The sequence below is a fragment of the Glycomyces sp. NPDC046736 genome, from assembly GCF_040645615.1.
In the GTDB taxonomy this organism is placed as follows: domain Bacteria; phylum Actinomycetota; class Actinomycetes; order Mycobacteriales; family Micromonosporaceae; genus Glycomyces.
Window position 1 is genome coordinate 1 of the sequence record NZ_JBEYYO010000014.1, and the last position, 110,885, is coordinate 110,885.

General features: G+C 70.1%; 106 protein-coding genes, 1 tRNA gene, 1 other RNA gene and 1 pseudogene (1 of these 109 running past the window's edge). 45 read left to right on the forward strand and 64 right to left on the reverse strand.

Going from position 1 to position 110,885, the window contains the following annotated elements; translation table 11 throughout:
* Window positions 1–130: 130 nt before the first annotated feature.
* The 4 genes from AB0B28_RS14725 to AB0B28_RS14740 are packed head-to-tail and all read right to left on the reverse strand — an operon-like array spanning window position 131 to window position 5,351.
* Window positions 131–2,215, reverse strand: a complete 2,085-nt coding sequence (locus AB0B28_RS14725) for a sugar-binding domain-containing protein (protein ID WP_360120963.1) — start codon at window positions 2,213–2,215, stop codon at window positions 131–133.
* Window positions 2,216–2,218: 3 nt separating this feature from the next.
* A complete protein-coding gene (locus tag AB0B28_RS14730; protein WP_360120965.1) occupies window positions 2,219–3,082 on the reverse strand; it encodes a carbohydrate ABC transporter permease in 864 nt (287 codons plus the stop codon).
* Window positions 3,083–3,084: 2 nt separating this feature from the next.
* Window positions 3,085–3,996 (reverse strand): sugar ABC transporter permease, encoded by a 912-nt coding sequence (locus tag AB0B28_RS14735; RefSeq protein ID WP_360120967.1) that lies wholly within the window; start codon window positions 3,994–3,996, stop codon window positions 3,085–3,087.
* Window positions 3,993–5,351 carry an extracellular solute-binding protein gene (locus AB0B28_RS14740; protein WP_360120969.1) on the reverse strand — a complete coding sequence of 453 codons (1,359 nt, stop codon included), beginning with the start codon at window positions 5,349–5,351 and terminating at the stop codon, window positions 3,993–3,995. The genes AB0B28_RS14735 and AB0B28_RS14740 overlap by 4 nt, the downstream gene beginning before the upstream one ends.
* Window positions 5,352–5,432: 81 nt before the next feature.
* On the opposite strand from AB0B28_RS14740, the gene AB0B28_RS14745 reads away from it, so the two are divergent.
* The 3 genes from AB0B28_RS14745 to AB0B28_RS14755 all read left to right on the forward strand — a co-directional run bounded on the left by AB0B28_RS14745 (window position 5,433) and on the right by AB0B28_RS14755 (window position 11,036).
* Window positions 5,433–6,449: a LacI family DNA-binding transcriptional regulator gene (locus AB0B28_RS14745; protein WP_360120971.1), complete on the forward strand. Its 1,017-nt coding sequence runs from the start codon at window positions 5,433–5,435 to the stop codon at window positions 6,447–6,449.
* Between the two features lie 288 nt (window positions 6,450–6,737).
* Window positions 6,738–8,390, forward strand: coding sequence for an RICIN domain-containing protein (locus AB0B28_RS14750; protein ID WP_360120973.1), 1,653 nt, complete (start codon window positions 6,738–6,740; stop codon window positions 8,388–8,390).
* A 288-nt stretch (window positions 8,391–8,678) separates the two neighbouring features.
* Window positions 8,679–11,036 (forward strand): discoidin domain-containing protein, encoded by a 2,358-nt coding sequence (locus tag AB0B28_RS14755; protein ID WP_360120975.1) that lies wholly within the window; start codon window positions 8,679–8,681, stop codon window positions 11,034–11,036.
* Between the two features lie 97 nt (window positions 11,037–11,133).
* Here AB0B28_RS14755 and AB0B28_RS14760 read toward each other — a convergent pair whose 3' ends face one another.
* The 6 genes from AB0B28_RS14760 to AB0B28_RS14785 form a co-directional block, all read right to left on the reverse strand.
* Entirely contained in the window at window positions 11,134–12,354 is a 1,221-nt protein-coding gene (locus AB0B28_RS14760; protein WP_360120977.1) for a glycoside hydrolase family 64 protein, read from the reverse strand.
* 144 nt (window positions 12,355–12,498) lie between these two features.
* Entirely contained in the window at window positions 12,499–13,200 is a 702-nt protein-coding gene (locus AB0B28_RS14765) for an alpha/beta hydrolase (protein ID WP_360120979.1), read from the reverse strand.
* A 45-nt stretch (window positions 13,201–13,245) separates the two neighbouring features.
* Complete coding sequence (locus AB0B28_RS14770) at window positions 13,246–14,007, reverse strand: hypothetical protein (RefSeq protein ID WP_360120981.1); 762 nt, start codon at window positions 14,005–14,007, stop codon at window positions 13,246–13,248.
* A gap of 45 nt (window positions 14,008–14,052) precedes the next feature.
* Window positions 14,053–15,297, reverse strand: coding sequence for a metallophosphoesterase (locus AB0B28_RS14775; protein ID WP_360120983.1), 1,245 nt, complete (start codon window positions 15,295–15,297; stop codon window positions 14,053–14,055).
* 3 nt (window positions 15,298–15,300) lie between these two features.
* Complete coding sequence (locus AB0B28_RS14780) at window positions 15,301–16,041, reverse strand: SDR family oxidoreductase (protein ID WP_360120985.1); 741 nt, start codon at window positions 16,039–16,041, stop codon at window positions 15,301–15,303.
* 28 nt (window positions 16,042–16,069) lie between these two features.
* A complete protein-coding gene (locus AB0B28_RS14785; RefSeq protein ID WP_360120987.1) occupies window positions 16,070–16,477 on the reverse strand; it encodes a helix-turn-helix domain-containing protein in 408 nt (135 codons plus the stop codon).
* Window positions 16,478–16,565: 88 nt separating this feature from the next.
* Here AB0B28_RS14785 and AB0B28_RS14790 point away from each other — a divergent pair, with 88 nt between their 5' ends.
* Window positions 16,566–17,375, forward strand: coding sequence for an NAD(P)H-binding protein (locus AB0B28_RS14790; RefSeq protein WP_360120989.1), 810 nt, complete (start codon window positions 16,566–16,568; stop codon window positions 17,373–17,375).
* A gap of 40 nt (window positions 17,376–17,415) precedes the next feature.
* Here AB0B28_RS14790 and AB0B28_RS14795 read toward each other — a convergent pair whose 3' ends face one another.
* On the reverse strand, window positions 17,416–17,892 hold the full coding sequence (locus tag AB0B28_RS14795) for an NUDIX domain-containing protein (protein WP_360120991.1): 477 nt from the start codon (window positions 17,890–17,892) through the stop codon (window positions 17,416–17,418).
* Between the two features lie 40 nt (window positions 17,893–17,932).
* Complete coding sequence (locus AB0B28_RS14800) at window positions 17,933–19,117, reverse strand: glycosyltransferase (RefSeq protein WP_360120993.1); 1,185 nt, start codon at window positions 19,115–19,117, stop codon at window positions 17,933–17,935.
* Between the two features lie 187 nt (window positions 19,118–19,304).
* Here AB0B28_RS14800 and AB0B28_RS14805 point away from each other — a divergent pair, with 187 nt between their 5' ends.
* A complete protein-coding gene (locus tag AB0B28_RS14805; RefSeq protein WP_360120995.1) occupies window positions 19,305–20,123 on the forward strand; it encodes an NAD(P)H-binding protein in 819 nt (272 codons plus the stop codon).
* A gap of 53 nt (window positions 20,124–20,176) precedes the next feature.
* Here the strand turns inward: AB0B28_RS14805 and AB0B28_RS14810 are convergent, their stop codons facing one another.
* Window positions 20,177–21,037 carry an SDR family oxidoreductase gene (locus AB0B28_RS14810; RefSeq protein ID WP_360120997.1) on the reverse strand — a complete coding sequence of 287 codons (861 nt, stop codon included), beginning with the start codon at window positions 21,035–21,037 and terminating at the stop codon, window positions 20,177–20,179.
* Between the two features lie 122 nt (window positions 21,038–21,159).
* On the opposite strand from AB0B28_RS14810, the gene AB0B28_RS14815 reads away from it, so the two are divergent.
* The 4 genes from AB0B28_RS14815 (at window position 21,160) to AB0B28_RS14830 (ending at window position 24,250) form a co-directional block, all read left to right on the forward strand.
* A complete protein-coding gene (locus AB0B28_RS14815; RefSeq protein WP_360120998.1) occupies window positions 21,160–21,537 on the forward strand; it encodes a helix-turn-helix domain-containing protein in 378 nt (125 codons plus the stop codon).
* Window positions 21,538–21,597: 60 nt separating this feature from the next.
* Entirely contained in the window at window positions 21,598–22,722 is a 1,125-nt protein-coding gene (locus AB0B28_RS14820; protein ID WP_360121000.1) for a PP2C family protein-serine/threonine phosphatase, read from the forward strand.
* 539 nt (window positions 22,723–23,261) lie between these two features.
* The gene (locus AB0B28_RS14825; protein ID WP_360121002.1) at window positions 23,262–23,846 is read left to right on the forward strand and encodes a hypothetical protein; all 585 of its coding nucleotides are present in this window, start codon (window positions 23,262–23,264) and stop codon (window positions 23,844–23,846) included.
* Entirely contained in the window at window positions 23,843–24,250 is a 408-nt protein-coding gene (locus tag AB0B28_RS14830; RefSeq protein WP_360121004.1) for a hypothetical protein, read from the forward strand. The genes AB0B28_RS14825 and AB0B28_RS14830 overlap by 4 nt, the downstream gene beginning before the upstream one ends.
* A gap of 59 nt (window positions 24,251–24,309) precedes the next feature.
* On the opposite strand, the gene AB0B28_RS14835 is transcribed toward AB0B28_RS14830, so the two are convergent.
* Together AB0B28_RS14835 and AB0B28_RS14840 are read right to left on the reverse strand one after the other, a co-directional pair.
* Window positions 24,310–25,254: an aldo/keto reductase gene (locus AB0B28_RS14835; protein WP_360121006.1), complete on the reverse strand. Its 945-nt coding sequence runs from the start codon at window positions 25,252–25,254 to the stop codon at window positions 24,310–24,312.
* A 147-nt stretch (window positions 25,255–25,401) separates the two neighbouring features.
* Window positions 25,402–26,169, reverse strand: coding sequence for an SDR family oxidoreductase (locus AB0B28_RS14840; RefSeq protein WP_360121008.1), 768 nt, complete (start codon window positions 26,167–26,169; stop codon window positions 25,402–25,404).
* A gap of 168 nt (window positions 26,170–26,337) precedes the next feature.
* Between AB0B28_RS14840 and AB0B28_RS14845 the strand changes: the two genes are divergently transcribed.
* Together AB0B28_RS14845 and AB0B28_RS14850 are read left to right on the forward strand one after the other, a co-directional pair.
* Window positions 26,338–27,189, forward strand: a complete 852-nt coding sequence (locus AB0B28_RS14845; RefSeq protein WP_360121010.1) for a helix-turn-helix transcriptional regulator — start codon at window positions 26,338–26,340, stop codon at window positions 27,187–27,189.
* Window positions 27,190–27,237: 48 nt separating this feature from the next.
* Window positions 27,238–27,888: a class I SAM-dependent methyltransferase gene (locus tag AB0B28_RS14850; protein ID WP_360121012.1), complete on the forward strand. Its 651-nt coding sequence runs from the start codon at window positions 27,238–27,240 to the stop codon at window positions 27,886–27,888.
* A 141-nt stretch (window positions 27,889–28,029) separates the two neighbouring features.
* On the opposite strand, the gene AB0B28_RS14855 is transcribed toward AB0B28_RS14850, so the two are convergent.
* Window positions 28,030–29,106, reverse strand: a complete 1,077-nt coding sequence (locus tag AB0B28_RS14855; protein WP_360121014.1) for a hypothetical protein — start codon at window positions 29,104–29,106, stop codon at window positions 28,030–28,032.
* 83 nt (window positions 29,107–29,189) lie between these two features.
* Window positions 29,190–29,600 carry a hypothetical protein gene (locus AB0B28_RS14860; protein WP_360121016.1) on the reverse strand — a complete coding sequence of 137 codons (411 nt, stop codon included), beginning with the start codon at window positions 29,598–29,600 and terminating at the stop codon, window positions 29,190–29,192.
* A gap of 84 nt (window positions 29,601–29,684) precedes the next feature.
* Here AB0B28_RS14860 and AB0B28_RS14865 point away from each other — a divergent pair, with 84 nt between their 5' ends.
* Window positions 29,685–30,080, forward strand: a complete 396-nt coding sequence (locus AB0B28_RS14865) for a MerR family transcriptional regulator (protein WP_360121018.1) — start codon at window positions 29,685–29,687, stop codon at window positions 30,078–30,080.
* On the opposite strand, the gene AB0B28_RS14870 is transcribed toward AB0B28_RS14865, so the two are convergent.
* Window positions 30,064–31,011: an NADP-dependent oxidoreductase gene (locus AB0B28_RS14870; protein WP_360121020.1), complete on the reverse strand. Its 948-nt coding sequence runs from the start codon at window positions 31,009–31,011 to the stop codon at window positions 30,064–30,066. The genes AB0B28_RS14865 and AB0B28_RS14870 overlap by 17 nt on opposite strands.
* Before the next feature lie 10 nt (window positions 31,012–31,021).
* A complete protein-coding gene (locus AB0B28_RS14875; protein WP_360121022.1) occupies window positions 31,022–31,345 on the reverse strand; it encodes a DUF2218 domain-containing protein in 324 nt (107 codons plus the stop codon).
* A gap of 415 nt (window positions 31,346–31,760) precedes the next feature.
* Between AB0B28_RS14875 and AB0B28_RS14880 the strand changes: the two genes are divergently transcribed.
* Window positions 31,761–32,390 (forward strand): cellulose binding domain-containing protein, encoded by a 630-nt coding sequence (locus AB0B28_RS14880; protein ID WP_360121024.1) that lies wholly within the window; start codon window positions 31,761–31,763, stop codon window positions 32,388–32,390.
* A 3-nt stretch (window positions 32,391–32,393) separates the two neighbouring features.
* Here AB0B28_RS14880 and AB0B28_RS14885 read toward each other — a convergent pair whose 3' ends face one another.
* The 3 genes from AB0B28_RS14885 to AB0B28_RS14895 form a co-directional block, all read right to left on the reverse strand.
* A complete protein-coding gene (locus AB0B28_RS14885) occupies window positions 32,394–32,867 on the reverse strand; it encodes an OsmC family protein (RefSeq protein WP_360121026.1) in 474 nt (157 codons plus the stop codon).
* A gap of 25 nt (window positions 32,868–32,892) precedes the next feature.
* Window positions 32,893–34,044: a winged helix DNA-binding domain-containing protein gene (locus AB0B28_RS14890; RefSeq protein WP_360121028.1), complete on the reverse strand. Its 1,152-nt coding sequence runs from the start codon at window positions 34,042–34,044 to the stop codon at window positions 32,893–32,895.
* A gap of 113 nt (window positions 34,045–34,157) precedes the next feature.
* The gene (locus AB0B28_RS14895) at window positions 34,158–34,580 is read right to left on the reverse strand and encodes an SRPBCC domain-containing protein (protein WP_360121030.1); all 423 of its coding nucleotides are present in this window, start codon (window positions 34,578–34,580) and stop codon (window positions 34,158–34,160) included.
* Window positions 34,581–34,772: 192 nt separating this feature from the next.
* On the opposite strand from AB0B28_RS14895, the gene AB0B28_RS14900 reads away from it, so the two are divergent.
* The 5 genes from AB0B28_RS14900 to AB0B28_RS14920 all read left to right on the forward strand — a co-directional run bounded on the left by AB0B28_RS14900 (window position 34,773) and on the right by AB0B28_RS14920 (window position 38,893).
* Window positions 34,773–35,105: a hypothetical protein gene (locus tag AB0B28_RS14900; RefSeq protein ID WP_360121031.1), complete on the forward strand. Its 333-nt coding sequence runs from the start codon at window positions 34,773–34,775 to the stop codon at window positions 35,103–35,105.
* Window positions 35,105–36,151, forward strand: coding sequence for a DivIVA domain-containing protein (locus tag AB0B28_RS14905; protein WP_360121033.1), 1,047 nt, complete (start codon window positions 35,105–35,107; stop codon window positions 36,149–36,151). The genes AB0B28_RS14900 and AB0B28_RS14905 overlap by 1 nt, the downstream gene beginning before the upstream one ends.
* A 110-nt stretch (window positions 36,152–36,261) precedes the next feature.
* Complete coding sequence (locus AB0B28_RS14910) at window positions 36,262–36,570, forward strand: DUF4190 domain-containing protein (protein WP_360121035.1); 309 nt, start codon at window positions 36,262–36,264, stop codon at window positions 36,568–36,570.
* Between the two features lie 85 nt (window positions 36,571–36,655).
* Window positions 36,656–37,816 carry a serine protease gene (locus tag AB0B28_RS14915; RefSeq protein WP_360121037.1) on the forward strand — a complete coding sequence of 387 codons (1,161 nt, stop codon included), beginning with the start codon at window positions 36,656–36,658 and terminating at the stop codon, window positions 37,814–37,816.
* Between the two features lie 75 nt (window positions 37,817–37,891).
* A complete protein-coding gene (locus AB0B28_RS14920; RefSeq protein ID WP_360121039.1) occupies window positions 37,892–38,893 on the forward strand; it encodes a hypothetical protein in 1,002 nt (333 codons plus the stop codon).
* Between the two features lie 135 nt (window positions 38,894–39,028).
* Here the strand turns inward: AB0B28_RS14920 and AB0B28_RS14925 are convergent, their stop codons facing one another.
* Entirely contained in the window at window positions 39,029–39,820 is a 792-nt protein-coding gene (locus tag AB0B28_RS14925; protein WP_360121041.1) for a pyrroline-5-carboxylate reductase dimerization domain-containing protein, read from the reverse strand.
* 91 nt (window positions 39,821–39,911) lie between these two features.
* Complete coding sequence (locus tag AB0B28_RS14930; RefSeq protein ID WP_360121043.1) at window positions 39,912–40,418, reverse strand: GNAT family N-acetyltransferase; 507 nt, start codon at window positions 40,416–40,418, stop codon at window positions 39,912–39,914.
* A 138-nt stretch (window positions 40,419–40,556) separates the two neighbouring features.
* Here AB0B28_RS14930 and AB0B28_RS14935 point away from each other — a divergent pair, with 138 nt between their 5' ends.
* The 6 genes from AB0B28_RS14935 to AB0B28_RS14960 all read left to right on the forward strand — a co-directional run bounded on the left by AB0B28_RS14935 (window position 40,557) and on the right by AB0B28_RS14960 (window position 48,302).
* On the forward strand, window positions 40,557–43,397 hold the full coding sequence (locus AB0B28_RS14935) for a hypothetical protein (protein ID WP_360121045.1): 2,841 nt from the start codon (window positions 40,557–40,559) through the stop codon (window positions 43,395–43,397).
* 118 nt (window positions 43,398–43,515) lie between these two features.
* Window positions 43,516–44,574, forward strand: coding sequence for an ABC transporter substrate-binding protein (locus AB0B28_RS14940; protein ID WP_360121047.1), 1,059 nt, complete (start codon window positions 43,516–43,518; stop codon window positions 44,572–44,574).
* A gap of 8 nt (window positions 44,575–44,582) precedes the next feature.
* Complete coding sequence (locus AB0B28_RS14945) at window positions 44,583–45,455, forward strand: siderophore-interacting protein (RefSeq protein ID WP_360121049.1); 873 nt, start codon at window positions 44,583–44,585, stop codon at window positions 45,453–45,455.
* Window positions 45,452–46,492 carry an iron chelate uptake ABC transporter family permease subunit gene (locus AB0B28_RS14950; protein ID WP_360121051.1) on the forward strand — a complete coding sequence of 347 codons (1,041 nt, stop codon included), beginning with the start codon at window positions 45,452–45,454 and terminating at the stop codon, window positions 46,490–46,492. The genes AB0B28_RS14945 and AB0B28_RS14950 overlap by 4 nt, the downstream gene beginning before the upstream one ends.
* On the forward strand, window positions 46,489–47,520 hold the full coding sequence (locus AB0B28_RS14955) for an iron chelate uptake ABC transporter family permease subunit (protein ID WP_360121052.1): 1,032 nt from the start codon (window positions 46,489–46,491) through the stop codon (window positions 47,518–47,520). The genes AB0B28_RS14950 and AB0B28_RS14955 overlap by 4 nt, the downstream gene beginning before the upstream one ends.
* Window positions 47,517–48,302 (forward strand): ABC transporter ATP-binding protein, encoded by a 786-nt coding sequence (locus AB0B28_RS14960; protein ID WP_360121054.1) that lies wholly within the window; start codon window positions 47,517–47,519, stop codon window positions 48,300–48,302. The genes AB0B28_RS14955 and AB0B28_RS14960 overlap by 4 nt, the downstream gene beginning before the upstream one ends.
* A gap of 15 nt (window positions 48,303–48,317) precedes the next feature.
* On the opposite strand, the gene AB0B28_RS14965 is transcribed toward AB0B28_RS14960, so the two are convergent.
* From AB0B28_RS14965 to AB0B28_RS14975, 3 genes are all read right to left on the reverse strand, one after another.
* Window positions 48,318–49,763 carry a PQQ-binding-like beta-propeller repeat protein gene (locus tag AB0B28_RS14965; protein ID WP_360121056.1) on the reverse strand — a complete coding sequence of 482 codons (1,446 nt, stop codon included), beginning with the start codon at window positions 49,761–49,763 and terminating at the stop codon, window positions 48,318–48,320.
* 84 nt (window positions 49,764–49,847) lie between these two features.
* A complete protein-coding gene (locus AB0B28_RS14970) occupies window positions 49,848–50,966 on the reverse strand; it encodes a LacI family DNA-binding transcriptional regulator (protein ID WP_360121057.1) in 1,119 nt (372 codons plus the stop codon).
* A 39-nt stretch (window positions 50,967–51,005) separates the two neighbouring features.
* A complete protein-coding gene (locus AB0B28_RS14975) occupies window positions 51,006–51,950 on the reverse strand; it encodes an erythromycin esterase family protein (protein WP_360121059.1) in 945 nt (314 codons plus the stop codon).
* An 80-nt stretch (window positions 51,951–52,030) separates the two neighbouring features.
* On the opposite strand from AB0B28_RS14975, the gene AB0B28_RS14980 reads away from it, so the two are divergent.
* Window positions 52,031–52,771 carry a TioE family transcriptional regulator gene (locus tag AB0B28_RS14980; protein WP_360121061.1) on the forward strand — a complete coding sequence of 247 codons (741 nt, stop codon included), beginning with the start codon at window positions 52,031–52,033 and terminating at the stop codon, window positions 52,769–52,771.
* Here AB0B28_RS14980 and AB0B28_RS14985 read toward each other — a convergent pair.
* Window positions 52,761–53,642, reverse strand: coding sequence for a hypothetical protein (locus AB0B28_RS14985; protein WP_360121063.1), 882 nt, complete (start codon window positions 53,640–53,642; stop codon window positions 52,761–52,763). The two genes, AB0B28_RS14980 and AB0B28_RS14985, sit on opposite strands and share 11 nt — an antisense overlap.
* Window positions 53,643–53,751: 109 nt before the next feature.
* Complete coding sequence (locus AB0B28_RS14990) at window positions 53,752–54,348, reverse strand: helix-turn-helix domain-containing protein (RefSeq protein WP_360121065.1); 597 nt, start codon at window positions 54,346–54,348, stop codon at window positions 53,752–53,754.
* Between the two features lie 91 nt (window positions 54,349–54,439).
* Here AB0B28_RS14990 and AB0B28_RS14995 point away from each other — a divergent pair, with 91 nt between their 5' ends.
* Window positions 54,440–55,405, forward strand: coding sequence for an NADP-dependent oxidoreductase (locus AB0B28_RS14995; RefSeq protein ID WP_360121067.1), 966 nt, complete (start codon window positions 54,440–54,442; stop codon window positions 55,403–55,405).
* Window positions 55,406–55,440: 35 nt separating this feature from the next.
* On the opposite strand, the gene rocD is transcribed toward AB0B28_RS14995, so the two are convergent.
* The 6 genes from rocD to AB0B28_RS15025 all read right to left on the reverse strand — a co-directional run bounded on the left by rocD (window position 55,441) and on the right by AB0B28_RS15025 (window position 62,913).
* A complete protein-coding gene (rocD, locus tag AB0B28_RS15000) occupies window positions 55,441–56,646 on the reverse strand; it encodes an ornithine--oxo-acid transaminase (RefSeq protein WP_360121069.1) in 1,206 nt (401 codons plus the stop codon).
* Window positions 56,643–57,662 (reverse strand): tRNA (adenosine(37)-N6)-threonylcarbamoyltransferase complex transferase subunit TsaD, encoded by a 1,020-nt coding sequence (tsaD, locus tag AB0B28_RS15005; protein ID WP_360121214.1) that lies wholly within the window; start codon window positions 57,660–57,662, stop codon window positions 56,643–56,645. Before tsaD ends, rocD begins: the two co-directional genes overlap by 4 nt.
* A gap of 161 nt (window positions 57,663–57,823) precedes the next feature.
* Window positions 57,824–59,959: a carbohydrate-binding protein gene (locus AB0B28_RS15010; protein WP_360121071.1), complete on the reverse strand. Its 2,136-nt coding sequence runs from the start codon at window positions 59,957–59,959 to the stop codon at window positions 57,824–57,826.
* 405 nt (window positions 59,960–60,364) lie between these two features.
* Window positions 60,365–61,324 carry a hypothetical protein gene (locus AB0B28_RS15015; protein ID WP_360121073.1) on the reverse strand — a complete coding sequence of 320 codons (960 nt, stop codon included), beginning with the start codon at window positions 61,322–61,324 and terminating at the stop codon, window positions 60,365–60,367.
* A 65-nt stretch (window positions 61,325–61,389) separates the two neighbouring features.
* Complete coding sequence (locus AB0B28_RS15020) at window positions 61,390–62,208, reverse strand: MBL fold metallo-hydrolase (RefSeq protein ID WP_360121075.1); 819 nt, start codon at window positions 62,206–62,208, stop codon at window positions 61,390–61,392.
* 24 nt (window positions 62,209–62,232) lie between these two features.
* Window positions 62,233–62,913 (reverse strand): helix-turn-helix domain-containing protein, encoded by a 681-nt coding sequence (locus tag AB0B28_RS15025; protein WP_360121077.1) that lies wholly within the window; start codon window positions 62,911–62,913, stop codon window positions 62,233–62,235.
* A gap of 98 nt (window positions 62,914–63,011) precedes the next feature.
* On the opposite strand from AB0B28_RS15025, the gene AB0B28_RS15030 reads away from it, so the two are divergent.
* Window positions 63,012–63,401 carry an SgcJ/EcaC family oxidoreductase gene (locus AB0B28_RS15030; protein ID WP_360121079.1) on the forward strand — a complete coding sequence of 130 codons (390 nt, stop codon included), beginning with the start codon at window positions 63,012–63,014 and terminating at the stop codon, window positions 63,399–63,401.
* A 50-nt stretch (window positions 63,402–63,451) separates the two neighbouring features.
* A complete protein-coding gene (locus AB0B28_RS15035) occupies window positions 63,452–64,198 on the forward strand; it encodes an SDR family NAD(P)-dependent oxidoreductase (protein ID WP_360121081.1) in 747 nt (248 codons plus the stop codon).
* 40 nt (window positions 64,199–64,238) lie between these two features.
* Here the strand turns inward: AB0B28_RS15035 and AB0B28_RS15040 are convergent, their stop codons facing one another.
* The 5 genes and pseudogenes from AB0B28_RS15040 to AB0B28_RS15060 all read right to left on the reverse strand — a co-directional run bounded on the left by AB0B28_RS15040 (window position 64,239) and on the right by AB0B28_RS15060 (window position 67,238).
* Entirely contained in the window at window positions 64,239–64,466 is a 228-nt protein-coding gene (locus tag AB0B28_RS15040; protein ID WP_360121083.1) for a DUF4287 domain-containing protein, read from the reverse strand.
* Between the two features lie 25 nt (window positions 64,467–64,491).
* Complete coding sequence (locus tag AB0B28_RS15045; RefSeq protein WP_360121085.1) at window positions 64,492–65,148, reverse strand: DUF998 domain-containing protein; 657 nt, start codon at window positions 65,146–65,148, stop codon at window positions 64,492–64,494.
* A 109-nt stretch (window positions 65,149–65,257) separates the two neighbouring features.
* Window positions 65,258–66,097 carry an NAD(P)H-binding protein gene (locus AB0B28_RS15050; RefSeq protein ID WP_360121087.1) on the reverse strand — a complete coding sequence of 280 codons (840 nt, stop codon included), beginning with the start codon at window positions 66,095–66,097 and terminating at the stop codon, window positions 65,258–65,260.
* A gap of 32 nt (window positions 66,098–66,129) precedes the next feature.
* Window positions 66,130–66,246, reverse strand: a pseudogene (locus tag AB0B28_RS15055) (dihydrofolate reductase); the annotation flags it as partial.
* A gap of 50 nt (window positions 66,247–66,296) precedes the next feature.
* A complete protein-coding gene (locus tag AB0B28_RS15060; RefSeq protein ID WP_360121089.1) occupies window positions 66,297–67,238 on the reverse strand; it encodes an NAD-dependent epimerase/dehydratase family protein in 942 nt (313 codons plus the stop codon).
* Window positions 67,239–67,319: 81 nt separating this feature from the next.
* Here AB0B28_RS15060 and AB0B28_RS15065 point away from each other — a divergent pair, with 81 nt between their 5' ends.
* The 6 genes from AB0B28_RS15065 to AB0B28_RS15090 all read left to right on the forward strand — a co-directional run bounded on the left by AB0B28_RS15065 (window position 67,320) and on the right by AB0B28_RS15090 (window position 73,319).
* The gene (locus AB0B28_RS15065) at window positions 67,320–68,012 is read left to right on the forward strand and encodes a type 1 glutamine amidotransferase domain-containing protein (RefSeq protein ID WP_360121091.1); all 693 of its coding nucleotides are present in this window, start codon (window positions 67,320–67,322) and stop codon (window positions 68,010–68,012) included.
* Between the two features lie 67 nt (window positions 68,013–68,079).
* Window positions 68,080–68,766: a hypothetical protein gene (locus AB0B28_RS15070; RefSeq protein WP_360121093.1), complete on the forward strand. Its 687-nt coding sequence runs from the start codon at window positions 68,080–68,082 to the stop codon at window positions 68,764–68,766.
* 8 nt (window positions 68,767–68,774) lie between these two features.
* Window positions 68,775–69,593: a hypothetical protein gene (locus AB0B28_RS15075; protein ID WP_360121095.1), complete on the forward strand. Its 819-nt coding sequence runs from the start codon at window positions 68,775–68,777 to the stop codon at window positions 69,591–69,593.
* A gap of 302 nt (window positions 69,594–69,895) precedes the next feature.
* Window positions 69,896–71,098, forward strand: coding sequence for a sulfotransferase (locus AB0B28_RS15080; protein WP_360121097.1), 1,203 nt, complete (start codon window positions 69,896–69,898; stop codon window positions 71,096–71,098).
* A 245-nt stretch (window positions 71,099–71,343) separates the two neighbouring features.
* Window positions 71,344–72,681, forward strand: a complete 1,338-nt coding sequence (locus AB0B28_RS15085) for a threonine/serine exporter family protein (RefSeq protein WP_360121099.1) — start codon at window positions 71,344–71,346, stop codon at window positions 72,679–72,681.
* The gene (locus AB0B28_RS15090) at window positions 72,678–73,319 is read left to right on the forward strand and encodes a hypothetical protein (protein ID WP_360121101.1); all 642 of its coding nucleotides are present in this window, start codon (window positions 72,678–72,680) and stop codon (window positions 73,317–73,319) included. Before AB0B28_RS15085 ends, AB0B28_RS15090 begins: the two co-directional genes overlap by 4 nt.
* A gap of 196 nt (window positions 73,320–73,515) precedes the next feature.
* Here AB0B28_RS15090 and AB0B28_RS15095 read toward each other — a convergent pair.
* Window positions 73,516–73,589, reverse strand: a tRNA-Pro gene (locus tag AB0B28_RS15095).
* Window positions 73,590–73,906: 317 nt separating this feature from the next.
* Here AB0B28_RS15095 and AB0B28_RS15100 point away from each other — a divergent pair.
* A complete protein-coding gene (locus AB0B28_RS15100) occupies window positions 73,907–77,230 on the forward strand; it encodes a discoidin domain-containing protein (RefSeq protein WP_360121103.1) in 3,324 nt (1,107 codons plus the stop codon).
* A gap of 57 nt (window positions 77,231–77,287) precedes the next feature.
* On the opposite strand, the gene AB0B28_RS15105 is transcribed toward AB0B28_RS15100, so the two are convergent.
* Complete coding sequence (locus AB0B28_RS15105) at window positions 77,288–77,884, reverse strand: helix-turn-helix domain-containing protein (RefSeq protein ID WP_360121105.1); 597 nt, start codon at window positions 77,882–77,884, stop codon at window positions 77,288–77,290.
* A 93-nt stretch (window positions 77,885–77,977) separates the two neighbouring features.
* Here AB0B28_RS15105 and AB0B28_RS15110 point away from each other — a divergent pair, with 93 nt between their 5' ends.
* Window positions 77,978–78,709 (forward strand): CPBP family intramembrane glutamic endopeptidase, encoded by a 732-nt coding sequence (locus AB0B28_RS15110; protein ID WP_360121107.1) that lies wholly within the window; start codon window positions 77,978–77,980, stop codon window positions 78,707–78,709.
* Window positions 78,710–78,913: 204 nt separating this feature from the next.
* Here the strand turns inward: AB0B28_RS15110 and AB0B28_RS15115 are convergent, their stop codons facing one another.
* Window positions 78,914–79,810 (reverse strand): LysR family transcriptional regulator, encoded by an 897-nt coding sequence (locus AB0B28_RS15115; protein ID WP_360121109.1) that lies wholly within the window; start codon window positions 79,808–79,810, stop codon window positions 78,914–78,916.
* Window positions 79,811–79,909: 99 nt separating this feature from the next.
* Here AB0B28_RS15115 and AB0B28_RS15120 point away from each other — a divergent pair, with 99 nt between their 5' ends.
* Window positions 79,910–80,257 (forward strand): DoxX family protein, encoded by a 348-nt coding sequence (locus AB0B28_RS15120; RefSeq protein WP_360121111.1) that lies wholly within the window; start codon window positions 79,910–79,912, stop codon window positions 80,255–80,257.
* A gap of 64 nt (window positions 80,258–80,321) precedes the next feature.
* Here the strand turns inward: AB0B28_RS15120 and AB0B28_RS15125 are convergent, their stop codons facing one another.
* From AB0B28_RS15125 to glnA, 5 genes are all read right to left on the reverse strand, one after another.
* The gene (locus tag AB0B28_RS15125) at window positions 80,322–81,779 is read right to left on the reverse strand and encodes a glycosyl hydrolase family 18 protein (protein ID WP_360121113.1); all 1,458 of its coding nucleotides are present in this window, start codon (window positions 81,777–81,779) and stop codon (window positions 80,322–80,324) included.
* A gap of 290 nt (window positions 81,780–82,069) precedes the next feature.
* Complete coding sequence (locus AB0B28_RS15130; protein WP_360121115.1) at window positions 82,070–83,032, reverse strand: magnesium and cobalt transport protein CorA; 963 nt, start codon at window positions 83,030–83,032, stop codon at window positions 82,070–82,072.
* Window positions 83,033–83,357: 325 nt separating this feature from the next.
* Entirely contained in the window at window positions 83,358–85,961 is a 2,604-nt protein-coding gene (locus tag AB0B28_RS15135) for a bifunctional [glutamine synthetase] adenylyltransferase/[glutamine synthetase]-adenylyl-L-tyrosine phosphorylase (RefSeq protein ID WP_360121117.1), read from the reverse strand.
* A complete protein-coding gene (locus AB0B28_RS15140) occupies window positions 85,961–86,656 on the reverse strand; it encodes a type 1 glutamine amidotransferase (RefSeq protein WP_360121119.1) in 696 nt (231 codons plus the stop codon). The genes AB0B28_RS15135 and AB0B28_RS15140 overlap by 1 nt, the downstream gene beginning before the upstream one ends.
* Window positions 86,657–86,673: 17 nt before the next feature.
* Complete coding sequence (gene glnA, locus AB0B28_RS15145; RefSeq protein WP_360121120.1) at window positions 86,674–88,026, reverse strand: type I glutamate--ammonia ligase; 1,353 nt, start codon at window positions 88,024–88,026, stop codon at window positions 86,674–86,676.
* Between the two features lie 105 nt (window positions 88,027–88,131).
* On the opposite strand from glnA, the gene AB0B28_RS15150 reads away from it, so the two are divergent.
* Complete coding sequence (locus tag AB0B28_RS15150) at window positions 88,132–88,836, forward strand: MOSC domain-containing protein (RefSeq protein WP_360121122.1); 705 nt, start codon at window positions 88,132–88,134, stop codon at window positions 88,834–88,836.
* A gap of 112 nt (window positions 88,837–88,948) precedes the next feature.
* Here the strand turns inward: AB0B28_RS15150 and AB0B28_RS15155 are convergent, their stop codons facing one another.
* From AB0B28_RS15155 to AB0B28_RS15170, 4 genes are all read right to left on the reverse strand, one after another.
* Complete coding sequence (locus AB0B28_RS15155; protein ID WP_360121124.1) at window positions 88,949–89,635, reverse strand: HAD family hydrolase; 687 nt, start codon at window positions 89,633–89,635, stop codon at window positions 88,949–88,951.
* A gap of 63 nt (window positions 89,636–89,698) precedes the next feature.
* Window positions 89,699–90,562 (reverse strand): 3-methyl-2-oxobutanoate hydroxymethyltransferase, encoded by an 864-nt coding sequence (gene panB / locus AB0B28_RS15160; protein WP_360121126.1) that lies wholly within the window; start codon window positions 90,560–90,562, stop codon window positions 89,699–89,701.
* 157 nt (window positions 90,563–90,719) lie between these two features.
* Complete coding sequence (locus AB0B28_RS15165; protein WP_360121128.1) at window positions 90,720–92,462, reverse strand: NAD+ synthase; 1,743 nt, start codon at window positions 92,460–92,462, stop codon at window positions 90,720–90,722.
* A 57-nt stretch (window positions 92,463–92,519) separates the two neighbouring features.
* Entirely contained in the window at window positions 92,520–93,278 is a 759-nt protein-coding gene (locus AB0B28_RS15170; protein ID WP_360121130.1) for a sulfite exporter TauE/SafE family protein, read from the reverse strand.
* Window positions 93,279–93,309: 31 nt separating this feature from the next.
* Between AB0B28_RS15170 and rnpB the strand changes: the two genes are divergently transcribed.
* Together rnpB and AB0B28_RS15180 are read left to right on the forward strand one after the other, a co-directional pair.
* Window positions 93,310–93,705, forward strand: an RNA gene (gene rnpB / locus AB0B28_RS15175) — RNase P RNA component class A.
* An 83-nt stretch (window positions 93,706–93,788) separates the two neighbouring features.
* Window positions 93,789–94,502: a protein phosphatase 2C domain-containing protein gene (locus AB0B28_RS15180; protein ID WP_360121216.1), complete on the forward strand. Its 714-nt coding sequence runs from the start codon at window positions 93,789–93,791 to the stop codon at window positions 94,500–94,502.
* Here the strand turns inward: AB0B28_RS15180 and AB0B28_RS15185 are convergent.
* The 4 genes from AB0B28_RS15185 to AB0B28_RS15200 all read right to left on the reverse strand — a co-directional run bounded on the left by AB0B28_RS15185 (window position 94,499) and on the right by AB0B28_RS15200 (window position 98,636).
* A complete protein-coding gene (locus AB0B28_RS15185; RefSeq protein ID WP_360121132.1) occupies window positions 94,499–96,586 on the reverse strand; it encodes a tetratricopeptide repeat protein in 2,088 nt (695 codons plus the stop codon). The two genes, AB0B28_RS15180 and AB0B28_RS15185, sit on opposite strands and share 4 nt — an antisense overlap.
* A 32-nt stretch (window positions 96,587–96,618) precedes the next feature.
* Window positions 96,619–97,140, reverse strand: coding sequence for an NUDIX hydrolase (locus AB0B28_RS15190; protein ID WP_360121134.1), 522 nt, complete (start codon window positions 97,138–97,140; stop codon window positions 96,619–96,621).
* A 117-nt stretch (window positions 97,141–97,257) separates the two neighbouring features.
* Window positions 97,258–97,704: a cytochrome c oxidase subunit 4 gene (locus AB0B28_RS15195; protein WP_360121136.1), complete on the reverse strand. Its 447-nt coding sequence runs from the start codon at window positions 97,702–97,704 to the stop codon at window positions 97,258–97,260.
* Window positions 97,705–97,715: 11 nt separating this feature from the next.
* Window positions 97,716–98,636 carry a cytochrome c oxidase subunit II gene (locus AB0B28_RS15200; RefSeq protein WP_360121138.1) on the reverse strand — a complete coding sequence of 307 codons (921 nt, stop codon included), beginning with the start codon at window positions 98,634–98,636 and terminating at the stop codon, window positions 97,716–97,718.
* A gap of 140 nt (window positions 98,637–98,776) precedes the next feature.
* On the opposite strand from AB0B28_RS15200, the gene AB0B28_RS15205 reads away from it, so the two are divergent.
* Together AB0B28_RS15205 and AB0B28_RS15210 are read left to right on the forward strand one after the other, a co-directional pair.
* A complete protein-coding gene (locus AB0B28_RS15205) occupies window positions 98,777–99,892 on the forward strand; it encodes an aminotransferase class V-fold PLP-dependent enzyme (protein WP_360121140.1) in 1,116 nt (371 codons plus the stop codon).
* Between the two features lie 142 nt (window positions 99,893–100,034).
* The gene (locus tag AB0B28_RS15210; RefSeq protein WP_360121142.1) at window positions 100,035–100,637 is read left to right on the forward strand and encodes a superoxide dismutase; all 603 of its coding nucleotides are present in this window, start codon (window positions 100,035–100,037) and stop codon (window positions 100,635–100,637) included.
* Between the two features lie 84 nt (window positions 100,638–100,721).
* On the opposite strand, the gene AB0B28_RS15215 is transcribed toward AB0B28_RS15210, so the two are convergent.
* Both AB0B28_RS15215 and AB0B28_RS15220 read right to left on the reverse strand, forming a co-directional pair.
* Window positions 100,722–101,288, reverse strand: coding sequence for a hypothetical protein (locus AB0B28_RS15215; RefSeq protein ID WP_360121144.1), 567 nt, complete (start codon window positions 101,286–101,288; stop codon window positions 100,722–100,724).
* A gap of 147 nt (window positions 101,289–101,435) precedes the next feature.
* A complete protein-coding gene (locus AB0B28_RS15220) occupies window positions 101,436–102,428 on the reverse strand; it encodes a peptidoglycan-binding protein (protein WP_360121146.1) in 993 nt (330 codons plus the stop codon).
* Window positions 102,429–102,566: 138 nt separating this feature from the next.
* Here AB0B28_RS15220 and AB0B28_RS15225 point away from each other — a divergent pair, with 138 nt between their 5' ends.
* Together AB0B28_RS15225 and AB0B28_RS15230 are read left to right on the forward strand one after the other, a co-directional pair.
* On the forward strand, window positions 102,567–103,100 hold the full coding sequence (locus AB0B28_RS15225; protein WP_360121148.1) for a hypothetical protein: 534 nt from the start codon (window positions 102,567–102,569) through the stop codon (window positions 103,098–103,100).
* A gap of 134 nt (window positions 103,101–103,234) precedes the next feature.
* Window positions 103,235–103,651 carry a hypothetical protein gene (locus tag AB0B28_RS15230; protein ID WP_360121150.1) on the forward strand — a complete coding sequence of 139 codons (417 nt, stop codon included), beginning with the start codon at window positions 103,235–103,237 and terminating at the stop codon, window positions 103,649–103,651.
* Here the strand turns inward: AB0B28_RS15230 and AB0B28_RS15235 are convergent, their stop codons facing one another.
* Complete coding sequence (locus AB0B28_RS15235; protein ID WP_360121152.1) at window positions 103,652–105,370, reverse strand: right-handed parallel beta-helix repeat-containing protein; 1,719 nt, start codon at window positions 105,368–105,370, stop codon at window positions 103,652–103,654.
* 66 nt (window positions 105,371–105,436) lie between these two features.
* Between AB0B28_RS15235 and AB0B28_RS15240 the strand changes: the two genes are divergently transcribed.
* Window positions 105,437–106,285 (forward strand): TetR/AcrR family transcriptional regulator, encoded by an 849-nt coding sequence (locus tag AB0B28_RS15240; protein ID WP_360121154.1) that lies wholly within the window; start codon window positions 105,437–105,439, stop codon window positions 106,283–106,285.
* Between the two features lie 7 nt (window positions 106,286–106,292).
* Here AB0B28_RS15240 and AB0B28_RS15245 read toward each other — a convergent pair whose 3' ends face one another.
* From AB0B28_RS15245 to AB0B28_RS15265, 5 genes are all read right to left on the reverse strand, one after another.
* A complete protein-coding gene (locus AB0B28_RS15245; protein WP_360121156.1) occupies window positions 106,293–107,123 on the reverse strand; it encodes an alpha/beta hydrolase in 831 nt (276 codons plus the stop codon).
* A gap of 171 nt (window positions 107,124–107,294) precedes the next feature.
* A complete protein-coding gene (locus tag AB0B28_RS15250; protein WP_360121158.1) occupies window positions 107,295–108,365 on the reverse strand; it encodes a dipeptide ABC transporter ATP-binding protein in 1,071 nt (356 codons plus the stop codon).
* Window positions 108,355–109,392: an ABC transporter ATP-binding protein gene (locus tag AB0B28_RS15255; RefSeq protein ID WP_360121160.1), complete on the reverse strand. Its 1,038-nt coding sequence runs from the start codon at window positions 109,390–109,392 to the stop codon at window positions 108,355–108,357. The genes AB0B28_RS15250 and AB0B28_RS15255 overlap by 11 nt, the downstream gene beginning before the upstream one ends.
* A 5-nt stretch (window positions 109,393–109,397) precedes the next feature.
* A complete protein-coding gene (locus tag AB0B28_RS15260; RefSeq protein WP_360121162.1) occupies window positions 109,398–110,315 on the reverse strand; it encodes an ABC transporter permease in 918 nt (305 codons plus the stop codon).
* A protein-coding gene (locus AB0B28_RS15265; protein ID WP_360121164.1) for an ABC transporter permease crosses the window boundary here: on the reverse strand, window positions 110,308–110,885 show its 3' portion. It continues 433 nt past the right edge of the window; only the last 578 of its 1,011 coding nucleotides appear in the window; the start codon falls outside the window, past its right edge; the stop codon is at window positions 110,308–110,310. The genes AB0B28_RS15260 and AB0B28_RS15265 overlap by 8 nt, the downstream gene beginning before the upstream one ends.

Sequence of the window (110,885 nt, forward strand, 5' to 3'; positions counted from 1 at the left end):
GTGGACGCACCAGGCGACGAGGAACGCGAGGACGGCGCCGGAAACGGCCGCACCGAACCCGAGGCCGAGCCCCAGGCCGAGGCTCTCGGCGAATCTCCGGCTTATGGGGCCGCGACGCAGCCCCGCCGACTCACTCCAAGCCCGGGACCGGAACCCCTTCGAACTCGCCCTTCCTTGCGCCCCTGCGGTTCGGCGGCTCCACTTCGCCCGCGTCCAGGAACGCCCGCGCCAGGACCCGGCCCTCCGCATCCGCGAACCACACCAGCAACCGCGCCGGACCGTCTACCGGCGGCACGACCACCTCAACCGCCTCGGACAATCTGAACGGCTCCGCCTTCACCGCCTCCGACACGCCCTGCGCCGCCGGAACCGCCGCGCCGAACGGCGCGCCCGCCGGGACCCATGCGACATTCACCGTGCCCGACACCGCGTTCGGGCCGTGATGCGACACGTGCGCACCGAACGCGAAGGCCTCTCGCGGCACCGTGATGTCCGCTCCGGCCGCCAGCGGCACGAGGTCGATCACCAGCACCGTGTCCGCGTTGACGTCGGCGGGAACGCACCCGCCCCAGTCCTTGCGGCGGCGGTTGATGTCGAGGAGGCCCGCCGATTCGTGCTCGACGTCGGTGAACTCCGTGTACACGTACCCGGCGAAACGATCATGGCGGCGCAGTTCCTGTGTCTCCCAACGCAAGTGCCAAGCACGCTCGAGGCTCGTGAAGCCCTCGCCGTACTCGCTGTTGACGATCGGGATGCCGCGCCGAGGCACTTCCGCAGAACCATAGAGCGACTTGTCCACGATGAAGTCAGGGCCGAGCCGCACCGGGAACGCGTCCTGCTCCCCCGAGGCGAGCCGCGCCATCGCGTCCTTCCAGCGCCCCAGATCCGGTTCGTAGTAATGCCAGTCGAGCAGGTCGGTGCGCACATGCGACCAACCCGAGTTCTCCACGATCGGCCGCGTCGCGTCGAGTTCGCGCAGGCGCTCGTACGCGTGCACGGCCGCCTCGGCGCGCGCCGTGCTGCCCGGGATGTCCCAGTCCAGGCCCCATTCCTCGTTGTACAGGCCCCAGATGACGATGCTCGGGTGGTTCCCGTCGCGTTCGACCATCGCCGGAAGCTGCGCCTCAAACGCGGCCGCGGCCTCGGGTGAGAACCGGCTCGGGCACGCCGGTTCGGCCCACACCAGCATCCCGGTGCGGTCGGCCTCGTGCAGCCACAGCGGCTCTTCGAACTTGAGGTGCTTGCGCACCAGGTTGTAGCCGAGGCCGCGCGCCAGGTCGAGCTCGCGCAGCAGCGAGGCCGCGTCAGGCGCGGTCAGGCCCGTGTCGGGCCAATAGCCCTGGTCGAGCACGCCTCGCATGTAGACGCGTTCGCCGTTGAGGTACAGCTCCTCGCCGCGAGTCTCGAAGTGGCGCAGGCCGGTCGTGGCCGTCACGCGGTCGGCGGCCTCGCCCGAGCCGGTGATGACCTCGACGCGGTACAGGTGTGGGTGGTCGGGAGACCAGAGCTTGGCGTCGGGGATCTCGATGCGGCCCTTGGCGGTCCCGTCGCGATCGGAAGTCAGGGCGATCGAAGGTCCATTCTCGACTGAAGCCACGACGGCCGCACCGGCCGGGGCGTCGCCCTCCAATTCCACCGTCACGTCGATCCCGGTGAGACTGTCCCCGCGCAGCACCACCGACCGCGCGTACGTCCGGCCGCGGGCCTCCAGCCACACCGTCTGCCAGATGCCCGACGTGGGCGTGAACGACACGCCGTCGTAGTCGTCGCGCGGGAGCGAACGCTGCTTGCCATGCGGGATCGCGCGCTTGTCGGCCGGGGCCGAGACCTCGACCTCCAGCTCAGCGGGCACACCAGGGGCGAGCAGGTCCGTCACGTCGAACTCGAAGGACTCGTAGCCGCCCGAGTGCTGGCCGACGAGCTTCCCGTCGATCCGCACCGCCGCGTGGTGGTGCACCGCCCCGAACGACAGCACCACGCGCGAGCCCGACCACTCATCGGGCGCGGTCACCGTGCGGCGGTAGGTGCCCCGTTCGAGCCAGATCCGCCGCACCCCCGAAGCCTCGCTCTCCCAGGCGAACGGGACCGTGATCGGCCCCTCGTGGCCCTCGGCGGCGAAATCCCAGCGGCCGTTGAGGTTCAGCCAGCGCGCCGAGCGGTCGCGGTCGGGCCGCGGGTATTCGGGGCGGGGGACGGAGGTCTCGGGTGGAGTCATGGGTCAGCCCTTCACGCTGCCGGCGAGGATGCCGTTGATGAAATGCCGCTGGAGCAGGATGAACAGCACCAGCAGAGGAATGAGTGCGACGGAGCTCGCCGCGAGGAGTTCACCGGTGACGGTGGCGTAGTCGGCCCCGATCCGGTTGCCCGTGATGTTCTGCGCGAGCGTGGACAGGACGACCTGGAGGGTCGACATGCGCTCGGAGTTCGCCGCGACCACGGGCCACACGAAGTCGTTGTAGATGTTCATGACGGTGAGCACGCCGAGCCCGGCCAGGCCGGGGCGGATCACCGGGACCACGACCCGCCAGAAGATCGCGAACTCGCCGCAGCCGTCGACGCGGGCGGCGTCGAGCAGTTCGTCGGGGACGGCCGAGATGACCTGCCGCATCCAGAAGATCGCGAACGCGTCCACCGCCCCGGGCAGGATGAGCGCCTGGTAGGTGTTGACCCAGCCGAGCTCCTTCATCTCCAGAAGGAGCGGGATGATGAGCACGATCGTGGGCAGCATGAGCGTGATGAGGACGGCGCCGAAGACGAGGTTCTTGCCGGCCCACTGGTACTTCGCGAACGCGAACGCCGCGAGCGGGGCGAAGAACATCGTGATGGCGCCCTTGAAGAGCAGCACGATCGCGGTGTTGACGAAGCCCTGGCCGATGGGCACGTCCTGGAACATCGCGGTGTAGTTGTCAAGGGTGAACGTCGTGAAGTCGAAGGCGAGCGGGTTGCGGATGATCTCGTTCGCGGGCTTGAACGCCGAGAGCAGGGCCCAGGCCACGGGGGCGAGGAAGGCGACGAGCAGCAGCGCGAGGAACAGGTGCGAGCCGATGCGCGGGCGCTCGCGGCGCGGGGAGTTCGCGGTCATCGTCAGTCCTTCGCTCGCAGGAGGCGCACGAACAGCAGCGACAGGGCCATCACGAGGACGACCAGCAGGAACGAGTTCGCCGCGCCGGTGCCGAGGTCCGCCCGGGTGATGTGGTTGTAGAGGTAGTACCCGGCGGTGGTGGTGGAGTTGTACGGCCCGCCTTGGGTGACGACGAACGGCTCGGCGAACATCTGGAACACCGCGAGGGTCTGGAGGACCGTGACGAACATGAGGGTGCGCCGCAGGAGCGGGACGGTGATGCTCCACAGTTGGCGGGTGCGGGACGCGCCGTCGAGGGCGGCGGCCTCGTAGATCGAGCCGTTGATCGACTGGAGTCCCGAAAGCATGATGATCACGATGAACCCTGTCGTCTTCCACAGGAACAGCAGCGCGAGGGTGGGTTTGGCCCAGGCGCTGGTGGTGAGCCAGCCGATCTCGGGGACGCCGAAGACGCCGAGGAGCGCGTTGACCGCGCCGTAGCGCTGGTCGAACAGGACGACCCAGATCTGGGCGACCGCGACCAGGGGCGTCACGAACGGGACGATGAAGGCCACGCGGTACAGGCCCCGCAGGCGCAGCTTCGCGGAGTTGAGGAGCACGGCCACGAGCACGCCGAGGGCGAGCTGCACGGGGACGATGAGGAGCCACAGGACCGCGGAGTTGCCTAGGGAGGACCAGAATCCGGTGCTGGTGAGCAGGTAGGTGTAGTTGTCCCAGCCGACCCACGTCGCGGCCCCGGTGCCGCGCCAGTCCGTGAAGCTCAGGCGGGCGGTGAAGTACAGCGGGTAGACGCTGAACGCGAGGAACACGGCCACGAACGGGGCCACGAACACATACGGCGCGAGGCGCCTGCGCATCCGGGGCCCCGCGATGCGGCGCCGGGGCCGGGCGACATGGGCGGCTGCGGCGGTCACTGGCGGTCGACCAGGTTCGTCTGGATGGCGTCGCTGGACTCGGCGAGGACCTCTTGAGGGGTGAGGTCGCCGTCGAGCATGCGCTGGAGGTCGTTGCCGAGGTAGTCGACCGCGCCGGCCCACCAAGCGGGCGTGGGCGCGCCGCCGGGGATCTGGGCCCCGGCCTCGGTGGCGACGGCCCACAGGTCCTGGCCGCCGAGCGCTTCGATGGGCTCGTACAGCGGCGCGGCCGGGTCGGCGGCGGGCAGGTAGCTGGGGATCGAGGTGGTGAGCCCTTCGGGGTAGATGTCGTTGGGTCCCCACACTGCGGTGTAGCCGGCCTCGTCGAACATGAGGAACTCATAGAAGAGCCAGGCGAGGTCGGCGTTCGCGCCTTCCTTGGGGAGCACGAACGAGGAGCCGCCCATCGCGCCCGAGCGGGGGCCGCCTGAGTCCCAGGCGGGCAGTTCCATTGCGCGCCAGTCGCCTGCGGTCTCGGTGAGGAGCTGCTGCGGCGCGAAGCTGAACCAGATGGCCCAGGGGTAGAAGACCTGGTTGCCGTTCTCGAGTTCGGCGATGTCGGTGGGCGTCAGGTATTCGGCGCGGGTGCCGAGGCCTTCGGACCGGACGGTGTCGAGGAAGGTGAGGATGCGCTCGAATTCGGGCGTGTCGAGGCGCAGCTCCCCGTCGGCGTCGGCGATGGAGGTGCCGAGCTGGCTCGCGTACATCTCCAGTTGGAGCTGGCCGAGGAACGCGGACTGCTCCAGGTGGATCGGCGCGGATCCGGGCACGGCGGCCTGGTAGTCGCGGGCGGCCTGGAGCAGGTCGTCGTAGGTCTCGATCGCGGCCGGGTCGATCCCGGCGGCTTCGAGCGCGGTGGCGTTGTAGAACAACAGGCCCGGGTCGAGGTCGAAGGGCACGCCGTAGACGCCGCCGTCGATGGTGTTGACGTCGAGTTTCTGCGGCGCGATGTCGGCCTTGTAGGGGGCCAGGACTTCGCTGAGGTCCCACAGGTAGTCGGCGAAGCCGCCGATCTTGGCGTCGTCGAGGAATACGCCGTCGGGCACTTCGGTGCCGGTGATCAGCGTGTTCTGGAGCTTGGCGTCGATGTCGACCGCGACGTGGTTGACCTTGATGCCGGGGTAGGCCGCGTTGAAGTCGGCGATGACGCCTTCGAAGACCTCGAAGAGGTCCCCGGAGCGGTCCCAGATCGTGATCTCGCCTTCGGGCTTGTCGGCGGTCGGGGCTTTGAGCAGGCTGGACGTACCGGAGTCGTCGCCCGAGGTGATGTCGGGGCCGCATGCGGCGAGGGGTGCCGCGGCGGCGAGGCCGGCGGTGGCGAGCACGGCCCGGCGCCGGAGGAGATGGCGAAGCATGAACACTCCCTTGTGTGATTTGCCAACGTGTGCAAAATCTAGCACCCCTTTGCCGACGTTGCAAACGGTAGGATGGACCTTATGCCGGCAACACTTCGCGACGTCGCCGATCTGGCGCAGGTCTCAGTCCGCACGGTCTCCAACGTGGTGAGCGGTTACGCGCACGTCAGCGAGCGCATGCGCCAGCGCGTGCTGCGCGCCATCGAGGAGCTCGACTACCGCCCCAACCCCGTGGCCCGCACGCTCCGCACCGGCCGCACGGGCATGCTCGCGCTCGTGGTGCCCGAGATCGACGTACCGTACTTCAGCGAACTGGCGCGGGACGTGATCGACGCGGCCGCCGAGTTCGGATATCGGGTGATGATCGACCAGACCGGGCACGACCACGAGCGGGAGCGTCGCCTGCTCATGGGCGACGACCGCACGATGCTGTTCGACGGCATCCTGTTCAGTCCACTGGTGACGAAGTCGGAGCTGCTCGACATGCACCGCTCGAAGCACATGCCGCTGGTACTGCTCGGCGAGCACGAGTTCGACGGCCGGTACGACCATGTGGCGATCGACAACGTGCGGGCCGCGAGGGACGCGGTCGAGCACCTGATCGCGATCGGTCGCACCAGAATCGCCGCGATCGGCGCGCAGCCGATGGAGGAGTACGCGACCCCGCTCCAGCGTACGGCCGGATACGAAGCGGCCCTGGAGGAAGCGGGCCTCGAACCGCTGCCGGGATTCGCGACGGCGGCGGCGCGCTACAGCCGCCCGGACGGGTACGAGGCGGCGAAGGCGCTGCTGGAGGCCTCGCCGCGGCCGGACGCGATCTTCTGCTTCTCGGATCTATTGGCGGTGGGCGCGATGCGGGCGGTCTTCGACGCGGGCCTGAGCGTCCCCGAGGACGTGGCGGTGATCGGCATAGACGACATCGAGGAGGGCCGCTTCGCGCGGCCTTCGCTGAGCACGGTCTCCCTGGACACCCCGTTCATCGCAAGGGAAGCGGTCCAGCGGATCACGGCCAGAATCGAGAACCCGGAGACGCAGGCGGAGGAGATCGTGGCCCCGCACCGCCTGGTGGCGAGAGAAAGCACCCTCGGAACGGCCTAGGCCCGCTGCGGGCGAGGGAATGTCGGTCCCTCGCGCGATCATTGATTCGGGGGCGGCCGAATTCCGACACGCCCGACCGCGGGGTACGCAACCACCCGAACATGTCGTACCCGCCCGCGATCATTTGAACCGGGGGTGCTTGCGTCGCGACACGCCCGACCGCGGGGGTCGGGGCCGCCGCCCCAATTCGCCTCCCCCGCTCCTCTTGCAACGTCGGCAAATTGCTGGCATGGTGTTTGCAACGTCTGCAAAGCCGCAGACGCCTCATCCTCAGGAGGCACCCCCATGATGGGAATCAGACAATCGGCACGACGGATCGGCGCGTTGTTCGCCGCCGCCGTGCTCGCGATGGCGAGCGTGCAGGCGCTCGCCGCCGCTCCGGCCGCCGCCGCGCAGCCGGGCTCGGTGCTCTACTCCCCCGACCTCGGGACCTTCCCGAGCGGGACCGCCGGATATCCGCGCGCGATCGGGCTCGCGCACGACGGTTCGGCGAACGAGACCATGCTCGCCACCTTCGCCAAGGGCGGCCACAACGCCCCGACCACGCTCCCGATGTACCGCAGCACCAACGGCGGCCAGAGCTGGAGCCAGATCTCCGAACTCGGCTCCAACACCCCCGGCTGGGACCTCGAAGCGCCCACGCTGTTCGAAGTCCCGCGAAACATCAACGGCCTCAACGCGGGCGACATCCTCGCCGCCGGAACCGCTTGGGACGTAGGCGACTACACCTCGCAGAAGGTCGAGGTCTTCCGCTCCACCGACGGCGGGCAGACCTGGCAGTTCCGCTCCAACTGCACCCAGACCTCGGGCGAACCCAACGGCTGGGGCCACGGCATCTGGGAGCCCACGTTCCTGGTGGCCGACAACGGGACCCTCGCGTGCTTCATCTCCGACGAGCGGCCCTCCGGCGGCGCGACCAACAACCAGAAGATCGGCCACTACACCTCCACCGACGGCGGCGTGACCTGGAGTTCGTCCATTCAGGATGACGTGGTGTTCCCCGCCGACAACCTGCTGCGACCCGGCATGCAGACCTTCGCCGACCTGCCCGACGGGCGGATCGCGATGAGCTACGAGCTGTGCCGCGACGCCACCGACGCCGACCACGCGTGCGAGGTCTACGTCAAGTTCAGCGACGACGGCCTGAACTGGGGCCCGCCCGGCGACCGCGGGACCCTCGTGCAGACCTCCGACGACCGCGAACTCCTGCACACCCCCTACATCTCGTGGGTGAGCGGCGGCGGCCCGAACGGGACCCTGCTCATCTCCGGCCAGCGCGTCGTGGCGGGCCCGACCGGGAACAAGACCGTGCTCGAAGAGTCCGGCACGGTGCTGTTCGCGAACCGGAACCTCGGTGCGGGCGACTGGTTCGAGGCCACCACACCGGTCACTGTGGACCCCACCGGCGGTTACGGCGCGGGCGTGCCCTCGTGCCCGGGCTACTCGACGCCCGCGATCCCGCGCGAGGACGGCACGAGCTACCTGTACCTCGCCGCGACCTGGCTCGGGCAGGGCAACCAGTGCGAGCTGCGGTTCGGGATCGGCGAGATCCCCGGCCCGACCGGGGCGATCACCAACCCGCAGAGCGGGAAGTGCCTCGACGTGGACACCAACACGGCCGTCAACGGGAACGCGGCGCAGCTGTGGGCGTGCGGGACCGCGAGTGGCCAGGACTGGTCGGTCAACGGCGACGGGACCGTGCGCGCGTTCGGGAAGTGCCTGGACGTGGACGCGCAGGGCACCGCGAACGGCACGCCGGTGCAGATCTGGGAGTGCAACGGCTCCGGTGCGCAGCAGTGGATTCCACAAGGGAACGGTTCGCTCCTGAACCCGCAGTCGGGGCGCTGCCTCGATGTGCCACAGGGGAACACGGCCGACGGGACCAAGTTGGCGATCTACGACTGCAACGGGTTGTGGACGCAGCAGTGGTCACTGCCTTAGGGCGGAGCACTGACGGCCGCGGGCGCAGGGCGCTCGCGGCCGTCGGCGCGTCCACGGGTCAGCCTTCGACGGATCGAAATGTGTCGTTGACAATTCGGACATGAACGGTTAGGCTCCAAGGCGAAAGGTATAGCGCTAAACCTATCTCCAACAGCGCGAATGCCACCGCTTTCCTGCTGCCGAAGGCGCGCTGCGGCGTGCCCTCGGACCGATGCCGCCGGGCCTCCCGGCGGCGCACCGTCATCGAGGCAACCTACCGATTCCCCGGAAGGACGCAGTGACCCGATCATGAAGGACCACCGAACAACTCCGAACCTGCGGCGGGCGCTACCGTTCGCCGCGGCGCTCGTCGTCGGCGCCGGAGCGCTCACGACCGCCGCCATGGCCACCGCCGACCCGGCTCCGGCCGCCGCGCCCGCGCTCTCCGTCTTCGACGTCGAGGGCCGCGGGGCCGACGTGCCGTTCATCGAGATCGAGGCCGAGAACGCCGCCACCAACGGCACGCTCATCGGCCCCGACAGCACCTACCAGACCCTCGCGGGAGAGGCCTCGGGCCGCCAGGCCGTCACGCTCGACGCCGTGGGCGAGTACGTCGAGTTCACCCTCACCGAACCGGCCGACGCGATGACCCTGCGATACTCGATCCCCGACAACGCGCAAGGCACCGGCATCGACGCCACAATGGACCTCCAGGTCGACGGAACCTCCGTGCAGGACCTGCCGGTGACCTCGCGGTACGGGTGGTTCTACGGCTCCTACCCGTTCACCAACGACCCGGGCGCGGGCGGCGGCCACCACTTCTACGACCACGTGCGCACCACGTTCGACCAGCGCCTCGACGCCGGGACGAAGGTGCGCGTCCAGGTCGACTCCACCTCTGCCGCATCGTCGTTCACGATCGACCTGGCCGACTTCGAGACCCTGCCCGACCCGGTCGCGCAGCCCGCGGGTTCACTGTCCGTAGTGGACTTCGGGGCCGACCCGACCGGGCAGGCCGACGCGACCGCCGCGTTCCAGGCGGCCGTGGACGCAGGGAAGGCCCAAGGGGCCGAGGTCTGGATCCCCGAGGGCGAGTTCCTGCTCTACGACCACGTGATCGTGGACGAAGTGACCGTGCGCGGGGCCGGGCCCTGGTACTCCGAGGTCACCGGGCGCCACCCCACCGACCGCTCCAAGGCCGCCGGGTTCTACGGCAAGTACGTGAACGAAGGCGGGCCCAGCACCGGAGTCGTGCTGCGGGACTTCGCGATCCTCGGCGAGATCACCGAGCGGGTCGACGAGGACCAGGTCAACGCCATCGGCGGCGCGATGAGCAATTCGCTGGTCGAGAACCTGTGGATCCAGCACGTCAAGGTCGCGGCCTGGATGGACGGGCCGATGGACGACTTCCACATCCGCGACACCAGGATGCTCGACCTCACCGCCGACGCGGTGAACTTCCACATCGGAGTCACCAACTCCAGTGTGGAGAACTCGTTCATGCGCAACACCGGGGACGACGCGCTCGCGATGTGGGCCGAGAACGTCAACAACGTCGGGAACTCGTTCGTGGGCAACACGATCGTGCAGCCGATCCTCGCCAACGGGATCGCGATCTACGGCGGCAAGGACATCACCGTCTCCGACAACGTCATCGCCGACACCATGAGCAACGGCGGCGGCATCCACGTCGGGAACCGCTACCCCGGCGTCAACGCCGGGCAGGGCACCGACGTGCAGGGCACGTTCACGTTGGCGCGCAACACCCTCATCCGCACCGGCAACACCGATTACAACTGGCCGTTTCCGGTCGGGGCGCTGTGGTTCGACGCCCGCACCGGCGACATCGACCGCGCCACCATCAACGTGACCGACACCGACATCATCGACTCCACCTACGCGGCGATCCACTTCGTCTCGGGCACCACCAAGGGCGTGGTCCTCGACGACGTGCGGATCGACGGGACCGGCACGTTCGCGTTCCAGTTCAACGACCCCGCCGAAGTCTCGGCCACCGACGTGACCGCGACCCGGATCGGCTTCGAGGAACCGGTCTACGCGTGCCTCTCAAGCATCGTGATCGAGCAGGGCGGCGGGAACTCCGGCTGGAACGAGGACCTGCCGGACACGTACTGCGGACCCTTCCCCGAGCCGAACCTGCCCGGCGAGGGCGGGCCGACCGAGGACCCCACCGACCCGACCGAGGATCCCACGGAAGACCCCACCGAGGACCCGACCGACCCTGGTGAGGGCGGGAACCTCGCGCTCGGGAAGACCGTGACCGCCACCGGCCACGCCGACGTCTACACCGCGACCAACGCCGTCGACGGGAACGCGAACAGCTACTGGGAGAGCGCCAACAACGCGTTCCCGCAGTCGATCACGGTCGATCTCGGTGCGGCGCGGGAGGTCGGCGAGATCGTGCTGGCCCTGCCGCCCTCGGCCGCGTGGGAGGCGCGCACCCAGACCGTGGCAGTCGCCGGATCGACCGACGGAACGCAGTACGACCAGATCCTCGCGTCCGCCGAATACGCGTTCGACCCCGCGACCGGGAACACCGTCACGATCGCGGTCGACGCGCAGACGCGATACCTGCGGCTGACCTTCACGGCCAACACCGGCTGGCCCGCGGCGCAGGTGGCCGAACTGGAGGTCTACGGGCCCTAACTCGGGTCCGAGATATCAATAGAGAGACCGATATAAAACACATGAAACCGGCCGCGCCTCACGGCGCGGCCGGATCAGCCTCTCAGAGAGCGCTCTCTCACGTGACGGTCAGCGTCCACCTCGACGGGTTGCCGTCGTAGGCGACACCGGACTGGTCCGGGGTGTTGTCCGGGGTCACGTCGTCGTACGGGAACGCGTACCCGATCGGCGAGTTCGCGTGCACGGCGCGCGCGAAGTGGTTGGTGATCGAGTTCTGGTAGTAGTCGCCGATCCCCGGGCCGTTCGGCTGGTCGGCGCCATTGTGGATGGTGCTGCGGTTGAACGCCGCGGCGAGCCTCGCCAGCGCTCCCTTCTTCGAGTCGTTGTCGCCGGGGTTGTTGGTGAACGGGCCGTGGTTGCAGGTGAACACGTCCCAGGACCCGGGCTTGGAGAACGTGGACCCGTCGTCGAAGACGAGCGTGTCGCCGTTGACGCGGCCGGTGATGACACCGCGCCCGCCCTGGAGGTCGATCCGCAGGTCGGTCCCGCGGTAGACGTCCCAGACCTGGTCGGCGTAACCCTCCCAGTAGCCCGCGAACGGCATGTTCGGCTGGCCCACATGGGGTGCCATGACGTTCTGCGGGGACATGACCCGCAGGATGCCCGAGTCGCCGTGCATCACGAGGTCGCCCCACGGCTGGCCGTCGCGGCCGGACTGGGCTTCGAGCTCGGCGGCGATGGCCTCGACCGCGCCGTGCGGCAGCGGGGCCACCGAGTGGTCGCCGTCGCCTTGGAGCCGCATCCCGATCGGGAGCGCGGTCACCAGGTCGACGTAGCTGATGTTGGCGAACAGCTGGACGTCGTTGAAGGTGAACTCGCAGAACGAGACGATCTTGCCGAAGTTCGTGTCGGCCTCGTTGTGCAGCGCGGGCTCGACGAGCGCGGGTCCGGGGTTGACGTAGAAGTCGAGTGTGGACTCGCGCACGAAGTAGACGCGCGCGCCGTACATGCGCGGCAGCGTGACGGTGGTGGTCGAGCCGGGCGATCCGAGCGGGATGGCGCAGTCGACCGGGAGCGGCGTGTTCGGGCCGCCGGGCTCCTCGATGTAGTAGGGGCCCTGCCCGGCCCGCAGGAGCATCATCCGGTCGGTGCCGAACTCGCGGCCGGTGACGTAGGCGTTGACCGAACCGGAGTCGGTGTCGTTGACCAGCGCGAGCTCGCAGGTGAGCGGCGAGGCCGAGGCGCTGGGGACGGTGAGCGAGCTCCACCAGGGCGAACTCGCCGCGGCGGCTCCCACCGCGAGCGCGCCCCCGGTGAAGACGGTCCTTCGCGAAACCATGTACAACCCTCCAGACATGTAGGGATTGATGAATTTGGATGAGATTAACATGGTTTGTTTACCGAATAAAGGGGCAATTGCGCGCAATGCGGCCACCGCCCGGAACGCAAGGGGAGCAAACGCTCCGGGCGGCGGTGCGAGGAGTCAGGCTGGGCCGACCGCGGTGAGGATCGCCTCGGCGAGTTCGGCGGGCTTGGTGAACTGGGGCCAGTGGCCCGTGGGCAGGTCGACCAGGTCGGCGTGCTTGACCGCGGCGAGCTCCTTCGCGAAGGGCGCGCCCTGCTCGATCCAGGCCCGGACCGTGGCGCTGGCGAACTCGCAGCAGATCACCGTGATCGGCACGTCGTAGCGGCGCTCGTCGCCCAGGACCCGCAGGTCGAAGGCCACGCCCTTGGGCGTGGGGATCGCTCGGGCGCGGAAGGATTCCCGCAGTTCAGGCGTGAGGTCGATGAGGTCCTCCTCCTCGAACACGTTCCAGTCGGGCAGCGGGATCTCGCCGTCGACCACCGGCAGCTCGTCGTTGATGGGCCCTCCGGGCCCCATCGGGGCCGAGTCGACGTAGACCACGCGCGCGATCCGGTCGGGCCGGGCGTCGGCCACCGCATGGGCGACCGCGCCGCCGCCGGAGTGCCCCACGAGCGCCACGGGGCCCTCGATGGCGTCGACGGCGGCCACGACCGCGGCCACGTGGTCGGCCAGGCCGATCCCACTGCGGTCGGCCTCCCGAGACTCCATGCCCGGCAAGGTGAGCGGATGCGCCCGGTGCCCGGCCTTCTCCAGCGCCGGAGTGACCTCGCCCCACGAGGAGGCGTCGAGCCAGAAACCTGGAATGAGGATGATGTCCATCCCCGGACCCTAACGGCGGGGTCCGACATCCCGGCCCGTTCGCCGCTACTCCCCCGAACCGAGCATCGGGACCGGTTCACCGGTGGTGTCGCCGTCGTGGATCGCGAAGACCTTCCAGCGGGTCTTCGGACCGGGCGGGCCGGACGGGATCATCACGTGCCAGCGGCTGCGCGACAGCGGCGGAGCAAGGAACCCGCCTGCGGCCTCGGGGCCGAACAGCTCCTCGCTCGGCAGGACGCCGATCGTGGTGCGGTGCAACCGGACCACGCGGTCCCGGGTCTCAGGGTCGGCGAGGGCGGCGTTGATCCAGGAGTCGAACGCGGCGTGGAGGCGGGCGGCCTGGGCCTCGGACAGGTCGGCGTCGATGAGCACCCACGCCGGTTGAAACTGCTCATGGCCGACGTCGAGCGAGGTCAAGAACGCGCGGGCGGTGATCCCGTGCTTGGCGAAGCGCTCGTAGGCGCGCTGGTACGCGTTCGCGCGGGTGCGGAGGTCCCAGACGAGCGTGGCAGCGGCCGCCGCGGTGAGGACCCCGGCGAGGACCAGGAGCGCGGTGCGGCGGGCCTCGGCGGAGAGGTCGAACAGGTTGCCGGTGCCCGGGACCGCGGCGTAGATCGCGCAGAACACCGCGAGTCCCAGCAGCAGGGCAGGCCCCTGCCAGCGCGGGCCGCGCAGGTCGACGTGGGCGGTGAAGTCGTCGAGGTCGGCCACGGCGGGGGCCGTCTCCGGCGGGAGCGCCGGGGCGTGTTCGGCTGCGTCCCAATGGTGTCGCGGGGAGCCCGGTCGAGAGGCGAGGGGTTCGTCCATGGCCGCCAGTCTAGGCGCGGTGCGGCGGGGCCGCAGGGGTCGATTTCAGGGGGCGCGGAGGGTCATGACCGTGATGTCCGAGGCTGCGCCGACGCGGATGGGCGGGCCGTTGGTGCCTGCGCCGTTGGTGACGTAGACCTGGGTGTCGCCGTGGCGTTCGAGGCCGGTGAGTTGGCCGCTGCGGATGCGGGAGGCGTAGTGGACGGGCCACATCTGGCCGCCGTGGGTGTGGCCCGAGAGCTGGAGGTCGACGCCGTAGCCCGCGGCGCCGCGGATCGCGTTGGGCTGGTGGGCCATGAACACGAGCGGTCGGGCCGGGTCGCGGTCGCCTAGGGCCGCTTCGTAGTCCGGGCCGGTCTCTCCGGCGATGCCGCGCTGGTCGACGATGAGGTCGTTGATGCCCGCGAGGTCGAATCCGGCCAGTTCGACGCGGGTGTTGGGCAGGCCGGTCATGCCCAGTTCGGCGACCCGGTCGTACCAGGCGTCGGCGCCCACGTAGTGCTCGGCGTTCCCGGCCACGAAGAACGCGCCGTCGCGGGCTTGGAGATCGGCGAGCGGGTCGGTGGCGTCGCGGATCTGCTCGGCCTCGTTGCTGGCGAGGTCGCCGACGAACGCGATGAGGTCTGCTTGGGCGCGGTTGACCTGGTCGACGACGCGTTCGCAGTAGCCGCGGCCGCGGATAGCCGAGAAGTGGGTGTCGCCGATGACGGCGATGCGGTAGCCGTCGAAGCGGCGGTCGAGCTTGGGCAGGACCACCGAGACGGGTTTGAGCCGCGGCGTGCGGTAGCCCTCGTAGAGGCCGGTGCCGACCGTGGCGGTGGCGACCGAGGCCGCTCCGACGCCGATGGCCCGGGAGAGGATTTTGCGTCGAGTGTGGACGGCAGGTTCGGGTTCGGGTTCGGGTGCTTTCCCTCTGGAGCGCAGGCGGGTCGCGAGTGCCCGGAGGTGCGAGAAGAACTCGTCCCGGGCCTCGCCCTTGCGGCGGAAGAGCAGCCAGCGCAAGGCCTCGCCGATGACGAGCAGTCCGAAGAGGTAGAGGAAGACCCCGAACCAGATCAGGCCGGGCCAGCCCACGAAGGCCTGGAACGCCAGCGGCGCGTCCGAGGGCGTGAAGAACCGCGCGAGCAGCCCGAGCAGCGCCAGGACGCCGAGGATCACGGCCCCGACCGGCCGCCACGGGGAGCCCTTCTCGGTGGTGTCGCGGCACAGCCGCCACCACAGGTAGTAGTGGAGCGCGGCGAAGCCGACCGTGACCGCGAGGAACCGGATCACGAACCCCGCGAGGGCCATCCGCTACCGACCCGCCAGAGCGCCGCCGTTGGACTGGATGATCTGGGCGGTCACGTGCCCGGCTTCGGGCGAGGCGAGCCAGGCCGTCAGCGCGGCGATGTCGCCGGGGGTGCCGGGGCGCTTGTCGTCGGTCTGGTCGATGAGCGTCGCGCGGCGCTCAGGGGACATGGTCGTGCCGAAGAACTCGGTGTCCTCGATGTAGCCGGGGGCGATCACGTTGGCGGTGACGCCCCTCGGGCCGAGCTCGCCGGAGAGGTCGATCGCGTAGGGGTGCAGGGCGGCCTTGGCTCCGGCGTAGCTGCCGGAGCCCGAGCCGCGGTAGGCGGCGATGGAGCTGAACAGGACGATGCGGCCGCCGTCGCCCAGGAGCGGTTTGAGGCCTTCGACGAGGTGGACGGCGGTGAGGACGTTGAGGCGCAGGTTCGCGTCCCACTCCCAGGAGGCGCGGTCGAGCCCGGTCAGGCCCTCGGGGACGGCGCGGCGGGCCGCGTTGCCTCCGGCGTTGGCGACGATGACGTCGACCGAGCCGTGGTGCTCGGTCACGTGGGCGGCGACGGCGCGGGCGCCTTCGACGGTGGCGAGGTCGGCGGCCACGTAGGTCGCGCCGAGGGGCTTGGCGGCTTCGGCGAGGACGTGCTCGCGGCGTCCAGTGAGGACGACTCGGTCGCCTTGGGCGGCAAGTCGTTCGGCGATCGCCAGGCCGATGCCGGTGCCGCCGCCACTGATGACTGCTGTTCGCGTCATGAGGTGTCTCCTTCGGTCCCGGCCGACTCTAGCGCGTGGCCGGTCCCGAGCCGGTGCGCTCGGCCTGTTCGGCGCAGAGGTTCTCGGCGTTGGCGCCGATCCAGCGGAACATGTCGACCAGGCGCACGCTGACGCCGCGCCCGACCTCGTTGAGGCCGTAGGTGACCTTCGGGGGCACGGTGGGTTCGACCTCGCGCCAGACCAGGCCGTCGCCGGCGAGGTCGCGGAGGGTCTGGGAGAGCATCTTCTCGCTCACGCCCTCGATGCTGTCGCGCAGTTCGAAGAAGCGCTTGTCGCCTTCATTCAGGGCCAGGAGGACCCAGATGCCCCAGCGGCTGGTGATGTGGTCGAGCACTCCCCTTGCGGGGCAGTCGGAGTGAAACACCTCACTGAACTCGGCGGGCGTGGTGGCCGTGGCCTGATTTCCTTCCGGCATGTCAGGAGCTTACCTCAAGGTAGGCCCTTCCTGAAAGTTAGTTTCGCTTCTACCTTGGGGTTCGCAACGCACATCGAAGGGAACCACCATGATCGTCGTCACCGGAGCCACCGGCAACATCGGCCGCCCGCTCGTCGCCGCGCTCGCCGCACGCGGAGAGGAGGTCGTCGCGCTCTCGCGCGGGGAGGCCGAATTCCCCGCGGGAGTCACGCACCGCAAGGCCGACTTGGCCGATTCGTCCACACTCGACGCCGCATTCGCCGGGGCCGACCGGATGCTCCTCCTCCCCCGCTCGGCGAACCTCGACCTCACACCGGTCGTCAAGGCCGCCAAGGCCGCCGGCGTCAAGCGGATCGTGCTGGTGTCCTCGCAGCGGGCCGTCACCCGCGAGGGCGCCGACCAGGACGAGCCGCCGGTCGTCGAGTCCGGTCTGGAGTGGACGCTCCTGCGGCCGGGCGGGTTCGCCAGCAACGCGTATCTGTGGGCCGACTCGATCCGCGCCGAGCGTCGCTTCGCGGCGCCGTTCGGCGACGTGGGCCTGCCGGTCGTCGACCCGGTCGACATCGCTGAGGTCGCGGCCGCCGCGCTCACCGAGGACGGGCACGCCGGGAAGGCCTATGTGCTCACCGGCCCCGAGCTCATCACGCCCCGCGGCCAGGCCGCGGCGATCGCCGAAGCGATCGGGGAGCCGGTCGAGTTCGTGGAGCAGACCCGCGAGGAGGCTGCCGCGGCCTTCGGCGCGTACTACCCGCCCGAGGTCGTGGAGGGCTCGCTGGAGGTGCTCGGCAACCCGAACGAGGCCGAGCAGACCGTGAGCGGGGACGTGGAGCGTGTGCTCGGCCGGGCCCCGCACACGTTCGCGGCGTGGGCGAAGCGCAACGCGGCGGCCTTCCGCTGAGGCGCGCGCGGTTCGCCCTCACCGGGCGGACCGCGTCTTTTCACTTCTGCGGCAAGGCGACCGGCAGGCCTACCTCGAATCCGCGGAGGGCCCGTTCAAGGTACACGTCCATGTCCCAGTCGATGCCCGCGGATGCGACCGGGCGGAACTCGCAGCGCATCCGCATGCCGCAGTCCTCGTCGGCGCTAGTGATCGTGTGGTCCCACGCGTCCCGCGAGTCCTCGGTGCGCAGCCAGCTGTAGCTGGTGACCTGGTAGCCGTCGGGGTATTCATCGCCGCGGGCGAGCTTGTTGCCCAAGACCTCGCCGAACACGAGGCCGCGAACCCCGGTCTCCTCCAAGGCCTCTCGGATCGCGGCCTCGCCGATCGTCTCGTGCGGGAGGGCGCCGCCGCCGGGGACCTGGACGCCCGCTTCGGGCGAGTCCTGGTGGAGGATCACCAGGACTTCGGGGCCGCTGGGAGTCTGCCGCAGAACATAGGCCGCCGATCGCTGGCGGAACCGTAGGATTTCACGCATCGGGCGAGCCTCGCAAAGTCGGCGCCGAGCGGCAACGCGATTAGGCGCGCAGCAGGTCGGCCGCGATGCGCGCGCCGTCGTCGGTCATGGTCGCGGCGACCGCCTCGGCTCGGGTGCGCATGTCGAGCGCCGATTCGATTGCGGCGGTGAGGGTTCTGGGGGTCACACGGGTAGCGGTGAGCGCGCAGCCGATGCCGAGGTCGGCGACGCGGGCGGCCCAGTGGGGCTGGTCGGCGATCTGGGGCAGCACCACCTGGGGTGTGCCTGCGCGTGCGGCGGCGGCGGTCGTGCCCGCTCCTCCATGATGGACGACGGCGGCGATGCGAGAGAACAGCGCCTGCTGGTTGACCTCCCCCACCGAGACGCAGTCGTCCGCGTCGTCGATCGGGCGCAGGTCGGCCCAGCCACGGGCGAGGACCACGCGGTGGCCCGCGGCGCGGGCCGCGGTCACCGCGACCCGGGCGACCTCGTCTGCCCCTCGCATGGGGATGCTGCCGAAGCCCACGTAGACCGGCGGCGGCCCGGCGGCTAGGAACGCATCGAGCTCGGGCGGCAGCGGGCGCGCGTCGGGAAGGACCCAGCGGCCGGTCTGGACCGCGTCGAGGTCGGTGGGCCGCCAGGGGTCCAGCACCGCGTCGGAGGCCAGCAGAGGGCTGGGACCGAAGACGTGGTCGCGCACGTTCCGCAAGGGCGGCAACCCGATCAGGGCCCGGTGGCCGTTGACGGCGGTCCCGAAGAGCTGCTGCATCACCACGGCGTCGTAGCCCCAGAGGACATGGCGGTCGGTGGTGCCCGCGGGCAGCGCTCGGCCCGGCCTCGGCAGCGGCGGATGGTGCCGCGAGGGCAGCGCGGTCGATTGGAAGCTCACGTGGCGGTACCGCGGACCGAGCGCGTCGGCGGCCGAACGCGCGGCCGCGACCACGGGGAACATCCCGGTGGCGACCATCGCGTCGCAGTCGGCGGCCACCGATGCGATGGTGTTGAAGCTCGCCGCGATGAGCGAGGCCGTGTCGCGCGGTACGGGGGCGGCGGCGCTGACCCGCCTGCGGACCGGTTCGCCGAGCGGCAGGTGCAGCAGGCCCGCTCGCTTCAGGAGCGCCGCGAACTCCGCGTCGAGTGGGGCGGCGACCATGACGTCGGCGCCGGTCTCCTTGAGTCGCAGGCCGAGAGCGCACATCGGCTCCACGTCGCCGCGCGACCCGTACGCCACCAACAAGACCCGCACCCGATCCCCGCCGTTCCCCTTCCGGCAACCTGCCTGAAGAGCCATAGTGCGACGTCGATGCTCGCGGTCTTAGGACCTGCGGCGTAGGTGCGGCTGCGGCGTTGGTCCGATGGCAGGCCCCAGAGGGGCTCTTAGGTTTGGGGCACGGGGGATCGAGCAGCGGTTCTCCGCACGCGAGGAGGACGAGATGACGATTCTGGTGACCGGAGCGACGGGCAACGTGGGCAGGCACCTGGTGGAACAGCTTGCCGCCGAAGGGCATTCGGTGCGGGCCTTGGCCCGGAATCCGGATGCGGTGCGGTTCCCCGCGGGCGTGGAGACCGTCGCAGTCGACCTGACGGACCTCGCGAGTGTCGAACGGGCGCTTGCGGGTGCGACCGGTCTGCACCTGCTCACCGCCCTCGGATCGACCAACCAGACCATCCCGGACAGCGTCGCGCTGCTCGAAGCGGCGGCGGGGGCCGGGGTACGCCGGGTCACGACGTTGTGGAACGGGTACAAAGGACCGGTCGAGGAGGCCGTCGAGGCCAGCGGTCTGGAGTGGACGCACGTGCAACCGGGCGAATTCATGTCGAACGCGGCGGTCTGGGCCGAGGAGATCAAAGCCGAAGGCGTGGTGCGGGAGGCCTTCGGGCACATCGCACACGCTCCTGCGCACCCGGCCGACATCGCGGCCGTGGCCGCCACCGCACTGACCACAGGGGAGCACGCCGGGCAGGAGTATCGGCTGACCGGGCCCGAAGCGCTGCCGGTGCCCGCGCAGGTCGAGGCAATCGGCGCGGCGATCGGACGCGAACTGCGGTTCGAGGCGCTCACCGAGGAGCAGGGCAAGCAGCGCATGCGCGACATCGGCATGGAGGACGAGGCGATCGACTACGTCATAGGATGGCGCGCCGATCCTCCCAAGTGGACGCTTGAGCCGTCCGACCTGGTGGAACAGGTGACCGGGCGTCCGGCGCGGACCTTCGCACAGTGGGCCGAAGAGAACACGGCGGTGTTCAAGTAGCCAACAGGAAACCGGGCGCGGCCCGCAGTGCGCTGCGGGCCGCGCCGCCTGCATCAGGACGCGTTCAGGCCCTGCTTGACCGCCTCCGACAGCGGCGTGGTCGGGCGGCCGATGAGCTTGGCGAGGTCACCCGAGCGGCCCGCGAGGAGGCCTCGGGAGATCGCGTCGTCGACCCCGACCAGGATCACCGCGAGCGGGTCGGGCAGGCCTTGGCCGACCATGATGCCCCGCAGCTCCTCGCCGGGGATGCGGTTCACCGGGAAGTCGGCGCCGGTCTGGCGTTCGACCTCCGCGCTGAACTCCTCGAAGGACCAGGCCTCGTCGCCGCTGAGCTCGTACTCGCGGTTCTCGTGGCCCTCGGAGGTCAGGACCGCCACGGCGGCCGAGGCGAAGTCGGCGCGCGAGGCGCTCGCGACGCGCGAACCGGGCGCGGCGCTGGTGGTGAACGCTCCGGAGTCCAGGGCCGCGGCCAGGTCGCTGGTGTAGTTCTCGTGGTACCAGCCGTTGCGCAGCAGCACGTACGGCAGCCCCGAGTCCAGGAGGTACCGCTCGGTGATCTGGTGCTCGCGGGCGAGCTCGAAGTCCGCGGCCGGGCCGCCGAGGATGCTGGTGTACGCCAGCAGCGCCACGTCGGCGGCCTTGGCCGCGTCGATCACGGCGCGGTGCTGCGGCACCCGCTTCCCGACCTCGCTGCCGGAGACGAGGAGGACCTTCTCGCCGGGGCGGAACGCGTCGGTGAGCGAGTCCGGGTCGTCGTAGTCGGCCACGCGGACCTCGACGCCCAGCTCGCCGAAGCGGGCGGCCTTCGCCGCGTCGCGCACGACTACGGCGATCTGTTCGACGGGGACCTGGTTGATCAGACCTTCGACCACGAGCGTGCCGAGGTGGCCGGTGGCTCCGGTGACGACGATCATGTGCTGGCTCCTTCAGGCTCGACAATCATACTTTCAAAATGAAAGCACATTCTGAATGAAAGTACCATCGTTTTGAAAGCACAATCTCCTCCCCGGAGGAGGCCCGGAGGTACCATCGCGCCATGAGCACCAGCCCCACCGAGTTCCAGGTGACCGCCAAGGACTGCGACTCGCGAGTCGTCCTCGACCACGTCACCGACCGCTGGGGCACGCTCATTCTCCTGGTCCTGCACGAGGGCCCGAAGCGCTTCAGCGAAATCCGGCGCGCCGTCGAGGGCATCAACGAGAAGGCCCTCGCGCAGAACCTGCGCCAGCTCGAACGCGACGGGATCCTCGCGCGCCTCGCCTCCGACGGGTACCCCTCGCGCGTCGAGTACCGCCTCACCGACCTCGGCCGCACCATCGAGGGCCGCCTTCGCGACCTGGTGCTGGACCTGTACGAGTCCATGCCCGCGATCCTGGACGCCCACGTCGAATACGACGCGCGTCATTCGTCCTAAAGGTTCGCCGAACCTGCCCGAAACCGCAGGTCGTGAGCGTTCCTCGCCTAGAATCGGGCAATGGCCGCGCAGGTCCCGCGCAAGAGCGCACTGCGGCCGGGCACGGCTATCCCGCTGTGGGTCCGGCTGCTGCCGCTCGGGGCCCTGTTCGGGGCCTCCGCCCTCCAACTGTTCCGCCCCGACCCGCTCCACGCGGGCATCGCGATGGCCGTGGTCCCGGTGCTCGCCGCGTTCGTCATGGGCCCGTTGTGGACCGCCATCATCGCCGCGCTGGCCCTGCTCGTGGTCGCCGCTCCCCTGCCGGTCTCGCGCCGCTTCGACGGCGACGACATCGTGGTGGTCTCCATCGTGTTCCTCACGGCCGTGGGCATCTCGTGGTTCCGCCAGAGGTTCGAGGCGAGCCTGGTGACGGTGATCAGCGTGTCCGAGGCCGCGCAGAAGGCGGTGCTGCCCGATCTGCCCGAGCGGGTCGGGGACCTGACGTGCGCTGGGGTCTACCACTCGGCCCAACGGGGCGCGCGGATCGGCGGCGACCTGTTCGACCTGCGGCCGAGCCCGCACGGGACGAGGCTGATCCTCGGCGACGTGCAGGGGCACGGGCTCGACGCGGTGAGCACGGCGTCGATGCTGCTCTCGGTGTTCCACGAGGCGATCTTGGACGAGGAGGAGCTGGGCGAGATCGCGTGGCGGCTGGAGCGGCGGCTGCTCGGCGACGCGGCGGAGGGGTATGTGCCGGAGCTGTTCGCGTCGGTGCTGCTGGCGGAGTTCGCCGAGGACACCGACGAAGTGCGGCTGCTCTCGTGCGGCCATCCACCACCGCTGCTGCTGCGAGGTGAGAGCGTCGAGGAGGTCGACCTCAAGCCCGCCCCGGTGCTGGGCCTGCGCCTGGCCGACCCGGTGCGCCCGGGCGAGGGGACCACGGTCCCGTTCGGGGCGGAGGAGACGCTCCTCGCGTTCTCGGACGGCCTGGTCGAGGCCCGCGACGCCGACGGCCGGTTCTATCCCCTGGCCGCCCACCTGCACGGCCTGGTGGTCCCCGCTTCGCCGCGAAAGCTGGTCGAGTTCGTATGGGAGGACGCGACCCGCTTCGCGACCCGCATGCCCGACGACGTGAGCATCCTGGCGGTCACGAGACTGGGCGAAGCCGAACGGGAGACCGAGGCGACGGAGAAGCCGAGCGGCTGAACGGGCCCGCGGCTTCGGCGCGGTCCGAAGGTGGGGGCGATGGCGGCCAGTGCGAGAAGCGAACCCCGAGACGCCGAACCGGCCCGCCGCCAAGCCCCTCCGACTCGGTTCGCACCGCTCACGCCGCGACAGCGTCCCGCCCCGGTCGCGACCAGCGAACCCCACGATGCCGAACCAGCCCGCTGCCTCGACCTTCCGCCCCGCACTGCCCCTCGCGTGGCGCGGCAGCGTCCCGGACCCGTCGCGACCGGCGAACTCCGCCAAGCCGAAGCAAACCGCCGCCTCGTCTCCCGACTCGGACCGCACCCCGCACCCCGCACCCCGCACCCCGCACCCCGCACCCCGCACCCCGCACCCCGCACCCCGCACCCCGCACCCCGCACCCCGCACCCCGCACCGACCACGGCTCGCATCCCTCGCGCCCATCCTTGCCCCCTCCCCCTCGCGGGGGAGGGCTTCGCGGCGCGAGGGGGAGGCGTGCCGCATCGGTGCGCGCGATGCTCGGTCGGGTGGGGTTCCACCTAGATAAGGAGCGTCGTATGGCCACTGTCGGATTCATGGAGCGACTGCACGGGCGGACCGCGGCGGGGGTGCCGCGTTGGGCGGTGATCGCCGCGTACGTCACGGCGCTGACCGCGCTGCCGTCGGGGATCTGGCGGATCGCCGCGATGGTCGGCGGCGTGCCGCTGCTGGAGCTGGACCCCGCGATCCGGCAGGGCACGGGCGCGCTGTCGGAGGGCCCGTGGTGGTACGTGATCCCGCTCAGCGTGGTCACCGAAGCGCTCGCGTTCCTCGCGATCGGGCTGGTCACGGTCTGGGGCGAGGTGTGGCCGCGCTGGATGCCGGTGCTGCGGGGCCGCCGGGTGCCGGTGGCGGCCGCCGTAGTGCCGGCGACCATCGGCGCGACGATCCTGATGGCGCTCCCGTACGTGCTGGTCATGTTCGCCCTGGGCATGGGTGTGAACGGCGAGCCGTCGCGGCTGGTGGTCAACAGCTGGCAGGTGGCCGTCTTCTGGATCGCGTACGGGCCGCTGGCGCTGTGGGGCCCGCTCTTGGCGGTGCTCACCGTGCACTACTTCCGGCGGCGAACGGCCGCACCGGCGCTGGTCCGGTGCCCGGCATGAGACTGGAGGAGACGCCGCGCTTCGTCGACGAGCACCGCCTCGCGATCGCCGCGCCGCGCGAGCGGGTCTGGGAGGCCCTGGAGGCCTACTGCGACTCACTGGTCGCCAAGCGCGCGATGCCCGTGGCGTGGCTGCTGGGGACCGAACCGAGCGCGGGATTCGGCATCTCGGGCCGGTTGCCCGGGAAGCGCTTGAACCTCGACGGACGCCACCGGTTCTCGCGGTACCGGCTCTCGTTCGCGCTCGAAGGGTCCGGGGAGCGGACCGTGCTGGCCGCGTTGACGTTCGCGGACTTCCCGGGGCCGCACGGTCGCGCGTACCGGGCACTGGTCATCGGCAGCCGCGCGCACGCGGTGGCGGTGCGGCGCATGCTGCGCGCGGTGAACCGAAAGGCGGTCGGCTGAAAAGACTTTCTTCGAACCAGGAAACGCTGAGGGCCCCGGTGTCGGGGCCCTCAGCGGGTTCAGGCGCAGACGACGTCCGAGAGCGAGGTCAGCTCGTCGGCCTCCTCGGCGGAGAGGTCGAGTTCGACCGAGGCCAGGAGCGGGCCGAGCTGGTCGGCGGTGCGAGCCCCGGCGATCGGGGCGGCGATGCCGGGCCGGGAGCGGACCCACGCGAGGGCCACGGTCCCGATCGCGACGCCGCGGGCGTTCGCGATCTTCTCCAGCTTCTCGATGATCGCGAGCCCTGACGGATTGAGCTGCTTGGCGGCCGAGCCGCCGCGCACGCTCTGCTCCAGGTCGGCCTCGGTGCGGTACTTGCCGGTCAGGAAGCCGCTCGCGAGCGCGTGGTAGGGGAAGGCGCTCAGGTCCTCGCCGACGGCGAGGTCGCGCAGGCCCGGCTCGAACGTGCCGCGGCTGACGAGGCTGTACTTCGGCTGGAGCGCCACGGGACGGGCCGCGCCGGTGCGCTCGGCGATGTCGAGCCATTCGCGGACGCGCTCGGGGCTGTAGTTGGAGATGCCGACGTGGCGCACGCGGCCGTCCTTGACCAGGTCGTCGAACGCGGCCACGGTCTCTTCGAGCGGGGTGTCGTGGTCGTCGAAATGGGCGTAGTAGAGGTCGATGACGTCCACACCGAGGCGCTTGAGGGAGGCCTCGGAGGCGGCCTTGACGTTGGGCCCGGACAGGCCCTGGTACTGCGGGTGCTGGGAGACCTTGGTGGCGACCAGGACGTTCTTGTCGCGGTTCTTGGCCAGCCAGGTCCCGATGACGGTCTCGGACTCGCCGCCGGAGTTGCCGGGGGCCCAGGCGGAGTAGGAGTCGGCGGTGTCCACGAGGTTGCCGCCCGCTGCGGCGAACGCGTCGAGCACCGCGTGCGCCTCGGCCTCCTCGGTGTTCCATCCGAAGGTGTTGGTGCCCAGGACGAGCGGGTAGATCTCGATGTCGGTCCGGCCGAGCTTGGCCATGTGAGCCTCCATGTGTCGGTGCTTCCCGGGACGTACGGGGCCGCCTCGGCGACTCGGTTCGCGAGTCGGTGTCCGTCGGCAATCCTGCCACGCGTCCCGGGAGCACCGCGCCCGAATGTGAACGTTCATTCGCATTCAGGGCGCACCTCAGGCGGCCTGAGCAGTGGGCATGATCGTGACCCGCTCCAGGTTGACGCGGGCGGGGAGCGCGGCCAGGTGGGCCACGGTCTCGGCCACGTCGGCGGCTTCGAGCACCTCCAGGGTCTTGAAGGTCTCGTCGAGCCACTCGACCGCGTTCGGCTCGGTCACATGCCCCTGGAGCTCGGTGCGGACGATGCCGGGCTCGATGACCGCGACGCGCACGCCCTGCGCGCCCAGCTCGGCGCGGAGGTTGCGCGAGTAGTGGGTGACGAAGGCCTTCGTGCCGCAGTAGACCTCGAACGTGGGGAACAGGTTCTGCGCCGCGATCGAGGAGGTGTTCACCAGGTCGGCCACCCCGCGCTCGGCGGCCGAGGCGCGAAGCTGCGGGACGAACGCGGCCACGGCGTTGAGCAGGCCCGATATGTTGACGTCGACCTGCCGGCGCCACAGGTCGGCGCGCACGTCGCCGATCTGGGCGGCGAGCATCACCCCGGCGTTGTTGAACAGGAGGTCGGCGGTGCCCAGCTCGTCCTGGACGCGGGCCGCCGCGGCGTGCACCGAGTCGGCGTCGGTGACGTCGACACCGAGTGCGAGCGCGGTGCCGCCGGCGGCGGTGACGCGTTCGACCAGGCCGTCGAGGCGGTCGGTGCGGCGGGCCAGGACGGCGACCTTCGCGCCGCGGGCGGCCAGGAGTTCGGCGGTGGCTTCGCCGAGGCCGCTAGAAGCGCCGGTGACGACCGCGACGCGACCGTCGAGAGAGTTCACAGTAGACATTGAGGTTCCTTCGGAGTCGTTGGTTCCCAGGACGGTCCGGCCGTCCTGGGAACAAGTCCACCACCGTTCCGACCTCGAGAACGGGGCCCGGAATCCCCTCTCGCGACTGGTACCGCCAGGACCACCCTCGGCGGGCCGGGGCCGCCCCGGCGGCGGCACAATTGGGGCATGGACCAGCGCGCAGAGATCTCGGACTTCCTCAGGACCCGCCGGGCCAGGGTGAGCCCGCGGGACGCGGGCGTAGCCGACGACGGGCGCGTGCGCCGCGTCCCGGGGCTGCGCCGCGACGAGGTCGCGCGGCTGGCGAACATGAGCGTCGAGTACTACACGCGGCTCGAACAGGGCAGGGCTGGAAACCCGTCGCCGGAGGTGCTCGACGCTTTGGCGGAGGCGCTGCGGCTCGATGCGTCCGAGCGCGCGCACCTGCTCGACCTGGCCGGTCGCCGCTCGGCGAAACGGCGCGGGCCGATCGCGGCGCAGCGGGTCCGGCCCGGGCTGCTGCTGACGCTGCGCAGCCTCGAAGGCGTGCCCGCGTTCATCATCGGCGACCGCCTCGACGTGCTGGCGGTGAACCGGCTCGGCCGTGCCGTCATCACCGACTTCGACGCGCTGCCCGCGGCGCGGCGGAACCTCGCCAGGTACTACCTGCTCGACCCCGAGGCGCGCGAACGCGTCGTGGACTGGCCGACCGTCGCGCGCGACTCGGTCGCGGTGCTGCGGTTCTACGCCGGGCGGCACCCCGAGGACCGCCAGCTCGCCGACCTGGTCGGGGACCTCATGCTCGGCTGCCCCGAGTTCGGCGAATGGTGGAACGACCACCAGGTCCTGCGGCGCACGCACGGCCGCAAGGCCTACCGGCACCCGATGGTCGGCGAGATCGAGTTCGCGTACGAATCGCTCGAACTGCCCGGCGACCCCGAGCAGACCCTGTGCGTCTACAACGTCGAACCGGATTCGAAGAGCGAAGAGGCCCTGAGGGTCCTCGCCAGCTGGACCGCCCCCGCCGCGCAGCGGCGGTGAGATCGAGCGTCCTTTGGGTTGAGGCGCATGGGTGTAGGGTCTCGTGGCATGAGCGAGCGCGAGACGACGCGGCGGACTCGGGAAGGGTACGACGCCTTCGCCGAGGAGTACTACGAGTTGTTCAAGGACTCGCTGCGCGAGCACCCTCTCGACCGGGCGGTGATGGGCGTGTTCGCCGAGATGGTGCGGGACGGCGGGAACCTCGAGATCGCCGACCTCGGGTGCGGACCGGGCCACGTGACGGCGTACCTGCGGGAACTCGGGTTGGCGCCCTTCGGGATCGATCTCGCGCCCGAGATGGTCGCGCTGGCGGGCCGGACCCATCCGGAGATCGAGTACCGGCAGGGGGACATGACCGCGCTCGACCTGCCAGACGGCGGGCTGGGCGGGGTGTACTCCCGCTCCTCGATCATTCACACGCCGCCCGAACGCATCGGCGAAGTCTTCGCCGAATTCTCGCGAGTGCTCGCCCCCGGCGGGCACCTGCTGCTGGGCTTCCAGGCGCACGAGGACACGTCGCAGCTCGCCTGGCCATTCGACCACAAGGTCGCACCGGCCTACCGCTGGTCGGTGGGCCGCGTAGCGGATCTACTGCGCCAGAACGGCCTCGAAGAGATCTCCCGCAGCATCGAAGCCCCCTGGAAGGACCCGGTACGAGGCTTCCACTACGCCTGCATCCTCGCACTGAAGCCGCGCTGACGCCTCAACCGGCGAAAGCGGCAATGTCCGCGGCGCCCGCGGGCGACTCGTTCGCCAGTCCGTTCGACGTCGGGTTCGAACACGGGCGGCGACCTCGCCGCGCCGAGGGCGGCGCGCCCGTGTCCGTTGCGGCGCAGTCGTTCAGGCGGTGCCGAGGCGCAGGCCCGGGAAGCGGTAGTAGGCGTTCTGCTGATGGTGGGCCTCCTCTCCGAGGAGCAGGTCGCCCACCTGTCGCACCCCGGCCGCCTTCGCGGTTCTGACGAGGAGTTCGGCGGCTTCGCGGGCCCTGGTGTCCGCGGGTCCGCCGCCGTCGAAGTACCAGGGGTTGTCGAAGAATTTCACTTCGGGAGCCGAACCCTCCAGGTCGGCGGGCGTGGGGCTCCAGCCGAGGCCCGGGGCAGCCTTGGCGCTTCCGGCCGGGTCGGCCCGCGGATGCGCGTAGTAGCCCAGGTGGAGGCGCTCGCCGCAGCGGATGTCGAACATGATCGGCGCGTCCTTGGTCCCGTCCGCGAAGGTGAGCCTGCCGTACAGGCACAGCGTGAACGCGACGCCGAGCGCCGAGGTCTCGGCGGGCAGGTGCGACAGCAGCGCCGCGAGCGCCTCGGTGAACTCGACCCAGTCCCCGGCCGTGGCGCTCGGCGCGTACAGCAGGTCGTCCCAGCTCCTCGAACCGATGAACCCCGAAGGCCTGCGCGACATCGCGTCCCGGTAGTCCTCCTCCCACATCTCGGTGTAGTCGATGGAGAGGACCGGCCCGGTGGGGCTCGCCGCGAGCTCGGTGGTGGTGTACTTCCCGCGCCAGCGCATATACGGCGCGCCCCAGCGGTCCCCGCCGAGGAAGGTCCCGCGGTAGGCCCCGAAGTAGTCCGGAGTCCGCAGCGCGGCCTCGACCGACTTGGCCGCGCGGGCGAACTCGGCGGCCTGCACGCCCGCGTCGCCTTCGATGCGCGACAGGGGGATCGAGACGCCGCCCAGGTCGAAGCGGACCGTCCACGGCCGCTGCGCGCCGTCGACCGGCGCGGTGCACACGATCCCGCTGGGGCGCCCGCTCGAATCCCTCGGGCCGTCGAACTGGTCGGGCACGCCCAGGCGCAGGTCGGCGGCCAGTTCCCGCAGGCCCGCCTCGCTGCGGTCGTAACCGGGGTCGATGCCGTCGATCAGCTGGGCCAGTGCCCTGATCTCGGCCGCGTTCATGCGTTCGTCAGTGTTGTCCGGCATCGCGTCCTCGCTTTCGATAGCGCCAATAGGACACACGGTAGACGACGCCACCGACAACGCGGAACGGGAGAACTCGGGCGGCCCTACGAGACCGGCCTGAACCGGGCCCGAATCCACGGTACGAGCTGCACCGTACCCCAGGTGAGCTCCACGACGAGGAAGGGCCACAACAGTTCCGGGCCGCCCTGTGCGAGCGCGTACGCCATCCAGGCCGAGAACAGGACGCGTGCGAACCCGTCGTACAGGCCGTGCCGCACTTCGGGACCGCGCAGGCGCAGCAGCGACCACACCACGACCACCGAGCCCATCAGGTTCGCGAAGAAGACCTGCATCAGGTCGGCCTCGGGGAACGGGTTCAGCCCGAGCGAGCCGCTGAGGGCGTTGAGCCCGGCGTGGACCAGCGCGAACGTCCACGGCGTGGCGAAGGCGGCGGTGACGACGAGATCGTATGCGGCGCTGGCGCGGACGAGGCCGAGGTAGCGGCTGGGGTTCATGTCGGTGCTCCGTTCGTTCGGGAGCGGCTACCGTAAACAGTGGAGTGCGCTCCAAGGTCAAGTCGCGAGAGGGCGGGAGGCGCGATGCGCATCGGCGAGCTGTCCGAGTACACGGGGTTGAGCAGGGACGCGATCCGTTACTACGAGCGGATGGGGTTGCTCGAATCACACCGCTCGCCCAACGGGTACCGGGAGTTCGGGGCCGAGGCGGTGCCGTGGCTCGACTACGTGCGCACCGCGCGGCGGTTGGGGTTCTCGCTGGCCGAGATCACCGAACACGGTGCGGCGCTGAAGGACGCGCCCGATTCGGCCGCGGCGCTCACGGCGCTGTTCGCCGAGAAGATCGCGGTCGTGGACGAGCGGATGGCCGAGCTGGCGCGGTTGCGTTCGGAGCTGGAGGAGCGGTCGGGCACCGGATGCCCGCTGCGGCCGCAGCCTGGCGGGACAGCGGTCCTCGATGGAGCTACTTGGCGACGTTGAGGACGGTCTTGCCGCGGGCCCTGCCCTCCTTCGAGCGGGACAGGGCGAGCGCGGCGTCTTCGAGCGGGACTTCGTAGTCGATCCTGATCCGCAGGCTGCCGAGGATGACCGCCTCGGCCAGGGACGCGAGCGTGGCCGGATTCGCGTTGGCGTAGAGGTTCGCGCCGCGCAGGCCGCGCGCGGCCAGGTCCTCGGGGTCGACCGCGCCGTTGGAGGAGACGATCACGCCGTTCGGTTTGAGCAGTTCGGCGAACGCGCCGAGCTCTTCGGGCCCCGAGATGAGGTCGACGACCGCGTCGATGCCGCCAGGGTGGGCGACGCGCACCTGGTCGGGGGTGGGGCCGCGGGTGAAGTCGATCGTCTCGGCCGCGCCGAGTTCGCGCAGGTACTCGGCCGAATCGGGGTCGGTGGTGGCGATGACGAGCACCCCTTGGGCCACCGCGAGCTGGATCGCGGCCTGGCCCACGCCGCCGGAGGCGCCGTTGACCAGCAGCGACTGCCCCGGGCCGGTCCCGGTGCCCTCGACGAAGTCGTGCGCGGCCGCGCACGCGGTCGGCAGGGCCGCTCCGGTCTCGAAGTCGATGCCCTCGGGCAGGCGGGCGAGCTTGGCGGCCTTGGTGATCGCGTACTCCGCGTACGAGCCGCGCCCGAGCTGGAGGTCCATGAACTGGCCGAAGACGCGGTCGCCGGGCTCGAAGCCCTCGACGCCCTCGCCGGTCTGCTCCACGATGCCCGAGCCGTCCGAGCCGAGCACCATCGGGAACTCGTGCGGGACCACGCCGCGCATCGCGCCCTCGATCACCTTCCAGTCGAAGGGGTTCACGCCGGCGGCGGCGATGCGCACCAGCACCTCCCCCGGGCCGGGCTCGGGGATCGGGAGGTCCACGAGCTCGGGTTCGGTGTCGAAATCGGTGGCGACGACGGCGCGCATGGCGGTCCCTTCAGAGATGGTCGCGCCGCCAGTCGACGACCAGGTCGTCGTCATCGGCGAAGCGCAGGAGGTTCTGGCCCACGACGTCCTCGACCCGTGCGAGCGCGTCCTCGTCGGCGGCCTCGGCGCGCAGCACCAGCGCATTGTCCTCATTGGAGAGGTAGGCGAAGCCGAGCGGGAGGTGCAGGCGGTAGCCGCCGGGGATCTCGTCGGCTGGGGTGCGGCGGCCGAGGTGGGAGGCGAGCCGCTTCGCGTAGAGGGCGGGGCGGTTCGTGGCGACACGGGCGGTGGATCGGAACGGCCGGGACGCGTCTTGGTGAACCTGGTCGGTCATGGCGTCCCCTTTCGTGCCGCGGCGAATCGAGCGCCCGCGCCCGAATCTACACCGATCCGAGCGCCGGTTCAGCGGATCTCGGGGCGGAGCGAGACGTTCGCGGAGGGCGACGGCGTGGGCGGGGAAAGCGGCCCGCAACGCGCGAAACGGACGCGGGATTCCCGGTTCGGTGAGCGATCCGTGTCGGCTCGTTCGACGCTGCGGCACGGCCGCGAGGGCGCTGCACCTGCGCCTGGAGGGCTTGTACGCTACACCGTGGACACGACGGCCCCTCGTCTTTCGAGGGCGCCCAGGTGGCCCGGTCGGGTCCGACTTCGCCCCGCCGAGCGGGTGAGCAGCGCCGCTGAGGTCGCCCGGCCGCGTCCGCCCCCTGCCTCGGAGGAGAGTTCCCATGCGCCCTTGGAGGAATCGCACCATGCTGCAAGGACGCCTCCACGGCCGTCTGCTCAAAGTGCTCCTCGTGGTCGCCGCGCTCGTCTCGATGGCGGCCGTCCTCCAGTTCACGCTGCTGCGCGAGGACGCGCCGCCGGTGCTCGCCGACCTCGGTCAGAGCGAACGGGCGAGTGCCGCGCCGGAGGCGAGCGAAGCGAGCTCGGAGGCCGACAGCCCTTCGGTGAGTACGTCGCCGACCCCGTCGCCGACGGCCGAGGCCACCACCTCGGACGCCGCCTCCACCGCGGCTTCGACGCCGGAGGCCCCGAACTCCGCCGAGTCGAGCGCCGCACCGGTCACCGAGGCCGCGCCGGACCCGCTCCAGTGCACCGCGGCGCTCTCGCTCAGCGACCAATGGGGCAGCACGGTGGTGGTGCGGGTGGCGATCGCCAACTCCGGCACCGAGACGCTGAGCGGCTGGGAAGTCGTGATCGACGTGCCGGGTCTCGACGTGACCTCCACGTGGGGCCTCGCGCACATCGAAGGCGACCGCTACGGCGACATCTTCTTCAACGCCGCGGTAGCGCCGGGCGAGAGCGTCGAGCCGACGTTCTTCGCCGATCTCGAAGGCGAGCTGAGTCTCCCGGCGACGGTGCCCTGCTCGGCGGAGTGAGGTTCAGCCGATGTGGATCTCGGGTTCGTGGCGGACCGGGAAGTTCACCGAGTTCGCGATGAAGCAGCCCTGGTTCGCGTCGTGGTGGAGCTCGGCGGCGCGTTCGCGGTGCTCGGGGTCGGCGATGTGGACGCTGGGGGCGAGCACGACTTCGGTGAAGCGGCCGCTGTAGGCGCCCGTTTCGGTCATGGTGCCGCTCGCGCGGTCCTCGTAGGCGGTGACCACGATGCGTTCGCGGGCGCACAGCGCCAGGTAGGTGAGCATGTGGCATTCGGAGAGCGAGGCGAGCAGCAGGTCCTCGGGGTTCCAGCGCTCCGCCTGGCCGCGGAACGCGGGGTCGGCCGAGCCGAGGAGGAGCGGCCTGCCGGGGGCGGTCACGTCGTGGTCGCGGCCGTAGTCGAGGTAGCGGGCCGTGCCGCTCCCCCGGTTCCCGGTCCAGCGCACATGGACCTCGTAGTGGTGTTCGCGACCGCTCACCTCGGGTTCCTTCCGTTCGGATCGATCATCGTAACCGGGCCTGGGCCAAGATCACGGTCTGCGCGTCGGGAAGCTTGTCCCACCAGTGGTGGTGGCGGCGGTAGACGTGCGGTTCGCGGTCGGCAAGGAGTTTCACAAGGCCTCGGGCTTCGAGGTCGAGCGCGGCCCAGACGTCGTCGGGGAGGGGGCTGAACGCGGTGGCCTCGATGCCGTGCTCGACCGGGCGCCACAGCCCGGCGGCGCGGCCGTCGACCAGGAGCATCGGGAGCACGTCGCCGTTGTTGCGGATGAACGTGGTGCGCAGCTCCGGCGGAATGGTGCGGCTGCGGTCAACGTAGGCGAGGAACACGTTGTCCCACATGGCCATCAGGCGCGGTGGGGCCGGGGTGTCGGGGTCGGGGAGCGAAGCGTCGGGCAGGTCGTGGAGCACTTCGCCCGCCGGGCCTTCGTATTGGACGAGGCGGTCGCCGAGGGCGAGCACGGCCTGCTTCGCCTTGCCGCGCTGGACCATCGCGAACTGCGCCACGTCGGCAGCGCTCGCGGGCCCGAACCCGGCGAGGTAGCGCAGCACGAGCTGCTGCAAGGAGGCGTCGGCGACCTCGCGGTCGCCGAGGGTCGGGCGTTCGGGTGAGGCGAGGTAGTCGACCTTGTCGCGGAAGCCCCAGGGAGCGTCGGCGACGGCGCGCAGGAGCGGCGCGTACTGGCGGATGCCCGGCCAGGCGGCCTTCGCGGTCTCGGGGCCGAGTCGCTCGGCGAGCCACGCTTCGCATTCGCGAGCGGTGCGGGTCTCGGCGGTGTACGAGAGGAGCTCCGCGGCCAGGGCGGCCGCGTCGGCGGCGGGCAGGCCCGCGTCGGCGATGCGCCCGCCGAGCTTGGCGGCGTAGAGCGACGGCTCGGTGGCTTCGCGCAGCGGCCGGTAGTCGGCCGCGGCCACGGTGTGGAGGGTCATGCGCACGGGGTTGCCGCGGACGACCGCGCCCGAGGCGTACGCGGCGTCCAGGTCGGCCGGGTCGAATCCGGCCACGCGGTTCCACAGTCCAATGTAGGCGGATGCGGGAGCCTGGGACTGCACGGCGACGGCCGCCCCGATCGCCGACGCGGCGTCGGTGTCGGCGCGCGCGAGCAGGGACTGCCGCGCGAGCGTCGCGCGGTTGAGTTGCGAAGCCGTGAGCTGCATGCGCCGAGGCTACCGGGCCCCACCGACAACGCCCGACGTCGCGGGCGCGATCGGTGAGGCACGGGCATCGGGACCGGATCCTGGGGGGTCCGGCCCCGACGTCTCCGCGGGGATCAGATCTTGAGGACGTAGGCGGCGCAGGAGTCGAGGAGCATCTGGCTGCCTTCCTTGGCCATGTCGTACTCCTCTTTGGTGGCGCACGTCTGCGAGATCGTCAGGCGCGTCCGGTCCGGGCCCAGTTCGACCAGGTCGAGGCGCATGACCTCTTCGCCGTCGGGCACGTCCATGCCCATGAGGAGGCTCTTGTGCTCCTCGACGTCGATGAATCGGCCGGTGATCGGGAACTCCTGGCCGTCGGGGGTGACGACGGTGGCGGAGTAGGCCCCGCCCGGAGTAGCGTCGAGCGAGACCGAGCCGGGTTTGGAGTAGCTCCACTTCTCGTAGTGGTCATTCTCGGTCCAGGCCCGCCACACGGTGGCGACCGGGACGTCGACCTCGGCGGTCAAGCTGTAGGAAAGGTTCTCATTGGCGGTCATCGTGGGCCTCCGTGGCTCATGGTTCTCGGTGCTATGCCCATATAGACGCGCCCCGCCTCGCCGATTCATCGCACCGCCGGAAGTTTTTCTCAGAGCCACCTCCGCTCATCGGCCGGACGCGCCGCGATCCTGGCAGAAGTCGGGGGTGGGCCCGGTGGCGGAGGTTTGGGAGAATCGGGGTGGAGGTGCGCGATGAACGTGGAACTCGCCGTGACCGGGGCGTCCGATCCGAGGGGCGAACTCGGTTCGCTGCTCCAGTGGCTCAGCCGCGAGCCCGAGCTGCGGGGACGGGTGGCGTTCGCGCCCGCCGAGCCCGGTGAGGGCGAGCTGGGCGCGATGCAGGAGCTGCTGCTCGCGGCGATCGCGGCGGGCGGGCTCGACGCGCTGGGGCGCACGATCGCGGTATGGATCAAGACCCGCAGGTCGGAGCTGGAGGTCACGGTGACCGCCCCCGACGGGACGAGCCTCCAAGTCAATGCCAAAGGGGCGGTGGCGAACACGATCGCCAAGAGACTCGACCCCTAGTGCGGCTCCCCGACGGGTCGAAGTCCCGGGCGCTGCTCATGGGCACCGCGTTCTACGAGCATCTGGACGACGTGCCGCAGAGCGGCAACAACCTTCGCGCGCTTCAGGACGCGCTCATGGTCCACACCGGACTGCCGCGCGAGCGGTGCACCAGGCTGCTCGACCCGCGCGACCTGACCGAGGTCGGCGCGGCGGTCACGTCGGCCACCGCCGAGGCCGAGGAGCTGCTGCTGGTCTACTACAGCGGGCACGGCCTGGTCGACTCGTACGGCAAGCTGCACTTGGCGTTGCCGCAGACCTCGCAGTCGCACGCCGCGTGGAGCGGCATCCCGTTCGAGACGCTCCACAATGAACTCCGATACGCGCCGGCGCAGACGAAGGTGCTCATCCTCGACTGCTGCTTCTCGGGGATCGCGACCGACGTGCTCGGCGACGAGACCGGGACCCTCATGGGGCAGATCAGGGTCGGCGGCACGTTCACCCTCGCGTCCTCCCCCGCGAACTCGCCTTCCTACGCACCCCGAGGGAGTGCGCACACGGCGTTCACCGGGGCGCTCCTGGAAGTGTTCGCAAAGGGCAGCGAGAGCGCCGACGAGTTCCTGACCCTGGACGACCTCTACCGCGAACTGCTCAACGTCACCCGCGAGCAGGGACTCCCCGAGCCGCAGCGGTGCGTCACCAGGACCGCGGAGCAGCTTTCCCTGCTGCGCAATCGAAGTCGGCTCGTGCCCTCGCTCGCGGACCCGTCGATCACCCCGCCTCCACACGAAGAGCAACGGCCACCGCTGGTCACGCCCGAGGAGATCAACCGGGTGCGCTTCAAGACCGTCCGCCTCGCGGAGGGATACGACGAGGAAGAGGTCGACGCCTTCCTCGACGAAGCGGTCGCGACGCTGATCGCCCTACCAGGCTCGCAGCCGCTGAAGCCCGCCGATGTACGCGATGTCCAGTTCACCGTCACCCGACTGCGCGAAGGGTACGACATCGACCAGGTCGACGCCTTCCTTGAGCGAATCGAAGCCACGCTCGAACACCGTCCCTCCTGACCGGCGGGGCCGAGCCGGGTCGGCACCGAGCCGGGATTTCCGCGAAACCGCACGCCGGAGGCGTCAGGGTTCGTACACTGCGGGCATTTCCGTCTCTAATGGAGGGCGATATGACGCAGGACTACGGACAGCCCGGGGCGCAGGTGCGCGCGCCGAGGGAGATGAACGGCCTCGCGATCGCGTCCTTCGTGGTCTCGCTGGTGGGGTTGTGCACGCCGCTGGGGCTGCTGGGGCTGATCTTCGGGTACATGGCGAAGAGCCAGATCCGGGCGCGGGACAACGCCGGGGGCGGGCTCGCGACCGCCGGGATCGTCCTGGGCTGGATCTCGCTGATCGGATTCATCCTCCTGGTGATCGCGGCGATCTGGGGCGGGTTCGCGAACTGGGACCAGTGGCGCGACGAATGGAACAACAACTAGACGGAGCGGGCCGCCGCCTCGCGGCGGCCCGGCCGATTGCCCCGATCCCCCGCCCGCCGCTGCGGATTCCCCTACCCTTCTGCTCGTGAGTTCACAAGAGACCATCCACAAAGGCTTCAATCGTCTGTTCGCGTGCGCCGCCGCGGGCATCTTCGCCGCCACCACCGCGGTCGTCTGGTCTCCGCAGACCGCGCAGGCCGAGGACGCGCCCGCCGCGGGCCGGATCGCGCAGCGCGAGACCTTCGACCTGGAACTGGAGACCGGCCGCACCGAGGTCGTGCGGCACGCCGACGCGGCGTTCGTGAAGGTCCACTTCGACGGCGTGGTCCTCGGCCCCGACGACGAACTGGTCGTCGCCAGCCCCGACCGCCGCGAGGTCCACCGGTACGGCGCAGACGATGTCGCGAGCGGCGAGCTGTGGGCGCTGTCGATCGAGGGCGAGGCCGCCGAAGTGGTCCTGCGCGACGCGGCCGACGGCACCGAGGCGGCGGCGCGGATCGCCGACTACTCAAGGGGTCTCAACGCATCCGAAATGGACGCGCAGCCCGAACCGGCGACCGAGAGCCTCTGCGGCAGGGACGATTCGCAGAACGCGATCTGCTACAAGGAGATCGACCCGCAGGCCTACGACGCGAGCAAGTCGGTCGCGCGCCTGATCATCAACGGCGAGTACTACTGCACGGCCTGGCTCGTCCAAGGCGGGAACCGGCTCCTGACCAACAACCACTGCTTCTCGACCGGCGCGGAGGCCAAGGTCACCGAGGTCCAGTTCCGGTACGAGTGCCGCGAGTGCAACGGCACCGAGACCCGCAGGCCCGTCAAGGTCAGCGGCGACCGGGTGCTGGCCACCGACTACACCTACGACTTCACGCTGTTCACCGTGGCCGACTACGACCGCGTGGACCACTTGCCGCACTTGCAGATCGACACCTCGCAGGCCTCGCGCGGCGACAAGCTGTTCATCGCCGGGCACCCCGGCGGGCGGCCACTGCGCATCGCGGCGGCCAGCAGCTCCGAGCCCGCGGCCACGGCCGGGCAGTGCCAGGTCCACGACCCGGCCTTCAACGGACGCGGCCGGGCCACCGACGTGTCCTACCTGTGCGACACCGAAGGCGGCTCGTCGGGTTCGCCGGTGATCAGCCGCAAGACCGGCAAGGTCGTGGGCCTGCACCACCTCGGCGGCTGCCCGAACAGCGGGGTGCGGATGGACCTGGTCTACCCGCGCATCGCGCAGTACCTTCCCTGACCCGATTCCTCGACCGCCCGCCCCGCCGCTTCGTGATGGTTAGGGTGATTCGAGGCATCGACTCGGGAGGCATCCGTGAGTGAGACAGTGACCGACGCACCCGCCGAGTCCGAGAAACGGCACGGCATCGGCCGGATCGTGCGGTGGGTCGTGGCGATGCTCGCGTGCGTGCTGGCCGTCGTCGCCGTCACCGGCGCGGTGGCCGCCTATTACGCGCGGATGGAGCTGCTGACCACGCCGCAGTTCGCCGAGCGCACCGAGCTCATCGCCGAGGACGAGCAGGTCAGGTCCGACATCTCCGATCTCATCGCGGCCCGGATCGAGGCGGCCATCGACGTCGACGCGGTCGCCGCCGAGGCGGGCGCGTGGCTCGGGGCCGAGGACCCGCCCGAGGCGGTGAAGGACCTGGTCGCCTCGGCCGCCGAAAGCGTCCGCGGCTACATCCAGAGCGAGGTCGCCGACTTCGTGGCCAGCCCGGCGTTCCTGGACGTGTGGAACGCGGCGGTCACCGAGGCGCACTCCTCGCTGGTGTCGGCGCTGCGCGGCGAGAACGCCGGGTCGCTCTCGGCCGAAGGGGACACGCTCACGCTGGACCTCGGCCGGGTCGTCGAGGTGGTCAAGCAGCGCATGATCGAGGCGGACTTCGCGTTCGCCGAGGACATCCCGGCGGTCGAGGCCGACTACGTGCTCCTGGAGTCCGAGCAGGTCCCGCAGTTGCAGCGCGACACCGAGCGGCTGGAGTGGGCGGCCGACTGGCTCCCTTGGATCGCGTTGGGGCTGTTGATCATCGCGTTCGTGCTCGCGCCGCGCCGCTGGGTCGCGGCGCTCGTGGTCGGCGCGCTCGGCGCGGTGCTGGCCGCCGGGGCGATCTGGGGCCTGTCCGAGGGCCGCACGCTGTTCGTCAGCCGCGCCGAGGACGCCGCGTTCGCTCCGTTGACGTACGACGCGTTCACGAACGACCTGCGCGGCACGTACCTGGTGATGCTCGCCGTGGCCGCGGTCTTGGCCGTCGTGGCGGTGCTCATGCTGTTCATGCGAAGGCCCCGCGAAGCAGAAGCGCCGCGCGAAGCGGTGTGAACGACCTCGGTAGATCTACAGAAGCGCCGCGGCACCGGCCGATCTGCCATGCGAAGCGGTGTCAGCGCGAGGGAACGACGCCTGTCGATCCACCGTCAGCAGGGGTGTCGCGGCGCGGTGCGCGGCACCGGCCGGTCAGCCCTCGGCGAGCTCGTGGCCGCGTTCGGCCGCGGCCTCCACGGCGGCGGCGATCGTCTCGCTGACGCGCCCGATCCGAAGGGTCTCCAGCGCGACGTGCGTCGGCCCGCCCGCGGTCGCGACGCGTTCGAGGAGCGCGGCGGGCGGCTCGTGGGCGACCTGGAGGTTCAGGCACGCCCCGAGCAGCACCTGATCGACCAGGACCCGAGCGGCCTCGGCCTCCATCCCGCCGTCCACCGCGGCCCCGGTCAGCGCGTCGGCCAGTTGCAGCAAGGACGCGTGCCCGGCCCCGGCCACGGCCGTGACCAGGTCCATGAGGGATTCGTCCACGGTCACGGTGACCCCGAGGCGGTCGAACAGGTCCTCGACCTCGGTCAGATCGGTCCCCTCAGGCGCGGCCAGCGCCGTGGCGGCCTGCCGGGCCCGCGCGGCGATGCTGGTCATCCCCCGGACCACGACCGCGCTCTCGGGCAGCAGCGAGGACAGCACCGCGAGCGGCACGCCCGAGACGAGTGAGACCACGATGGCGTCCTCTTCGAGGTCGGGCGCGATCTCGGTCAGCAGCGGCACCACCGCGTCGGTCCCCACGGTGACGATCACGAGGTCCGCCTCGTTGACCGCGCTCGTGTTGTCGGTCCCGACCTCGACGCGGTACCGGTCCGCGAGCAGCCCCGCCCGCTCGGCGGGCAGTGTGGTGGCCCAGATCTGCGAAGGCGGCATCCCCGACTCCAAGAGCCCGGCGAGCACGGCCTCCCCGAGGCTCCCCACCCCGAGCAGCGCGATGTCCATACGTCCTCCATTCCACCCCTGAGAACCCGAAACTACGCAACCGCCACCCACCACGCCCAAGATCCCCGAAAAGTCGGCACGGGTGCGGGAGTCAGGGGCGCAGGGGGCGGGTGTACCAGTCGAGGAGGGTGCCGTCGGGTTCGCTGCGCTGTTGGCGAAAGGTGAAACCGGCGCGGAGGGCGACGGCGGCGGAGGCGGTGTTGGGCCTTTCGCAGCGGATGACGGCTTCGGTGCAGCCCAGGGAGGCGGCATAGGCGCAGGCGAGGCGGACGGCGCGGGTGGCCAGGCCCCGGCCGCGCCAGCGGGGGTAGAGGCCGTAGGCGAGGTTGGCCTGGCCGGGGGCGAGGTAGGGCTGGGCGACTTGGACGTCCATGGTGCCGGCGAGGTCGGGGACGCGGATGCCGAAGTTGCGCAGGGGCCCGGCCTCGGTCCATTGGCGTTCGCACAGTTCGAGGTAGGCGCGCAGCGCCGCGGGGGTGGAGGGGCGGCCGCTGAGCCAGCGGACCATGTCGGCGTCCTCGCCCGCGTAGTGGGCCTCGAAATCGGCGGTGCCGAGTGGAGCGAGGGTGACCGTGCCGTCGGTCAGCGGTGCGTCCATCGCAACAGCTTGGCGCACGGAGCGTGGCGGCGCAATACGAATCGCGAGTTCGCCTCGGATCGGGCTCGGGTCGTGTCCGACGGATTTCGTACACATGGCACACTGCTGGCAGCCCGCTCTCGCACATTTGGATGACGCATGACTGATACCGAGACCCTCCGTCGGCGACTCCACGACATCCACGCGCAGCTTCGCGGCGAGCCCCGGCTCGCGGCCCTGGAGGCGCATCTCGAAGCCGTCGACGCGCACGGCGACCGACCGCTGGTCAACGAGACGCTGGTCGAGCTCGTGAAGTCCTACGAGACCTCCCAGGACTCGACGCGGCTGCTGGTCCCGTTCGCGAGGCTCTCGCACGAGTACGACACCGCGCCGGAGCATTTCGACGAGGTCCTGGTCCGCCGTCTGTACTGGATCAGCAAGTGGGTCATCGGTCAGATGATCGACCACCCGGACGTGCCGCTGGCGACGATCGAGGAGTGGGTCGAGCGGCTGCACGCGCGGTACGCCGAGGCCGGGTACTCGCTGCACCCCGTCCACGAGGCCGAGCACTCGCTGGCCGAGCACATCGGCGACGACGCGCGCGCGGCCGAGGCCGCCGAGGCGATGCGCTCGACCGAACCGGACGACATGAGCAACTGCGAGGCCTGCCGGTGCTCCAAGCTCGGCTGGATCGCTTTGGACGACGGCGACGACGCGGGCGCGCTGGCGATCTGGGAGCCGATCCTCAATGGAGGGCTGCGCTGCCAGAGCCAGCCGCACGGGGCGCTGAGCGGGTCGCTCCTGGCGCTCGCGGCGCTCGGCGAGCTCGACCAGGCCCGGACCAATCACCTGTACGGGTACCGCATCAGCCGCGGCAAGGACGACATGGCGTCGATCCTCGCCCTCCACGTGCGGTTCTGCGCGCTCACCGGGAACGAGGCGCGGGCGCTGGAGATCCTGGCCGCCGAGCCGGGCCTGTTCGCGCCCGGGATCGCGCCGCGGAACCGGTTGAAGGTGCTGGAGACGCTTCAGATCCTTTGTGCGGCTTTGCTTTCGCGTGGGCTCGGCGCGACCGCGGTCCCCGGGCCGGAGCGTCGCGAGTGGACCGCCGAGAAACTGCACGACTGGGCGGACGCCGAGCGGTGCGCACTCGCCGAGGCGTACGACCAACGCAACGGCAACGAAGTCCAATCACGACAGTCGCAGGAGCGGGCGGTGCCGACGCGCACGTATCCGCATGTGCCGCTGGGACTCAGGCGCCTGCCCGAGCCGGAGAGGATCGTCGCGGCCGAATCCGAGCCCGCCGAAGGGACCGAGTCGCTGGACGCCGCTCTCGTGGCGGCCCGGGAATCCTCCCGCGAACTCAAAGACGACCGGGACGCGCGGTGGCGCGAGGTCGGGCGGCTGGCGGCGGCGCTGGGCGCCGACCTCGACGCCGAGGACGCCGCCGAGGTCGTCTACTTCGGCATCGACCCGAGTGCCGGTCGTGAAGCGGCGCAGGCGTCCGTGGACCGGGCGGTGGCACTGTTCACCGAGGCCGGGAAGCCCGGGCGGGCGCTCCAGGTACGGGCCTGGTACGCGGCGTGGCTCATCGAGACCGACCCGGGCGCGTACGCGGCGGCGGCCGCGCCGCTGCTCGAAGCCGCCGAGGCCCTCGCGGCCGAGGACGCCGAAGCGGGCGCACTCTCGTTGGCCTCGCTTCGCATCGGACTGGCGCACAGCGAGATCGCCCAGGACCGGGTGCCCGACTCCACACTGGTCGAGTCCCTGCGGGAGTCGGCGGCGGCGTTGGCCCAGAGCGAGGACCGCCGGGCACTGATGAACCGCGCGCAGATCCTGTCGATCCTGGCCAACACCGTCACCGAGCTCGACACGCGCATCGCCGCGTTCCAGGAGAGCTACGACTTCGCCGTGGCCTCGGGTCTCGATGTCGAGGTGTTCACCACCGCGGGCGTGCTGTCGTCCCTGCTCAGCTGGGCCGGGCGCCACGCCGAAGGACTGGAGGTCGCCGGAGCGGGACTGGCCGCGCGGTGGCCCGACTGCCCGCCGTTCCCGGTCGCGGCGCTGCACCTGACCGCCGCCGAATGCGCACTGCACCTCGGCGAGCCGGGAACCGCGGAGCAGCACGCGCTGTGGGCCGCGGACTTCTACGACCGCGCCGGCGAGCAGGGCTGCGCGGGCGTGGCCCGGCACCTGCTCGGCAAGACCTTGTCCATACAGGAGCGTTTCGACGAGGCGATCGTGATCCTCGAAGCGGCCCTTGAGGATCTGCCCGCGATCCCCGAGGAGTCCTGGCGGCTCGTGGACGCGCGGGTCCTGCTCGCCGAGGCCGGCGAGCGCTGCCGCGACAACGCCGCGGCGCTCGGCCACGTCCTGGAGGCCTTGCGGCTCTTGGACGAAGGGCAGGCGCACCCCGACCGCGCGATCCACGCGCGCGCCTCGCACCTGGCCGGGGAACTGCACATGGGGACCGACGACCCCGCCGCGGCCGTCGCGGCCTTCCGCCGGGCCGAGGCCGACTGGCGCGAGCTCGGCGGACTTCCCCAGGCCGCCAACTCGATCCGGGCCGCCGTGTGGGCCGGGGTCGAGACCGCCGAACCCGACCTCGACGCCGCGTCGGCCGCGATGAGCGCGCTCGCCGAGGAGCTGCGCGCCGAATGGCGGGCGGAGTCGGAGTACGAGGGCTACAGGCACGCGTGCCGGATCGAACTGATCAAGACCCTGACCCAGCACGCCCACCTGATCCGCCAACGCACCGCCGAAGCGCTCGCGATCGCCCTCGACGCCCTCACGGTGTCCGAGGAGGGCGAGCACCTGGCCGAGTTCGCGGTCCAGGCCGCGCACCGGGCGCTGAACCTCCACGGCGACAACGGGGATCTCGACGCGGCCGAGGCGCTGGCGCTGCGGGTCACCGAGCGCCTCGACCCGAACGAGCACGCCCACATGATCGCCGAGATCAGCCGCCACCTCACCCACCTGAGGCAGCACATCGACGCCTGAGCCCCCGGCAACCGCGGCCCGCGAGCGTCCTGCCTGATGGACCGCGAGCAGGGCCGCGTTCGCGAATGAAGATCACCATCCTCTAAGGTAAGGCTTACCTAAATGAGGAGGCAGATCGGTGATCCCCCGAACCTTCGTGCGCCGCACGGCGTCCGCGGCCCTGGCGGGCCTGACCGGGCTGGCGCTCGCCGCGTCGTGCACCACCGACGTGACCCCGCGGGCCGAGCCCGAGGAGCGCGAGGCGGCCCTCGACGCGCAGTGCGCCGACGCGGTGATCCCCGAGCTGCCCGAGCTCGAACCGCTCCCCGGGGGCGAGGGCACGCAGACCGTCGCGTCGCAGTTCGGGGAGGTCGAGCTGCCCGTGGCCCCGCAGGCGGCGCTCGGGATGTACACCACCGACGTGGACATCCTCATCTGGCTGCGGTATCCGCTCGCGAGCACCCAGCCGATCCGCGGCGACGGCGGGTACACCACGTTCCCGTGCTTCTTCCCGCAGGACGAGCTCACCGAGGTGTCGACCTTCGCGAACTACCCCGAGTACGACTACGAGTCGGTGCTGGTGGCCGAGCCGGACTTCATCCTCAACGGGCTCGGCTACGACCCCGACGTGGTCGAGCGCCTGCCCCAGATCGCGCCGACCTACAGCGTGAACGCGTTCGACGGCCAGTCGTGGATGAGCCACTTCGAGCAGACCGCCGAAGCGCTCGGGCGCGGCCAGTACTTCCAGGAGTGGAAGGCGATCTACGACGCGCGGGTCGCCGAGGTGCGCGCGCAGCTCACCGACCCGGCCGCGATCACCGTGGCCCCGGTCGGCTACTGGGACGACCAGTTCCAGACCGGCTGCTACTCCGGCGTCGAGTGCCAGGTCTTCGAGGACCTCGGGCTCACCGTGGCCCCCACCTCGCTGGAGAACGACCGCGAGGGCGAGGCCCTCAGCGGGGAGCAGCTCGGCCGCATGGACGGGATCGACTACGCGTTCATGATCCGCGGTCTCGGCGGCGACGAGGAGGCCCAGTTCCAGCGGCTCCTCGAAGAAGCCGCCGAGAATCCACTGTGGTCGGGCCTGGACTTCGTGGAGCAGGACGGCATCGTGGGCTACGAGATGGAGATGACGTTCGGCTCGCCCAGCGGGCAGCTCGCGTTCCTCGACGTGGTCGAAGCGGCGCTGGTCGGATGAGCCGGCCCATGCGAGTCATGCACGCCAAGGTCGCGCAGGTCGTGGACCTCACTCCGGCGTTGCGGCGCATCGTGTTCGGCGGCCCGAACCTGGTGGGCTACCCGACCAGCGGGGTCGGCGACGAGTACGTGCGGGTCCTGTTCCCGCTGCCGGGCGAGGACCGCCCGCCGCTGCCGGAGGTGGCCGGGGACGACCTCGACTACAGCACCGTGGTCGGCGACCGCATGCGCACCTACACGATCCGCGACGTCGACGCCGAACGCGGACTGGTCACTGTGGACTTCGTGGTGCACGACGGCGGCCTGGCCGCCTCGTGGGCGAGGGATGCGGCGATCGGCGACGTGGTCGGCATCAACACCCCCAAGCCCCTCTACGACCCGCCCGAGGGCCTCCAGTGGCAGGTCCTCGCGGCCGACAACGCGGGACTCCCGGCGGCGTTCCGCATCCTGGAGCTCACGCCCGAGCACGTGCGGACCCGGCTCGTGCTCGAAGTCGCCGAGGAGTCGCACAAGCTCGACGTCCCCGCGCACCCGCTGGTAGAGACCACGTGGGTCATCGGCGGCAACGGGCACGGCCCGAGCTGCCTCGACGAGGCCGTGCGAGGCCTGCCCCGGCCCGAGGGGACCGGGTACGTGTGGGTCGCCGGGGAGACCAAGACCCTGCGCGGGGCCCGCAAGCACCTGCGGCGCGAGCTCGGGCTCCCGGCCAGCGCGTACAAGGCGCTCGGCTACTGGACCGCCGACGCCGAGCGGTGGCGCGAGCGCTACGCGGCCTTGGACGAGGCGGTGCGCGACGAGCTCGCGGCGATGTGGGACTCCGAAAGGGACCCCGAGGAGATCGCGGACGAGTACGAGGACCGGCTCGACTCGCTGGGGCTATGACGACTGAGACAGCAAGGGCCGCAGTCGAGGCGGGCGTGCCCGATCGACGGCGCAGGCGGCTGCTCGGTCTCGCCGCGGCCGCTGCGGCGCTCGTGGTCCTGGTGCTGCTCAGTCTCGCGCTCGGCTCGAAGCCGCTGCCGCTCGGTGAAGTGGTGACCGCGCTGGTGCGCGACAACGGCGAGGCGCACACGATCGTGGTGGACCAGCGCATCCCGCGCACGGTGCTCGCGGTCGTGGTCGGGATCGCCTTGGCGGTGGCCGGGGCGCTCATGCAGGGGTTGACGCGCAACCCGCTCGCCGACCCGGGCCTGCTCGGGGTCTCGGCGGGCGCGGCGCTCGGGATGGTGACGGTGGTGCGGTTCGCGCCCGCCGCAAGCGATCTGGCGCAGGTGTGGGCCGCGTTCGGCGGCGCGGTCCTGACCGCGTGCGCGGTGTTCCTCATCGGCAGCATGGGCGGAAGGGGCCGGTCGCCGGTGACGCTGGTGCTCGCGGGTGTCGCGCTCGGCGCGGTGCTCCAGGGCATCGCGTCCACAGTGGTGATCTTGAACGCGGGTGTCTTCTTGACGATGCGCAGTTGGCAGGCCGGTTCGGTCGAAGGCCTCGGATGGTCCACTGTGGCTACGATCGCGCCGTTCGTGGGGGCGGGCCTGGTCTTGGCCGCTTACGCGGCGCGCGGGCTCAACGCCGTGGCGCTCGGCGAGGACCTGGCCACCGCGCTCGGCGGGAGCCGGGCGCTGACCCGGGTCGCGGTCATCGGGGCCGTCACGCTCTTGTGCGGTTCGGCTACGGCCGCAATCGGTGTGGTGTGGTTCCTCGGGATGATGGTGCCGCACGTGGCCCGGTGGATCACCGGGCCCGACCAGCGGTGGATCCTCGCCTACAGCTGTCTCCTGGGCCCGTCGCTGCTGGTCGCGGCCGACGTGGTGGGCCGCGTGGTGGTGATCCCCGACGAGATCCCGGCGGGCGTGGTCACCGCCGTCATCGGCGCGCCCGTACTCATCGCGATGGTGCGACGCAGGAAGGCGAGCGGCCTGTGAGGCGCTATATCGTGCTCCGCGCGGGCGAGGCGGCCTCGACGCGCTCGCTGCTGCGAGTCGCTCTGGCCACCATCGCGGTCGCGCTCGCGGCGATGGCGGCGGCGGTGATCGCGCTCGGCCTCGGCTCGATGCAGGTGTCCGCTGTGGACGTCGTCCGGGCGCTCGTCTCGGACGCGGGCAACGCGATCGAGACGGTGGTCGTCCAATGGCGGCTCCCCCGGGTCCTGCTCGGCCTGGTCTTCGGTCTGGCGCTGGGCCTGTCCGGCGCGATCTTCCAGTCGCTCACCAGGAACCCGCTCGGCAGCCCCGACGTGATCGGGTTCGACACCGGGGCCTACACCGGCGCGGTCATGTCGATCATCGCGGTCGGCGGCACGGCGCTGGTGATCCCCTCGGCGCTCGGCGGCGGGATCGCGACCGCGCTCGCGGTGTACCTGCTCGCGTATCGCCGTGGCGTGCACGGGTTCCGGCTCATCGTGGTGGGCATCGCCGTCACCGCGCTGCTCGGCTCGGTGAACACGTACCTGCTGCTCAAGGCCGAGCTGTGGACCGCGCAGATGGCCGCGATCTGGGGCGCGGGCAGCCTCAACGGACTCGACTGGGGCGACGCGCGCAACGGCCTGGCCGTCATCGGCGTGCTGCTCGTACCGCTCTTGTGGCTCGGGCGGCGGCTGCGGATGCTCGAGCTGGGCGACGACGCGGCCGCGGCGCTCGGCGTCAGGGTCGAACCGGTGCGGCTCGCGCTGGTGGTGGTCGGGGTGGCGCTGAGCGCGGTGGTCACCGCGCTGGCCGGGCCGATCACGTTCGTGGCCCTGGTCGCGCCGCAGTTGGCGCGGCGGATCACCCGGGCGCCGGGCGTCCAGTTGCTGCCTTCGGCGGCGATGGGCGCGTTCCTGCTCGTCACCTGCGACGCGTTCGCGCTCAACGTGCCCCCGCAGGCGCTCCCGGTGGGGCTGGTGACGATCATCCTCGGCGGCGCCTACCTCGTCTGGCTGCTCGTGGCGCAGTCTCGGAAGGAAATGCGATGACCCTCGAAGCCTCAGGCGTGACCTTCGGCTACCGCGACCGGCCGGTCGGCTCCGACCTCGACCTGACGATCGCGCCCGGTTCGTTCACCGCGATCGTAGGGCCCAACGCGTGCGGCAAGTCGACGCTGCTGCGGGTGCTGTCCCGGCTGCTCAAGCCCACCGAGGGCGTGGTGCTGTTGGACGGCAAGGCGATCGCTTCGATGCCGTCCAAACAGGTCGCCAAGCGCCTAGGTCTCCTGCCGCAGTCCTCGACCGCGCCGGACGGCATCACGGCCCAAGACCTGGTCGCCCGCGGCCGCTTCCCGCACCAGTCGGCGCTGCGGCAGTGGAGCCGCGCCGACGAGGCCGCGGTGCGCGGCGCGATGGCGGCCACCGGCACCACCGACCTGGCCGACCGCTTGGTGGACGAACTCTCAGGCGGCCAGCGCCAACGGGTGTGGGTCGCGATGGTCCTGGCGCAGGAGACCGAGCTGCTCCTGCTGGACGAGCCCACCACGTTCCTCGACATCGCCCACCAGATCGAGCTCCTCGACATCTTCGCGGGCCTCAACGACGAAGGCCGCACCATCGTCGCGGTCCTCCACGACCTCAACCAAGCCGCCCGCTACGCCACCCACATCGTCGCCATGCGCGACGGCACGATCCACGCCGAAGGCACCCCCGACGAGGTCATCACCCCCGAAACGGTCGAACACGTCTTCAACCTCCCCTGCAAAGTGGTCCCCGACCCGGTAGCGGGAACCCCCCTAGTACTCCCCCTCCCCCGAACCCCCCGCCGCTGAATCCTCGGTCCCGCGTCAAATGTCGTCCGGCCATGCGTGCCATTCGTTGCCGACGCGGGTGACGATGACGCCGGGGAGCGTGTGGGCGAACTGTCCAGGCAAGGAGATCGCTTCAGCGGTCGCGGTGTCGTATCCGATGACCCCGCCGAACGAGGCCCAGATCCGGTCGCCGGCAAGCCACGTGTCGGTGCCGAGGCGATAGCCCTCCCATCGCATCGCGCCGGTCTCGAGGTTCCACACGGCCGTCCGGCTCTCCGTCGAGTCCCAGTCGAGGGCCAGTAGCACGTTCCCGCTCGCGGCGATCGCGTGTGCGCTGACGTCGTCGTCCGACCACGCCTTCTCACCGGTCGCCACGTCGAGGAGGACCGGCCGACCGCTGATACTCACCGGCAGCAGCCCCTCAGAGGCGTCGAGGGGCGGCAGCGGCAGGCAGACCTCGCCTTCCTGAGGGGCGTCGACCCACTGCTCCCACACCGGAGAGAACGAGGCCGGCCGCACTTCGCCGAGTCGGTACGCGGCGATGTGCGCGGTGCAACCCGACGTCGGATTCTCGCGCTTGTCCCATTGGAGGATGATCAGGTCCTCGTTGACGCGGGCGTTCATCGGGTTGCGCCAGTTCGAGTCACTGGGGTCGGCGACGAGCTCGCCTGTAGCGGTGTCGAACACCGAGAAGGTGTTGTGGTTGCGCTCCGACATCGACAACGCGACCACGAAATGCTCCGGGAGCGGGCCGCCGCCGGCGAATCCGACGGGATCGGAATCGTCGGTCACGGCAGTGATTCCTCCCAAGCTGTAGTCCGTGTCGGTCTGCCAGAGGACCGAACCGTCGTTCACGTCTCTGGCGACGACGGCGGTGGGGAACTCGTCGAAGGGATCGTCCTGGTCGTCGACGACGAGCAGTACGACCTCCTCGAACACGGCCACCTCAAGGAGGTCCTCGGTCTGCCAGAGCGTCTCGCCGGTGGCCGCGTCCCGGGCAGTCAGGACACGCTCGAATCCGACCGATTCGGTGACGCTCGATTCGACCAGCACTACGTCACCGCTCAGATGAACGACGCCTTTCGCCCCGGAGGAGCTTGGTTCATTGATGGCCTGCGACCACACCGCCTCCCCATCGGCCTCGAAGTACACCTCATCCGCTGACCGCATGAGGAATCCCGCGCCGACGGCGGCGACGGCTTCGATCGTCCCTTGTGGCGTGACGGTCCACAGCGGCTCGCCTTCATATGGAACGGCGCTGTTGCCCAGGGGCGGAGTCGTCTCCACGTCGGCCGCACGCTCGGTGGTGGGGGCTTCTTCGGGCTGTTCGACGGCGAGATCGTCGTCGGAGCGATTGAACCAGAGGAATGCGACCGCCACTGCGGCGACGAGGCCGAGTGCCAGCGTCGAGCGCGCGATGGCGCGGACGCGCGGGTGAATCTCCTCGGACTGCTCTGCGGGGTCGGGGTGTTCGTCGCGCATGCGGCCTCTTTCGGGGTGGGCCGGGAAGGGGCCGGCGCAGGTATTTTACCCACGCGCGACGATCACGTGGGTCCCCATTGGAGTTCACTTGCGGGGGTCGGCGACTGATTCTCGGGTTACGAATTTTGTGGGGAGGAGGAGTTCGGTGCCTCCGGGGTTGCCCTCGATTTCGGCGTGGAGCATTTGGGCGGCGCGTTTTCCCATGTCGGACATGGGGCTTCGGATGGTGGTGAGGGCGGGGGCGGAGAGGTCGGCGCCGAAGATGTCGTCGAAGCCGACGATGCTGAGGTCGCCGGGGACGTCGACGCGGTGGTCGCGGCAGGCGCGCAGGAGGCCGAGGGCGACCAGGTCGTTGTAGGCGAGGACCGCGGTGACGCCCGCGGCCTTGACCTCGGCGAAGGCCTCGACGCCGCCGTCGCGGGTGGGCGCGGAGGTCTGGATCTCGACCACCTCCATGTCCATGTCGGCGGCGAGGTCGAACACCGCGAGCCAGCGCATCCCGTTGAGCCAGGAGGCCTCCGGGCCCGCGAGGTAGGCGATGCGCCGGTGCCCGCGACGGTGAAGCTGCTCGAAGGCCTCGGTGATCCCCGGGCGCACGTCGGGCACGACTCCGGACACCCCGGAGACGAAGCGGTTGACGGCCACCAGCGGCTTGACCGAGGCCAGTTCCTGGATCTGCGCGTCGTCGAGGCGCGAGGCCACGAGCAGCAGCCCGTCGACGGCGATCTGGAGGCGCTCGGCGGTGGCGCGTTCGAGCTCGGGCGACTCCTGCGAGTCGGCGAAGATGAGGGTCGAGCCGTGCTCGCGGGCAACGCGCTCGGCCCCGCGCAGCAGGTCGAAGTACACGGGGTTGGTGAGGTCGGAGACCAGCAGCGCGAGCGTGCCGGTCTTCCCGGTCGGCAGCGCGCGGGCCATCGGGTTGATGCGATAGCCCAGCTCAGCGGCGGTCTCGCGGATGCGCCGCTCAGTGTCGGCGCTGAGGCGCCCGGGCTTGTTGAGCGCGCGGGAGACCGTCGAGGGGCTCACGCCGCTGACCCTGGCGACGTCGTAAATCGTGGCCGGGCCCTTGCTCTTCGGTGTCGATCGACCCGTCTCTCCCACGCCGTTCCCTTCGAAGGATGCGAAACCGGGCCCGAGCGGCTGGTGGCGAGCGCGGGCACGGTGGCGGACCTGCCGATCGTATCCAGTCCCGGCCAGTCTCACGACACCGCGCAAGCGCTTTCGCGAAGAGGATTCGGCCGGTCAGAGCTTGAACTCAGCGACCCCGCCCTCCCCGAGGACGCCCTCGACGAATCGGTACCGGTCCCCCAGGAGCGACGCGACGATCGCGCCGGTGCAGTGCCACGCGAGTGCCATGCCCGCCATGCTCATTCGGCTCTCTTCGAGTTGCAGGTGGACGTTGTGGCCGTGGACGAGCGTCGGCCCGCGTCGCGCTTCCAGGTCGCGGATGTCGAGGAGGTTCCGGGCCATCGCCGCGTCGCGAACGGCCGAGAGCCGGGACCATCGGTCGCCCTCCTCGCCGGGGATCGCGGCCTGCCGGTGGTAGCGCAGGAGGTGGAGCGCGGCGTCGAGGTGGGCTTTGGCGCGGTGCCAGGCGGCGCGCGAAGTGGATCGGATGAGTTGCGGCGCTTCGGCGTAGAGCCGGTGGAGGAGATCGTCGGCGGTCGCCCGCAGTGCCCTGGCCTCAGGGGTGTCGCCCAGGGAGCGGGACGGGTCGGTGACCGCTTCGGTGCGGCTCCAGTCCTCGTCCTCGCCGAGCAACGGGTCCAGGTCGAGGTCGAGCCCCAGGTAGTCGCGGGCGTGTTCGAGGTAGCGGCGCGGACTGGCCGCGGTGAACTCCAGCGGCGCGTCGATGCCGTGGAAGGAGAGCCGGCCTGAGGGCTCGCACCGCTCGTTGTACTCGCGCATCCAGGCCACGAGCCTGCGATTGGCGTCAAACTCGCCGAACCCGTGCGTGAAGCCGGTCATGGCCTCGTCGAGGCTGCCGGTCCCGTTGCGCACGTAGTCGTCCACGGCGAACGCGGCGACGCGGTCGGTTTCGAGCGCGATCGAACGGAACCCGCTCGTGGCCAGGAGTGCGAAGAGGTCGTTGCGGGCGAGGCCGAAGGCCGGTTCGCGATGGTCGGGCTCGCCGAGGCCGACGACGTCATAACCATGCTTGAGGTGACCGTGCAGGTGCTGGATCATGGCCTCAAACGTATCGTTGAAAGAACGGTTGAGGTTTGCACCGGGTCCTGCCTGGAGAGGGCGCGCTAGAGTCGCAAACGATGGTGAACCTGCGTCCTTCCGACCTCGCGCGCGAGCACGGCCTCTCGACCCAGGCGGTACGCAATTACGAAAGGGACGGGTGCCTGCCGCCCGCCGCGCGCACGCCCGGCGGGCACCGCGTCTACACCGAGGTCCACGCGGCGGCGCTGCGGGCGTTCCTCGCGCTCACCCGGGCCTACGGGCACGCGACCGGGGTCGAGATCATGCACGCCGTCCATCGTGGAGACGACGACGGCATGCTGATGATCATCGACCGCGGGCACCAACAGCGGCTTCGGGATCAGAGCACACTCGAATCGGTACGGGCGGCCATCGGGAACCTGGAGTTCGACAACGAGTCCGAAGTGGACCACGCACCGTTCTCCATCGGCGAACTCGCACACCGCCTCGGCGTCACTCCGGCGACCATTCGCAACTGGGAAGAGGCGGACATCCTCTCCCCCGAACGGGACGCGGCCGGATACCGGCGATACGACGCCGCCGACATCCGCGACGCCGACCTCGCCCGGCTCCTGCGCCGCGGCGGATATCCCTTGGAGCACATCGCGACCGTGGTACACCGGGTCCGCGACGCGAGCGGCATCGAACCGCTCACCGAAGCCCTCGAAACCTGGCGGCAGCGCTTGACTCGCCAAGGCCTGGACGCGCTCGAAGCTGCCGCAACACTCAGCCGATACCTCGAAGCCCGACGCGGCTTCGGGCGCGAGCGCCCGAAGCCGCAGGAAACCGCTACTGAATGAGCAGCCAGGCGTGCACGACTTCGCCTGCGGCGGGCCAGCTGAAGGATTTCGTGCCGCCCCCGTCGCAGACGCCCTCCCACAGCTCCTCGCCGGACCGGAGCGTGACCATCGCGTAGGTGCACTTGCCGTCGGCGAGCGTGTCGGTCACGGTGCCCGTCACCGACACCAGATCACCGGAGCAGGTCAGGCGAGCGGTCATCTCGCCGCCGGGCTCACTGTAGGAGTCGCCCGTGCCGCACGGGGTGTTGCCGATGTATAGCGTCTCGGTCTCGTACTGGCAGTACACGATGAAGGTCCCCGCTCCCTGGCACTCGGGCGGCACTTCGACCCAGACCCACGGCTCCTTGGGGTCGATCTGGACCAGGAGGATGCTCATCTCGGCGGTCATGTGCCACGAAGAGGGCCAGGTGGCGTCGACGGTGGCGATGCTCTCGGCCGGGAAGCCGAAGTTCCCGTGGCCCGAGGGCGCGCGACGGAGGGGCTTGCCGTCGTGCGAGAGCAGCGCGGCCTCGGTGCCGATGTCGGTCTCGGGGTAACCGGTGGGCGGGAAGTTGCAGTCGGCGCTGAACCCGAAGGTCAAGTCGAGCTGGTAGGCGCCCTTGTCGGCGTAGTCCCAGCTCCAATCGCCGCCGCAGTAGCCGAGCGGGAGGTCGATGTCCTGGACGACGATCTCTCCGGAGGCGGTCGTGGTCGTGGCGCTCAAAGGCGCCGCGACGGCGCTGCCGAAGTCGATCTGGAGGCCTTCGAGCCCGGTGGGGGCCCCGATCACCGGCGCTGGGATCTCGTTCTCGGCTGCGGTCGCGGGCGATCCTATGAGGATCAGCACCGCCATTCCCGCCGCTCCCAAGAGAGCGTTGACGTTTCGTCGCATGCCCTGGTCCTTTCGTAGTCGGTGCACCGAGCATGTCGTGCACCGCTACGAGATCGCTACGAGTCGACTACGAAACGCATTCGAGCCCAACAGAGTCTGTTGTGGGCCTTCAGGAGAGGTACGGGGCCTCGGCTGGGAGGGGGCGGGCTGCTTCGGGGCGTAGGCCGTCGAGGATGAGGGCGAGGTAGCGGCGCCAGAGGTCGGGGGAGGCGTCGGGGACGTAGCCGGCGATGTAGTTCGGGGCGCACATCAGCAGGAACACGTCGGCGCCGGTGACGTCGGGCCGCAGGACGCCCAGGTCGCGGGCGCGACCCACGAGGGCGTCGACCGCGTCGAGCATGCGCTGGCGCGCGGCGGTGACCTCGGGGATCGATTCGCTTGCGGCGGCGAGGAACGAGAGGTCGCGTTCCTGGCGCTGCCGGGCCGCGGCCGTGAGGAATTCGCGCAGGGCGGCCTCTGCGTCGGCGGCGGCCAGGAGGCGTTCGCCCAGAGCGCTCAGCTCGGCCATGCGGTCGATGAGGATCGCCGCGATCAGGTCGTCCTTGGTCGCGAAATGCCGGAAGACCGTGCCTTTGCCGACGCCCGCGCGCGTGGCGATGTCGGCCACCGAGGCGTCCAGGCCGTGCTCGGCGAACTCGTCGGCGGCCGCGGCCAAGAGGAGGCGCCGGTTGCGGGCGGCGTCGGCACGTTGAGGACGGGCGGTCATGCGCCCAGCCTACCAAGTTGACCGCGCGGTCCGCTTAGTGCTAGCGTTCACCTAAAACATGACCGCATGGTCCGCTTACAGGAGGAAGCCCATGAAGGCAGTCGTCGCAGGCGACTACGGCCCGCCCGAGTCCTACACCGTGGCCGAGATTCCCACTCCCACAGCGGGACCAGGCCAGATTCAAGTGCGGATCCGCGCTGCCTCGATCAACCCCGCCGACGTCAAGGTCCCCAGCGGCGAGTTCCGTGAGGCGTTCCCGCTGGAGTTCCCGCACGTCCCCGGCAACGACTTCGCCGGGACCGTGAGCGAGGTCGGTCCGGGCGTGGACGGGTACCGCGTGGGTGACGAGGTCTTCGGCCAGGCGCTGCCGCGCGCGCTGCGGGGCCTGGCCGCCGCGGCGCGGCCGTCCCTCGGGACCGGCGCGCTCGCCGAGTACGCGGTCTTCGAGGCCGACACGCCGTTCCTCGCGCACCGGCCGGAGACACTCGATGTCGAGGACGCGGCCGCACTGCCCACAGTGGGCTTCACCGCGCGGGCGATCATGGCCTCAGCTGAACTGGAACCGGGCGCGACCGTGCTCGTCGTGGGCGCAACCGGCGGCGTGGGCACCGTGATGATCCCGCTGTTGGCCGCGAAGACGAAGGTGATCGCCACGGCCACAAGCGAAGACGCCGAGACCATCCGCGGGCTCGGCGCGGCCGAGGTCATCGGATACGACGCGGCCGAGTATCCGTCTGGAGTGGACGCGGCGTACAACTTCGTGCTGCCCGGGGACCGCCTCACCGAGGTGGCCGCCGCGATCCGGCCCGGCGGGCGACTGGTGACCATCACCTACCCGGTGACGCAACCCGAATGGCTCGGCCGCGAGGACGTCGAGCTGTGCTTCGTGCTCGACATGGAGGGCCGTTTCGGCGGGATGGCAGAGGTCGCCGAGGATGCGGTCCACGGCGACCTCAAAGCCCACATCGGACGACGCTACACGCTTGACCAAGGCCCGCAGGCAGTCACGGACTTCGCTTATCGGCACACCACCGGGAAGCTCGTGGTGCGGATCTGAGCGGACTCCCGGCCCCTGCCCGGAGTCCGCTGAACTCAGGCTTCGGCGATGGCCTGGGCGAGGATCTCGACGCCGCGGTCGATCTCGTGCGGTTCGATGACCAGCGGCGGGGCGATCCGGACCGTGCGGTGGTGGGTCTCCTTGCAGAGCACGCCGAGTGCGGCCATGCGCTCGCAGACTTCGCGGGCGGTGGGCCCGCCTTCGGCGAGGTCGACGCCGGCCCACAGGCCGCAGACCCGGATCGCGTCCACTTTCGACTTGTCGAGGCCGTCGAGGGCCTGTTCGAGGTGCTTGCCGAGGTCGCGGGCCCGCTGCTGCCATTCGCCGGTGGCGAGCATGGCCACGACCTCGCGGCCCACGGCCGCCGCGAGCGGGTTGCCGCCGAACGTGGAGCCGTGGGTGCCGGGCGTGAAGACGTCCATCACCTCGCGGTCGGCCGCGACGGCCGAGACCGGCATGATGCCGCCGCCGAGGGCCTTGCCGAGCAGGTACACGTCGGGGCGGACCTGCTCGCGGTCGCAGGCGAACGTGTGGCCGGTGCGGGCCAGGCCGGTCTGGATCTCGTCGGCGATCATCAAGAGCCCGTTGGCATCGCAGGTCGCGCGTACGGCTGCGAGGTAACCCTCCGGCGGGATGATCACGCCGCCTTCGCCTTGCACCGGTTCGATGAGGACCGCGACGGTGTCGGGCGTGACGGCCGCGTTCAGGGCCTCGATGTCCCCATAGGGCACTGAGTCGAAGCCGGGCGCGAAGGGCCCGAAGCCCTCTCGGGACTCGGGGTCGGAGGAGAAGCCGACGATGGTAGTGGTGCGGCCGTGGAAGTTCCCGTCGAACACGATGATCCGGGCGCGGTCGGCGGCCACGCCCTTGCGGGTGTAACCCCACTTGCGGGCGGCCTTGATCGCGGTCTCGACCGCTTCGGCGCCGGTGTTCATCGGCAGCACCGCGTCCTTGCCGCACAGCTCGGCGAGCTCGGCGCAGAAAGGTCCCAATTGGTCGGTGTGGAAGGCCCTGGAGGCCAACGTGATCCGGTCGAGCTGGGCCTTGGCGGCCCCGATCAGGCGCGGGTGGCCGTGGCCGAAGTTGACCGCCGAATAGGCCGAGAGCCAGTCGAGGTAGCGGCGGCCCTCGGTGTCGGTGACCCACGCGCCCTCGCCTTCGGCGAGGACCACCGGTAGCGGGTGGTAGTTGTGGGCGCCGTATCGCTCTTCGAGTTCGGTCAGTTCGCTCGACTGGTTCACTGGTGTCCTTCCACGGGTTGGAGCAGCGCGGCGGTGAGCGGCGCGGAAGAGTAGGCCGACATGCCGGGCGGAGCCCACGGGGCGCCGGCCTCGACCAGCATGGACCCGACTGCGGCGATCATCGCACCATTGTCGGTGCACAGGCGCGGCGGCGGCACCCGCAGGGTGATGCCCCGCTCGGCGCAGCGGGCCTCGGCCAGGTCGCGCAGCCTCGCGTTGGCGGCCACCCCGCCCGCGATGACCAGCGTGTCCACGTCGTGATCGACGCACGCGGCCACGGCCTTCGCGGTGAGCACGTCGCACACGGCCTCTTGGAAGGACGCGGCGATGTCGGCCACCGGGAGCGGGCCCTCGGCCGCCTCGACCCAGCGGGCCACCGCGCTCTTGAGGCCGGAGAAAGAGAACCCGTACGGGCCGACCGTGGGGCGCGGGAACCGGATCGCGTCCGGGTCGCCTTCGAGCGCGGCGCTGCTCAGGGCCGGACCGCCGGGGTAGCCCAGGCCCAGCAGCCGGGCGACCTTGTCGAAGGCCTCCCCCGCCGCGTCGTCGGCGGTGTCGCCCAGGTGCACGATCGGGTCGCGGGCCAGGTCGCCGAGCATGAGCAGCGAGGTGTGGCCGCCCGAGACCACCAGGCCGACGCTGCGCTCGGGCAGCGGGCCGTGTTCGAGGGTGTCGGCCGCGATGTGCCCGGCCAGGTGGTGGACGCCGAGCAACGGGACCCCCAGGGCCAGCGCGTACGCCTTCGCGGCGGCCACGCCGACGGTGAGCGCGGTGGCGAGGCCGGGCCCGGAGGTGACGGCGATCGCGTCGATGTCGGTGGCGGCCAGCCCCGCGTCCGCGACCGCGGCGCGCACGGCGGGGACCATGGAGGCGAGGTGGGCGCGGGCGGCGACCTCGGGGACGATGCCGCCGAAGCGGGCGTGCTGGTCCATGCTCGTGGCGGTGCACTCGCCGAGCAGGCGCCCGCCGGAGACGATGCCGATGCCGGTCTCGTCGCAGGAGGACTCGATGCCCATGACGATCGCGCCCGGGCGGAGCGGTGCGGGCAGGTCCACGGTCGATCCCTTCGAAGCGGAGGTCGGTCGTGGCAATCCTACTATTGCAAGTTACTTGCAGTAAGCGTCGTGTGTGTGATGAGCGCTGCGCGCACCCCGGGCGGGGTGCGCGCAGCGTCGGTTCAGAATCCGCTGTTGCCCGGGCCCCGGTTGAGGGTGAACCCGTCGGAGGCGCTGAGGCCGCCGGAGGTCGTGCCCGAGACGGTCACGTACGAGAACGAGGCCGAGCCGGTGGCCTGGATCTCGATGCCGTACGTGCCGGTGCCGTCGATGACGACGTTCTCGAAGCTGACGTTCTGGATCGTGCGCTGCCAGCTCATCAGGACGCCCGCGTAGGTGCTGTCCTCGATCACCATGTCGCGCACGATGACCGGCGCGGTGATGTCCGAAGTGTCGGCGTAGATCCACAGTGAACCGAACTCGGAGTCCCAGTTCGGCTCCAGGCCGCCCGCCCGCACGAGGGTGTTGCCTTCGATGAGGGTCTCGCCGCTGAAGGGCACCGGGTTGAACCGGGTGCTCACCGCGATGCCCGCCGAGGCGGTGACGGTGTCGGCGATGAGGTTGCCGGTGGCGCTGTTGCCGTGCCCGCCGTAGATCGCGATGCCGTTGGCGAGGTTCGGGGTCTGCACGGTGTTGTCGCGGAACGCCGAGTTCGAGACCGCGGTCCCGTTGGACCACATGGCGAGCGCGTCGTCGCCGGTGCCGCGGATGTGGCTCTGCTCGATCACGGTGTTCGCGGTGCCGCCGTTGAGGTGGATCCCGTCGGCGAAGGTGTTGCGGACCCGGACCCCGGTGACGGTGAGGCCGTCGGTGCCGCTGTGGATCCACAGGCCGACCTTGGCGTGCTCGATCCACACGTTGGAGACGGTCGAGCCGGGGCCGAACACGCCTTCGATGGCGGTGTCGGTGGTGATCTGGTCGTCGGGGTCGCGGTATCGCACGTCGCCGTCGAACATGAAGTCGGCCAAGGTGACCTGGCCGCCGGTGGGCTCGATGCCGCCGCGCCCGTCCTGTCCTTCGAGGACGGAGTGCCACGGGCCCGCGCCGCGGATGTCGGTGCCGTTGACCTGGACGCGTTCGCTGATGGTGAAGCGGCCCTGGGGAATCCACACGCCGCCGTTAGGTCCGGCGGCGCTGATGGCGGCCTTGAGCGCGGCGGTGTCGTCACTGCCGTCACCGGAGGTCGCGCCGTGGTCGGTGATGTCGACGTACCCGGAGGGCCCCGCGATCGGGGCGGCGACCTGCTCGGCGTCGACGAGGTCGATGTCGTAGTGCGCGACGGCGTTCGAGTCCTTCTGGAGGCGCAGCACGGTGCCCGCGGCGAGGTCGTCGAGCACGACGCGGGACTCGTCGAAGAAGCGGTGCGCGAGGCCGTCGGCGGGGTTGTTGGAGAACGGGTAGTCGCCGTAGACCCAGCTGTAGGTGCTGGTCAGTTCCAGGTCGGTGAGCTTCTGGCCGTCCGCGTAGATCGCCAGCGGGGCGCTCTGGCCCGAACCGTCCGGGGAGTCGGGGATGGAGTAGCGCACGACCAGGGAGTTCGCGGCCTCGGTGAGGGTGAACTCGACGTACTCGCCGGTCTGGTCGAGGCGCACTGCCTGGCGACCCGAGGCCTCGGAGGGCACGGTCCGGTACGTGCGGTCGGGGCCGAGCACGGTGCCGTTGGTGACGCCGTTCTCGGCCTCGTACTCGATGTACGGGAGGTCGGCGCCGGTGCCGCCGGGGGTGTCGCCAGGCCCGCCGCTGGGCTCGCCGACGGCTATGCGGTCGAGGTTGACGTTGCCGGAGTCGCTGGCGTCGAAGCGGAGCGCGACGGTGTTGCCGCCCGCGTTCAGGCCGACCGGGACGGTGACGGTGCCCCAGGAGTCCCAGCCGCCCGGGGAGGGCAGCGAAAGCTGAGTGGCCTTGGCGCCGTTGACGTACAGCGAGAGGGTCATGGGGACGCCGGTGCCGTTCGCGTAGCGCACGGCCACGTCGTGCGAGGCGGCCTCGGCGGCGTCGACGTCGAAGGTGACGGCGGCGGTGCCCTTGTTGCCGTCGGTGAAGCCGCCGACGTAACCGGAGCCGGAGTGGCCGCCGTGCTCGGTCTCGACGGTCGCGCCGCCAGAGAGCGCGGCGTCCTCGGCTTCATGGAGGGTCTCGGCCGCGCCGGCGGGCGTGCTCGCGGCCAGCGGCAGCAGGAGCAGCGGGAGGAGCAGTGCGGCGCGTTTGATGAAGGCGGGCAGGCGGATCGGTGGCGCCGGGACGTGTGTTCGCGACATCGTCGTCGTCCTTTCTCGTCGGACCGGTACGGGCGGGCCCGTCCCTGTCCGGCGCTCGCATTCGCGCACGGCGAATGGGAGCGCCGGAATGGGGGTCTTATGACTGATGAAACTAGGTTTAGCGCTATACCTACGCCACGGAGCCTAGACCGAACGATCGTGGTTGTCAATCTCTCGATCTGTAATCGAGTAAGCGGCGCATTCGGCGGCTAGGGCGTGTTTGGGAACTCCCGGCGAGTCGGTATCCGAGTCCATTCGTTCGCTCGCTGGGCTCATTTACGGCTCGCAAGCGTCGCCGAGGCCGCGGAAGGCCTTCCGAATACCGGTGTTGTATTCGGGCGGCCGACAACGAAGCGAGCGGGCGAATGGGCCGGATAGCGGCCGGCGGGGGTTCCCAAACACGCCCTAAAGCGAGGAGCCCAGCTTGGCCTGCGCTGCCGTGATGGCCTGGCGGATGTCGGCGGTGAGGCCGTCGCGACCGTCGCGCTCGAACAATGCCGTCCGCATGAACATCACCGCGCGCAGTCGTCCATATCGGTCCACAGTCGCGCGACACAAGCGACTGTCCGAATAGGCTTCTACACGGAACGAGTCGCCTTTGGCCTTGCCCGAACCGATCTCGGGGAAGGAATCGTGCACGCCCGATTCCTTCGCACTGATCCACCGCTGCTTCTCGGCCGCGACCCAGGCTTGGATGAGCGAGGCGATGATGGCCTTGCCGCCGATGCGCTCCACGCCTCGGCGCAGTTCGAGGCCGAGCAGCGTGCCGTCGAGCCGGATGGTGACCGACACCAGGCGCGAGTCGTCGGCGCCGGTGAACTCGGCGTTCTCCAGGTCGGCGAGCTTCTCCACCTGCTCACGTTGGCGCGCATAGTGTTCGGCGTGGAGCCGCCGCGCCTCCTCGCCTGAGGCGCTCGCGATCGCGGCCGCCGCCGCTTCGAGGTCCCCGCCGCCGACGCCGAGCATGGCCTTCGACGCGTCCCGCACGATCTCGTCGGCCCTCCTGCGAAAGCCCTGGTGGAGCTTGGCGATCTCGCGGATGACCAGGTGCTGCGCGGTGAGGATCTGCCGCGGGCTCATCCCGCCGCCGGGCCCGGCGGCCGCGGGTGAGCGCAGGACCCGCTTGACGCCCCCGGCGTACTGCGGATGGCGGGCCGCGACCTGGTCGATGAGGTCCCACACCGCCTCCTCGGAAGGATGATCGCCCAGGTGATGGGCGATCGCGACGCCGTACACGCGGCTCACGAGGTTGCGGTAGGCGACTCGCTCCTTCTCGGGCAGGTCCCGGTAGGCGACGCGGGCGTCGCGGCTGCCGGTCTGGATGTACGAAACGAGCGCCCCAGGGCCTGGCACTGGTCGGGGCATCGGCGTCCTTGCTCTGAGCGGATGGGCAGGGGGTTCTGCGGAGTGTACGCAGGGCCTGCCAGCGCTTACGAGCGAGCGGCCCGCTCGGCGAGCCGCCGCACCTGCTCGATCGAGATGTCGGTGGTCCACTCCCACCCGGGCGCGGCCGTGGGCCCGACGCGCCGGTCGGCGGGGACCCGGCCCTCCCTCAGGGCGAGGACGTACGCGCGGTCCTGCTCGAAGCGGTCGCGCAGCTCGGCTGGGCCGCAGGGGGATCCGTGGCCGGGGACGGCGACTTCGACGTCGCCTGCGACGGCTTCGAGCAGCCGCAGCCCGAGGAGGTACTCCCCTATCGGATCGTTGGTCTCGTTCAGCTCGTCGAGGTTCGGGACCAGCACGTCGGAAAGCATGTCGCCCGCGACGAGGACGCCCCGTTCGGGGATGAGGAGCGCGGCGTGCCCGGGCGCGTGGGCCGGGTGCTCGATGATCCTGACTTCGGTTCCGGCCCAGGGGATCTCGGTGGCGTCTTCAGGCAGGGCGGTGAGGAGACCGAACAGGTCGAGCGGGGTCTCGTCGGCGATCTCCGGCGGGAGGCCTTCGGCGGCGCTGGTCCGCCAGTTGGGGCCTGCGCGGAATTCGCTCATGCGGGCGGCGCAGCGGGCGGTGCTGTAGCGGGGCGCGGGGCCGAGGGCGGGGTGCCAGAGGACGTGGTCCCAGTCGGGATGGGTCGCGAAACCGGCTACAACCGGCTGTCCGTCGAGGTCGTTCGCGAGGCAGACCAGTTCGGCCTCGGTCAGGCCGGGGTCGACGACTAGGACGCCGTCGTCGCCTTGCACCACAACGGCGTTGTTGGCCAACAGCTCGCTCTGGTGGGTGTGCACGCCCTCCGCGATGGTCCGCAGCATGGTCTCGCTCCTCTCGTCTTCTGCCTAGGACGGCTCGGGCGGGCGGGATTCATCGGTGGCCCAGCGCTCTTCGAAGAGCTCGGGGCCGGGGGCCTCGCCGGGGAGGGGCGGGTGTCCGGCGGCGCGGAGGCCGTCGAGGGCGATCGCGGTGATGCGGGCACGGGCGGTGCGGGCGGCGGCCTGGAGGTCGGTGCGGCCCTGCTTGGCGAGCTGCTCGATGAGCGGGGACTTGCCGAGCTGCTCGATGAGGAGCTCGACGTCGATGAGGGTGGCGTCGGGCCGCAGCACGCCCGCGGCGTGGGCGCGGTCGACTACGGCCGCAACGGCTTCGTCGGCGCGGCGGTTCTTGTCCTGGACGGCCTCGGGGAGCTGGACGGTCCCGGCGATGGGGCTGAGCGAACCGGCGAACTCGACCACGGTGGTGACGTATCCGGCGAGGCCGCTCCAGGGGTCGGGGTCGGCCAGCGCGGCCTCGGCGGCGGCGAGGTACTGGTCGAGGACCAGGTCGAGGAGGTGCAGGAAGAGGGCTTCTTTGGTGGGGTAGCGGCGGTAGAGGCTGCCGATGCCGACGCCCGCGCGCTTGGCGATGGCGGCGACCGAGGCGTGGGCGCCGTCGGTGGCGAGCACGGCGCGGGCGCCGTCGAGCAGGGCCTGGTCGTTGCGCTCGGCTTCGGTCCGGCGCGGGGCTCGGCGGCGTGCTGTCATGCGAGTCATAGTAGGCCGCGGTTGCGGAGCGATTCACTCCGTTATAGGTTTCTCTAAACGGAGCGAAACGCTCCGATTCGAGGATCGAAGGAGACGTCATGGACACCGAGCTCAAGGCCATCGAACAGGTCATCGCCGACTACCAGCGCCACCAAAGCGACCCCGAGCCGTTCCTCGCGCTCCACGTCGAGCAGACGGTGGTCGTCAACATCGCGGGCCGCAGGGTCCTCGGCCGGGAGTCGCTGGGCGAGGCCATGCGCGGAGCGCTCGCGTCGCCGCTTGCGCACGTGCGGACCACCCTCGAAATCGAGGACGTGCGCTTCCCGCGCCCGGACGTGGCGCTGGTGAGTGCGGTCAAGCGCGTCTACGACGAACGGGAGGAGGCGGGCGGGCTGCCGAGCAGCGGCGCTTACACGATGCTGCTGACCAAAGAGGATGGTCAGTGGCGGGTGAACCTCGCGCAGACCACGCCGCGGCCTTCGGTCTGAGTCACGTTTTCGGCGGCTCGTTCGTCATGGGACTGAACAGGAGGCATGACATGCACACCGAAAGAAAGATCGCTCTGGTCACGGGAGCGAACAAGGGCATCGGCCGCGCGAGCGCCGAAGGACTTGCGGCGCTTGGGATGACCGTGGTCGTCGGGTCCAGATCGCTGGAGCGCGGCGAGGCGGTGGCGGCCGCGATCGGCGGGGACGCTGTCGCGGTGGCGCTCGACGTCACCGATCAGGATTCGGTCACCAAGGCCGCCAAGGTGATCGAAGAGCGCTACGGGCGGCTCGACGTGCTGGTCAACAACGCCGGTATTTCGGGCTCTGGGAACGCGGCGCCGCAGGACGCCGTCGACCGCGTGCCCAGCGCGGTGGACTTGGCCACGGTGCGGGAGGTGTTCGAAGTCAACGTCTTCGGGGTGATCGCGGTGACGAATGCGATGCTCCCGCTGCTGCGGCGGGCCGAGGCCGCCAGGATCGTGAACCTGACCAGCCACGCCGCGTCGCTCACGCTGTACGCCGACCCGGACGGGCCGCTCGCGGGGCTGCCTTCGGCCGCGTACTCGCCGTCGAAGACCGCGCTCAACGCGGTGACCCTCCAGTACGCCAACGAGTTGCGCGGCGAGGGCATCCTCGTCAACGCCGTCGCTCCAGGCTATGTGGACACTGAGATCAACGGCAACACCGGCGTGCTGACGCCGGCCCAGGCCGCCGAGGGCGTCGTCGCATTGGCATTGCTCGGCTCGGACGGCCCGACCGGCGCGTTCCACAGCGCCGACGGGCCGCTCCCCTGGTGAGAGGCCGAGCGGGCCAGGGGCATCGCCCCTGGCCCGTGGTCTATGCGCCCGGGTACTCCGGCCACTTGCCGGGGTTGAGGTGGTAGACGACCAGGGCGTTGGCGTGGCCGTGGCCCAGGCCGTGCTCGGACTTGAGCCAGTCGACGAGTGCTTTGTGGCCGGTGAGGCCGCTCGCCTCGATGTCGCCGAACCAGTCGGCGATCGGGCGCCCGTAGGTCTTCTCGATCGAGGGGAAGTACGAGGCAGGTCCCTTGGGTTGGGCGGTCATGTTGTGCTCCTTAGGAATTCGTGGATTAGCGGGCGCGGAGCCGCTGGAGTTCGACGGCCGAGGCCCAAAGCCAGATGATCGCGCCTCCGGTGAGCATCCAGCGGTAGTCGGCGGCGGCGAAACTGATCGCGGTCAGGGCGACGTACAGGGCGGGGACGAGGTAGCAGGCCGTGCGCCACGCGGTCAGGCCGTCGAGGCGGTAGCGGCGGGCCAGTACGAAGCAGGCCACCAGGAGCGTGAGCCCGGCTCCGGGCGCGGCGAACGCGTGGAGGATGCTGTGCCAGGTCTGCTCGGCGGGCGCGCCGTCCGGGGTTCCGATCGGGTACCCGAAGGCGGGGTCGGCGACGAACACGCCGCCCCACACCAGCGCGATCCCGTACAGGCCGAACAGTCTCGGACCCCACTTGGACGCCGGGCCGCCTGCGAGCGAGCGACGCAGGCCCACCGCCCCGGCCAGGGCCAGCAGGCCCGAGACCACGAAGTTCGCGATCTGGATCCAGCCGAGGCCGCTGAGGCTGAGCAGGCTCAGCGGGTGCACCACGGGGTCGAAGCCCTCGCGGGTCGCGGCCTGCACGACCGTGAGCCCGACGAACAACGGCCCGGCAGCGACCCCGCAGACGAGAAGGCCGCGGGTGGCGGGGGTGTGCGTGACGGGTGGACTCGTGAGGGTCTCGGTGGTCATGGAGTGCTCCTTGGGGCAGTTGACGGGTCTTGTCTGCATAGACGAGGCGTCGGACCCGGATTCATCGCGAAGCAAGGTGATGCCAGCCACATACGATCCCCGGCGGCGGTCAGTCGGCGCGGGCCTGGAGGAAGTCGCCGATGCTCATCGGCGCTTTGCCGGTCAGGCGCTCGATATCGCCTGGGGCAGCGGCGAATCGGCCTTCGCGCACCGAGGTGAACATGCTCGCGTACGCCTCGATCAGCCACTCCGGTTCGCCCTCGGCCCGGAGCCGGGCCCGGTACTCGCCGTCGCTGATCGGCTTGTACGCCAGGGGAACACCCGTCGCCTCGGTGGCGAGCGCGGCGATGCGATCCCCTGTGGCGTCCTCGGGCCCGGTGAGTTCGAGGACGCCTTCGCCGCCGTCGAGTACGGCCGCGGCCAGCGCCCGGGAGACGTCCTCTCTGGCCACAAGGGACATTCCGGCTTCGCCCAGGGGCAGCGCGAGTTTGCCTGTGCCCGAGGCCGAATCGAGCCAGGTCTCGGCGAAGAAGTCGGCGAACACCGAGGTCCGGGCGAGCAGGTGCGGACGGTCGGCCAGGAGCGCTTCGGTGACCTGATGCCCCGGCGCGTAGTAGAAGCCGGTGCCGGGGTCGACGTCGAGGATGCTCGTGTAGACGATCCGGCCCACGCCCGCCGCGTCGGCCGCGGCGATCACGTTGCGGTGGTGGCGTTCCATCGTGGCCGCGAGGCCGTCACTGGAGACCATGACGAGCACGTCGAGGCCCCGCATGGCCGCTTCGAGGAGGCCGGGCTCGTCGTAGTCGGCGTACCGGGCCGCGAGCCCGGGCGCGGCCGGGACCGCGTCGGGGCGCCGGGCCAGCGCCACCACATCGTCTCGGCCCGCGGCCAGGAGGTGCCGGACGACCCCCGAGCCGACGCCGCCGGTCGCGCCGGTGACGCCGAGCATCAGGCCCGGTCCTCGGAGTCGGGGTCGGCCTCGAGGGTGCTGGAGAACACCAGGTGCCGCAGGCGCGGATAGGCGTCGGGCAGCCCGGCCGCCAACCCGACCTCGAACGAGGCCCGCCGCCCTTCGAGCACGGTGTCGAAATGCCTCCCAGGCCCGTCGATACGACGGACCCGAACCGGGGCACATCTACGCCGCCTGCTCATTTGGACTGCGCCGCATCGGTTTCGGCGCGGATGCGGTCGAGGCCGGTGCGGTAGTCGGTGACCGCGAACTCGGGGAACCTGGTCGTGAACTTGGTGGAGTCGAAGCGGTTGTCGCTCTCGTACCTGGGCAGGAGCTCGCGCAGCTCCCGCACCTGCGGGGAGAACACGCCCGCCAGTTGCAGGGCCCATTTGGGGATCACGGAGTACCGGCCGTCGCGGCCGAACACGGCGGCGGCCGCGGCCACGAACTCGCGGTACGTGGGGTGGTCCGCGCAGACCGGGAGGTGCCAGGTCTGGCCGAACGCGTCCGGGGTGTTGCCCAGGGTCGCGAGCGCCCGGCTGGCGTCGGGCGTCCAGATCAGGGTGCGTTCACGATCGTCGCGTACAGGAACGCGGGGTTTCTTGCCGGCCTTGAGGTTGTCGATGATCAGCGCGTTGGTGAAGCTCTGCGTCCGGCCCGGGCCGTAGAACTCCGGCGCGCGGCCGATGAGGACCGGAATGTCGCCGCGGCGGATCTCGTCGAGCACCATCGAGGCCATCGCCGCGCGGACGCGCCCTTTGCGCCCGACCGGTGCGAACGGGGTGTCCTCGGTCTGGACGCGGTCGTCCTGGGGGTACATGTAGGTGTTGTCGAAGTAGGCGAACTTCGCCCCCGCGGCGCGGGCCGCGTCCAGCGCGTTGCGCAGCATGGTGGGGAACTGCCGCTCCCACAACTGTGTGTCCGGCGGCAGCCCGGCCGTGAAATAGACGATGCTGCTCCCTTCGACGGCCGCGGCGGTCTGCTCGGCGTCGAGCAGGTCGGCCGGCACGAGCGCGTCGGTGGGGTTGACCTTGCGCGGGTTGCGGCTGACCAATCGCAGGTCAGTGGTGTGCTCCCGGTGCAGTTCCCGCGCGAGCTCGACCGCGATCTGCCCGTTCGCCCCCAGGATCGTCTGCATGCCCCTCCTCCGATGCGCGTACGCCTCCGGGCAGCGTATCCCGGGAGTACACTCGGCCCGACCGGATCGGGGAGACATTCCATGACCAAACGCGTCCTGCACGTCGTCACGAACGTCGGCCACTACGACGATCCGACCCACCCGACCGGCCTGTGGCTCTCCGAGCTCACCCACGCGTGGGAGGTCTTCGAGGCGCACGGCTTCGCGCAGGCGCTCGTCAGCCCGCTCGGCGGGGCCGTCCCGCTGGAGCCGCGGTCGCTGAAGTTCCCCAGCTACGACAAGACCGCGAAGGCCTGGCGCGCCGACCCCGCGCGCATGGCGCTGCTGGAGGACACCGCGAGCCCTGACGCGATCGACCCGGTGGACTTCGACGCCGTCTACTTCACCGGCGGGCACGCGGTGATGTACGACTTCCCCGACAGCGAAGGCCTGCAACGCATCACGCGGGCGATCTGGGAGCGAGGCGGCGTCGTCTCCTCGGTGTGCCACGGCTACTGCGGCCTGCTGAACACCACGCTCGCCGACGGTTCCCTGCTCGTGGCCGGCCGCCGCCTCACCGGGTTCGCCTGGCAGGAGGAAGTGCTCGCGCGGGTCGACAAGCTCGTTCCCTACAACGTGGAAGAGGCGATGCGCGAGCGCGGCGCCCGCTACGAGAAGGCCAAGGTCCCGTTCGTGTCATACACGGTCGGCGACGGCAACCTCATCACCGGCCAGAACCCCGGATCGGCAAAGGCCACAGCCGAACGCGTCGCCGCGCGCTTGACGGCGAGGTAGTCCGGGCCGCGGCGTGGCGGTCCGGGGTTAGGCTTCGGCGCATGTACGCGAGTCGTGGGTCCTCGGCATGAAGGCGGGATCTCGTTCCCAGAGCGCCGTCCATGAGCGCATCCGGCCCCAGGACGCGGTGCTGTTCCTGGTCACGGCGGCGCTGCTGGTCGCGCTGCCGTGGATGCTGGTGAGCGCCGGGAGCGAGCCGGTCGAGTACCGCGACCAGCGGACGCTCACCGACGTCACCGTTCCGGCGTGGAGCGGGCTGCTGGCGTTCGTCATCCCGTTCCTGGTCTGGCCCGGGATGAAGGCCTGGTACCTGCTCAAGAAACCCGCTGCGGCGAAGCTCGGACCGGGCGGGATGCGCCTGTTCGACGACTTCTCGGGCCTGTACCTGCGCCAAGGGGCCAAGAAGGTCAACCTCGGCTGGGACGAGGTGCGGCGGGTCGTTCTGTGGCGCAGGCGAACCCTGTGGCTCAAATGCATCCCGGGCTGGACCTCGCAGGTCGGGGTCGAGAAACGCGACGACTGGTACGAGGCCGACCTGCGCGAACCGACCGCGAAGGACCTGAACAGCCGCGAGCACCGCCCCGACGGTTCGCCGATCCGGTTGGGCTGCATGCTGCGCTCGCGCAGCGTCCGCCTCAGCCCGGCGGCGTTCAACCATCTGGCGGCCGAGATCGCCCGGTTCGCGCCCCAGGTCGAGGTCGTCGACGAGCGGACCTTCGGCAAACGCCGCGTCCTCCAGTCGGGTACGCCGTAGAAGCAGCGATGGGACTACCGAAACCGATAGCGGATTGGGCGCGCAAGGTCGATCAGGCCGAGCGCGAATGGGGACGCGTCGCGGTCGACGGATGGGCCCGCACCGCGACCTTCGCGCAGCCCTTGCGGTGGGGCGAGGCCGAAGCGGCGGTGCTGGAGCGCGACTATCCGCCGCTGCCCGGCTCGATCGTGACCAGGCTCGTGGGGATCGTGGGTTGGGCGGTCGTCGCGCTGCTCGCGGTGCCGGTGTTCGGGGCGGCGGTCGCAGGCTTCGTTCTGGTCGCGATCGGTGTTGACCGCGACGGGGTCTCGGACTGGTTCTCGTTGGCCGCGTTCGCGTTCGGGATCGCGGTGGTCGGCGTCCTGACGTTCCTGAGCATGTGGTGGCGGACGCGCCGCCGCAGCCTCATGGTGCTCGTCTACAACGCGGTCACAGCGCTCGCCTCGGCGGCCGCGATCGCCGTACTCGCGACCGCCAACGCGTCAACCGAGGGGTCATGGCTGCCAGTCTTGACGATCACCGCAGCCGTCCTCGCGGCGGTGTCGCTGGTACTGGGCCTGTTCTCGAAACCCGAGGGCCGCAACAAGTCCCGCAAACCCCCACGCCGAGGCCCCCGAAGCGCCGACAAACGCGCCCGCGCCCTCAAAGCGCGAAAACGCCTGCTGGAGATCCTCATCCACCGCCGCCTGGTCGACCTCGACGAAGCCGACCGGATCCGCCTCGACGAAATGCCCCTCGGCTACTGGTCCGAACTCGACGGCGTCCCCGACCGAGAACGCCGCCGAATCCTCGAAATGCGCCACGTGGGCTGGCGCGACTTCACCTAGCCGGACTCCAGCTCGCCGTGTAGTGCAAGTGGACGATTCCGGCCGCGAAGGTCTGCGTGCCGACCAGGGCGAGACGGCCCGTCCGCACCTACGCTGACCGGGATCGCCGCGTGACCGGCCCGGTCGTCCTGGGCGGCAAGGTTCAGGTGAGGAACGGTCCGGCGTCGCCGACCTGGCCAGGTGCGGTGGCCGCTCGGCGATTCAGTGCCGCTGCGGCGATGTACGGCCTGAGACGCGCGCGAAGCGGGCCGTGAGAGACTGGTTCGCGTTCGTTCCGTTGCCCCTGAGAGGACGTACCCCTTATGCGTCGTGTCGCCGGTTGGGTCAAACCCCTGAACGCCGTGATGTCCCCCGCGCTGTCCCGGGCGGTGCGAAACCCGGACAAGGCCTTCGCGCAGGCACTGGCGAAAGCCGAGGCCGCGGCGGGCGTGAGCGCCGACATCGACCGCGCGTTCGTCGAGGACTACCGGGAATTGATGCGCCGCTTCGCGCAGGTCCGCGACATCTCCTACCTGGGCTGGACCGCGACCGTGTCCGAGCTCGGGATGCGCATGGAGAACCGGCTGCGGATCAAACGCCTCCACGCCGAGCACCCCGAGATCGCCCACCAGCCCATCGACCGGCCGATCATCGTCGTGGGCCTCCCACGGACGGCGACCACACTGGCGCACAAGGTCATCGCCGCGCCAGAGGGCAACAGAGCGCCGATGATGTGGGAGTTCCACCACGCCGACCGGTTCGACATCGACCCGAAGCTGCGCGAGCAGCGCCTGAAGAAGGCACGGCGGATCTCCGCGGCGGTCAACGTCATCACCCCGATCTGGGAGACCATCCACCCCAGCACCGCCGAGACCCCCGAGGAGTGCGTGCTCGCCCTCCCGCACGGTCTCCAGTGGGGCACGCGGTTCCAACTCGACGGGTACCGGGAATGGCTCGCCCAGCGCGACTTCGTGCCCGACTACCGGTACCTCAAGGAGTTCCTCCAGGTCCTCCAGACCGGCGACCGGACCCGCCGCTGGGTGCTCAAGTCCCCGTTCCACCTGTACAACCTGGACGCGCTCCTCACCGTCTTCCCCGACGCCCAGATCATGTGGACCCACCGCGACCCGCAGACCGTCATGGGCTCATGGTGTTCGCTGGTCGAGACCGGAACGGCCCTGTGCAACCGCCGCTACGACCTCCACCAGATCGGCCGCCAATGGCTCGACACGCTGTCCTGGATGGTCGAGCAAGGCCGCCTGGCGCGCCTGAACATCCCCAAAGACCGGATGATCGACATCTCGTACCACCAGCTCACCGCCGACCCGTACGGGCAGCTCCCCCAGATCTTCAAGCGGCTCGACCTCGACTGGACCGTCCGCGAAGAAGGCAACCTCGAAACCGTACTCGCCCGCCCCGGCATGCGCCGCAACCACGAATACACCCTCAGCCGCTACGGCCTCGACGCCGACATGGTCGACGCCGCGTTCGGCGACTACACGAAACTCGTCAACTCAATCCGATAACTCGGCGCCAGCCCTACGCCGACGGCTGACCAACGAGGTCTTTTCCGGAGCCAAGCAGCGGCTGCGCTTGCGACGCTTGCGATCCGGCCGAGATGCTCCACGCCCCACACGCTGATCGAACCGACCTCGACGGCCTCGGCAACCGCCGCGCCGCGCCACCTGCTCGGATACGCCGACGAGCTCACGGATGCGAGGGGAGCACTTTAGAATCGGCGCATGTCTGCGTCGCACCAGAAAGTCCGATAATGCGCGACTCCGAGGATGGACGGCCCGCATCAACAGGCCCTTCTGCGACGGCGCTGTCGGCCTCTGACGTTCGCGCCCGGCTGGAGTTCCTCTCGACGCTGGGGTGCGGTCTGCTGGAATCCGGTCAGACCAGCGGTCAGACCGAGCGGACACTCGAAGGCTACGGACGCGTGCTCGGTCTGGACGGGCTGGCCGTGAACTCCTTCGCCCGGGTGCTGCTGCTGGAGGCCATGACTGCCGAGGGCGGGACGGTCTCGCTCTCCGGCACCGCCCACTCCCTCGACGCGATCGACTGCACGCGTTCCCGGGAGCTGAAGCGAATCGCCGACGACGTGGTGGCCGAAGGGCGGCACCTCGCCGGTCTCCACGGGCGGGAACGACTCGCGTCGGCTCGTCTCGCCGCGCAGCGGTGTCGCGACACCGCGACCCCGTGGTGGGTGGTCGCTCTCGGGATGACCCTGCTCGCCTTCTTCATCAGCATGCAGGTCGGCGTCTCTTGGCAGGCATGGGTCTCGGCGGCACTGTTGCAAGCGGTCTCCTCGCTCACGGGCCTCGCCATCAGCGGGCTGCGACTGCCGAGACTGTTCGCGACCGCCATACAGAGTTGCGCCGCGGGCGGGTTCGCGACGCTGCTCGTGCAGTTGGACTTCGTCGACCCTGTCGGCGCGGCGGCCGCGATCGCCGTGAACTGGTTGCTACTACTGCCGCTCCCCCAGGTCATCGGAGCCGTCACCGACGCGGTCGAAGGCGGCTACCTTTCCTCGGTGAACAGGATCGCGAGCGTGACCGTCGCTGCCGCGGGCATTTTCGTCGGCGGGGCGTTCACTTTCGCACTCGGCGAAATGCTGGGCATGGAGCACCCCAAGCTCGACGCACTGCCGAGCCTGCCCTGGTACCTCGTGCTGGTGTTCTCGGCCCTGGGCGCGATCGCGAACGCCTTCGCCAACGGCGGCAGGCCCTCACTCGTCCTCCCAGCCGCCATGCTCGGACTCGTCACGGGAGCGACGAACCAGATCCTCCTGCACCTCGTTGGGCTGCCCTCGTTCTGGGCCAGCTCATTCTCAGCGGTCGGACTCGGCCTGCTGAGCGCGGTGATCGCGTCCCGCACGGGCTACCCGAGTCAAGTCCTGGCACTGATGGGCATCACCGGCGCACTACTGCCCGGCATCCCGGTGTTCTTCGGCATCCTCCAGGAGATGGGCGGTGGAAGCGGACTGGCCTCCTTCAGCACAGCCGCTGGAATCAGCGTCGGTATAGGAGCAGGCGTCGCCCTTGGCGTCCACCTCGCACGCCTGACCCGAAAGGAACTGGCCCGCGCCGCTACCGTGAACCGATGACCGAACCCTCGGAGGTCGCTCACGTTCGCTGGATCGCCGGCGGCACCGGCGCAGGCAAGACCACGGTGACCCGCCTACTGGCCCAACGACACCACCTCGCCGTCTACGACGGCGACGCGGCCGAAGCGAACTACATCCACCGCTGCGACGAGCACCGACAACCGCACATGACGGCACTGCTGCGCATGTCGCCGATCGAACCCTCGACCGGCCACACCGCCGAGGAACTGTTCGCCTCGATGCCCAGCCGCCACGGCGAAACCTTCCCGTTCGTCCTCGAAGACCTGCAAGCCATGACCCGGCAAGGAACCGTCCTCGCAGACGACTTCCGCACCCGCCCCGCCGACATCGCACCACTACTCACCAACCCCGAGCACGCCGTGTTCCTCCTGCCGACCAGCCAGTTCCGCCGCCGCCAACTCACCGAACGCTACGCCGACCCCGCCCGCGCCAAAGCCAACTGGGGCAACAGCGACCACCAGAAAGCACTGGAAATCCGCCTCGCCCGCGACCACTACTGGGACCAGGAAACCCGCACCGAAGCCGCCGACCTCGGGCTCACCGTGATCGACATCGACGGCACCACCCCACCCACAACCATCGCCAACGAACTCACCACCCGATTCAACCTCACCTGACCCCGCCCACCAGCAATGCAGGACCTCCACCTCCGCGACACCGGCAGAACTGCCCACCCCACCTCGCAACGCTGAGTCATGACCGAGGGGACTATCGCCGACATGCACGCCGGGAGATCTGGTTCACCAGACCAGCACGAGCCGGCCAGACGGGCTCCCCGAGCTTCGGAAAGCCCTGCTGACCATTGGTTTTCGGTCGGGACGACAGGATTTGAACCTGCGACCCCCCGCTCCCAAAGCGGGTGCGCTACCAAGCTGCGCCACGTCCCGTGGGCCGCTGTGCGGCCTCAGCCAGGGTACAGCACCTTGGGTGGGGGGTGGGGGGTGCTCGGTTGGGGCGTGTCGGGGGTCCTTTGGTGTGGTGGTGCCACAGGGGGCTCAGGGGTGGGTGTGGGGCACTTCGGTCCGTTGTGGCGCAGGGGTTTTTGGTGTGCGCTCCCATACCGGCGCTGTGTAACGAAGTATTGACAAGCGTAATTCTATCGGTCTAGGATCGATATTTAGGTATAGCGCTAAACCTCTTTCAACCTGCGACTTCACGGCGCCTGATATCGGGCTGCCGTGGAGTCTCCGAAGAAGGAGCCATCATGAAACTCCCGCGCATCGCCTTGGCGGTGACGACTGCGGTCGTCGCCGCGATGGCGGCGCTCGTGCCGGTGTCCCCGGCGCACGCGAACCAAGGCCCGAACCTGGCGATCGGCAAGACGGTCACCGCCAGCAGCAGCGTCCAGAACCACACTCCCGGCAACGTCAACGACGACAACCAGGGCACGTACTGGGAGAGCGCGAACGACGCGTTCCCGCAGTGGCTCCAGATCGACCTCGGATCGGCCACCGAGGTGAGCGAGGTCGTGCTCGAACTGCCCGCGCTCACCGCGTGGCAGGCCCGCACCCAGACCGTCGAGCTGCGCGCCAGCGCCGACGGCTCCGCGTTCACCACGATCGCCGAGGCCGAGGGCCGCCGGTTCGACCCCGCCAGCGGCAACACCGTCAGCATCGAATTCGACGACGTCACCACCCGCTACCTGCGGCTGGTCTTCACCGAGAACTCCGGCTGGCCCGCCGCGCAGGTCTCGGAGCTCCAGGTCTACGGGCCCGCCGGGTCCCCCTCGCAAGTGGGCGAGCTCGCCGCCGGCAAGCCGGTCACCGCGACCTCCCACGTGCACAACTTCGTGGCCGCCAACGCCAACGACGGCGACCTCTCGACATACTGGGAGGGCGGCTCCGGGGCCTATCCGAGCTCGCTGACAGTGCACCTCGGCGCGGACGCTTCCATCGACCGGATCGTGTTGAAGCTCAACCCGGACGCGGCCTGGGGCGCGCGCACCCAGACGCTGTCGGTGCAGGGCCGCGAGGGCGGCGCGGAGGCGTTCACCACGCTCAAGGCCTCGGCCGAGTACGCGTTCGATCCCGCCAGCGGCAACACGGTGACCATCCCGGTCAGCGGCACCGCTTCGGACGTGCGGATCGAGTTCACCGGCAACACCGGGGCCCCGAACGGCCAGGTCGCCGAGTTCCAGGTGTTCGGTGAACTCGCGCCCGCTCCCGACCTGACGGTCTCGGGCATGTCGTGGAGTCCCCTCTCCCCCAGCGAGACCGATGAGGTCACGCTGTCGGCCACTGTGGAGAATATCGGCGAGGTCGCTTCCGCGCCTTCGACGGTGGACCTGTTCCTCGACGGGACGCTCATCGGCACGGCCGAAGTGGACGGTCTGGCGGCGGGCGGCGAGACCGTCGTCTCCGGTTCGATCGGGACGCTGACCGCCGGCGACCACGAGGTGGGCGCCGAAGTCGACCCCAGTGGCCAAGTGGCCGAGAGCAACGAGGCCAACAACGCCTACACGCACGCCAGTGCGCTGACCGTGGGCGCGATCCCCACCTCGGACCTGGTCGCGGGGGCGGTGACCTGGTCGCCGAGCAACCCGTCGGCGGGCGACGCCGTCGAGTTCGCGGCCACGATCGCGAACCAGGGCAGCATCGACTCATCGGGCGGCGCGCACGAGGTGACGCTCACCGTGACCGACAACGACACCGGGAACGTGGTGCGGACCCTCACCGGCTCGCACAGCGGCGTCATCGCCTCGGGCGCGACCACCGGCCCGATCGCTCTGGGCTCGTGGACCGCGGCCGACGGCGAGTACACGATCACCACCACGATCGCGGTCGACGCGAACGAGGCCGATGTCAAGCAGGGCAACAACACCACGACGCGGACCCTCTCCATCGGACGCGGCGCGGCCATGCCGTACACCATCGACGAGGCCGAGCACGCGACCACCGGCGGCGGCGCTCAAGTGCTGGCGCCCAACCGGAGCATCGGCGACCTCGCCGGTGAGGCTTCGGGCCGCCAGGCCGTGGTGCTCGACGGCAACGGCGAGTACGTCGAGTTCACGACCAACGCGCCCACCAACACGCTGGTCACCCGGTTCGCGATTCCCGACGCCCCGGGCGGCGGCGGCATCGACGCCACCTTGAACATCTATGTGGACGGACAGCTGCTCAAGCCGATCGAGCTGACCTCGAAGTTCGCGTGGCTGTACGGGGCCGAGGCGAGCCCGAACAACTCGCCGAGCTCGGGCCCGGCGAGGCACATCTACGACGAGGCGAACGTGCTGCTCGGGGAGACCGTCCCCGCCGGGAGCACGATCCGGTTGCAGAAGGACGCGGCGAACACCGCGAGCTACTACGCGATCGACTTCGTCAGCTTCGAGGAGGCCACGCCGATCGCGAACCCCGACCCGGCGAAGTACGTCGAGCCCGACGGGTTCACCCACCAGGACGTCCAGAACGCCCTCGACGAGTTCCGGATGGACACTTCGGGCAGCCTGCTCGGCGTGTACCTGCCGCCCGGCGACTACTCGACCGCGCAGAAGTTCCAGGTGTACGGCAAGGCCACCGAGGTCATCGGCGCCGGGCCGTGGTTCACCAGGTTCGTCGCCCCCGAGGGACAGGAGAACACCGACGTCGGGTTCCGCTCCGAGGCCACCGCGAACGGCTCCACGTTCTCCGGGTTCGCCTACTTCGGGAACTACACCAGCCGCATCGACGGTCCCGGGAAGGTCTTCGACTGGCAGAACGTCTCGAACATGACCATCGACGACATCTGGGTCGAGCACCAGGTGTGCATGTTCTGGGGATCGAACATCAGCGACTCCTCGATCACCAACTCGCGCATCAGGAACCTGTTCGCCGACGCGATCAACATGACCAACGGGAGCAACGACAACCTGCTCCAGAACATCGAGTCGCGGGCCTCGGGCGACGACAGCTTCGCGCTGTTCGCCGCCACGGACGCCGGCGGCGGCGACCAGACCGGGAACGTGTACGAGAACCTGACCTCGATCCTGACCTGGCGGGCGGCCGGGCTGGCGGTCTACGGCGGGTTCGGGAACACGTTCCGCGACATCCACATCGCCGACACCCTCGTCTACTCGGGGATCACGATCTCCTCGCTGGACTTCGGGTATCCGATGGACGGGTTCCGCTCCGATCCGCCGACCGTGTTCGAGAACATCTCGATCGTGCGGGCCGGGGGCCACTTCTGGGGCGGGCAGACCTTCCCGGGGATCTGGATCTTCTCGGCCTCGAAGTCCTATGAGGGCATTCGGGTGAGCGATGTGGACATCGTGGATCCGACGTACTCGGGGATCATGTTCCAGACCAACTATGTCGGCGGCCAGCCGCAGAACCCGGTCACGGACACGGTCTTCACCGACATCACGATCACCGGCGCGCAGCTCAGCGGCGACGCGTACGAATCCAAGTCCGGCTTCGGCATCTGGGTCAACGAGATGCCCGAAGCGGGTCAGGGACCGGCGGTCGGCGAGGCGGTCTTCGAGAACCTCCAGATGAGCGACAACCACCAGGACATCAAGAATACGACCAGCACGTTCGAGATCATCATCCAGTGACCTTGAGCCGCAACTGAATACGAGCCGAGGCCAGGGGTACAGCCCCTGGCCTCGGCGTCATTTCGACAGGGCCGCGGTCCAGAGGTCGACGAGTTCCTCCACGATCTCCTCGGAGGTCAGCCCCGGCGGCAGCGCGAGGAGCGCGCCGTGGATCTGGGCGTCGACACCTTGGACGAAGAGGAGTGCGCGCAGGTCCGGGTCGCCCCCGAGACCGCTGCGGCGCAGTCGATCCGCGATCGGCGCGGCCGCCGCGTGCTCGATCTCGCGGAGCCGTTCCTGGAGCCTCGGGTACCGCAGCGCGTGAGCGACGAGGAGCGCGTGCAGCCCCGGCCGGGCCGCGTGCAGCCCGGCGACGCAAGCGATCAGCTCCCGGATCAGGGTCCCCAATGGATCGTGGGCGTGCCGCTGGACGAGCGCCTCGACCTCCGCCGCGGCCTCGGCCATGTGGCGCTCGGCCAGCGCGGCGAGGAGGGCGTCCTTGTCCGGGAAGTACTGGTAGACCGAGCCGATGGAGACGCCGGCACGTTCGGCGACCTTGTTGGTGGTGGTCGCCGCGTAGCCGCGCTCATGGAAAACCTGAGCCGCCGCTTCGAGGATCCAGGTGACGGTCTGGCGGGACCGCTGCTGGCGGGGGCTCCTGCGGGCGGTGGTCATGGCGGCTCCAACGCGAGTACTCAAAACTGAATATCTTTCATATTATTGCCTCTTCCTTGTGATTCCCTCACGCACGCAATCGGAGAGGCTCCCATGTTCCTCGATCTCCTGGCCTATGCCGGGCGCGTCGCGCCCGGTCTGGCGCTCATCGGTGCGGGCGCGGTGCTCGCGCGGCCGCTGCGCGAGCCGCTGCTGCGGATCGGGCTGCTGATTCTCGGCTTCATCCTCATCAGGGACGCCATGACGCCGACCGGCCTATGGCGGCTCGGCGCCGAGGCCGGCGTGCTGTGGGTGCGGTTCACCGACGACGCGGCGGTGCTCGTCGGGTTCGGGGCCGCGACACTCGCGTCGACGGCCGCGGTGCTGCGCTTCGACCCCGGATTGCGGGCGCTGGTGCGCTGGGGGCCGGTGCGCTGGCGGACGATCGGGCTCGGGCTCGCGGGCGGCGCGGTGGCGGCCGCGCCGCTCATGGCGATGTCGGCCGGGACGGGCGCGGGCGGCCCGGTGGCGATCTCACTGCTGCCCGCGCTGTTGTGGTTCTCGCTGACGGGGAACCTCGCCGAGGAGGTGCTGTTCCGCGGGTTCCTCCAGGGCCGCATGGAAAGCGCGGTCGGGCCGGTCCGGGCGGCGCTGTTCTCGGCGGTGTGCTTCGCGGCCTGCCACGCGTTCCTGGCCTCGACGGTGACCGACATCGGCTGGCCGCTGCTGGCGTTCACGCTCTACGAGGGCGTGATCTGCGCGTTCCTGCGCCTGCGGTGGGGCGTGCTCCCGGCGGCACTGGCGCACGGTCTGGCGATCTTCCTCCTGGCAAGCGGGATCTTCTAGGGCCCGTCCTGTGAATCCGGGCGGATAGCGACCGTTCGAAGCCTCTACGTGAACGCGGCCGAGGACGGCGCGTACCTCGCGAAGCAGTACGCGGACCGCTTGGGCCGCGTCAAGATCGGGGCGGCGAATCGGATTCAAGTCCGCCGAGGACCTCGACCTCAAGGTCCTGGAGAAACTCGCCCGCCACGCGGCGAGGCTCGCGCCCTAGGACGGGTCGGCGTGATCCATTGCGGCCCTGATGAAGTCGGCCAGCGGCGAGTCTTCTGGCGGAGGTTCGGGCCAGGCCAGGGCCACCGTCGTCGGGGCGACGCCGGTGACCGGGAGGTAGACGATGTCGGGGCGGGCGTAATAGCGGGCCGCCGACTCGGGGGCGAGCGCGATGCCGTCGCCGCCGGCGATCGCGGTCAGCCAGTCGTCGGGAAGGGCGGTGACCGCGCCGACTCGGACCGGGCGGCCGCCGCGGGAGTCGACGGCGAGCCAGTGGTCGCGGAACGCTCCCGTGGCACCCGGAGCGGCGACGAACGGCTCGTCGAGGAGCTCCTCGAAACGCAGTTCATCGCGCCCGGCGAGCGGGTGGGCGGTGGACATGGCGATGCAGCGGGGCTCGCTGAACAGGGTCAGGACGCGGAACTCGCTCTGGCGCGGGAAGGGGACTCGCAGGAACGCGGCGGCCACGTCGCCGGAGGCGAGCCCCGCGATCGGGTCGTCCCAGCCCGCTTGACGCAGCTCGACGCGCCAGTCGGGGCGACGCTCGCGAAAGGACGCCAGGATCGGTTGGGTGCGTTCGTTGGCGGCGCTGGCGAGGAAGCCGATGCGGAGCACTTTGGACGCTTCCGCTTCGGCTGCGCGGACGGCGGCCAGGGCCGCATCCAAGGCGTCGAGGACGGTCTGGGCGCTGGCGGCCAGGGCCTCGCCGGGCGCGGTGAGGGTCATGCCGGTGGCGGTGCGGGTGAACAGTCGGGCGTCGAGCTGCTGTTCGAGCAGGCGGATCCGCTTGGTGAGCGCGGGCTGCGAGACGTGCAGGCGGGCGGCGGCGCGGGTGAGGTGGCCTTCCTCGGCCACGGCGCGGAAGGCGCGGAGGAGCCTGGTGTCGACGTCCATTCCCGGAGGTTATCGACACCGGTATTGGACGGCGGGCCGGGGGCGGTCGAGACTGGAGTGGCCCGGGGGAACGGCCGCCGGGATCGAGGAGGCCTTGCCATGTTCGTCGCTCTGGTGGTCGTGACCGCGGTCAACATCGTGTGCAACGCGGTGGAGGCGGTGGCGAACTTCGCGGGGGCCGCGTGGGTGAAGCGGAATTCGCACGCGGTGGGGGTGCCCGACTCGATGCTGCCGTTCCTCGGCACGGTCAAGGCGGCCGCGGCCCTGGGGTTGGCCGCGGGGCTGTGGTGGCGGCCGATCGGCGTCGCGGCGGGTGTGGGCCTGGTGGCGTTCTTCTTGTGCGCGTTGGTGCTGCACGTGCGGCGGCGGGTCTTCCACAACATCGCCGGGCCACTGTTGTTCTTGGGCCTGTCGGTCGCGGTGCTGTGGCTGATGCTCGCGGCATAGGCCGGCGGGCCCCGTTTCCGAGGCCCGCCGGGTGTGAAGGGTCAGCAGTGCGGTTCGAGCCCGATCAGCTCAGGCCGCCCGCGATAGCGTTCACGAGCGCGCCGTTGCTGGTGTCGCCCGAGAGCTCCCAGGAGAACGCGCCGCCCAGGCCCTGCGAGTTGAGCCAGTTCACCTTGCTCGCGATGGTCGCGGGAGTGTCGTAGCTCCACCAGTTGTTGCCGCAGTAGGCGTAAGCGGTGCCCGCCACGGTTCCGGTCGAGGGGCAGGAGTTCACCAGGACCTTGTAGTCCTCGATGCCCGGTTCGTAGGTGCCGGGGGCGGGGCCGGTGGCCGAGCCGCCCGGTGCGGACTGCGTGACGCCGGTCCAGCCGCGGCCGTAGAAGCCGAAGCCGAGCAGGAGCTTGCCCGAGGGCACACCTATCGACTTGAGCTTGGCGATCGCGGTCGCCCCGTCGAAGCCGGCGATCGGCTGGCCGCTCCAGCTGTTGAGCGGCGAGTGCGGCGCGGTCGGACCGTCGGCGTCCCAGGCGCCGAAGTAGTCGTAGGTCATGACCATGTAGAAGTCGACGTACTGCGCCGCGGCCGCGTAGCCGCCGGCGTCGATCTTGCCGCCGGAGGTGCCGTCGGCCGTGATCGCAGCGGTGACCAACTCGTCGTTGCCGAACTTGGCCCGCAGGGCGCTCATGAGGTTCGGGAACGCGTTGGGGCCGCTGGTGTCGCAGGTGAGGCCGCAGGCGTTCGGGTACTCCCAGTCGATGTCGATGCCGTCGAACAGGCCGTCCCAGCGCGGGTCGTGCAGCAGGTTGTAGCAGGACTCGGCGAAGGCCGTCGGGTTCTGCGCGGCCTGGCCGAAGCCGCCGGAGTACGTCCAGCCGCCGAAGGACCACACGACCTTGATGTGCGGGTACATCTCCTTGAGCTTCAGCAGCTGGTTGAAGTTGCCTCGCAGGTCCTGGTCCCAGGTGTCGGCGACGCCGTCGACCGATTCGGCCGCGGTGTAGGCCTTCTCGATGGCCGCGTAAGAGTCGTCCAGTGTGCACTGTCCGTTCTTGACGTTGCCGAAGGCGTAGTTGATGTGGGTGAGGTCCTCGGCCGAACCGGAGGTGACGATGTTCTTCACGTGGTAGTTGCGGCCGTAGACGCCCCACTCGGTGAAGTACGCGGCGTTGACCTGGTCGCTCGGCGGGTCGACCGGCGGGTCGGTCGGCGGGTCCGTGGGCTCGTCGGTGGTCGGCGGCTCGGAGGGGCCGTCGCCGCAGGCGCCCTTGGACTCCCAGACGCCCCACTCACCGGTGGTGCCGGGGGTCTCACCGGTGGTCCACCACTTGGCGCGGTACTCCACGCCCTGGTGACTGACCTGGTCGCCGCCGACGTAGACCGCCGTCGAGGACCAGGCCTGCGAACAGACGGTCTGGGCGGAGGCACTGAAGGGGTTGGCGACGGTGTAGAGGGCCGCGCTCGCGACCACGGCCAGAGCCGCGGTGAGCGAGACGATCAGCCGTCGGGTATTCAGTCGTCTCAATGTTCCTCCCGAAAAGTAAAGAGACTTAACTGATAGGTATCTTTATTTTTACGACCACGACCAGGGGAAGTCAAGCATTCTCATCGAAAAATTTGAATACAGCTAGATTGCCGGTGCATTTCCGGACGAGTACCGCAATTCGGCCCAGGTTTCGATCTCACCCTGAGTGACCGCATGCTCGACTCGATCGTTTTGCACGGCAACGCTATGGTGGACGGGAAGGCAGGCAGGGCCAGAGGGGCGGGAACCGAGTTCCCGTCCCTCACTCGTTCTCCTTGGGGCGCAATGCCTCAGAGCCAGCCGTTTCGTTTGAAGCCGCGGTACAGCAGCAGGCAGATGACGACTATCAGGGCCAGGACCAGCGGGTATCCGAAGGTCCAGTGCAACTCGGGCATGTGGGTGAAGTTCATGCCGTAGATCCCCGCGATCGCGGTGGGCACCACGGCCATCGCGGCCCACGCGGAGATCTTGCGCATGTCGTCGTTCTGCCAGGTCCCGATCTGGCCCTGGTGGGCGGTGAGCACGGTGGTCAGGAGGCTCATGCAGGTCTCGACGGCGGCGTCGACGCGGATGAGGTGGCCTGCGACCTCGGCGAACCGGTCGGTGCGGAACACCGGGGTGTGGGACTTGTGGCGGCGCACGAGTTCGGCGAAGGGGATGAGCGGGCGGACCGCGCTCTGGAATTCGAGGGTCTCGCGGATGAGGAAGTAGATCTCCTCGTTGTGGTCGGTGCGGGTACTGGAGAATACGGCGCGCTCGACGTCGTGGACGTCGTCGGCGAGGTCCTCGATCGCGCCGTCGTACTGCTCGACCACGATGTCGAAGAGCGCGTGGACGATCTCGGCGATGCCGCCGGAGCGGAACTCGGGTTCGTCGAGGCGTTCGCGCACGGTGGCGGACGGGTCGACGACGCCGCGGCGGACGGTGACGAGGGAGCGGCCGTTGTTGAAGAGGGTGAAGTCGCCGGTCTCGACCTGGCGGGTCTCCTCGATGTACCAGACGGTCTTGATGAGGACCATCGCCGAGCCTTCGTAGGTCTCGATCTTGGGACGGCGGTAGGTGCCGGGGGCGGGGTCGAGTCCGAAGTGGTCCATGTCGAGGGCGGCGAGCGCGGTGCGCAGGAGGGTGACCTCGGGCGCGTCGAAGTGGACCCACACGCACGAGTCCTCGACGGCGGCAGCGGCGCGGATCGCGTCGGCGTCGCCGGTGCGGCGCTCGGCCCCGCCCGGTCCGACCACGGTGTACTCGATCATCCGAACCCCCGCCCCGAGTCTAGGCGCGGGGAGGGGCGAATGCCCCGCCGTCCACAACCCCCTCCCTCCCGAGAGGGGAAAAGGAAGCTGGGCCGAGTCTGGCCGAGGGGTACGACAGAAATCGGCGGAAAATCGGGCGAGAAGGCGGGAGTTCACCCGAAAGTGGTATACGCAAGCGAAGAATGCGGGGCGCGGGGCGCGGGGCGCGGGGCGCGGGGCGCGGGGCGCGGGGCGCGGGGCACGAGGCACGAGGCACGAGGCACGAGGGGCGGGGCACGAGGCGCGGGCCGCGGGCCGCGAGGCGCGAGGGGGCGCGAGGCTCGGTTCAGGCGTCGTAGACGATTCGTTGGGCTGCCTCGTGGGCCCGCCTGGTGAGGCGGCGGTAGTGGTTGAGGAAGCGTTCGGTGTCCTCGCCGAAGCCGAGGGTCTGCGCGAGGGCGGCGAGTTCAGGGCCCGAGCGGGGCAGGTCGTCGCGGGGGACGCCGCGGGCGAGGGTCATGTCATTGCGCACTTTGGACACGAACTCCCACGCCTCGCTCAAAGCGTCCAGGTCCGCGCGGCTCAGGTGGCCCAGCGCCGCCGCCGCCTCCAGGGCAGGGATCGTCCTGGTCGTGCGCATCGACTCGTCCTCGCCGTGCTCCAACTGGAGCAGCTGCGCGGTCCACTCGATGTCGACCAGGCCGCCGCGCCCGAGCTTCGTGTGCCCGTTCGGGTCCGCGCCTCTCGGCAGGCGCTCGGAGTCCACTCTGGCCTTGACCTTCCGGAACTCGATCAGCTCGGCCTCGCTCAACCCCCCAGGGCGGTAGCGGATCTCGTCGGCGAACGCCGTCCACTCCTCCTGCAACCCCTGGTCCCCCGCCACCGGCCGCGCCCGCAGCAGCGCCTGGCGCTCCCACAGCCGCGCGCGGTCGGCGTAGTACCGCCGGTACGCCGCGAAACTCGGCGCCAGAGCGCCGCCCTTCCCCTCAGGGCGCAGATCGAGGTCGAGCACGAGCGGCGGATCGGCCGTCGAAGAGGCCAAGAGCGTCCGCACCGAGTCGACGATCTTCGCCGCGGCCTTGCGGTGCGCGTCCTCGGTCCCGGCGTGGATGAACACCACGTCGGCGTCCGAGCCGTACCCGGTCTCGCGGCCTCCCAAGCGGCCCATGCCGATCACCGCGATCGGCGGTGCGTCGGCGACGTCCCTCGACGCGATCTCCAGCGCGACTTCCAGCACCGAGTCGGCCAGGTCCGAGAGCGCGAGTCCGACGCCCTGGTCGTCGAGGAGCCCGAGCAGGTCCGCGGCGGCGATGCGGATGAGTTCGCGGCGGCGCATCGCGCGCACCGCGCTGATCGCGGCTTTGGCTTCTGAGTGGCGGGCGGCGGCCTGGCGCATCCCGACCGTGGTCTCCTCGCGCGGGCGCGGCGTCAGGTCCTCATTGTCGGATAGGTACCGGAGCGACTGCGGCACATGCAAAAGCAGGCTCGTGAAGTACCGTGAAGTCCCCAGTAGACGGGCGAGCCGGACCGCGGCCGGCCCGCCGTCGCGCAGCAGGCGCAGGTACCAGGGCGTGGAACCGAGCTTGTCGGAGACCTGCCGGTACGCCAGCAGCCCGCGGTCGGGCTCGGGCGAGTCGGCGAGTTCGTGGAGCACCACCGGCAGCAGCGCCCGCTGCACCGTGGCCGTGCGCGAGACGCCCGCGGTGAGCTTCTTGATGTGGGTGAGCGCGCTCGCGGGGTCGTTGAACCCGAGCACGGCGAGCCGGTGGGCGGCCTCGGCCTCGCTCATCCGCAGTTCATGGGTGGGCACGCGCGTGACCGCGTCGAGCAGCGGCTTGTAGAGCAGCTTCTCGTGGAGGCGGCGCGCGGTGGTCGCGTGCGCGCGCCAGGCTGCGAGGAATCCTTCATCGGTGGTGTATCCGAGGGTGCGGGCGAGGTGGTGGAGCGGCTCGCCCCCGTCGGGGACGCGGTGGGTCCTCAGCAGCCGCTGGAGCTGGAGCCGGTGCTCCACGGTGCGCAGGAAGACGTACGTGTCCGCGAGGTCCTCGCCGTCGCGGCGGGCCAGGTACCCACGGGCCACGAGCACATCGAGCGCGTCCAATGTGGATCTGACGCGGAGGTTCGCGTCTCCTCGCCCGTGCACGAGTTGCAGCAGCTGCACCGCGAACTCGATGTCCCGCAGGCCGCCCGGGCCGAGTTTGATCTCGTAGCGGCGTTCGGCCGCGGGCACCGAGTCGGCGACCTTGCGGCGCATGTCGCGGATGTCGGCCACCACGCCGGGCCGGTCGGCCGCGCCCCAGATGAACGGCTGCACCGCGGCGAGCCATTCGAGCCCGAGTTCGAGGTCCCCGGCGGCGGGCCGGGCCTTGAGCAGCGCCTGGAACTCCCAGGTGCGGGCCCAGTCCTTGAGGTAGGCCTGGTACGAGTCGAGGCTGCGCACCAGGGCGCCGTGGCGGCCCTCGGGCCGCAGCCCCGCGTCGACGGTCCAGGTCGCGGGCCCCACGATCTGGATCATCCGCGCGGCCTGGCGGGTGGCGAGTTCGAGGTCCCCTTCGGCCACGAACACCACGTCCACATCGGACACGTAGTTGAGCTCGTCAGCCCCGGTCTTGCCCATCGCGATGACCGCGAGACGGGTCTGGTCCTCAGTGGACCCGAGTTCTTCGCGGGCGAGGTCGAGGCCGCGGGCCAGGACCGCGTCGGCCAGGCGCGAGAGCGCCACCGAGGTGCGCTTGAAGTCGGCCGAGCCGGTCAGGTCGGCAGCGGCGATGCGCAGCAGGTTCGCCTTCCAGGCGGCGTTGAGGTCGAACGCGTTCGCGTCGAAGACGCGCGCGAGCCCGGCCTCCTCGCTCTCGGTCAGCGCGGCCTCGGCGTCGGGGTGCGCCCGCAGGAAGTCGGCCAGCGCGTTGCTGGCCTCGACGACGGCGAGCTTCGCGGCGGCGGCGTCCATCAGTCGATGAGGGGCAGGGCCTTGCGTCCGCCGGCGGCGACGCGGGCGAAGCGCTGGAGGATCGGCTTCCAACCGGCGACGATGTGCTCGTCGACGGCGGCGGCACGGGCGAGGGTGGCCTCGTCGAAGTCGCCGAACGCGGCGAGTTGCTCTGGGGTGAACTCGAAGTGGGACTGGACGCCCCAGGCGGTGTCCCCCAGCCGGAACACTTCGAGGGCGCCGCGGGGCGTCGAGGCGAGGAGGGTGGCCTCGCCGGGGAGTTCGACGAGTTCTTGGCGGCGCCAGCGGATCGCGTCGAGGGTCATGGGCGCGGGGCCGAAGACGAGGTCTCGGCCTGCGGCGTCCCTCTTGGCGAGCATGCGGGGGCCGACGGGTTCGTCGCTGTCTTCGACGCGGCCGCCGAAGGCGGCGGCGAGGGCGCGCGCGGAGGAGCAGATCGCGAAGGTGGGGGTGTCGTCGGCGACGGCGTTGGCGAGGAGTCCGGTGAGCTCGTCGGACCAGTCCTTGGCGCGGCCGCCGCCGAGGGCGATGAGCGCGTCGTGGCCGCCTGCGGTGTTCGGTACGGCCTCACCGAGGTGGGGCCGTACCGTGTCGAGTTCCATGCCGGCTTCGGTGAGCCAGGCGGCGGCGCGTCCGAGGCCTTGCGCGGGGTCGTTCTCGATGACGAGAGCAGTGCTGCGAAGTGCGGTGGTCACGCCTTCATGCTAATCGGTCAGAGGTTGATGTACCGCTTGCGTTCGAAGGAGGTCACCTGGGTGCGGTAGTCCTCCCATTCCTGGCGCTTGTTCTTCAGGAAGTAGTCGAAGACGTGCTCGCCGAGGATCTCGGGGACGAGCTCGGAGGACTCCATGGCGTCGAGGGCTTCGGCGAGGTTGGCCGGGAGCGGCTGGTAGCCGGCGGCGACGCGTTCGGCGTTGGTGAGCGCCGAGACGTCGTCCTCGGTGCCGGGGGCGAGTTCGTAGCCCTCTTCGATGCCCTTGAGGCCGGCGCCGAGGAGCACGGCGTAGGCGAGGTAGGGGTTGGTGGCCGAGTCGAGGGAGCGGATCTCGACGCGGGCGGAGTTGGGCTTGCCGTAGACGGGGACGCGGACGAGCGCGGAGCGGTTGGCCTTGCCCCAGGAGACGTAGGAGGGCGCTTCGGAGATCTGGCCGTACTGGGGGCTGGAGAAGAGGCGCTTGTAGGAGTTGACCCACTGGTTGGTGATGGCGGTGAACTCGGGGGCGTGGCGCAGGAGCCCGGCGATGAAGGCCTTGGCGGTCTTGGAGAGCCGCTGCTCGTCGCCGGGGTCGTGGAAGGCGTTGTCCTCGCCTTCGAAGAGGGAGAGGTGCGAGTGCATGCCCGAGCCGGGCTGGTCGGTGTAGGGCTTGGGCATGAAGGAGGCGGTGACGCCGTTGGTGAGCGCGACTTCTTTGACGATGTGGCGGAACGTCATGATGTTGTCAGCGGTGGTGAGCGCGTCGGCGTAGCGCAGGTCGATCTCCTGCTGGCCGGGGGCGACCTCGTGGTGGGAGAACTCGACGGAGATGCCGACGCGTTCGAGCGCGAGGATGGCCTGGCGGCGGAAGTCGCGGGCGGTGGAGTGGGTGGTGTGGTCGAAGTAACCGCCGTCGTCGACCGGGGTGGGCCTGGTGCGGCCTTCGGGGTCGATGTCGGAGACGAGGAAGAACTCGATCTCGGGGTGGGTGTAGAAGGTGAAGCCGCGGTCGGCGGCTTTGGAGAGGGCCCGGCGCAGGACGTGGCGCGGGTCGGCCCAGGAGGGGGCGCCTTCGGGGGTGAGGATGTCGCAGAACATGCGGGCGGACTCGCCGATGCCGCGGCCCTCGAAGGGGAAGACCTGGAAGGTGGTGGGGTCGGGCATGGCGACCATGTCGGATTCGTAGACGCGCGCGAATCCCTCGATGGCCGAGCCGTCGAAGCCGATGCCCTCGTCGAAGGCGGATTCGAGTTCGGCGGGGGCGACGCTGACGGATTTGAGGGTCCCGAGAACGTCGGTGAACCAGAGCCGGACGAACCGGATGTCGCGTTCTTCGAGCGTGCGAAGCACGAACTCCTTCTGCCGTTCCATGGTGTCCTCCTCTGTCCTGGGGCGGCAATTGTCTCACCTGTTTGTGTCGGCGACGTTAACCCGCCCAGACTGCCGCCCAAACGTGAGAAGGGTACATTCGGGAGCGTGTTCGCAGGTGAGATCAAGCAGTTGTGGCGCTACCCCGTGAAGGGGTTGCGGGGTGAGACGCTCCGTTCGGCCGTGGTCGATTTCGACGGGCTGGCTGGGGACCGGAATCTGGGTCTGTTCGAGCCGGGCACCGACAAGTCGGTGTGGGGCGGGAGCCATCCCAAGCTCATGGCCTGGGAGGCGGCGTTCCCGGCGCAGTGCGGTTGCGCGGATTCGGCGTCGGGCGACCCGGTGTTGTACGAAAGCGGCGGCGCGGCCTGGTCGGCCGACGACGCGGCGCTGCCCGATCGGCTGGCCGAGACGATCGACGCCGCGAAGGGCGTGGAGCTGCGGAAGGTCTCGCGCGACTACGGGCGGATGCTGGTGGTCTTCGAGGCCAGCGTGCATCGGTTGAGCGAGGAGCTGGGCCGCGAGGTCGAGGTGGAGCGGTTCCGGCCGAACGTGGTCGTCGGCACCGACTTGGAGCCGTACGCGGAGACGTCGATCGAGCCGGGGACGGCGATCCGCCTGGGCGCGCACGAGTTCACGCTCCAGAAGCCGTGCGAGCGGTGCGTGCTGCCCAGTTGGGACCCCAGTGGGACCAATGAGCGCGACATGGAGCTGCACAGGCACGTGATCAAGGCGCTGGGCAATCACTTCGGGATCTACGTGCGCATCAACGAGACCGCGACGATCGCGGTAGGCGACCCGGTCGGGGCCTGAGGACGTGGGGACGCCCTGAGCCGGGGATCGGTCGGCTCAGGGCGCAGTCTCAGCATAAGCCCGCGGGGCGACATGCTGGGTTCACGCCGATCGGCGGTGACCCGGCACCCGCTCAGGCGGTGGTCTCGGTGACCCAGCGGTGGATGAACGGGTACAGCTCCTCAAGGGAGGTGCCGGTGGCGTCGGCGCGTGGCCAGGGCCGCCCGTAGTGGTCGATGTAGGCGGTCGCGCAGCCGCGGTCGGCGGCCGGGGCCAGGTCGTTGCGCGGGATGTCGCCGATGCTGAGCAGCGAGGAGGGCGGGCGCTCCTCCAGGAGTTCGTCGAGGATCGCTTCAAGGCCCTCGGGCTTGCCCGCGTCCCCGATGACGTGGTCGAACAGGCCGTCGAGGCCGAGGCGTTCCAGGACCGGCTCCAGGCTCGAGGCGGGCGCGTTGGTGGCCAGCGCGATCTCGACCGTGCGGGGCAGGCTCCACAGGAACTCGCGGAAGCCCTTGGGGGCCCAGACCTGGAATTTGCCGGCGGCCATGAGGTCGCGGGTGGCGACGTAGGCGTCGTGGCGGGTGGACTCGTTGACACCGAACTCGCCGGCGAGGCGGCGGACGGCGTTGTCGGCGTCGAAGGCGTCGAAGGTGGACGCGGTGGTGGGCTTGCCGGCGACGAACGCGGCGTGGGCGGCGAGGAAGGCGCGTTCGTCGTCGCGATCGAGCGCGGAGGCGACGAGCCTCGCGTGATGGGTCGCGTGCTCGGAGCCGAGCCGCACGGTGCCGTCGTAGTCGAAGAGCAGGATGGCGTCGTTCACGTACGCAGACGCTACGCGAAAGGCCGCCTTCCCCATAGGGCAAGGCGACCAGACTCACCGGGCTTATTCGAAAGAGTGGGCCTTGGTGGGGAATTCCCCGGCCCGGACTTCGTCGGCGAAGGCCTTCGCGGCGTCTTGGAGGACGTCGGCGACTTCGGCGTAGCGCTTGACGAACCGCTGGGGGCGGCCGCGCCGCATCCCGGCCATGTCCTGCCAGACCAGGACCTGCGCGTCGGTGTCGGGTCCGGCGCCGATGCCGACGGTGGGGATCGGGAGCTGCTTGGTGACCTCGGCGGCGACGGCGGCGGTGACCATTTCGAGGACCACGGCGAACGCGCCGGCCTCGGCCACGGCGTGCGCGTCGGCCTCGATCTCGGCGCCGCCGGCGGCGCGGCCCTGGACGCGGTAGCCGCCCACGGCGTGCTCGCTCTGCGGGGTGAACCCGATGTGGGCCATGACGGGGATGCCCGCGTCGGTGAGGGCCCGGATCTGGGCGGCCATGCGGCGGCCGCCTTCGAGCTTGACGGCGTGCGCGCCGGCCTTCATGAAGCGGACGGCGGTGGCCAGGGCCTGCTCGGGCCCGGACTCGTAGGAGCCGAACGGCAGGTCGGCGACGACGAGGGTGCGCTGGGTGGAGCGGGCCACGGCGGCGACGAGCGGTACGAGTTCGTCGACCGAGATCTGGAGGGTGGTCTCGTAGCCGTAGACGTTGTTCGCGGCGGAGTCGCCCACGAGCAGGGCCGGGATGCCGGCTTCGTCGAACAGGGCGGCCGTGTACTGGTCGTAGGAGGTGAGCATGGCCCACTTCTCGCCGCGTTCCTTGGCTTCGATGAGGTGGCGGGTGCGGACCCGCTTGACGTTCTTGCCCGGCCCGTAGAGGCTCGGGATCTCGTCACTGGTGTCGGGGGTGGGATTCGAAGACGTCATCGTCAGGCTCCTGTATCTCCTCGTGGCCGGCCGCGCCGGTCCCCGGGCAATTACCTAACCAAAGTAACGCTCATCGATATGTGTGTCACCGTTCGAAGGCGGTTGTGTGACAAATTCCCCCGGCCGCGGGGGCCGGGGGCATTCGCGGTCGCGTTTTTCAGCTGGGTTTTCCACGGAACTTGTTGGTGATCGGGAGGCGGCGGTCGCGGCCGAAGGACTTGACGGTGATCTTGGTGCCGGGCGCGGACTGGCGGCGCTTGTACTCGGCGCGGTCGACCAGGCCCGCGACGCGGTCGACGACGTCGGCCGGGTAGCCCTGGGCGACGAGGTCCTCGCGTCCGGCGTCGCCGTCGACGTAGCCGGTGAGGATGCCGTCGAGGACCTCGTAGTCGGGCAGGGAGTCGGAGTCCTTCTGGTCGGGCCGCAGTTCGGCGCTCGGGGGCTTGAGGATCGTGTTCTCGGGGATCGGCTCGGTCTCGCCCAGGCTGCGGGCCTTCGCGTTGCGCCAGGTCGCGAGCTCGTAGACGAGGGTCTTGAGCACGTCCTTGATCGGTGCGAAACCGCCGACGGCGTCGCCGTAGATCGTGGAGTAGCCCACCGCGTACTCGCTCTTGTTGCCCGGCGCGAGCACGAGGTGCCCGTGCTGGTTCGACAGGGCCATGAGCAGGCTCCCGCGCACGCGGGCCTGGAGGTTCTCCACGGCCAGGCCGGAGATGGCGATCTCGGCGAGGTAGGAGTCCACGATCGGCTGGATGGCCTCGACCGAGTAGTGCAGGCCGCAGCGTTCGGCGAGGTCGGCGGCGTCGTCGAGCGAGTGCGAGGACGAGTACTGGCTGGGCATCGAGACCACGTGGACCTTGTCGGCGCCGATCGCGTCGCGCGCGAGGACGGCGGTCAGGGCCGAGTCGATGCCGCCGGAGAGGCCGAAGATGACCGACGCGAAGCCGTTCTTGCGCACGTAGTCGCCCAGGCCCAGGCGCAGGGCCTCCCAGATCTCCTCCAGGCGGTCGAGCTGGGGGGCGTGGGAGGGCTCGATGCGGGTCTCGACGGTCGCGGGCTCCTCGGAGAGGACGTGGAGGATCGTGCTCATCGCCGACGAGGAGTGGTTGGCGATGTCGCCGCCCTTCGCGGCCTCGGCCTCGATGTCGGTGACGAGCAGTTCGGGCGCGAAGCGGCGCGCCGAGGAGAGGATCCTCCCGTCGGCGCCGACGACCATCGAGCCGCCGTCGAACACGAGCTCGTCCTGGCCGCCGACGACGTTGAGGTAGGCGATCGGGGCGCCGACTTCGGCGGCGCGCTCGGTCACGACGGCGAGGCGGCGGTCCTGCTTGCCCTGCTCGTACGGCGAGGCGTTGATGTTGACCACGAGCCCGGCGCCGGCTTCGGCGGCGACGGCGAACGGGACCCCGCCCCACACGTCTTCGCAGATGGTGAAGGCAACGTCCACGCCTCCGATGCGAGCGAGGTGCAGTTCGTGGCCCTCCACGAAGTAGCGCTCCTCATCGAAGACGCCGTAGTTGGGGAAGTGGTACTTGTAGTAGCGGAATAGGACCTTGCCGTCCTGGAGTAGCGCAAGTGCATTTCGGACACCATGACCCGTAGTCGACCCGATCGGTCCGTCCGCGTCTATGTATCCGACGATGACGGGGAGCGATCCGTTCCCGTCCGCGGCGATTTCTTCGGCGAGGCGTTCGAGGCGCTCGCGGCTGGCCTCCACGAAGGAGTGGCGCAGGGCGAGGTCCTCGACCGGGTAGCCGGTCAGGGAGTGCTCGCCGGTGGCGAGGAGGTGGGCCCCGGCCGCGGTGGACGCGGTGGCGGCCCGGCGGATGAGGTCGGCGTTGTGGTCGAGGTCGCCCACCACGGGATTGTCCTGGGCGAGTGCGATTCGGAGCGTCGGCATGGGCCCATTGTTCCGCGCCCGGGCGCCGGGCGTCATGCGACTTCCGCGACTAGTGGCCTACAGCGACCGGACGAGCAGGATCGCGGAGAGGATCAGGCCGTAGACCACGATCGCGATGCGCAGGGGCTTCTCGGGGATGCGCTGGAACAGGCGCGCGCCGATGTAGCCGCCGAGGAACGTGGCCGGGACGAGGACGGCGATCGCGATCCAGTCCACGTCGGCCCAGATGCCGTACATGACGGTGGTGACGATGCCGACGAGCATCGTGCAGAAGTTCTTCAGAGCGCCCACCCGGACCAACTTCTCGCTGACGCCCATCGCGATCACGGCCATGAGGATCAGGCCCAGCGCGGCGTTGAAATACGAGCCGTAGAGGCACCCGGCGAACACGCCGATGTGCAGGACCACCGGGTGCAGCGCGTTGCCGCCGTTGAGGGCCGTGACCTTGCGGTTGATCCACGGGCCCACGGCCATGAGCAGCGTGGCGGCCAGCACCAGGAACGGCACGATCGCCTCGAAGACCTCGTGCGGAGTGTTGAGCAGCAGCAGCGCGCCGCAGACGGAGGCCACGACGGCGGTCGGGATCAGCCCGAGCGCGCGCCGCATCTGGGGGCGTAGGTTCTCCCGCGACCCGACCGCGGCCGCCGCGTAGGCGGGGGCGACGGCGATCCCGTTGGTGGCGTTCGCGAGCAGCGGGGGCACGCCCACGGCCATCAGCGTCGGGTAGGTGATGAGCGAGCCGCCTCCGGCCACGGCGTTGAGCCCGCCGCCGAGCAGACCGGCGACGAGCAGAGCGGAGACCTCAAGCAAATTCATGGCTCCGGCAGCGTACGCTTGGCCGCTGGAACGAGATGGCCAGGCGGTCGCGGCAGTGACGGGAGACCGTCGCCGTCGAGGAACGTCCGGGCTCCACAGGGCAGGGTGGTTGCTAACGGCAACCCGGGGCGACCCGCGGGATAGTGCCACAGAGAACAGACCGCCAGTTTCGGCTGGTAAGGGTGAAACGGTGGTGTAAGAGACCACCAGCGCCGCCGGTGACGGCGGCGGCTCGGTAAACCCCACCCGGAGCAAGGTCAAAAGGAGCCGCGAGGCTCTGCGCGAAGGTCCGAGGGCGGCCCGCCCGACCTGCGCCGCGGCCGCGGCACAACCCTTCGCGGGTAGACCGCTAGAGCACGTCGGCGACGACGCGCCCAGATGGATGACCGCTCAACGACAGAACCCGGCGTACCGGCCATCTCGTTCCCCCTTCTTCTTGATCGGGGGCGCTCGGTGTTCGAGGTGGTTGCCGGTTCTTGGGCTGGTGGGGGTGCCAATGAGGATCGGTTCATGGTGGCCGATGCTTGGGCGCTGGTGCTGGACGGGATCACGCGGTATCCCGATGACGGGTGTGTTCATGATGTGCCCTGGTTTGTGAGCGGGCTTTGCGCGGCGGTTGCGGGGCGGGTCTGGTCTGGGTCGTTGATCGAGGTGCTCTCGGGGTCGATCGCGGAGGTCGCCCGGTCGCATGAGGGCACGTGCGATCTGGCCAATCCGGTGTCTCCTGGGGCGACCGTGGCTCTCGTGCGGGTCGTCGGCGAGGTCTTGGAGTGGTTGCTGCTCGGGGACTGCGCCATCGCTTGGACCGACCAGGCCGGGGCGGTCCAGGTACGCGGCGACGAGCGGCTCGCGGAACTGCCGAACCCTCCTGCGGCCGTCGACGTGGCCGGAATCCGGCGCTACCCCGTCGAATACGTCGCGAGCGTCCGCAACCGCGAGGGAGGCTTCTGGGTGGCCGCAACGGCCCCTGAAGCGGCCGCCATGGCCTACACCGGCGAAGTGCCGGTCGACGACATCGGTCAAATGCTGATCTGCACCGACGGATTGACGCGCCTCGTCGAACGCTACGACCACACCTGGGAGTCGATGTTCACCCGAGCCGGAGCCGACGGCATCTCCGGCCTGTTGAAACTCGTCCGAGCCGAAGAAGAACGCGACCCCAACTTCGGCCCCAAGTCAAAACGCCACGACGACGCGACCGGCGTCTTCTTGAGGTTCCGCTAGGTCTCGTCAAGGAGTGCGCTCGCGGCCTGTGCGTCCTCGCCTCGACCGAGCTGCGAGTAGATCGCGATCGCCTCGCGGAGGTGACCGCGGGCGGTACCGTGGTCGCCGCAGGCGCTGGTGGCTCTCGCAAGTTCGCGCAGGACGTCGGCCAGTTCGCGGCGGCTCCCCGCGGCACGGTGGATCGCCTCGGCCTGGGTGAGGTACACGACTGCGTTTCGGTGTTCGCCTTGGCCCGATTCCACACCGCCTAGGCCTTGGAGGCTGAACGCCCGGCCGAGATCGTGCCCGATCGACTCGTAGATCTCGCCCGAGCGCGTGAAGAGCGCGATCGCAAGGTCGAAGTCCCGCAGGTCGAGTGCGACCCTGCCGAGTCCTTGGATCGAATGGCCCAGGCCGCGGGCGTTGCCGGTGATCTCGTATTCCTGCGCCGCCTCCTCGAAGTAGTACCTCGCGGCTCGGTGCCGCCCGAGCATCAGGGCGACATCGCCCAAACCCCACACCGCATGCGCATGCCGGTCGCGTTCACCGAGATCGCCGAACACACCGGCCGCGTACTCGAACGAGCTTTCGGCCTTTTCGAACAGGCCTCTCACACGATCGATGTGGGCGAGGCCCTGGACTGCGAGCGCCTTGCCGCTCAGGTCGCCGACGTCGCCGAAGAGGTCGCCGGCCCGCTCGAAGTATCGGATCGCCTTCTCGTACTCGTCGCGGCCGCGCATCACCTCGGCCAATCCGTGCATCGCGCGCGCGAGGCCGGCCTGGTCGCCGACCTCCTCGAACACTTGCGCCGCATGCCGGTTGAGCGTCTCGCCGTCGCCGTATCGGCCGAGCGCGTACGCGCGCAGGCCGGTGATCTCCGCGAGGAGCGCATATTTGCGGGTCGTCCCGGCCAGCGCCAGATCGCGCTGGTTGTCGAACTCGACGTCCACCAAAGGAGCGCCGAAATGAAAGTACCGGCCGGCGAGGTTGCGGGAGTATCGGACGAGCTCGGCCCGGGCCGCGTCGAAGTCCCCCTCAGCGCGTGCGCGATGAGCGGCATAGAGGCGGACCGTGTCGTGGGCGGTGTAGGCGCGCATTCCCGGGTCGTCGACTTCAGGGTCATGAAAGTGCCGCCGCACGAAACCGGTGCGGATCAAGGCGTTCATCAGCGCGTGCGTCTCGGTCACGTCGCAGCCGAGTGCCGCTGCGAGACTCGCCGCGGTCGGGGTCGTTCCCGCGTGGGCGCCGAAGACTCGCAGGGTGAAACGCTGGTCGTCGGTGAGGTGGGCGTACGAACCGTCGAAGCGAGCGAAGATCACTTCTCTGGTGTCGAGGTCGGGTTCGGCGGTGAGGTCGCCGATGATCTCGGCTAGCGATCGCTCGCCGTATCGCACCTGCTGCGCGTGCATCTCGATGAGGACCGGGAGGTGGTGGTCCCACTTCACGAGCTGTTCGACCTCGCGGGACGGGTGTTCCTTCCCCGCGATCTCGGTGAAGAGCGCCGTGGCGGCTTCGGGTTCGAGCGCGTCGAGCATGAGCGGTCGCGTCGCGGAGTCGAGTGCGATCAGGTCGCGGCTGGTGATGATCGTGGCGCAGCCGGGCTGGTCCCTGAACAGGAGCCCTTCGAGCTGCGCCGCGTGCTTCACGTTGTCCCAGACGATGAGCAGGCGCCGTCCGGCGGTGCGGCCGCGCCACGCGCTCAGGCGGCCTTCCGGGCTCATGCGCTCGACCTCGATCGCCTGGAGTTGCGAGTCGATGGTCGGCAGGATCTGCATGAGCGCTTGGTCGGCGTCGTGCGGCGGGGAGCCCGGGGTGTAGGACTGGAAGTCGTAGAAGACTTTCCCGTCGTATCGATCGGCGAACACGCTCGCGAAGGCCACGGCGAGTTTGGTCTTGCCGATGCCTCCGAGACCGCCGAGCGACTGGATGCGGGCCACTCCTGCGCCGTCGAGGGCCTCGCGCATCTGCTGGAGTTCGCGTTCGCGGCCTACGAAGCCTTCGGCGGAGATGCCGGGATGCCAGTAGTCGCGCCACTCGCCTCGCCCGGTTTCGCGCAGTTCGACCTTGCCGATGTGCACTACGCCGCCTTGGACCAGGTTGTTCACCGGTCCTTCGAAACCGAGGGGCGGGGTGTCGTTCAGGGCTGCTCCGCTAGGGGGCCCAGGTGGTAGTAGGAGAGGAGTTTTGCCGTTGCTCTGGTCATTTCTGGGAGGGCGGTGGTGTCGTGCCAGGCGGCGTCCCAGACTTCGTGGCCGTCTACGAGGATTTGGGTGGTGTCGGGGTCGCGGGTGAGGTGGAAGACGTTGTCGACCCAGCGGCCGTTGGTGTGGACCACCGCGTTGGGGTCGGCGGGGGCGAGGTCGGAAAGGTCGGCTTCGATGCCGGTCTCTTCGGCGAGTTCGCGGCGGGCGGCCTCGATCGGTTCCTCGCGGCGGTTCATGAGGCCTGCCGGGAGCGACCAGCGGCGGCCGGGGGGCTGGCGGAGCATGAGCAGACGCGAGCGGTCCTCGTTCATGACCAGGACGACCGAGCCGAGCGTGTACGTGGGCGTGGCCACCCGCACGATCCGGCGGCGCACCGCGATCGGCAGGCTGTAGAACACCGTCCCGACCAGGCGCCGCACCAGCGGGGCCTTCCGGCGCTGCACAGAGGGAGTCACCGATCCAGCCTATAAGGCCGCGTTCCCGTTCGCGCCAAGGGCAGCGATGAGGCCCGGAGTTCGCGCCGAGGGCAGCGATGAGGCCCGGAGCCGAGCTCCGGGCCTTTCGCGAAGGTCTTACTGCGGGCCGAGCTTGCGCGTGCCCGTGTAGTACTCGAACGTCAGGCCGCCCACGGCGAACAGCAGCGCCACGCCGCCCGCGGTGATCAGCCACGGGAGCCAGAACACCACGCCGACACCGGCGACCACCATGGTGAACGCCAGGCCCAGCGGCCAGTACGAACCGGGGCTGAAGAAGCCGACCTCGCCGGACACGTCGGAGATCTCGCCGTCGGCGCGGTCCTCGGGGCGGGGGTCGATGCGGCGCGAGATGACCCAGAAGACCAGCCACACCATGCCGGTGAGCAGGCCCGAGAAGATCAAGGCGACGAAGCCGATCCACTCGATCTGGTTCGGGGCCCCGTAAGCGGGGTTCTCGTTGACGTACGTGACCCAGCCGTAGATGGCCGCGAACACGAACATCGAGACGGCCACGATGGCGAAGAGACGGTTCTCGGTCTTCACAGCTTCGCTCCCTAACTCGCTTCGCGCGACGACGGATCGGTCCCGAACGGGGTGGTCTCGGTCGCGTAGGCGTCCTGGCCGATGAGCTCCAGCGCCTCGGGCGTCGAAAGCCCCTCGACGCGGGCGCTCACGAAGGTCTCGTAGTCCTCCGGGGAGACCACGCGCATCTCGAAGTTCATGAACGCGTGGTAGGCCCCGCACAGCTCGGCGCAGCGGCCCACGAACCGGCCCTCGGAGTTGAAGTCGACCTCCCAGCGGGTGGTCTGCGCCTCCGAGCCGGGGATCAGGTCGCGCTTGAACAGCAGGTCGGGGACCCAGAAGGAGTGGATGACGTCCTCGGCGGTGCCCACGAAGCGCACGTCGTCCTCGTTGGGGACCACGATGATCGGGATGTAGTCCGAGGTCCCGGTCTCGGTGACGGGCTGCCCGTCGGCGTCCAGGATCGCTTCGCAGTTCTCGTCGGAGTAGGTGAACTGCCAGTTCCACTTGAACGCCGTCACCTGCGTGCAGTTGTTCGGCTGCTCGCTCATCTCGGTGACGTTGTCCTGGACCACGACCGTGTAGTAGAACAGGACGCCGATGAGCACGAACGGCAGCGCCGTGAAGGTGAGCTCGGCGGGCAGGTTGTACTTGGTCTGGCGGGGCAGCTCGGTGTCGCCGTCCTTCTTCTTGTAGGCCAGGATGCACCAGAAGGTGAGGGCCCAGACGATCACGCCGACCGCGAGCGCGGCGACCGTGGAGCCGATCCACAGGTCGAACATCTGCTCGGACTGGGTCGTGGGGCGGGTCCGAGGCCAACCGAAGTAGAAGGCGTCGTCAAGACTGCATCCCGCGAGGATGATGGGGAGCAGCGCGGCGATCCCGGTGAGACCTATCGCGCGGCGGGCTCGGCCGCGACGTTCTCGGGACGGTTTTCCGACCACCTGTCTCATGCCTTTCTCAGCGCTCGGCTCCGCGTACGCCGCCGGGCGGGCGACATGGCACGGACTTGACGGCAAGAGCCTACTGCTTGGTCCGTACCCCTGGGCGCAAGGGGTTGGGTTCGGCGCCCGGTGTCTTCTACATTGGGTGGGTGAGCGAGACCTACTTCGACGGCGCGACCGCGCAGCCGCCCCATCCGGCGGCCCGCGACGCCTATGCTGCGGCTTTGTCGGAGGGCTGGGCCGGGCCCGGTCGACTGTACACATTGGGCCGGAGGTCGCGGATGCTGCTGGAGGCCGCCCGGCGGTCGGCGGCGGACTCGCTGGGCGTGAGCCCTGATGAGGTCACTTTCACATCGAGTGGGACACAGGCCGTGCACGCCGGCGTACTGGGCGTCATCGCGGCCCGCAGCGAGCCCGGTCCGCTCGTGCATTCGGCGGTCGAACACTCCTCGGTGCTGCACGCCGCCGAGTGGCACGCCGCGCGCGGCGGGACCTCGGTGAGCGTCCCGGTCGACCGCCTCGGACGGGTCGATGCCGATCCGCTCGCGGGCGTCGAGGACGCGGCCGCTCTGGTGGTGCAGAGCGCGAACCACGAGGTGGGGACCCGGCAGCCGATCGAGGCGATCGCCGCGAACGCGGGCGGGGTGCCGCTCGTGGTCGACGCGGCGGCGAGCCTGCCGTGGGAGCCGGTGCCCGAGGGCTGGTCGATCCTGGCGGCCAGCGCCCGCAAGTGGGGCGGCCTGGCCGGGGCGGGGCTGCTCGTGGTGCGCAAGGGCGCGAGGTGGCGCAATCCGTTCCCTGGGGAGGACTCCTCGATCCGGGAGGCGATCGGGGAGGTGGACGTGCCGGCGGCGGTGGCCGCGGCGGCGTCGCTGCGGGCGGTCGTCGACGAGCGCGAGGAGGCCTCGAAGCGGGCGCGACTGCTGACCGAGCGGATCCGGGAGTGCATCGCCGAGGCGATCCCTGAAGTGGAGCTGCCGGGCGACCCGGTGGACCGGTTGCCGCACATCGTCACGTTCTCGTGCCTGGGGGTGGACGGCGAGGTGCTGCTGACGGAGTTGAACCGGGCGGGCTTCGCGGTGTCGTCGGGTTCGGCGTGCGCTTCGACGCGGCTGCGTCCGTCGCATGTGCTCCAGGCGATGGGCGTGCTGAGCCACGGGAACGTGCGAGTGTCGTTGCACCGGGAGTCGACCGAGGCCGAGGTGGAGCGGTTCCTGGAGGTACTGCCGGGGATCGTGGAGTCGATCAGGCGTCTGTCGCGTTAGCGTTGCGCGCCTTCGGGTGCGGGGCTAGGTCTTAAGACGATGGGAATCACGGGGCGACTCGTGTCGCCTTCTATTGCACACGACTTGCAATTGTGAAAGCGTGGCGATTGCAAACGTATTGCCACAAGTGAGAGGTGCGAGGATGACCGTCTACACGCTTCCGGACCTGCCCTATGACTACGGTTCGCTTGAGCCGCACATCAACGGCTACATTCTGGAGCTGCACCACGACAAGCACCACGCCGCGTACGTCAAGGGCGCCAACGACACGCTGGAGCGGATCGCCGAGGCCCGCGACAAGGGCGACTTCGGCGGCATCGTGGGTCTGGAGAAGACCCTCGCGTTCAACGTCTCGGGCCATGTCCTGCATTCCCTCTACTGGGAGAACATGAGCCCCGACGGCGGCGACCGGCCCGAGGGCGACCTGGCCGAGGCGATCAACGAGTACTTCGGCTCGTTCGAGGGCTTCCACGGGCAGCTCTCGGCGGCCACCACGCTCGTGCAGGGCTCGGGCTGGGGCGTGCTCTCCTACGAGCCGACCTCCAAGCGGCTCATCGTCGAGCAGGTCTACGACCACCACGGGAACGTGGCCCAGACGTCGGTCCCGCTCTTGGCGTTCGACGCGTGGGAGCACGCGTACTACCTCCAGTACAAGAACGTGCGCCCCGACTTCGTCAAGGCGATGTGGGAGGTCGTGAACTGGCAGGACGTCGCGGCCCGCTACGAGGCGGCCAAGGCGGCCTAGGTCGGGTGAGACGACCGGCCGTGTCCCGAAAGGGGCACGGCCGGTTCGCGTCTCAGCGGCCGAGGCCGTGCTCGGCGGCGGCGATCAGTCGTCTTCTCGTGGGTAGGCGCTGGATCTGAGGTGGCTCACGATGAGGAAGAGCGCCACGAAGGCGAGGCCGGCGGCGGTCGCGAGCGTGGGGAGGCCCTGGGAGGTGAGGAACCAGGAGGGGGCCGCTTCGGCGAGCCAGCCGTTGAGCTGGTGGCCGGGCATGTCGGCGATGTCGGTGAGGACGCGGCGCATCCACAGGCCGAGGTCGTGGGCGAGGCCGAGGGCGACCAGGCTCGCGGCGGCGATGATCGACCAGCGGGGGCCGATGCGCACGGCCAGGGCCAGCGCGGCGAAGGCGGCGGCGAGGCCGAGGTAGGTCAGGCCCGGGTAGAGGAACCACAGCCGCGCGAGGGCGTCGAGGTTCTGGAGGTAGTACTCGCCTTCGAAGGGCGACGGGTCGCTGAGCAGTCGGGTGGCGGCGTCGGCGCGGGCGGGTCCGGCGACGTTCAGCCACACGAGGGACGAGACGAGCATGGCCGCGGCCATGAATGAGGACACGTAGACCACGACGAGGGATCGCCGTGGCGTCTGGTGCCGCACTTTCTCATCGGATTGCGTCAAGGGAGGCTCCGTCCGTGGAGGAGCTTCCATCGTACTGGGTGTGGCGCGCGTCGCACACTTCGAGGACGGCGGGGCGGGTTCAACTCGTGGTGCACCCGCCCCGCCGCCGTTCGTACCGCACCGGTCCTCGTGGGACCGGACGTCTCGCTAACCGCGCTTGTACTTCTCCCACCAGGTGAAGCTGCCGCGGTAGGCCGCCGGGGTGTTGTCGGCGGCGTGGTTGGCCAGGCCGTTCTTGCCGAAGAAGTAGTCGTGGACCTGGGCCTGGGCGACCCCGGCCATGTCGGTGTCGGCCACGGCGTTGGCGTGGATGTGGTACGAGAATCCCTGCTCGGGGGTCCGCAGCCAGGCCGCGAAGCCGACGTCGCGGAGGGCCTTGACGGTCTGCCAGCGCTGGGTGGCGCTCATCGAGCCGACGGCGATGTCGACCACGCCGCCGCCGTCGTGCGTGCCCGCGGAGCTGGGGTTGCCGACGGTGTAGGAGCCCTGGGTGAGCGTGAGCGACCAGGAGAGCTTGGCGTCGGCGGCGGCGAGCATGTTCTTGGTGCGGGTGTTGACCCGCTTGCCGCCGTAGGAGTCGGAGTTGGAGCCGACGTTGACGGCGCGGGTGACGGTGAAGCCCTGGTCCTGGCCGAGTCTGGTCAGCGAGGTGGGGCCGGGGAGGCCGTTGGCGTCCAGGCCGGTGTAGCCGAGGGACTTCTGCCAGGCCGAGTAGGCGGTGACGGTGGTGCTGCCGTAGTGGCCGTCCACATAGGTGGTGGCGAGGTAGTTCTTGGCGTCGAGCGCGGCTTCGACGATCTTGACCTGGGGGCCGGCGGTGAGCGTGGTGCCGTTGCCGGCCTTCGGCGGGTCGACCATGGCGGCGACGAGCACGAGCTCCATGTCCACTGTGGTGGCGGCGCTCGCCGACTGGAGGGCGAAGGCCGAGGGCACCGCGGCGGCGCCGACGGCGCCGCCGACCATGAGGGCGCGGGTGAGCACCCAGCGCCGGGACCGGTGGCGCACCGGTTCGTTCGGTTGACGGGTCATGCTGCTGCGTCCCTTCGGGGGTGGTGACGCGGCGACGGGGGTGTCGCCGCGGAACGGGCCGATGTCGACCGGGATCGACGGGTTGTCGCATGGGATCGTGATTGCGACCATATCGGAGTTTTCCTTCATTGAGAAGAAGCGTCATGAAATAAAACTCCAAGTGACCGAATGCGGACGAGCGGTGCGAGTCGCCCGCAGTGACGCATGGGGAACCTGGGCGCTTGTGCGCCCCCCGGATACGCTGAGGACGTGACCCCAGAACACCTGCGCGACGCTGCCGGACTCGCGGCCGTATTCGGATTCTTCGCCATGACCTGGTTCGGCTGGGGGCAGGAGAAACCCCCCGCTTCCTGGTTGTGGCCCTTGCGGATCGGCTCGATCCTCGCGGCGCTCACCGCTGTCGGCGGAGGACTGTCGCTGTGGCGGCACTGGTCCGACGGGAGCGTGATCGGCGAATCGACCGGGAAGGCCTTCGGCATCGTGGTCGGCATCGAGTTCGCCGCGGCCGGGCTCGGCGCGGCGGCGCTGGCGATCCGCAAGCGCGCCGACCTCATGTCGGCGTGGATCGCGTTCGTCGTCGGCGTCCACTTCTTCCCGGTGGCGGTGATCCTGGAGATGCCGATCGTGTACTTCCCGGCCGCCTTGGTCACCGCGGCCTCGATCGCTTCGGTGTTCATCGCGCGGAAGATGGGGATCGCCGTCAGCGCGGTCGTGGGAATCGCGACCGGGCCGATCCTGCTCGCGTTCGCCCTGTTCGGACTCGTCGTCGCGCTCACCCGGTAGCGATGTCCGCTCGTGTCCATCGATCGGCGGAAATCCGGCGAAACCGGCGCAATCTGCTATCGTGTCGCGCCTGGGAGCATAGGCTCGCAGCAGGGCCGCGCCTCGCGGCCCGCGACCGGACCAGGGGGTGGGCCATGAGCGCGCACGAGGCGCCGAATCCCGACGAAGTCCCGAACGCGGTGGACGCCGAGGGCCGAAAGACCGGGCCGTGGGCGGAGAAGGACGCCCACGGCGGGTACATGACCGGCCCGTACGTCGACGGTGTGCGCGAAGGGATCTGGCGGCACTTCGCCGACGACGGGCGGCTGCGGTCCGAGGGTCCGTTCCACGAAGGACTCGTCCACGGCGACTGGACCTGGTGGCGGGCCAACGGCCGCCTGCTCCAGAAGGGCGGCTTCGACCAAGAGGAGAAGCACGGCCGCTGGGAGCGGTGGACGGCCGACGGCGCGCTGATCGACCGGGGCGAGTACCGCCACGGCAAGAAGATCGGCGAGTGGACCGCCTACAACCCCGACGGGTCGGTCAAGAAGGTCACCAGGCACCGCGCCTGACTATCGCTGCGTCAGCGGTCCCGCCTTCGCCCGGATCTCGGCGGTGGCCGCGTCCAGGGCCTCGGGATCGGAGGTCGTGGTGTTGTGCTCGTACGTGACGCCCTCGGGGACGGCGTCGCTGCCGACCGGGTCGGCGTCCCAGTGGTTGCCGCGGTATACGACGTGGTCGAGGGGCGGGGCGACGTGGAGGATCGAGGTGTTGTCGCCGCGGGCGACCACGTTGTGCTCCAACGTGACCCATGCCGCGCCGTAGTCGGTGTAGAGGCCGAAGTTGTAGGGCGTGCGGGTGTCGGTGATGACGTTCCCCGCGATCTGCGCGCCGTTCTCGTGCGAGTCGCCTTGGGGGCCTGAGAGATAGATCCCGCCGCCGTCGGCGAGGACGCTCATCGTGCCGGTCGTGACGTTGCGGAGGATGCGGGTGCCGCGCCCCGGACCGGCGACGATGCCGCAGTGCGGGGTCTCGGCGACGCGATTGTGGGCGACGACGCAATCCGTGGTGTCCGAAATGGAGATCCCTGGCGCTCCGGCGAAGTCGAGGCCGACGCGTTCGACCGTGTTGTCCTCGACCAGGGCTCCGGCGGTGCCTCGGATCTCGACGGCGGCGGCCGAGAGGACGCCGAAGTCGCACGTGCGGATGGTGAGTCCGTTGCCGCCGTTCGCGTTCAGCGCGGTCGCGCCGAGGCGGGTGAAGACGCAGCGTTCGAACGCGAGCCGCTGGGTGAGGTCGAGGTCGACACAGGCGGGGACGACACCGGATTCGGCGTCGGGGGCTTCGGAGGGGATCGTGAGCCACTGGCCCTCGCCCATGTCGAGCCGGTGGACTCCGCCGCCGGTGTAGTACCCGGTCGAGTGGTAGTGGAGGAAGCCGCCCTCGCGGGTGGGGCCGAGCCAGGTCGATTCAGCGAAGGCCAGGCCCTTGAACGCGAGGTCGCTCGCGGCGCTGACCCGCACGAGGGTTTCGAGCGCGGGCGCGACGACGCGGGTGCGCCCGGGGTGCTCGCCGGGGCGCGGGAGGTAGTGCAGGACATGGCGACCGGCCTCGGCGCGGTCGAGCGCGAAGGTGCCCGGTTCGGTGAGGAAGGACGGGTCGTTCTCGACGCGGGTGGGCATCCCCGGACCCGACAGGGAGTCGTACGACCAGTCGTAGTTGTAGAGGTCCCGGGCGCGGTCGTACGCGGGCTGCGCCATCGTGATCGCCGTTTCGTCACCCTCGCGCGTCACGGCGGCGACGGCGATGCGGGCCTCGGTCCACGGGTAGACGCCCCGGTAGACGAACTCGACGCTGGACGGGGAGCGCCAGGAGACGGGGGCCGTCGTGGCGTACCCGGTGTCGGTGGCCCGCGCGCCTTCGGGCAGTCCAGGGACGCCCGCCCGTTCGACGCGTTCGCCGTCCACGTAGAGCTGCCGGACGTCGAGGTCGCCGACCTCGGCGGTCCAGACGCCGTGCGCCTCACGCCAGCCGTCGATGACGCGGCCGCCCGAGATCAGGACGGTCTCCTGCTCGCCGGTGCCGTAGCCGTGGGCCTGGTAGACGGTTCCCGAGTCGGCTTCGGTGAGGGCGAACGTCTCGGTGAGCGTGTGCGTCCCGGCGCGCAGATGCACCACGGCCGCATCGGTTCCCCTGGCCGCGTCTCGCGCGCGCCGCAGGGTGGCGAACGGGGCGGCCTCGGTGCCCGGGGCCGCGTCGTCGCCCTCGGGCGAGACGAAGAAGTCGTTCATGACCACATCACCCTTCATTGTGTATGAGATACACCGATGTATATCATGCACACAAGGAGGTGCGCCATGCGGGCAGCGAGCGGGTCGGACCCGGAGCGCGCGGTCGAGCTGCTGTGGGGCGAGACCGGTCGCGGACCGCGACCGGGGCTCAGCCTGGACCGGATCGTGCGGGCGGGCGTGTCGGTGGCCGACGCCGAAGGGCTCAAGGGGCTGACCATGCAGAAGGTCGCCGAGCGGCTGGGCTTCACCACGATGTCGCTGTATCGGCACGTGCCGAGCCGTGACCACCTGGTCGACCTCATGTACGACCACGCCGTCGGCGAGGGACCGGACTCCGATCCCGAGGGCGGTTGGCGGTCTCGGCTGGAGTCCTGCGCGCGCCGCGGTTGGCAACGGCACCAACGTCACCCGTGGATGGCGGAGGTGCGCGGCAACCGCCGCGTGCCCGGACCCAACACGATGGCGGTCTTCGAGCGGATGCTGGGCGCCCTCGCGGGCACCGGCCTGCGCCCCGCGGAGGTCGTGGCGGCGGCCGAGCTGGTCGGGCGCTTCGTGGACTCGCAGGCGCTGACCCTGGTGGAGGCGGCCGAGGAGGAACGCGACAGCGACGTCAGCAACGCCGAGTGGTGGAGCGCCCGCGACTCGCTCTACGCCCGCTTCGACCGCTTCCCGACGGTGGTCGCGATGTGGGAGACGGGCGGCTTCGACGAACCCGAGGACCCGTTCGAGTTCGGCCTCACGCGGGTCCTCGACGGCATCGAACTGCTCATCCAAGCGCGTGATGAAACGAGTGATGAAACTCCGGGCTGCAAGACCTGCGGCGCACCCGTCGAACAGCCGTCGTCGGGCCGCCGCCGCGCCTACTGCTCGCGCGCGTGCCAGCAGCGCGCCTACCGCGAACGGCGGGCGCGCTGAGCCCGGTTCAGGGCTTGAGGAGGTCGCCGCAGAACGCGCGGATCGACCGGGCCACGAGTTCGGGGCGCTCCCACGGCATGAAGTGGCCCGCGCCCTTGACCCAGAAGGGCCCCACCGCTTCGGGGAAGGCGATCGCGCAGCGCTCCTCGATGTGATCGCCCACGGTCACCTGGTCCTCCCCCACCAGGACCAGGGCCCGGTGCCGCACCGGGCGGTCGATCATCTCCGGGGCCGACAGCACCCTGGTGCCCATGACGACCTGGTAGTCGGCGAACGCCGCCCGCAGCCGCGCCTCGTCGGCGTACGGCTCGGTCAAGAACGCCAGGTCCTCCTCGTCGAACGCGTCCGGCGGGCACCACATGCGGTGGCCGTAGAACTCCCCCACATAGCGGCGGCGCTGCTCGGGCGTGGCGAGCTCGGCCAGCAGCGCCTCGGTCTCGCGGCCCTGGCGGCGCTGGTACTCGTACACCGCGGGCTTGGGCACCGCGCTGGGAATCCCCGCGGCGGTGAAGGCCTCGTCCAGATCCGGCATCGAATCGTCGAGGATCACCACCCGGTCGACGCGGTCGGGACGGCGGTTGGCCATGTCGATCGTGATCATCGCGCCCAGGTCGTGCCCGGCGACCACCGCACGGTCCCAACCGAACGCGTCCATCACATCGGCGAGATCCCCATTGAACGCGTTGAAGTCGTAGAAGTCGTCCGGCGCGAAATCCGAGTCCCCGTACCCGCGAAGGTCGGGCGCGACCACGTCGAACCCGGCCTCGGCCAGCGGCCCGATCACGTGCGACCAGATCCGGCTCGTGCACGGAAACCCGTGCACCAGCAGCAAAGGCACCCCGCCATGACCCCGCCGCCGAACCGAAAGCCGATGCCCCGCACGCACCTCGACCAGCACAGGAGCCACTTCGTCAACAGGAAGACCCATACGTCCCACTCTACTCGCGCGCACCTCGCCGGCGGATGCCGAGAACGAGGGCGGCCCCGGGTTGGGGCCGCCCCTTTCTTGCTATGTCACCGCGTGGGTGACGTCTCGTTCTTCTGCGTAGAAGCAGGCCGTCGGGTGGGTTCCGGCGTTGCCGGAGTCCAGTGTGGGGACTTCCTCGGCGCAGTGGTCCTCGGCCTTCCAGCAGCGGGTGCGGAAGCGGCAGCCCGAGGGCGGGTTGATCGGGGAGGGGACGTCGCCTTGGAGGACGATCTCGACGCGGTGGCCGCGCAGGTCGGGGTCGGGGACCGGGACCGCGGAGAGCAGGGCCTGGGTGTACGGGTGCCGGGGGTGGTCGTAGATCTCGGGACCGGTGCCCTGCTCGACGACCTTGCCCAGGTACATGACCGCGACCTCGTCGGCGATGTGGCGCACCACCGACAGGTCGTGCGCGATGAACACGTACGACAGCCCCAGCTCCTCCTGGAGCTTCTCCAGCAGGTTGATCACCTGGCCTTGGATCGACACGTCCAAGGCGCTCACCGGCTCGTCGCAGACCAGGACCCTGGGGCGCAGCGCCAGAGCGCGGGCGATGCCGATGCGCTGGCGCTGGCCGCCGGAGAACTGGTGCGGGTAGCGGTTGATGTGATCGGGGTCCAGGCCGACCATGTCGAGCAGGTCCTTGACTTCGGCTGCCCGGCTTGACTTCTTGATCACTCCAGGATGGATCTCGAACGGCTCGCCCACGATGTCGCCGACCGTCAGACGCGGGTTCAACGAGGTGTACGGGTCCTGGAACACCAGCTGGATGTCACGCCGGAACGGCCGGATCTTGCGCGTCGAGAGGTTCCCGATCTCCTTGCCCTGCAACTTGATCGAACCAGAGGTGGGACTCTCCAGGCCGACCAGGAGCTTCGCGAGCGTCGACTTGCCGCAGCCGGACTCCCCCACCACCCCGAGGGTCTTGCCGGGCATGAGCTTCAGGTCGACGCCGTCGACCGCCTGCACCTGCCCGACCGTGCGCTTGAGGACGATGCCGCGGTGGATCGGGAAGTGCTTCACCAGGTTGGTCGCTTCGAGCACCGGCTCGGGGGCCGCGCCGTTCGCGGCCTCGTCCCTCGGCTCGGCGCCCGCCTGTGCCAGTTCAGCGTTCATCGACGTAGACCTCCTCTGCGTAATGGCAACGGCTGCCGTGGTTCTCGGCCGGCTCGGCCCACGGCGGCACCTCGTCGCGGCACTTGTCGTCGGCCGCGAAGCAGCGCGGATGGAACGGGCACCCGCCCGGCAGCTTCGCCGGATTCGGCGGCAGGCCCTTGATGACCTCCAGCTCCCGGCCCACCTGGTCCACGCGCGGGATCGCGCGCAGCAGCGCCTTGGTGTACGGGTGCGCCGGACGCTTGAACGTGTCGCGGATGCCCGCGCGCTCGACGACCTCGCCCGCGTACATCACCGCCACGTCGTCGGCCACGTCGGCGACCACCCCGAGGTCGTGTGTGATGAGGATCAGACCCATGTTCCGCTCCTCCTGGATGCCCTTGAGCAGCCGCATGATCTGCGCCTGCACCGTGACGTCCAGCGCGGTCGTGGGCTCGTCGGCGATCAGCACCTCCGGGTCGAGCGCGAGCGCCATCGCGATCATCACGCGCTGGCGCATGCCGCCGGAGAACTGGTGCGGGTAGTGCCCGACCCGGTTCTTGGCGTCGGGGATGCCCACCAGGTCGAGCAGTTCGATCGAGCGCTTCTTCGCTTCGGCGCGGCTGGCGCCGCGGTGGACGCGGAAGAGCTCGCCGATCTGGAAACCCACGGACCACAGTGGATTGAGCGCGGACAGGGCGTCCTGGAACACGATCGAGATGTGGTTGGCGCGCACCCCGCGGCGGGTGACCTCGTCGAGTTCGAGGAGGTCGACGCCGTGGAACAGGACCCGGCCGTGCGTGATGCGGGCGGGCGGGGTGTCGAGGATGCCCATGATCGCCTGGGAGGTCACCGACTTGCCCGAGCCGGACTCGCCGACCACGGCGAGGGTCCGGCCCCTCTCGAGGGTGAAGCTCGCGTGGCGCACGGCGGGGATTCGCTTGCCGCGCACCTTGAACTCGACGCCGAGGTCGTCCACTTCGAGCAGTGGAGCGTTGAGGTCGACCCCGGGGAGGGTGTCGCCGATGATGCGGATGTTCTCTGCCACCGCGCTCACCTCAGTTTCGGGTCGAGGGCGTCGCGCAGGGCGTCGCCGAAGGTCGCGAACGCGAACACGGTCAGGATCAACAGCGCCAGCGGCCACGCGAACAGGTACACGTACCCGCCGCCGGCCCATTCGGTGCCGTTGGAGAGCAGCACGCCCCAGCTGGTGGCGGGCGGCTGGACGCCGATGCCCAGGACCGCCAGGGCCGACTCGGTGATGATGATGCCGCCGATCGTGGTCGGGATGACCGCGGTGACCGGCACGATCGCGTTCGGGAGGATGTGCTTGAACATGATCCGGCGGTCGCTCGCGCCGAGGCACTTGGCCGCGACCACGTAGTCGAGGTTCTTCGTCTCCAGTGTGGCGGCCCTGGTGTATCGGCAGAACTCCATCCACCCGAACAGCGAGATGGCTATCGCGGGCGCGGCGATCGTCTCGACCAGGTTGTCGGCCGAGACGCGGCCGCGGAACAGGCTCAGGATCAAGATGGCGCCCATGAGCATCGGGATCACGATGAACACGTCGAGGAGCCTGGAGATGAGGCCGTCGAGCCAGCCGCCGAAGTACCCGGCGTAGATGCCCAGGACCAGTCCGAACACGACGGTCACCACGATGACGCTGAGCGCCAGGGCGATCGTGGGCCTGGATCCGTGCACGAGCGTGGCGGCGAAGTCGCAGCCGAACGCGTCGGTCCCCAGTGGATGCTCGCCGGTGAACCAGGTGTCGGGCCGCAGGCGGGCCTCCCTGCCGCGGCAGACCGTGGGGTCCTTGTCGGTGAACAGGCTCGGGAAGGCCGCCATCGCGAACACGAACAGCAGCACCACGGCCGCGATGATCACGTCGGGGCGCTTTCGCATGCTGTGGAAGGCGTCCGACCACAGCGAGGCCTGCCGTTCGGCGGAGGGTGCGGGGGTCAGCTCACTCATAGCGGATCCTCGGGTCGAGTGCGGCGTAGAGGAGGTCCACGATCAGGCTCACGAAGACCACGACGAACGCCGAGACGGTGAGCCCGACGATGACGAGGTTGCCCTCCTGGCGCTGCACCGCCTGGAAGATCATGCGGCCCATGCCCGGGATGCCCATGATGCCCTCGGTGAGGACGGCGCCGGAGAGCATGAACGCGAACAGGAAACCCACCCCGGTCACGACCGGGATCATGGAGTTGCGGATGACGTGGACGATCGTGATGCGCATCGGCTTGAGTCCCTTGGCGTTCGCGGTGCGCACGAAGTCCGAGCCGAGGTTCTCCAGCTGGGCCGCGCGGATGAGGCGCGTCAGCGTGGCCAGGCCCACGGTCCCGACGATGATGCCGGGGATGATGATCGTGACCCATGGATAGTCGGGGTTGTACGAGGGTCTGAAGAGCTGGCCCATGAACGAGTCCGAACCCCATATGCCTCGGGCCCAACGCGTCAGCGGTACCGCCAGGATGTACACGTAGGACAGCAGGATGAGGAACACCGGCACCGAGTCGGCCAGGATCGTGGTCCCGCGCA

Coding starts and splice junctions, on each gene's coding strand:
- AB0B28_RS14725 (WP_360120963.1), bottom strand. CDS start 2,215: ATGACTCCACCCGAGACCTCCGTCCCCCGCCCCGAATACCCGCGGCCC.
- AB0B28_RS14730 (WP_360120965.1), bottom strand. CDS start 3,082: ATGACCGCGAACTCCCCGCGCCGCGAGCGCCCGCGCATCGGCTCGCAC.
- AB0B28_RS14740 (WP_360120969.1), bottom strand. CDS start 5,351: ATGCTTCGCCATCTCCTCCGGCGCCGGGCCGTGCTCGCCACCGCCGGC.
- AB0B28_RS14745 (WP_360120971.1), top strand. CDS start 5,433: ATGCCGGCAACACTTCGCGACGTCGCCGATCTGGCGCAGGTCTCAGTC.
- AB0B28_RS14750 (WP_360120973.1), top strand. CDS start 6,738: ATGGGAATCAGACAATCGGCACGACGGATCGGCGCGTTGTTCGCCGCC.
- AB0B28_RS14755 (WP_360120975.1), top strand. CDS start 8,679: ATGAAGGACCACCGAACAACTCCGAACCTGCGGCGGGCGCTACCGTTC.
- AB0B28_RS14760 (WP_360120977.1), bottom strand. CDS start 12,354: ATGGTTTCGCGAAGGACCGTCTTCACCGGGGGCGCGCTCGCGGTGGGA.
- AB0B28_RS14765 (WP_360120979.1), bottom strand. CDS start 13,200: ATGGACATCATCCTCATTCCAGGTTTCTGGCTCGACGCCTCCTCGTGG.
- AB0B28_RS14770 (WP_360120981.1), bottom strand. CDS start 14,007: ATGGACGAACCCCTCGCCTCTCGACCGGGCTCCCCGCGACACCATTGG.
- AB0B28_RS14775 (WP_360120983.1), bottom strand. CDS start 15,297: ATGGCCCTCGCGGGGTTCGTGATCCGGTTCCTCGCGGTCACGGTCGGC.
- AB0B28_RS14780 (WP_360120985.1), bottom strand. CDS start 16,041: ATGACGCGAACAGCAGTCATCAGTGGCGGCGGCACCGGCATCGGCCTG.
- AB0B28_RS14785 (WP_360120987.1), bottom strand. CDS start 16,477: ATGCCGGAAGGAAATCAGGCCACGGCCACCACGCCCGCCGAGTTCAGT.
- AB0B28_RS14790 (WP_360120989.1), top strand. CDS start 16,566: ATGATCGTCGTCACCGGAGCCACCGGCAACATCGGCCGCCCGCTCGTC.
- AB0B28_RS14795 (WP_360120991.1), bottom strand. CDS start 17,892: ATGCGTGAAATCCTACGGTTCCGCCAGCGATCGGCGGCCTATGTTCTG.
- AB0B28_RS14805 (WP_360120995.1), top strand. CDS start 19,305: ATGACGATTCTGGTGACCGGAGCGACGGGCAACGTGGGCAGGCACCTG.
- AB0B28_RS14810 (WP_360120997.1), bottom strand. CDS start 21,037: ATGATCGTCGTCACCGGAGCCACCGGCCACCTCGGCACGCTCGTGGTC.
- AB0B28_RS14815 (WP_360120998.1), top strand. CDS start 21,160: ATGAGCACCAGCCCCACCGAGTTCCAGGTGACCGCCAAGGACTGCGAC.
- AB0B28_RS14820 (WP_360121000.1), top strand. CDS start 21,598: ATGGCCGCGCAGGTCCCGCGCAAGAGCGCACTGCGGCCGGGCACGGCT.
- AB0B28_RS14825 (WP_360121002.1), top strand. CDS start 23,262: ATGGCCACTGTCGGATTCATGGAGCGACTGCACGGGCGGACCGCGGCG.
- AB0B28_RS14830 (WP_360121004.1), top strand. CDS start 23,843: ATGAGACTGGAGGAGACGCCGCGCTTCGTCGACGAGCACCGCCTCGCG.
- AB0B28_RS14835 (WP_360121006.1), bottom strand. CDS start 25,254: ATGGCCAAGCTCGGCCGGACCGACATCGAGATCTACCCGCTCGTCCTG.
- AB0B28_RS14840 (WP_360121008.1), bottom strand. CDS start 26,169: ATGTCTACTGTGAACTCTCTCGACGGTCGCGTCGCGGTCGTCACCGGC.
- AB0B28_RS14845 (WP_360121010.1), top strand. CDS start 26,338: ATGGACCAGCGCGCAGAGATCTCGGACTTCCTCAGGACCCGCCGGGCC.
- AB0B28_RS14850 (WP_360121012.1), top strand. CDS start 27,238: ATGAGCGAGCGCGAGACGACGCGGCGGACTCGGGAAGGGTACGACGCC.
- AB0B28_RS14855 (WP_360121014.1), bottom strand. CDS start 29,106: ATGCCGGACAACACTGACGAACGCATGAACGCGGCCGAGATCAGGGCA.
- AB0B28_RS14860 (WP_360121016.1), bottom strand. CDS start 29,600: ATGAACCCCAGCCGCTACCTCGGCCTCGTCCGCGCCAGCGCCGCATAC.
- AB0B28_RS14865 (WP_360121018.1), top strand. CDS start 29,685: ATGCGCATCGGCGAGCTGTCCGAGTACACGGGGTTGAGCAGGGACGCG.
- AB0B28_RS14870 (WP_360121020.1), bottom strand. CDS start 31,011: ATGCGCGCCGTCGTCGCCACCGATTTCGACACCGAACCCGAGCTCGTG.
- AB0B28_RS14875 (WP_360121022.1), bottom strand. CDS start 31,345: ATGACCGACCAGGTTCACCAAGACGCGTCCCGGCCGTTCCGATCCACC.
- AB0B28_RS14880 (WP_360121024.1), top strand. CDS start 31,761: ATGCTGCAAGGACGCCTCCACGGCCGTCTGCTCAAAGTGCTCCTCGTG.
- AB0B28_RS14890 (WP_360121028.1), bottom strand. CDS start 34,044: ATGCAGCTCACGGCTTCGCAACTCAACCGCGCGACGCTCGCGCGGCAG.
- AB0B28_RS14895 (WP_360121030.1), bottom strand. CDS start 34,580: ATGACCGCCAATGAGAACCTTTCCTACAGCTTGACCGCCGAGGTCGAC.
- AB0B28_RS14900 (WP_360121031.1), top strand. CDS start 34,773: ATGAACGTGGAACTCGCCGTGACCGGGGCGTCCGATCCGAGGGGCGAA.
- AB0B28_RS14910 (WP_360121035.1), top strand. CDS start 36,262: ATGACGCAGGACTACGGACAGCCCGGGGCGCAGGTGCGCGCGCCGAGG.
- AB0B28_RS14925 (WP_360121041.1), bottom strand. CDS start 39,820: ATGGACATCGCGCTGCTCGGGGTGGGGAGCCTCGGGGAGGCCGTGCTC.
- AB0B28_RS14930 (WP_360121043.1), bottom strand. CDS start 40,418: ATGGACGCACCGCTGACCGACGGCACGGTCACCCTCGCTCCACTCGGC.
- AB0B28_RS14935 (WP_360121045.1), top strand. CDS start 40,557: ATGACTGATACCGAGACCCTCCGTCGGCGACTCCACGACATCCACGCG.
- AB0B28_RS14945 (WP_360121049.1), top strand. CDS start 44,583: ATGCGAGTCATGCACGCCAAGGTCGCGCAGGTCGTGGACCTCACTCCG.
- AB0B28_RS14950 (WP_360121051.1), top strand. CDS start 45,452: ATGACGACTGAGACAGCAAGGGCCGCAGTCGAGGCGGGCGTGCCCGAT.
- AB0B28_RS14960 (WP_360121054.1), top strand. CDS start 47,517: ATGACCCTCGAAGCCTCAGGCGTGACCTTCGGCTACCGCGACCGGCCG.
- AB0B28_RS14965 (WP_360121056.1), bottom strand. CDS start 49,763: ATGCGCGACGAACACCCCGACCCCGCAGAGCAGTCCGAGGAGATTCAC.
- AB0B28_RS14975 (WP_360121059.1), bottom strand. CDS start 51,950: ATGATCCAGCACCTGCACGGTCACCTCAAGCATGGTTATGACGTCGTC.
- AB0B28_RS14980 (WP_360121061.1), top strand. CDS start 52,031: ATGGTGAACCTGCGTCCTTCCGACCTCGCGCGCGAGCACGGCCTCTCG.
- AB0B28_RS14985 (WP_360121063.1), bottom strand. CDS start 53,642: ATGCGACGAAACGTCAACGCTCTCTTGGGAGCGGCGGGAATGGCGGTG.
- AB0B28_RS14990 (WP_360121065.1), bottom strand. CDS start 54,348: ATGACCGCCCGTCCTCAACGTGCCGACGCCGCCCGCAACCGGCGCCTC.
- AB0B28_RS14995 (WP_360121067.1), top strand. CDS start 54,440: ATGAAGGCAGTCGTCGCAGGCGACTACGGCCCGCCCGAGTCCTACACC.
- tsaD (WP_360121214.1), bottom strand. CDS start 57,662: ATGGGCATCGAGTCCTCCTGCGACGAGACCGGCATCGGCATCGTCTCC.
- AB0B28_RS15010 (WP_360121071.1), bottom strand. CDS start 59,959: ATGTCGCGAACACACGTCCCGGCGCCACCGATCCGCCTGCCCGCCTTC.
- AB0B28_RS15015 (WP_360121073.1), bottom strand. CDS start 61,324: ATGCCCCGACCAGTGCCAGGCCCTGGGGCGCTCGTTTCGTACATCCAG.
- AB0B28_RS15020 (WP_360121075.1), bottom strand. CDS start 62,208: ATGCTGCGGACCATCGCGGAGGGCGTGCACACCCACCAGAGCGAGCTG.
- AB0B28_RS15025 (WP_360121077.1), bottom strand. CDS start 62,913: ATGACAGCACGCCGCCGAGCCCCGCGCCGGACCGAAGCCGAGCGCAAC.
- AB0B28_RS15030 (WP_360121079.1), top strand. CDS start 63,012: ATGGACACCGAGCTCAAGGCCATCGAACAGGTCATCGCCGACTACCAG.
- AB0B28_RS15035 (WP_360121081.1), top strand. CDS start 63,452: ATGCACACCGAAAGAAAGATCGCTCTGGTCACGGGAGCGAACAAGGGC.
- AB0B28_RS15040 (WP_360121083.1), bottom strand. CDS start 64,466: ATGACCGCCCAACCCAAGGGACCTGCCTCGTACTTCCCCTCGATCGAG.
- AB0B28_RS15045 (WP_360121085.1), bottom strand. CDS start 65,148: ATGACCACCGAGACCCTCACGAGTCCACCCGTCACGCACACCCCCGCC.
- AB0B28_RS15050 (WP_360121087.1), bottom strand. CDS start 66,097: ATGCTCGGCGTCACCGGCGCGACCGGCGGCGTCGGCTCGGGGGTCGTC.
- AB0B28_RS15060 (WP_360121089.1), bottom strand. CDS start 67,238: ATGCAGACGATCCTGGGGGCGAACGGGCAGATCGCGGTCGAGCTCGCG.
- AB0B28_RS15065 (WP_360121091.1), top strand. CDS start 67,320: ATGACCAAACGCGTCCTGCACGTCGTCACGAACGTCGGCCACTACGAC.
- AB0B28_RS15070 (WP_360121093.1), top strand. CDS start 68,080: ATGAAGGCGGGATCTCGTTCCCAGAGCGCCGTCCATGAGCGCATCCGG.
- AB0B28_RS15075 (WP_360121095.1), top strand. CDS start 68,775: ATGGGACTACCGAAACCGATAGCGGATTGGGCGCGCAAGGTCGATCAG.
- AB0B28_RS15080 (WP_360121097.1), top strand. CDS start 69,896: ATGCGTCGTGTCGCCGGTTGGGTCAAACCCCTGAACGCCGTGATGTCC.
- AB0B28_RS15085 (WP_360121099.1), top strand. CDS start 71,344: ATGCGCGACTCCGAGGATGGACGGCCCGCATCAACAGGCCCTTCTGCG.
- AB0B28_RS15090 (WP_360121101.1), top strand. CDS start 72,678: ATGACCGAACCCTCGGAGGTCGCTCACGTTCGCTGGATCGCCGGCGGC.
- AB0B28_RS15100 (WP_360121103.1), top strand. CDS start 73,907: ATGAAACTCCCGCGCATCGCCTTGGCGGTGACGACTGCGGTCGTCGCC.
- AB0B28_RS15105 (WP_360121105.1), bottom strand. CDS start 77,884: ATGACCACCGCCCGCAGGAGCCCCCGCCAGCAGCGGTCCCGCCAGACC.
- AB0B28_RS15110 (WP_360121107.1), top strand. CDS start 77,978: ATGTTCCTCGATCTCCTGGCCTATGCCGGGCGCGTCGCGCCCGGTCTG.
- AB0B28_RS15115 (WP_360121109.1), bottom strand. CDS start 79,810: ATGGACGTCGACACCAGGCTCCTCCGCGCCTTCCGCGCCGTGGCCGAG.
- AB0B28_RS15120 (WP_360121111.1), top strand. CDS start 79,910: ATGTTCGTCGCTCTGGTGGTCGTGACCGCGGTCAACATCGTGTGCAAC.
- AB0B28_RS15130 (WP_360121115.1), bottom strand. CDS start 83,032: ATGATCGAGTACACCGTGGTCGGACCGGGCGGGGCCGAGCGCCGCACC.
- AB0B28_RS15135 (WP_360121117.1), bottom strand. CDS start 85,961: ATGGACGCCGCCGCCGCGAAGCTCGCCGTCGTCGAGGCCAGCAACGCG.
- glnA (WP_360121120.1), bottom strand. CDS start 88,026: ATGGAACGGCAGAAGGAGTTCGTGCTTCGCACGCTCGAAGAACGCGAC.
- panB (WP_360121126.1), bottom strand. CDS start 90,562: ATGACGTCTTCGAATCCCACCCCCGACACCAGTGACGAGATCCCGAGC.
- AB0B28_RS15165 (WP_360121128.1), bottom strand. CDS start 92,462: ATGCCGACGCTCCGAATCGCACTCGCCCAGGACAATCCCGTGGTGGGC.
- AB0B28_RS15170 (WP_360121130.1), bottom strand. CDS start 93,278: ATGAATTTGCTTGAGGTCTCCGCTCTGCTCGTCGCCGGTCTGCTCGGC.
- AB0B28_RS15180 (WP_360121216.1), top strand. CDS start 93,789: ATGGTGGCCGATGCTTGGGCGCTGGTGCTGGACGGGATCACGCGGTAT.
- AB0B28_RS15200 (WP_360121138.1), bottom strand. CDS start 98,636: ATGAGACAGGTGGTCGGAAAACCGTCCCGAGAACGTCGCGGCCGAGCC.
- AB0B28_RS15210 (WP_360121142.1), top strand. CDS start 100,035: ATGACCGTCTACACGCTTCCGGACCTGCCCTATGACTACGGTTCGCTT.
- AB0B28_RS15220 (WP_360121146.1), bottom strand. CDS start 102,428: ATGGTCGCAATCACGATCCCATGCGACAACCCGTCGATCCCGGTCGAC.
- AB0B28_RS15230 (WP_360121150.1), top strand. CDS start 103,235: ATGAGCGCGCACGAGGCGCCGAATCCCGACGAAGTCCCGAACGCGGTG.
- AB0B28_RS15235 (WP_360121152.1), bottom strand. CDS start 105,370: ATGAACGACTTCTTCGTCTCGCCCGAGGGCGACGACGCGGCCCCGGGC.
- AB0B28_RS15240 (WP_360121154.1), top strand. CDS start 105,437: ATGCGGGCAGCGAGCGGGTCGGACCCGGAGCGCGCGGTCGAGCTGCTG.
- AB0B28_RS15250 (WP_360121158.1), bottom strand. CDS start 108,365: ATGAACGCTGAACTGGCACAGGCGGGCGCCGAGCCGAGGGACGAGGCC.
- AB0B28_RS15260 (WP_360121162.1), bottom strand. CDS start 110,315: ATGAGTGAGCTGACCCCCGCACCCTCCGCCGAACGGCAGGCCTCGCTG.